Raw genomic sequence first — 115,343 nt, forward strand, 5'->3', positions numbered from 1 at the left:
TTAAGTGGTAATCATCAGGAAATTAAGCGGTGGCGGTTAAAACAAGCTCTGGGACGTACGTGGTTGCGGCGGCCAGAGTTGTTGAAAGCACAGACATTAACTGTAGAAGAACAGCAGTTATTGGATGACTTTCTTACCGAACATGCTAGACAGCCACAAACATCCAATTAACTAGTAATGGGTTGGAAGTTTGTATCTAGGAGTAGATCATGAGCAAGAATAAAATTATTCAGCAGATCGAAGCTGAACAAATGAATAAAGAGGTCCCTGCGTTTGGGCAAGGTGACACTGTTATTGTTCAGGTTAAAGTAAAAGAGGGAAGCCGTGAGCGTTTACAGGCGTTCGAAGGAGTGGTTATTGCTAAGCGTAACCGTGGCTTGAACTCTTCTTTTACGGTACGTAAGATTTCTAATGGCGTTGGTGTTGAGCGTGTTTTTCAGACCTACAGCCCTATCATTGATAGTGTGTCTGTTAAACGCCGTGGTGATGTACGTAAAGCGAAGCTGTACTACCTACGTCAGCGCTCTGGTAAAGCTGCGCGTATCAAGGAAAAGCTGTCCTAAGTTTCCGCTTAGTGCAACTTGCCAGCAAAAAGCAGCCGATAAGGCTGCTTTTTGTTATCTCTATTCTTTTGCCATAGGGTGATCGCTGTAAAATTAAAGACTAAATGCTCAGGGCTCTTTTTTTCTTTGTGCAGGCTAATTTACTTTCAACTTCTTCCCACAAAGCCATAAAGGCTTGTGCACCTGTTGTATCCTTTGCAAAGGCAGTAACAGGCTCGCGATGAACCCCCATCTTTTCAATATCTGCTGAAAATGGAATGCTTGTTTCTAGTAGGTGAGGATACTGTTTGCGTAGTCTGGTCATTGCATCTTTATGTAATTTTTTTTGTGACTGAACCATTGAGAAGAAAGGAATGAGCTTTTTGTTACGATAGCCATGTGTCGAAAAGAAAGTGGTTAGCTGTTGGAGTGTTCTTTCTGACAAGGTGGTGGGTATTAAGGGAATAAGAATTTTATCAGCTGCATTAAATACATTTTCAGAGAGTAAGCTGATGCTTGGTGGGCAATCAATTAAAATAAGATCATACTCTTTTTTTAGCGTCAAAAGCGTCTTATGTAAGCGTGTGGTTGATTTTTTCATGTAATTTAACATGATGTCGAAATTACGAAAAGATAGCTTTGCAGGCAGGATATCTAAGTAAGGAAAATCAGAAGCTTTGATATTTTTTTGCAATTTTTTCTCTTTACTGAAGAAAAATTTTGTTTTGCATTTCTCAGATGGACGTACTCTAAAATAAAATGAAGAAGCGCCTTGAGGATCTAAATCAAATAATAGTGTTCTATAACCATGAGTTGCCGCTAAATGAGCAAGGTTAACGGATGTGGCTGTTTTTCCTACACCACCTTTAATGCTGTAGCTCGCAAGTATTTTCATGTTTTTCTCCTTCAGCGGTACTAAAAAGATGGCTTATTTGCTGCCTTACATCCTTGTCTATGAATGATGAAAGGTGGTTAGTAACCTTATTTCGTGCTTGTAATTGTTTTTGATAAAGTACTGCGATCACGCCGCCTACAGACAAACAAAGTTGATAAATTTCTTCTGTAGGATGATGCGCTTTTTTGAGCTGATTATGATAGTAGTCTTGAAGAAAAGCTTGCTGAACGCATAAATCGTTAAAGAGACCAAGATGATCCTGTAGTTTTTTTAAAGCATTTACAAGTTTTGTGATTTCATTTTCTGGGAATAAGTCAGCAAAAAATTCCAAAAGATAGCGTAGTTTCTTACACGCTATTCGAATGTCATGGACGTACTCATCTGGGGTCTCAGGTGTTATCCGTTTGCTTTTTTTTCGGATGACATGGTACTGGCGATAAATACGTTCTTTTGCGACCTTAAGAATAGGTTCATTGGCCAAGGGGCCATGACATAAAGAGGCTGAAGATTGAAACTGTGTTTCTAGCTGTTTTATTTTTTTTAGGTAATTACGACTTTTGAGGTGTTTTTTAATTTTGTTTTGTTCAAGTGTTCGTGCTTGTTGAAAATCAGCAAATAAGATATGAAGTCCTGATTGTAAACTGTCAGGTAAAAGCTGAGTAAAGTCAGCCTGGTGATTTAAGTAGACATCAAGGTCTCGAAGTATGTTAGTTTGTTTGCCAAGTTCACCAAAAGAGGTTTTTAATTCATTAAACTTCTCTGTTGTAAATGCGTGTTTTAATAATGTAGTGAGTGAGCGGATTTTTCTGAGGGCAACTCGGTAGTCATGTAAAAACTCGATATCAATGTCATTAACAATGCCTGTTTCATTAAGCCGGGCAAGTGCAAGTAAATGAGATGTGATTTTTGAAATGACTTCGTGAACAGATAAATCTGGCGTAAGGTTAAAGGTAGGTTTTATGGAGTAGTGGCTAGGTTGAATGAGTCCATGAGCTTCCATTTCTCCAAGCAGGGTTTTGCTCGTTTGCTCACACTGATTTTGTGTTAGTAACTGTTGGCAAAAGTGGGCATCTGTTGTATAGCCTTTTAATGGCTGCACAATTAAGGACTTTACTTTATGTCTAGGCTGTGATTGAGATTGAAGTGTGTCGAGTTGAAGTCTTAATCTTGTTTTTCCTTCGCTATCTTTACAGTCCAAAAGTGTTGAAGCAAATTGAACTTCTGCTGTTGGTGTTAGTGCGCGTGCTTTGATAATTTTTTGTACTTTTTGGGCAAAAGTGGATGGAGCTATATTGAGTATTTCGGGGGGGGAAGGTAGCTCAAGAGTATCAAGCGTGTAAAGGTCGTAAGGTGAGCAAAAGTGATCTCGTCGTTGTAAGCTAAGTTGATTTTGAAAGTACCAGCAAACAAAGCCTTTTTTCCAAAGAAGCCATTCAAAGGTATCATAAAAAATGAGCGTTTGGGATGGTAATGCTTGCTGGTAAATTTGATATTTAGTATTGAGTAACTGTTGAAGTTTATTGGCTGAGAATCGTTTGGGCAGATGATAACGTAAAAGTTGTCGCTCCATGATGTTTTTGGGCTCCAATAATGTGAGCACAGGTATAACCGTTTATACCGTTTCTTGTATAGGTATATTGTGCGGTTTACTGTTTAAATGATTTAGCTTTTATTTTGTTGAGGTACTTCCTATTACCCTCAAACTGTGACTTTTTCTTGTGACCAAAAGTTAATAGACGACATCATAAGCGTTGTTCATTTTTTTGTAAACTGAACCTGGTGACGGAAACATTGGGTTAATAATACACTCTGATATGCTGTACATACTGCTTTATTTTCCAGCAACTTTTTTAGAGGGAAAATTATGCGTGAACATGTTTTTAACCACAGGCATGCTTGATGAAATCCATTGACTCTGTTCACCAAATGCTCATTAACGAGTTTATTCAGTTTTTATGGTTAGAACGAGGACTATCAGACAATAGTAGGGCCGCTTATCAAAGTGATCTTACCCATTTTGCTTTTTGGCTTGAACAGCAAAGGCAGTCACTTACCACTGTCAGTCGGGTAATAATTCAGGATTATCTGGCGTTACGAACAGCAGGAGGTATGAGTGCACGTTCTTCTGCTCGGTTGTTATCTTCATTGAGAGCTTTTTTTAAGTTCCTGCTGCTGAATGAAAGAATACAGGATGATCCCGTTCAGGCACTAAAAATGCCAAAACTGGGTAGGAAATTACCTGGAGTATTAAGTGAGGATGAGGTCGAAGTATTATTACAAACACCTGATTTAGGTGAACCTATAGGCTTTCGCGATAAGGTTATGCTGGAATTATTGTATGCGTCTGGACTTCGAGTTTCAGAGCTGGTGGCGTTGGAAATTCCTATGCTATTTATGTCGCTTGGTGCTGTGCGTGTTTTAGGCAAAGGTGGCAAAGAGCGGCTGATACCTTGGGGGGAAGAAGCACACTATTGGTTGGTTCGTTATCTTAATGAAGTTCGGGAGCAACTGTGTAAAGCAGGGCAGTCAAGCATTGTTTTCCCGAGTGTTCGAGGTCAGCGTATGACACGACAGACTTTTTGGCATAGGGTGAAAAAGTATGCCATAGCAGCCAATATTACAGGTGATATATCACCTCATACGCTTCGACATGCGTTTGCAACACACTTATTAAACCATGGTGCTGATTTGAGGGCAGTCCAGTTACTGCTTGGTCATAGTGATTTATCTACAACACAAATTTACACTCATGTCGCCAAATTGCGATTGCAAAAGCTGCATCAAGCATATCATCCAAGAGGGTGATATACTGCGGACTTATGGAGGGAACCAAAATGTGTATTTCCCTCTCTCAGTATGAAATAAACACAAGTAAATCATATGGGGAACCCTATGACGTTGTTTCGTAAGTCTCTGATTGGCTTAACGCTAGTACTGGGTAGCAGCATGGCTGCTGCAGGACAGGACGTAAAAGCAAAAATAACAGCTAATCTTCAAGCCCTTGATAAGAATGTCAAAGTAGAAAAAGTAGAAGAAAGTCCTGTAAAAGGCGTTTATGCGGTGACCCTTGCAGGAAATCAAATCATTTATAGTAATGTTGACGGTAACTATATATTTCGTGGTGACTTACTAAAGCTAGATGGCAAAAAAGTTACTAATTTAACGGCTAAAGAGCGTAATAAAGAAGTAGCCAAATTATTAAAGGACTTCCCTGACGAGAAAATGGTTGTTTTTTCACCTAAAGGTAAGAAAAAAGCACATATTACTGTTTTCACTGATGTTGACTGTGGGTTTTGCCGAAAGCTTCATAAAGAAGTACCTCAGCTGAATGAGATGGGCATTGAAGTTCGTTATATGGCATTTCCTCGAGGTGGTGAGCAATCTCCAGCATTTGCCACAATGCAGTCTGTATGGTGTTCAAAGGATCGCCAGCAAGCAATGACTAAAGCCAAAAATGGCGAGAAAATAACAGCTGACAAGTGTGACAACCCTGTTCTGGAAGAATTTAAACTTGGAGTCCAGCTTGGCGTTAATGGTACTCCAGCTCTGTTCTTGGCTGATGGCACTATGATTCCTGGTTATCGTCCTGCAGACCAGTTAGCAAAGTTGTTAGGTGTTAACAAGTAGATTAGGTCGTGCAGTTGCACACTTATTAGTACGCACTTACTCGTTAGTGTGTTCAAGACTAAATAATAATATTTTTAGTCTCTTCTATTAGATTACCTGGTGTTAGTTCTGTGACTATTCACCAGGGAGCTCTCGTTTTCCTTTTTGACTTCAGCTAAGCTCTAGGAACTGAGCGCTGGTCAGCGTAGAATAATTTCCCTTTTGCTGGTATTGGCAGCAACTTTACTTTTTCTGCGAGATGAGTTTGTGCTGGAATTTACCAAGGCAAGGCATGTTTGAAGCCGTGAACTTGGTTTTATCCTGTATGAAGATTCTATGCTTAATAAATTGACTGGGTGAGTGGGGGTGGAGTTTGAAACCCATAAAGATAGGTATCTGTGGCCTGGGCACTGTAGGTGGCGGTACATTTAATGTTTTGAAGCGTAACCAGGATTTGATTGCACAGCGAGTGGGGAGACCCATTGAGGTAGCACAAATTGCGATGCGGCGTCCTAATCCCTGCTGTGATACCTCAGGTGTTTCAGTGACCGAAGATGTATTTGCAGTAGCTGATAATCCTGAGGTCGATATTTTAGTTGAATTAATTGGTGGCTGTGATACTGCAAAATCATTAGTGTCACGTGCGATTTCATCAGGTAAACATGTTGTAACGGCGAACAAAGCATTAATTGCTGTTCATGGTAATGAGTTATTAACTGAGGCTTCAAAGCAAAAAGTTCAGGTAGCATTTGAAGCGGCTGTTGCGGGTGGGATTCCTGTTATCAAGGCACTTCGAGAGGGTCTTGCCGCTAATAAGGTTCATACTGTAGCTGGTATCATCAATGGTACGGGGAACTTTATTCTTACGGCTATGGAGAAGAAGGGCAGTAGCTTTGCTGATGTGTTAAGTGAAGCGCAAGCACTTGGCTATGCTGAAGCCGATCCTACATTTGATGTTGAAGGGATCGATGCTGCTCATAAACTCACCATCCTTGCCTCGATTGCTTTTGGCATCCCTTTGCAGTTTGAGCAAACCTACACTGAAGGCATCAGTGGTATTACCTCGGAAGATATTCAGTATGCCCATGAGTTGGGCTATCGTATAAAACACTTAGGTATTGCGCGTGCACGAAAAGAAGGCATTGAACTTAGAGTACATCCCACATTAATTCCAGAAAAACGACTGCTTGCTAATGTGGATGGAGTTATGAATGCGGTACTAATTGATACTGATGCAGTTGGTCCCACCTTGTTTTATGGGGCTGGAGCGGGTGCAGAACCAACGGCTTCTGCAGTGATTGCCGATATAATTGATATTGCCCGTGCTATTGAGTTACCCAGTCATATGCCTGCGCTAGGTTACCAGCGGCCAGTGTCTGATGACCTTACTGTTTTACCTATGGATGAAACGGAAACAGCCTTTTATTTAAGGATGAGTGCCGCAGATCATCCTGGGGTAATGACGCAAATTACGCGTATCCTTAGTGAAGAGGGGATTAATATTGAAGCCCTTATTCAGAAAGAAGTACTTGAAGGCGAACAATTTGCAGCCATCATTATGCTGACTCATAAAGTCAAAGAGCGTGCGGTTAACTGTGCTATTAAAGTAATTGAAGCGTTAGATGATGTGAATGGGCAAGTGGTTAAAATACGGATGGATCACTTAGACCATTGTAATAACTAATTAGGAATTCAACTTAACAACAGCGAGTTATAAATAAGGTGAAGTATATTAGCACAAGAGGGCAGGCCCCTGCCCTGGCGTTTGAAGATGTGTTGTTAACTGGGTTAGCGAGTGATGGGGGATTGTATGTCCCAGAATATTGGCCTCAGTTTACACTTGAAGAAATTGCTTCTTGGCGGGGATTATCTTATGCCCAATTAGCTGAGAAAATTATAACTCCGTTTGTTGGCGAAGCTATTCCTCAAAATGATTTGCGCCAAATCCTACAAGACACTTACCAAGCATTTGATCACTCAGCTATTGCACCTCTGACCCAGTTGGATTCTAACCAGTGGGTATTGGAGTTATTTCATGGCCCAACACTGGCGTTCAAAGATTTTGCTTTGCAGTTATTAGGGCGGCTACTGGACTATTTGTTAGCAAGACGTGGTGAAAAAGCCGTTATTGTTGGCGCTACTTCGGGTGATACAGGTTCTGCAGCAATAGAAGGTTGTCGATATAGCGATAATGTGGACATATTTATTTTGCATCCACATCAGCGCGTTTCGGAAGTACAGCGTCGCCAAATGACAACGGTTTTAGCTGAGAATGTGCATAATTTAGCGGTTAAAGGCAATTTTGATGACTGTCAGGCAATGGTAAAAGCCTGTTTCCAACAGCAAGGCTTTCTTCAAGGGAAGGCACGTTTGGTGGCGGTTAACTCAATTAACTGGGCACGGATTATGGCGCAAGTTGTCTATTATTTTTATGCTGCACTGGCTGTAGGTGCTCCACAACGTAGCGTTGCCTTTTCGGTGCCCACTGGAAATTTTGGTGATATTTATGCTGGCTATGTTGCACGTAATATGGGGTTACCCATTAATCAGTTATTAGTGGCTACCAATCGCAATGATATATTGCATCGTTTTATGGTCAATAACCAATACAGTAAAGAAGCTCTGTCACCAACACTTTCACCCAGTATGGATATCATGGTTTCCAGCAATTTCGAGCGCTTGTTGTTTGATATGCATGGTCGTGATGGCGCTGCTATTGATCAGCTTATGTCAAGTTTTCAGCAACAGGGTACCTTAAGCGTTGATCCTTGGCGTTGGGAGTTAACACGACAGTTATTTGATAGTTACAGTGTGAGTGATGAAGAAACCTGTCAAACGATTGGTGATGTCTATCATCGTTGTCAATATAAGCTGGATCCTCACTCAGCGATTGGTGTTCGGGCTGCTATGGCATGTCAACGTGATAAGCAGTTACCAATGGTTGCGTTGGCGACAGCGCATCCAGTTAAGTTTCCAGATGCGGTGGTGCAGGCTGGTTTATCTTCACCAGAGCTACCACCTTTAATGGCAGATCTTTATGAACGGGAAGAGCGCTATATCGTCATTGAAAATGAGTTAAGTGAAGTCCAATCTTATGTAGTAAAGCACGCTCGACCACTTAATTAATTGTTTGATCTCACCCTACCCCGGGATAGCCATTGAGGCTATTTCAGGGGTGCACTGGTCTTAAATTTATCGGCATGCAAAAAAAAATAAATACCCGTCACTACGATGCTCAACAGTTAAAATTTGGTCATGAAGTTCCCCCGTTGTTGCAACGAATTTATGCGGCGCGAGGGGTTTACTCAAATGCAGATTTACCCCGATCTTTACAAGGGCTGATGAGTTTTACTTCATTAAAGGGACTCGACCAGGCAGTAAACATTCTGTGTGAAGCTCTGGAAAAGCAAAGTCGGCTGCTGATTATTGGTGACTTTGATGCGGATGGCGCAACAAGTACAGCGTTAGCAGTATTGTTACTGAAAGCGATGGGGGCAGCAAATGTTAACTATTTGGTACCTAACCGTTTTGCTTATGGTTATGGTTTGTCTCCTGAAATTGTTGAAGAAGCCAAGCAGTATGAGCCTGACCTTATTATTACCGTTGATAATGGTATTTCCAGTATTAGTGGTGTTGCTGCAGCAAAAGCAGCCGGAATCAAGGTACTTGTGACGGATCATCACTTAGCTGGTACAGAACTGCCGATGGCTGATGCAATAGTGAACCCCAATCAGCCAGGCTGTCATTTTACTGGAAAAAATACCGCAGGTGTTGGTGTTATTTATTATGTATTAATGGCACTTCGTTCAGGATTAAGAGCACAGGGCTGGTTTAACGATAATCGGCCAGAGCCTAACCTTGCTCACTATTTAGATATTGTGGCTTTGGGGACAGTGGCTGATGTGGTGCCTTTGGATACTAATAACCGACTGTTGGTGTACCAAGGTTTACGTCGAATGCGAGCTGGAAAAGCTCGTCCAGGTATTATGGCATTACTTGAAGTAGCAGGACGAAAACCTCATCGGCTAACGGCTGCAGACTTGGGTTTTGCGCTTGGCCCTCGTTTAAATGCAGCTGGGCGGTTAGATGATATGTCACTGGGCATTGAGTGTTTATTAACGGAAGACCCTTACTTAGCTCGGGAGATTGCGCTCCAGCTAGATGACTTAAACCGGGATCGTAAACAAATTGAAGCTGACATGCAGCAGCAGGCGTTAGCAGCATTGGATGCAATTAAGCTGGATGACAGCCAAGATCTTCCTGTGGGTGTCTGCTTATATGATGAAAACTGGCATCAGGGGGTTATTGGTATTCTAGCATCGCGAATCAAAGATCGTTTACACCGGCCAGTCATTGCTTTTGCAGCTGCCGATAGTGATGAGGTTAAGGGGTCTGCTCGGTCGATTCCTGGTTTTCATATTCGTGATGCATTGGATGCTATAGCCAGTCAGCACCCAGGGCTGCTGAGTAAGTTTGGTGGACATGCGATGGCTGCTGGGTTGAGTTTACCAGCGGCACATTTACCTGATTTTAAGAAAGCATTTGATGATATTGCTCGGCAGTGGTTATCAGATGAGGAACTAGAAGCAGAGTTGCATACAGATGGTGTACTTCAACCTGCAGAATTCTCGTTGAATACAGCAACCATGTTGAGAGAGGCCGGACCCTGGGGGCAGCATTTTCCTGAGCCAAACTTTTATGGCGAATTTTTGATTATTCAGCAGCGATTAGTGGGTCAAAAGCACTTAAAACTGGTTTTGATGCTGCCTGGTACTGAACATTATATAGATGGCATTGCTTTTAATGTTGACTTGGCATGTTGGCCTAATTTGAATGTACAACAGGTGCGGGTGGTTTATCAGCTTGATTTAAATGAATATAAAGGGCAACAAAATATACAGCTGTTGATTAACTATCTTGAGCCTATTGTAAGCAACTGAACATAACGATACTGATCTGTGATCTTTCGTAGTTTGCGCATTTCCTTCACCATCAGGCTTACGTTAAAATAGTCAGCTTTGTCAAAGTAACATTGGAAGATATGAGTTCGGCATGATCGAAATTAATCCGTTGACACAATCTATTAAGGACTTACAAGCACGTACTGAAGTGCTTAGGGGGTATCTTTGACTATGCTCACAAGCAAGAGCGCTTAGTTGAAGTTGAGCGTGAGCTGGAAGACCCTGAAGTATGGAATGAGCCTGAGCGGGCCCAGCAATTGGGCAAAGAGCGTGCACAGTTAGAAACTGTTGTGAATACTATAGATACACTGACTCAGGGTCTAACTGATGCATCTGATTTATTGACAATGGCAGTAGATGAAGACGATGCAGATACGGTTGCTGAAGTTGAAAAAGAACTTGAAGGGTTAGCATCTCAACTTGAGCTGCTAGAATTTCGTCGCATGTTTGCTGGCCGTATGGATGCTAATAATGCGTTCTTGGATATTCAAGCGGGATCCGGAGGCACTGAGGCTCAGGATTGGGCCAATATGTTACTTAGAATGTATTTGCGCTGGGGTGAACGTAAAGGCTTTAAAACCGAGCTTGTTGAGGTATCTGCTGGTGATGTAGCGGGTATTAAGAGTGCAACGATTCAATTTTCAGGTGAATATGCCTTTGGTTGGTTGAGAACAGAGACGGGTGTTCACCGGTTAGTGCGAAAATCACCCTTTGACTCTGGTAACAGAAGACACACCTCATTTGCTTCTATATTTGTCTCGCCAGAAATTGATGACGATATTGAAATTGAAGTAAATCCTGCAGATTTACGAATTGATACTTACCGCTCAAGTGGGGCTGGTGGTCAGCATGTTAACACGACTGACTCAGCCATTCGTATTACCCATATGCCCTCTGGAATAGTTGTTCAGTGCCAAAATCAGCGTTCGCAGCACCAGAACAAAGATAAAGCCATGCAGCAGCTTAAAGCAAAATTATATGAGCTGGAGATGCAGAAGCGGAGCGCTGAGCAACAAGCATTGGAAGATAGTAAGTCTGATATTGGTTGGGGTAGCCAGATACGTTCTTATGTACTGGATTCATCACGTATTAAAGACTTACGGACGAGCGTTGAAACCTCTAACTGTAATGCTGTGTTAGATGGTGATATTGATAGGTTTATTGAAGCGAGTTTAAAGCAGGGGTTATAACGTATATTTTGTCCGTGTACTCACTACTCGAAAAAGTTCTCTAAGTGAAGGCGATAGAGAATGCTGTATAGTTGAGTTCGGTAGGGCAAATACGCTAGTTGTTTATCCTAAGTGAGATTGACTGGGTACAGTTACTTGGTATTTATCTTGTTTGAGGTAAGCTGTAATAGGCGAGATGAAAATGGGTCTCGCTTATTTTGTTTAGGTCGTTAACTTTTTGAGGGGTTATTTCCCCCCTATAGTGCATACAGGAATCACTCATGGCTGATGATACGCAATCCGATGTAACAGTATCAGATGAAAATAAACTCATTGCTCAGCGTCGAGAAAAATTGGCTGAAATACGAAAACAACGCAATGCGTTTCCCAACACTTTTCGTCGTGACAGTTTTGCTGGTGATTTACAGAAAAAGTATAAGGACCTAGATAAACAGACCTTAGCAGAACAGAGTATTACGGTTAAAGTCTCTGGTCGGGTTATGCTTAACCGTGGCGCGTTTATTGTGATTCAAGATGTCAGTGACAGAATCCAACTTTATGTCAACCGTAAAGCGTTGGCCAAAGAGCAGCTTGATGAAATAAAAGGCTGGGATTTAGGGGATATTGTTGGCGTAGAGGGAACACTACAGCGTTCAGGTAAAGGCGATTTGTATGTTGATATGCAACAAGCATTGCTGCTAACGAAAGCATTGCGCCCATTACCTGATAAGCATAAAGGTTTGGAAGATAAAGAAATTCGTTATCGTCAGCGCTACGTAGACTTGATTGTTAATGACGAGTCACGTGAAGTGTTTAAGATACGGTCTCAGGTTATCGATTGTATCCGCAACTACTTACAGGAAAGATACTACTTGGAAGTAGAAACGCCTATGTTACAAGTTATTCCTGGTGGTGCTACTGCAAGGCCTTTTATCACTCACCATAATGCGTTAGATATTGATATGTATTTACGCATTGCACCAGAGCTTTATTTGAAGCGCTTAGTTGTGGGTGGTATTGAGCGGGTTTTTGAAATTAATCGTAATTTCCGTAATGAAGGTTTATCAACGCGTCATAATCCTGAGTTCACTATGCTTGAGTTTTACCAAGCCTATGCGGACTATAATGATTTAATGGATTTAACAGAAGACATGTTGCGTGAAGTTACACAGCAAGTGCTGGGTAATACTACTGTGCAGTATCAAGGCGAAGAATATGACTTTAGCAAGCCATTTCAACGCATGACTGTAGTAGAAGCGGTTCTTCACTTTAATAAAAATATTTCTGAGGCTGATTTAGCAGATCGAGAGTCTGCAAAACAAGTTGCTGAAAAATTGGGTATTGAAGTTAAAGAAAATTATGGGCTTGGTAAAATTCAGCTTGAAATTTTTGAGAAGACAGCTGAACATCGTTTGCAACAGCCTACATTTATTACTGAGTATCCTACAGAAGTTTCACCATTGGCGAGACGAAATGATAATAACCCTTTTGTGACGGATCGTTTTGAGTTTTTTGTCGGTGGTCGTGAAATTGCTAATGGATTTTCTGAGTTAAATGACCCTGAAGATCAAGCTGAAAGGTTCTTAGCACAAGTTGCAGAGAAAGAAGCGGGTGATGATGAAGCAATGTTCTATGATGAAGACTATATTCGTGCACTAGAATATGGATTACCACCTACCGCAGGAGAAGGTATTGGTATAGACCGTCTTGTCATGTTGTTTACAGATTCGCCATCTATTCGCGATGTACTACTTTTTCCGCACATGCGTCCAGAATGTCACAAGTAAAATGTGAACTGTGCACCCTTTTTAAGGGTGCCTCCCCCTCCTAAGTGTTTTTTTATCACGTTAAAATCTGTCCTTGTTCCCATCTTGTTAATGATTGATTAAAAATCATTCATATACTTCTTACCTGTGTGAAAAAGCATGACTTAATGCAATAGTGACTATTTTTTTGAGGAACGTTGAGTCACTTTTAGGTAATATGTAGCTGTTAATAACTTAAAACAGAAAAAACCGATACCAACAAAACTGCAGTGGTTGAGATGAAAACAATGAGTTTATCTTCTAGGGAAACCCCTAGCACTATCGTCTATCAAGGACGGAAAACACGGAGAAATGGCAGCGAACAACGCCGTCGTTTAATTCTTGAAGCATCATTACGACTGGTTATTCGAGAAGGTGTCAGAGGAGTACGACATCGTGCGGTTGCTAAAGAAGCTGATGTCCCGCTTTCTGCAACCACCTATTATTTTAAGGATATAAATGACCTTATCGCAGATACCTTTACGTATTTTGTTGATGTTGGAGCAGAATCGATGCGCCGTTTTTGGAATGGTGCTGAAGAAGTTTTATTTGCCCAATTAAACAATGAGCCAAACTCAGGTGAGAACTTACGTGTTATTCAAATGCGTTTAGTTGACCTGGGTGTTCAATATTTGATGCAGCAAATTGAGCAACACCGTGACTATCTTTTAGCGGAGCAGGCTTTTCAGTTTGAGTCGCTAAGAGACGGGCGCTTGAGTCAGTTGGCTCGATTGCATCAGGAAAATATGTTGGTTGATTTAACGCGCTTTTTTAAAGCAATAAAAACATCCGACCCTGAAACAGATGCATACCTGACTTTAGCTGTTATTTTACGTTTAGAGTATGATGCATTATTGGGTTATCCTGAAACCATCACACAAGAACAGATTAAGCACAAACTTACTCGTCATTTACAGCTTATTTTACAACTACCAGATAAAACAGAAAGCTAGCTGTAAAAGCTGTTTTTAACTCAAGCGATACTGCAATGTAGTGTCGCTTTTTTTATGTTTGTTTCTATCTCTTTTAAAATAAAAACTATTTCGTTTCATTTTTTTCTATATAACTTACCAAATCTTCGTGCGCTATATTTTGTATAGACATTTTTTGTGGGCTTATTGATCACGCTTAAACAAAGTAAGTGTATTATATTAAACTCAAAAAAATGTTGTTAAGTAAGCTGCAATTATAGTTTTATCTCCTCCTCTATTTAATTTTCCTTTGGATGCTTCAAGTTAAATGTTTTTTTCTGTTCGTCATACTGTAGTAATATCAGGGATGATAATGAGCATTTCAGGGTAATGATTTCATATATAGAGGATAGCCAGATGCACTGTCACGAGGTTGATTACGAAATTATTGGCCATGATTTACAAATGGTGGAGATAGAGTTAGATCCTGGTGAAACGGTTATTGCAGAAGCCGGTGCCATGAATTACATGGAGCAGGACATTGAGTTTGAAACCAAGATGGGGGATGGCTCAAGTGCAAACCAAGGAATGATTGGTAAATTATTTGGGGCTGGTAAGCGGATGTTGACAGGTGAGTCACTGTTTATGACGCACTTTAGCAATCAAGGTGTTGAGAAACGGCGTGTGGCATTTGCTGCTCCGTATCCAGGGGCTATTATTCCTGTGGATATGAACTCAATTGGTGGGCGCTTATTGTGTCAAAAAGATGCTTTTTTAGCAGCCGCCTTAGGTACTAAGCTAAGTGTTGCATTTAATAAACGCTTGGGTGCAGGTTTTTTTGGTGGAGAAGGGTTTATTTTACAGCGCTTGGAAGGTGATGGTATGGCCTTTATTCACGCGGGTGGGGCAGTTATCCGTAAGGAACTCAACAATGAAACACTGCGTGTTGATACAGGCTGTTTAGCCGCTTTTTCTGAAGGTATTGACTATGACATTCAGTTAAGCGGTGGTTTAAAAAGTATGCTGTTTGGTGGGGAAGGCATTGTGTTAGCCACGTTATCTGGAACAGGCAGTGTGTGGTTACAAAGTTTACCTTTTTCTCGGTTAGCTGATCGTATTCTGGCGCATGCACCTGCTCGCGGTGGTAGCGATATGGGTGAAAGTTAATGTGCTAAAGATTAGTTATTAAATTTGTTATAAGTTAGTTTTTATTGGGTTTAGGGGATGCTTACAGTAATGATGTGAATTGTTCTGTAAGTATAATTATAAATAAACGTTGTAAAGAAAAAGCAGTATCGAGAGGTGGGTGTTTGTGAAAATAAATCATTCCTGGCAGTTAATAGGTGTAGCTCTTATAACCCTTATTATTACTATCGTAACTTTAGAAAAGAATGGTTATTTACGGCATTCATCTGAAGCAGATTCTATTTATTTGTCTGAGTTTAACTTGATCAAGCAGTTACCTGGAGAATCTGAGACCAAGCTATCTCATATTCCCGCAGATTATACAGCACAATGTGTACAAGGTGTGTTGTTATTACGCCATAAAAAACAAAAGGATAATGTGGGGGTTTTGGTTGATAAAAAACAGCGGGCCGTGCGTTGTTAGTTACACTTGAGAAAAATGAGGACTCAATATTTTCCAAATGCACTGCGGGGTGGAGGAATCAGAATGCCTTTTGCATTTCCACCCAGCATATCAACTAGTTGAGTGGTCTCTGCATAAATTGTTGCATAAATGCGCATGGGATCGGCATGGCGCCAGTATTGAAAAGGAGATTTTTGAAAACTTGCTAGAGAGGATAACTCTGGTGTAGGTTTAGTCCTTGGATTTTGATATAGAAATAGGTAGCGTGCAATCAGGGTATGATCAATCAGGTTATACTTTTTACTGGCAGAAAAAGCCCAGAAATCCTTAGTCTTAATGACATTGTTGAAAGAGTTCGGTAACTGCCAGGAATCAATCAACTTGGTACCAAGCACTCGGTTCAGCTGGTTACAAAGAACACGAACATTTTGAGGAACACTCACAACGTCTGGATAGTCATCTAACTGTGTAACTAAAAACAGACTACCTACATCTTGTAGTAATGAGCTGAGTAACGCTTTGTCTGTATCAATAGTACCTACATGTTTCGCTAGTATGGAGCTAAGGGCCGCAAAAACCAGGCTGTGCTGCCATATTTCACCTTGATATTTACGAGCCATATATGTCTGGCAAGTGAATAAATTTTTGAGCACATAGGTTAAAATGACATTGCTGGTGGCTTTAATACCAATGCGGACAATGGCTCCCTTTAAATCATAAGGAGGGAGTGGCTGTCGATAGAGAGGTGAGTCTGCCAGCTTTTCCAGGTGCTTACTAAGGCCTTTATCTTGCTCAATAAGTAAAACAATTTCATTTAAATGTACACTACTTTTGGCGGCTAACTGCCTAACCGTAAGGGTATGTGAGGGTAGTTGTGGAAAGTCAAAAGGTGAATCAATTAACTTTTCAGTTAAAGCTTGTTCAATAATATCCAGTGAAGCCATACAAACGTTACAGCCTTATTTGTTTTCAGCGAAGATAGTCATAGAAAAAGACGACAACTTACGCTGGCTTTCTTGTGTACTTCAGCCTTGAAACTTATTATTGAGTTTTCATTAAGTTAGTATTGGTAATGAAGCCTAAAGAACTTTCATCCTATTGAGTCCATTACTTCATTACTTTTTGATTATAAACGTATAATAGCAGCTTTGTTGATTCGGTAGAGGTGATTGATGACGGAAGTAAAACTGGAACCGTCCTGGAAGAAAGTACTAGGTGGAGAGTTTAACAAAGCGTATATGCAACAGCTTAAAGCCTTTTTAGTTGCGGAAAAGCAAGCAGGTAAAGTTCTTTTTCCAAAAGGCAGTGAATATTTTCAAGCGTTTTCGCTGACACCATTTGATGATGTCAAAGTCGTTATTTTGGGGCAAGATCCTTATCACGGCCCAGATCAAGCTCATGGACTATGCTTTTCTGTCAGACCCAAGGTAAAGATCCCACCCTCACTGATCAATATTTATAAAGAACTGAAGGAAGATCTAGGTGTTACTCCGCCTCAACATGGCTGTTTGGAAGGGTGGGCAAAGCAAGGTGTATTGTTGCTGAATAGCGTGTTAACGGTGGAGCAAGGACGGGCAGCTGCTCATCAGGGGCGCGGTTGGGAACAGTTTACTGACCATGCGATTAGTGCGCTTAACCAGTCTCGAGAAGGTATCGTGTTTATGCTCTGGGGAGCTTATGCTCAAAAGAAAGGAAGCTTTATTGATACATCCAAACATTTAGTGTTGAAATCCGTTCACCCATCCCCTTTATCTGCACATCGAGGCTTTTTAGGGGGTAGACATTTTTCTCAAGCCAATCAGTATTTGCAGCAACAAGGTAAGACACCGGTTGACTGGCAGTTACCTATTCATATGGAACAGATGGTTTACGCTCAGGCTTAGTTTGCTCTTGTTGAAGAGATTGTCGCTGTAAGTGGCGGTATTGGCTGGGGGCTATTCCTGTGAGCTTTTTAAACAGCCGGGAAAAGTAATAAACATCGTTAAAGCCAACATGTTGAGCTACAGCGGCAATGGGCTTGTCACTTACATCTAATAGGTAGCATGCTCGCTGAATTTTTAACTGATTGAAGTAGTGTAAGGGGGCGTATCCCGTTAAAGCTTTAAATTGTCGACTAAAGTGAGAGGGTGATAAATTAGCTTGTTGTGCTAGTTCTCTCAAGGTTAGGCCTTGGTGAATTTTACTTTCCATGTATAGCTGTAGTGTGGCGAGGTTGAACCCTGTAGAACTATTCGGCTTTGCTAGTAGAATGGGGAGGTAAGTGAGTAACTGTTGTAAAAGTTTAGTGCCATAGATATATCGTTGCCATTGTTGTCCACTATCCTGGATGCTTAAAAGCTGATCAAACTGTGCCAGTAAATAACTGGACAGGCCACAAGGCTTACAATATTGATGAAAGGTAGAGTGGGTGGATATCAGAGTGGATTGGAGATAGTCCATAAAAACGTCACTTTTTTTCCCTTCAAAGTGAACCCAGAAGATACTCCAAGGGTTCTTTTTATCGGCACCATATGCATGAGGAATACTTCGAGGTAATAGTAAAACATCACCAGTCCTCACTTGGACAATGTGTCGGTTAATGCTTAGCCAACCACAGCCTTGATGACAATAGATAAGTAGATGATCTACGGGTGAGGCTCTTTCCATTTGATGGCAGCTGGCTGAAGGGTAGTAACCATAACCTAATGGAAAACAATCTTCACTCAGGGGGTGAGTACTGAGCTGTTTAATGATGGCATCAGGAATGATCCATCGAATACTGGTTTGGTTGAGTGGCCAGTTTGAGGTTAAGGCATAGCTTACTATAGACACGGTAGTTAAAAAGTCCATTCACATAATAAAATCATCCATCCTTACTGTAACAATTGCATGATACAACTGACCATCTTTATCAGCGCTTTTTCAGGGTACTCTGTAGTCTCTGAGTATCAACACTAACAATAATTAATGAATAAAGGTGTTGTCATGCCTTCAGTTAACCTACCTCTTTTTATTAATAATGAACTGGTAGCCAGTCAGTCAGATCAGCTGATTCCTGTTATCAATCCTGCTACACAAGAAATTTTAACTCAGGCACCAGAAGCCACTGACGCTGAAATGGAGCAAGCGATTAATGCAGCACAAAGCGCCTTTTATCAGTGGCGGGATGTTCCTCCATCTGAGCGTGCTCGTTTGATGATGGTTTTTCAGCAACTTTTGAAGAGTCATCACGATGAACTTGCAGAGTTACTCAGTCAAGAAACAGGTAAAACATTTGCTGATGCAAAAGGTGATGTTTGGCGTGGTATCGAGGTTGTTGAGCAGGCCTGTAACATCCCTTCGTTGTTGATGGGGGAAACAGCTGAAAACGTTGCGGGTGGCATTGATACTTATAGTTATATTCAACCGCTTGGTGTATGTGCAGGTATTACACCCTTCAACTTTCCTGCGATGATTCCACTGTGGATGTTTCCGATGGCGATTGCTTGTGGTAATGCTTTTGTGCTCAAACCCTCTGAGCAAGACCCAATGACCCCAATGCGAATAGCAGAATTATTTGCCGAGGCTGGATTTCCACCTGGGTTACTACAAGTTGTCCATGGTCGTAAAGCACAGGTAGACCATTTATTACATCACCCGTTGATTAAAACCATTTCCTTTGTCGGGTCGGTGCCTGTTGCTCAGTATATTTATCGGACAGGAACCTCTCATTTAAAAAGGGTTCAAGCCTTTGCGGGCGCTAAAAATCATATGGTAGTGATGCCTGATGCTGATAAAGCCCAAGTGATCAGTAACTTGGTTGGATCTTCTGTGGGGGCGGCAGGTCAGCGTTGTATGGCTATCAGCGTGGCAGTGTTTGTGGGTGAGAGTGCGCGCTGGATTGAAGACCTGCAAAAAGAGATGGCAAAAGTGAAGCCAGGGATCTGGAATGATGAGTCCGCAGGATTTGGGCCACTTATATCACCCCAAGCAAAAGAGCGTGTATTAGGGCTGATTGCACAAGGAAAAAATGAGGGTGCACAGTGTCTGTTGGATGGTAGTGAGTGTCGTGTGACAGACTATCCTGATGGTAATTGGATTGGGCCTACTCTCTTTAGTGGTGTGAAACCAGATATGACCATTTACCGAGAAGAAATATTTGGCCCAGTTTTGCTTTGTATGCAGGTTAAATCTCTGGATGATGCTATTCAGCTTATTAACGAAAACCCGTATGGTAATGGCACATCAATTTTTACATCTTCAGGTTTATCTGCACGACACTTTCAGCATTATATTGAAGTAGGGCAGGTGGGTATTAATGTGCCTATTCCTGTGCCACTGCCGTTCTTTTCTTTTACAGGCTGGAAACAGTCATTTTATGGTGATCAACACGCTTATGGTAAACAAGCAGTACGCTTTTATACTGAGACAAAAACCATTACAGCACGCTGGTTTGACCCAGGGATGTCAGCGACACCTAATATGACGATTCAGATGCGTTAGTTAATTACTCGTTGTAATACATCCATTGTTAAGGGTATCTCTAAAAATCATTTTTTTTAGAGGTGCCCTTAAGCGTTATCAATTAAGGAGATACCCAATGGATTTTGAGTTGAACGAAGAACAACATGCATTCCAGCGAACAGCACAAGCTTTCGCTGAGGGAGAGTTTGCTCCTCATGCCGCAATGTGGGATGAGAAGCAGCATTTTCCTGTAGATGTCATTAAGCGAGCGGGTGAGCTTGGTTTTTGTGGCATTTACTGTACAGAAGAAGAAGGTGGATTGGGCCTGTCGCGACTAGATGCTTCTATTATTTTTGAGCAATTAGCCCAAGGATGCACATCTACAACGGCTTATCTCACCATACATAATATGGTGACATGGATGATAAGTCTTTATGGTCAGGAAGCTGTCCGTAAAGAGTGGTGCCCTTTTTTGGTGACAGGTGAAAAGCTTGGCTCCTATTGCTTGACTGAACCCAATGCAGGGTCTGATGCAGCATCACTGAAAACCACAGCCGTTAAAAAGGGTGATCACTATGTTATCAATGGTAGTAAAGTGTTTATTTCTGGTGCTGGTGCGACTGATGTCCTAGTGGTTATGGCGCGGACAGGGGGAGAAGGCGCGAAAGGTATTTCCAGCTTTTTGGTTCCTGCCGATAGCCAGGGAATTACCTATGGACGGAAAGAAAGCAAGATGGGGTGGAACAGCCAACCAACCCGCAGTATTACCTTTAGTGATGTCAATATTCCTGCTCAATACCTTCTTGGTGAAGAAGGGCAAGGCTTTAAAATTGCGATGCAAGGCTTGGATGGCGGACGTGTGAATATTGCTACCTGTTCAGTAGGTGTTGCACAAGCGGCATTAAGAGACGCACAGTGTTATATGCATGAGCGCACCCAGTTTGGTAAGTCTCTGGCTCAGTTTCAAGCCTTACAGTTCAAATTAGCTGATATGGCGACACGGCTTGTGGCATCACAGCAAATGGTTCGCTTAGCGGCCAGTCGTTTAGATAAAAAAGCGAAAGATGCCACGCTTTATTGTGCAATGGCGAAGCAGTTTGCTACTGATGAGTGCTTTGTTATTTGTAATGATGCCTTACAACTGCATGGTGGTTATGGTTATATTCGAGAATATCCTCTAGAACGATATGTTAGGGATGCTCGGGTTCATCAAATTTTAGAAGGCACCAATGAAATTATGCGTGTCATTATTTCACGTCGATTGTTGCATGATGATGTGCATAATTTATTTGGTTAGCCATTTTGGATATTTAGCAAACAGTTTTTGGCAGTTTTTATTTTGAGTAAAAGAGGTTGATGATCAGCAATGAAGTTAGCAAAACTATTGAGCTTGGTTGATTCTGACAAGCTTAAACTGGAACAGCATGAGCATACCTTACTCGTCAGATTGAGTAATCCTCCTGCGCATATTTGGGATCAGGAAAATCTGTCAGCACTACAGCGACTTATGCACGCTTTAAACAAAGTTGATTCTATTTATGCTGTTGTGATTACCGGAGAAGGAGAGAAATTTTTTTCTGCTGGTGCTGATTTAAAACTATTTGCCGATGGAAATACGGCAAGAGCCCAGGAAATGGCTAGTTTATTTGGCCGAGCATTTGAAACGCTGGCAAGTTATCGAGGAGTAACGATTGCTGCCATTAATGGCTATGCCATGGGCGGTGGGCTTGAGTGTACTTTAGCCTGTGATATTCGTATCGCAGAGGAGCATGCAGTGCTTGCGTTACCTGAGGCCAGTGTTGGTTTACTCCCTTGTGCAGGCGGCACCCAACGTTTGCCTTGGCTCGTCGGAGAAGGTTGGGCCAAGCGAATTATTTTATGTGGCGAGCGTCTTTCGGCTGAACAGGCATTGAAAATTGGCTTAGTTGAACAAGTTGTTAAACGCGGAGAGGTTGTTGCAACGGCGCTAAAACTTGCAGCCCAAGTTGCGCAGCAAAGTCCTTGCAGTGTTAAAGCCTGTAAGGAGCTTATTTCTGCAGCACAACATCAGCCATTTCATACTGTATTGCCTATGGAGCGTGAAGCCTTTTTAGAATTATTTGCCACAGCAGATCAAACAGAAGGAGTAAATGCCTTTTTAGAAAAGCGCCCAGCGGTCTGGCAAAACAAGTAAATAACTATCTACAGCGAGGTTGTTGCAAACGCTCAGGAGTTTTGCGACACCCTCCAGCAGTGGAGGGAATGCTATGAAAAATATCTGTGCTTCTCTCTATGATATTGCTGTGGGGAATTAAATAAGATTGTGAAGATGAGAATGATATGAGTGATGCCATTGTTGTGAGTTGTCTTCCTTGTGAGGGGGGGCTACAAATTGGAGTATTAACTCTTAACCGGCCGTCCAGTTTAAATGCTATTAATCAGTCAATGATCGACTGCCTCTATGAGCAGCTCCTGGCTTGGAAGCAAGATGAGCGTGTAGTTTGCATTATGCTTAAAGGTGAGGGAGATAAAGCTTTTTGTGCGGGTGGTGATGTACGACAGTTGTTTACGGCATTAAGGAAAGATGTTAAGGCTGGGCAGCAGGAAGCCGAACAATTTTTTTCTCATGAGTACCGCTTAGACTACTTAATTCATACTTATCCAAAACCGATTGTGGTATGGGGGCATGGTATTGTAATGGGCGGTGGTCTTGGTCTCATGGTCGGAGGGAGTCATCGTGTAGTGACGGAAACTACTCGGATGGCTATGCCAGAGATGGCGATTGGACTTTATCCTGATGTTGGTGGTTCTTGGTTTCTCAATAGAATGCCTGAAAAAACAGGTTTATTCTGTGGTTTAACAGGCTGTGCTTTGAATGCAGGCGATGCACTTTATGCTGGTTTAGCTGACCGATTTTTGCAGCACAGTATGCTACAAGAAGTATTGGATGCAATGCGCCTGTCAACCTGGCAAAAAGAGTCCGAAGCTAATCATGCTATTGTCAGTAAAATTCTGCGACGTTTTGCTAAAGCAGCAGAACCTTTAATACCAGAAAGTAATTTGCAACAGCATAAGCAACAGATTCAACGGCTAATGGATCATGATACGTTAGCTGAGATTTATCATGATTGGCTTCATTACGACACAACAGATCACTGGTTGGAAAAAGCAATAAAAGGCTTTTTGCAAGGATGTCCAACAACGGCCTATTTAGTGTGGGAACAAATTAAACGAGGACGACACTTGTCGTTATCAGAAGTTTTTCAGATGGAGCTAACACTATCGGTTCAGTGTTGTTTACATGGTGATTTGGTGGAGGGCGTTAGATCAAGACTAGTGGATAAAGATAATAATCCGAAGTGGCGTTATGCTTCAGTGTTGGATATACCAAAAGAATGGGTAGAGACACACTTTGAGTCTTTATGGCCAGCAGATCAACATCCCCTTTCATCTCTGGTTTAAATTGTAGTGTAAAAAAACAAATAATTAATTTAACCCATGACTATGAGTTAGCTGTTAGGACTTACGGCTCAAATTTTAAAAAATAAAAGTAAACTGCTTTATGGATATGAAGGGCAGCATTAACTCACTAATAAAAACAAGAGGAAAATAAAAAATGGATATTGGTTTTATTGGACTGGGGCAAATGGGCTGCCCAATGGCCAAAAACCTTTTAACAGCAGGCCATCGACTTCGTGTCTATGATTTAATTCCAAATGCGGTAGATATACTGGTTAAAGACGGTGCGGTGGCTGCTCACAGTGCGCATGCGGCTGTAGAAAATGCCGACGTTGTTATCAGTATGTTGCCAGCAGGCGAGCATGTAAAACAGCTGTATCTTGAGAACAAACTACTGGATAGTATTAATACTTCAACCTTAGTCATTGATTCCAGTACGATTGATCCAGATAGTGCGCGATTTGTTGCCGCTGAGGCGAAAAAGAAAGGTATCAAAATGCTTGATGCACCTGTTTCTGGAGGTACGGCAGGTGCACAAGCGGGTACACTCACCTTTATTGTTGGTGGAGATGCAGAAGCGGTGACCATAGCCAAACCCGTATTACAGGCTATGGGGAAAAATATTTTTCATGCGGGTGCCAGTGGTGCTGGCCAAGTCGCGAAAATATGCAATAACATGCTGCTTGCTATAACTATGGCAGGAACTGCGGAGGCATTGCAACTTGGTGTTGAGCAAGGGTTAGATCCACAAGTGTTAGCCGATATTATGAATAACAGTTCTGGTGGTAACTGGGTATTGCAACGTTATAACCCATATCCTGGGGTAATGCCTGAAGCTCCTGCCAGCCATGATTACCAAGGTGGATTTAGGGTTGAGTTAATGCTTAAAGATCTTGGTTTGGCTGAGCATATGGCACTATCACAGGCAAGCCGGACACCAATGGGAGCTTTGGCACGGAACCTTTACAGCATTCACGCTGCACAAGGCAGTCATGCTCATGACTTTTCTAGCATAATGCAGTTGTATCAACGACATATGGATGAGTAGCTTGGCTAACGTTAAGACACTAAGACTCCGAGGGGAAAGACCCTCGGGGCTTGGTTTGCGTAAATTTTCCTTTCAACAATTAACCAATGTTATTACTTTAACATTGGCTTAGCCTATTCTGTCAGTATAATGGCGTACATACCCGTTTTCTTGGGGGTAAAATTTCTTATGCTTTTTCCATAAAATCCAATTATAAAAATATTAGCTGTCAACAACGGTTACGCCATGAAGCGCCTATTTGCAATTTGGTTTTGTTTTATCTCGCTATGGACCTCCTATGTCTGGTCTGAAGAAGAGAATACTTCTTCAGCGTTACCACCTCCTGTTAAGCAAGTTATCGTTGCCTATGCCACGGGACAGGAACCCTTTCAGTTTAGTGATGATGAAGGAAAAGCAGCTGGGTTTTTAATTGATCTTTGGAGTGAGTGGAGTAAACAAACAGGCATTAAGGTCAAGTTTCTAGGTGCACCAGAGCAAGTTGCTGTAACCATGGTCAATCGCGGCCATGCGGATGTGTTGGCGGGGGTGTATCGTCGGGATGAATATAAAGGGCTTAAATACAGCACGGCATTGGCCAAAAGTGGCGTTTACTTTTTTTATCATAAAAGTTTATTGGATATAAAAAAGTTAGATGATTTAGCTGGGTTTAAAATCGGTGTGATTCGTGGGGAAGAGGCTGAACATTATATTGAGGAGCATGTTCCAAATGCGTCAGTGGTAACCTATAACAGTTATCGACAACTATTGGATGCAGCTACCCGTGGGGATATTAGGGTATTTGTGGGCGAAGGCCCTCTACTTCGATATTTGATGGCCGCACGAGGTGCATTGCAGGAATTTAATTACCAGTCTGAGCAGCCGCTATTTCAACGTACGCTTTATGCTGCCGTTAATAATAGACAGCCTACGCTGGATGAAGTTATTCGCAGTGGTATGCAAAAAATAAGTCTGGTTGACCGTAAACTGTTAGAAGGGAAATGGTTAGAGCAAACCCGAGCCTACTCCAGTGATGCATTGATTATTGCAATTGATTCCGACTTTCCTCCACTATCATTTATTAATTCCAAAGGCCGGCCAGCGGGATTTTTTGTCGATTTTTGGCGGCTTTGGTCTGAAAAAACAAAGAAGCAAGTGCGTTTCAGGGCCAGTGAGTGGCACGATACGTTGGAAGCTATTAAGGATGGTGAAGCGGACATTCACTCTGGTGTATCCGAAACGCCCATGCGTAAAGAATGGATGGACTTTTCGCAACCTTTCTATGAAATGAGTTCGGCATTATTTTATGCTACGGATTCTATTCCAGTACAAAGCTTTGATGATCTGACGGGATCTCGTATTGGTGTTGTGAAAGGAACATCTCAATATTTGTATGTGTTGGAAAATATCAGAGAATCTTATTTAACTGAATATGACAATAATGAAGAGTTAATACGCGCTCTGTTAGATGGAGAAATTCGTGCTTTTATAGCTGAGCCAATATCAATCAATATTTTATTGAACCGACTTGGGCTATTAGGTGAAGTTAAGCAGTGGGGGAAAAATTTATATAAAGAAAAATTTCATGCAGGAGTACTAACAGGGCGAAAAGACTTGCTGAAATTAATCAATAATGGACTTAGCTTAATTAATCACCAGGAACGAGTTGAGTTGGAATCGCGTTGGTTAGTTGACCCCAAGTTGCGGTATTTTTCTGATGAAGCGTCTCCCCTTGAATTATCGGAGGACGAAAAAGAATGGTTACACAATCATCCGGTGATTACATTTACAGGAGACCCTGGGTACCCCCCCTTTGAAACGGTAGATGAAAATGGTGAGTACCAAGGCGTAGCAGCTGACTATATCAAAATGCTCGAAAAACGCTTGGGCATTACATTTAACTATATTCCCTCAAAAAACTGGAGTGAGGCGATTGATAAGCTGCGCAATCGAGAAGTGGATTTACTTCCGGTTATTGCCTGGAATGAAGACCGTGCGAAGCGTTTTGCGTTTACACAACCTTATTGGGAAGTGCAAACGGTTATTATTGCCCGAAATACAGATGAAAGTATAAACAGTATTAAAGATTTATCTGCAAAAAAAGTGGCTACATTACCGGAGTTTGCCGCCACAGATTTTATAAAAAAACAGTACCCAGATATCAACTTTGTCAATGTCAAAGATTTTGCTGACGGCTTCAAGCAGGTGTCTCTAGGGCCCCTGGATGCCATGATTGTTAATATGGCGACGGCGAGTCATGAAATAGAACGTACCAAAATCACCAACTTACGCATTGCTGCAGAAGCGGGATATAACTATCGTTTTCGTATGGCGACCCATAAGCACTGGGATAAATTTAATACCATTTTGAATAAAGTGCTAAGTGGTGTGACTTCTCGAGAAAAAGACGAAATTAAACGAAACTGGATTTCCATTCAAACGCAACCTTGGCGGCCGAATAAAGAGTTTATTATTGGTGTTGTAATAACGCTGGCTATTATTTTATTAATTATCTATTGGAATTGGCGGCTGTCTCGAGAAATTGCTGAGCGGCAAAAAGCAGAAAAAGCGTTACGTATGCGAGCGCAGATGGATCGCTTGTTGAGCAATATTACCCGTCAGTTTATGGATCGTGATTTAGATGAGGCTGTAAATTATACATTACGTGTCGTTGGCGAGTTTATGGGCGCTGATCGAGGCTATGTATTAATTATTCGTGGACAACAGTCATTAATGACTCATGAGTGGTTTGCCACCGATCTATCTGGGTTTGTAGAATCTCAACGGCGTTTCTTAGTGGATCAATATCCTTTACTGGCCGATCGTGCTAAACAGGGTAGTACTTTACAAAGTAGTTTACGTACACTCGGGGCTGAAGATCATGAAATGAAGTCGCTGCTTAGCGAATTAAAGCTTAGATCGGTCATCCATGTGCCAATGCTTCTATCTGGGCGAGTTGTTGGGTGTTTAGCACAGGCCACAGTTATGAGTAATAAGCATTGGAATCATGATGAGGTTGCTTTATTACGTCGGGTGGGTGAGTTAATTGCGATTGGGCGAGCAAAGAAAGATGCTGAAGAAGCGCTTCGAGTGAGTGAAGAACGTTATCAATTAGCAATGGATGCAGCGACAGATGGTTTATGGGACTGGAATATTCCCGAAGAAACCATTTATTTAAGCCCTCGTTATGCACGCATGTTAGGCTTTGAGCCAGGAGAAATTGCTGGGACACCTGCTGCATGGGAAGCACTTATTCATCCAGATGATAAAGGAGATATGATTGACTTCCTGCGTAATATGCTGGCCTCCTGTAATGAGTCATTTGAGCGGGTTTATCGCTGCTATCGTAAAGATGGCAGTGTGTGTTATGTCAGAACCAAAGGTAAGGTTGTATTTAGGGATGAAGAAGGCAAGCCATTACGTGCAGTGGGTACGCATGTCGATATTAGTGAAGAGTTAAGTCGGCAACGAGAGTTATCTCTCGCTCATTTTTCGTTGGATAATTCTGCGGATGAAATTCAGTGGGTTAATCAACAGGGACTTTTGAGTTACGCAAACAGTGAAATATGTCGTTCATTAGGGTATTCATTATCAGAGCTTATTAATAAACCATTGTCTGAAATTGATCCTAATGTGGACCAGAAATCCTGGGGGCGGTTATGGAAATTATTAAAACGAGAAAAAGCGATTACCTTTGAGACTTTACGCAAGCGAAAAGATGGCTCTGATTACCCCGTCGAAGTGACAGCTAACTTGATGGAGTATGAAGGGGAAGGTTATGTATTTATGTCAGGTCGAAATATTACAGATCGCAAGCAGGCTGAAGATGACCTACATAAAGCGAAAGAAATTGCAGATCAGGCTAACCGAGCGAAAAGTGATTTTCTGGCCAATATGAGCCATGAAATACGCACACCAATGAATGCAATTATTGGTATGAGCCATTTGGCATTACAAACGGATTTATCTGAAAAGCAGTTTGATTATATAAGCAAAATTAAGTCTGCTTCACATGCATTACTAGGTATCATTAATGATATTCTTGACTTTTCAAAAATTGAAGCTGGAAGAATGGAAATGGAGTCCATTAGCTTTGATTTAGATGAAGTATTCGAAAATCTAAGCAATATTATGCTGGTGAAAGCGGAAGAAAAAAATATTGGGGTTAATTATCACATAGCAGATAACGTTCCACGACACTTGGAAGGGGACCCATTACGCCTAGGACAGATTCTGATAAATCTTACTCATAATGCCATTAAATTTACCAACAAAGGTGCTGTATCCGTTTATGTCAAGCTGGTGGATTGGGAGCAGGATCATGTTCAGTTGGAGTTTTTAGTTAAAGATACTGGAATAGGCATAAGCAGTGATCACCTGACTCATTTATTTGATTCTTTTTCTCAGGTCGATAGCTCTACTACACGTAAATTTGGTGGTACGGGATTAGGGCTGGCGATTTGTAAAAAGCTGGTCAATATGATGCAGGGTTCTATTTGGGTCAAGAGTGAATTAGGTAAAGGTAGTGAGTTTTATTTTACTGTTCGTCTGGGACAACAGCAGTTTAATAATAAGTTAGCGTTAATGAGTGATGAATTAAAGGACATGCGAGTCCTCGTAGTTGATGATAATAAAACCTCACAAACCGTATTGACTGATTTACTTCACTCCATTTCGATGCGAGCTGAGGTCGTGTCTAATGCCGAAGATGCCTATGAACGTCTTGCTGAGGCTAATAGCGAACCAGGAGATTGTTTTGAGCTGGTATTGATGGACTGGCGGATGCCTGATACAGATGGTATTGATGCATCGCATCATATCAAACAAATGCAACAGTTAGTGCATACTCCGGTGATTATTATGGTGACTGCCTATGGGCGTGAAGAGGTGATGCGCCAAGCACAAGAAACGGTCGATGCATTTTTGATTAAGCCTGTTAGCCCTTCAGTTTTGCTGGAAACTATCTTGCGCACATTTGGCAAAGGAAAGTTACAAGCACCGACTCGTCAGCGAACTTTAACAGCCGAGAGTGTCACCCTACAGCGTTCAGGCAATGTGTTATTAGTTGAAGATAATGATATTAATCAGCAAGTCGCCAAGGAATTATTAGAAGGAATGGGGCTAACGGTGACAATTGCGGGTAATGGTTTAGAAGCCATTAATGCGGTAAAACGGAAAGATTTTGACCTGGTATTTATGGATATTCAAATGCCAGAAATGGATGGTTACCAAGCCACGACTTATTTGCGCAATGATCCAGAGTATCAGCAATTACCCATTGTGGCGATGACAGCCCATGCGATGGCGGGTGATAAAGAACGTTGTATTGCCGCAGGAATGGATGATCATCTGCCAAAACCATTAGATCCTGATGCATTAGCTAAAATTGTGAGTTACTGGCTTGGTAGCCATCATAGCAGTGTTAAAGTGGAGGACAGCAAAGAGGCTGATGAAATTATTCTGCCTGAGTCACTGCCTGGTGTTGATATTAAAATAGGCCTATCTCGGTTGGTCAATAATCGTCGTTTATATCTTAAGTTATTGCATGATTTTATTCGGCAATTGAATGAAGCAGAAAGTGAAATCCAACCTGCATATGAAAATGGGGATTGGGAAACCATTTTGTATCAAGTGCATACCTTAAAAGGTGTGGCGGGAAATATTGGCGCAATTCAACTACAGCAAACTGCTCATGAGTTGGAAAAAGCATTACGTGAGGCGCCCGAGAGTTTGACCGATACCCATTGGGATAATTTTTCAGAAAGTGTCAAGCGACTTAAAGCTGGGTTAGTTGATTTGCCTCCATTACCGGAGCCTGAGATGTCTCAGGATGAAAAACCAGTAACATCATTATTATCTTTTAGTGAAATTCTGCACTGTTTGAAGGAGTTGCAGTTACAATTGGCATCAGGTGATATTGAGGTAATGGCCATGTTTCAGCGCAATCAACACGACTTCGCAACAGTGCTTACGCCCAACGAGTTAAGTCAACTGGAAGGATTTATTGATAGTTTTGATTTTGATGAAGCCGCTGAGTGGCTTAGTGAAAAATTGACTGTATTGGAAGAAGTCAGTCAATAAATAGGATTAAACGGCATTTGTTGTTTTTTGTTGAGCCATGTTTTTCTTTGTACTGGTTAATTATTGTAGAAGAGACATGGCTGCATCCATTTCTGCGGTCAAATCTTCTCCTTCTCCTTCTTCATCTACAGGATTTATACCCAGCTTTTCAAATGCTTTTATTTGGGTCCAGTCTAATTGGGTATAGGGGTGTCCTGTGCCTGCTAATGTTTGCAAGTTAGCAACCATGACAATATCAACATAATCAACTGAATTAGAGTCACGACCAAAATTAGTATACTGTGAAGGAACGACCGCAATATTTTCGGGGAAATCCCATGCCCTTAAAATACGTGTACCAAGTCTGGGATGAACTTTTTCAATAACCTGGCTTAAGCTAATACTGTCGGGTATTGTGCCTTTTTCTTCAACATAAGTCAGAATAGGAAGTACACCGATTTGATGCAGCAAGCCAGCTAATGTCGCCTGGTCTGGCATTAACCGCGTAAAGTGTTTACACAGGACATGACTGATGCCAGCAACTTCTGTGCTGTGTTGCCAAACACTGCGAAGTATTTTATCAACGACATCAGAGGTAGCCTGAAACATTTGCTCCATGGCTAAGCCTGTTGCTAAGTTGGCTGTATAAGTGATACCAAGTCTATTTACAGCCATCGTAATATTGTCTATTTCCCTTGATGCTCGCATCAAGGGTGAGTTGACAATTTTAATTATTCTTGCGGAGATAGCAGCATCATTACTGACAACTTTTGCCAGTGTTTGTACATCAACCTCTGGGTCTTCAGCTGTTTCTCGAATTTTTAAGGCAACCTCTGGCAGAGTCGGCATAAAAAGTTCTTCATTTTCAATTGCCTCTGTGAGTTCGGTTAAAATCTGCTCAGCAAGATTAGCCATGTTGCTCCCTTTAACGTGTTCAACAACAAGTCTGTATTCTTGAGCAATTTGTGGGTGATAACAGGCGGGTGACTCACCCGCAGTACTTTGTTGTCATTTGTATGGTTATAAGCTCAAGAACCTTCATTAGTTATAGTATAGGGTAGGCTAAGAAGGTGAACTTTTTTTGAGAAATCTTGGTCGAGGTACACACTGTTAGCATCAATAGCTTTTGTCATGAGAACTGCAAGTGCTTCAGTCGGTTGTGTGGCGTGATTTAAGCTGATGATTTCTCCAACAGAGCTGTTGTGGGTTGGTGAATACAATGACTGTCCAGCAAGAACAGCCGTATTTTTAGGAAGCGTTATTCGATACAGGCAGCTTTTTAATTTACCCAGGTATTGAGTACGTGCAACAACTTCTTGGCCTGTATAACAGCCTTTTTTAAAGTTAATGCCTTCTAAGTGCTGCAAGTTGAATTGTTGAGGTAAGTATTTTTCTTGGCATTGTTGATCAACCCAGGCTATTCCTTGGTTGACTAGGTATTCTTGCCAGTAGCCATAACCAGCAGGAGAGCAGTGTTTACTTAGTTTGGACCAGCAGTCTTCCGCCTGACTTTTAGGACAGCTGAGTAGATAACCTTGTTTGCCTGGGAGGGTTATTACTTGAAGTTGATTTTGAGTGGCTACTTGTAGCACATCACTTGGAGTAGGAAATCCTAGTTGAGTGAGTGTTGAGCTTGCTTCACTGCCAATTATGGCCAGTTGAACCCACTCATCACTACTGTCGCTGATAGTGCATTTATAAAAAACAGCATACTTACTTAAAGTTTGACTGAAGTTAGTAATGGCATTACGAGGTAAAAAAAACATGAAATTGTCATTAGGCTGCCATACCCAAAAGTTATTGAGCATACGGCCTTTGGGGGTACAATAAGCACCTAGCTTAGCATTTGAATTATTAACGTGGTTAATATCGCAAGTGAGCTGACCCTGAAGCAGTTTGCTACTGCCTTCCCCTGATACTTGAACTATACCCATTGGGCTTAAGTCAACAAGAGCGGGTTGTGATGAGTGGGGCGGCTTTGAAAAAGCAACTACCTGCTCACCATTAAACTGTGCACCTTGAGCTTCTAAAAATTCAGGCCATGATGTACTCATGCGTGTTTCCAGATTCCAATTACCAAATTTACTTGCAAGAATAGAAATAAGTAACCGACAATACAGCAGCTTGGCAATTTTGTGCAAGATGGTTCCTCCATTGCATTAGGCATTGTGAGGCAATTAGGTATGAGAAGTGATGTGCCAGTAAGGGAGCAAGATGTTATCAGTCGCTGAACACAACCGACTTTTTTGGCGAAGTCGACGCGGTATGTTGGAGTTGGATGTACTGTTAGTACCTTTTGTTAAAGAAGCTTTTCCGTCACTAGGAGAAGAAGACCAAGCGCGCTATAAGAAGTTAATTGAGTGCGAAGATCCAGACCTGTTTCGTTGGTTTATGCAAAAAGAGCAGCCTTCTGATCCCGAGCTGGCTATTATTGTGGAGATGATTTTGAATCATGTCCCTGCTTCAGTCTAGAGGCTTCCTGTTTATTTCTCTCCAGCCATCACGCGGTTTAGCTATCTGGATAATAGCCAGTCATAGTATTGCTGCACTAGGTTTATCTGTTTCTCCTTGGCTTTGGTGGGTAGACTTGCTGTTATTCATAGTAATATGTGGGTCTGCTATTTGGTTATTGAGGCTTCATGTTTGGCGGACAGCAACTAAAAGCGTGGTAAGTATTCAACAGAATCACAATGGTTGGTTATTAAAACTTCGAGATGAGACGTTGTTGAATGGTACACTTCATTTTGACACCTTGGTGATGACCAAGCTGGTTGTATTGAACTTCAAGGTTTCTGGTAGACTTTGCCCTTTACCTGTAGTGATTGTAGCTGATGCAATTAACCCAGAGCAGCTACGCTTACTCCGCGTAGTACTGCGCTGGTCATCAAGTGAAGAAACTACAAGTTTTCTTTAGTGGGAGGGTTCCCTGTCAGCATAGGGATGGTAATTGTTGGGGTAGAGAATCGTATCTTCTAAAGTATTTAGGGACTCAGGGTAGTCCAGCGTATAATGAAGACCGCGGCTTTCTTTGCGAACCATTGCTGATGAAATGATGAGGTCTGCAACCACTGATAGGTTACGTAACTCTATTAAGTCATTACTGATCTTATAGTTACTGTAAAACTCGTATATTTCTTGATGCAGCAAATTGATTCGGTGACGGGCTCGCATTAGTCGTTTTGTGGATCTCACAATACCTACATAGTCCCACATAAAACGCCTAAGCTCATCCCAGTTATGGGCAATAATGACATCTTCGTCTGAATCGGTAACCTGACTTTCGTCCCAAGCGGGAATATCGACGGGGGTTAAAGGAGTCGATAATCGCTTCTTAATATCTTCAGCACTTGCCAAGGCATAAACAACACACTCTAATAATGAATTGCTGGCTAACCGGTTGGCACCATGAAGTCCGGTAAAACTGCATTCACCAATGGCATAAAGGTTTGGGATATCAGTCCGCCCAGCAGTATCTACCATTATCCCGCCACAGGTATAATGTGCAGCAGGTACAACAGGAATGGGCTCCTGGGTAATATCAATACCATAGCTCAGGCAGCGCTGATAAACGTTGGGGAAGTGACTTAAAATAAAGTCTTTCGGTTTATGGCTGATATCCAGATAAACACAGTCAATCCCCAGTCGTTTCATTTCGTGGTCTATGGCTCTGGCCACAATATCCCTCGGAGCTAGCTCCTCCCGCTGATCAAACTTAGGCATAAAACGGCTGCCATCGGGGAGCTTTAACAAGCCACCTTCACCTCTAATCGCCTCTGTGATGAGAAATGATTTTGCTTGAGGATGAAACAGGCAGGTTGGATGAAATTGGTTAAACTCCATATTTGCTACACGACACCCTGCTCGCCATGCCATGGCGATACCATCACCCGTTGCACCATCAACATTGCTGGTATAAAGATAGACTTTACTGGCACCTCCACTGGCAAGAACAACATGGTTGGCGTGAAACACTTCAACTTGATCTGTCTCTAGGTTGAGCACATAAGCTCCAATACAGCGATTGGGTTGGACGCCAAGTTTTTCTGAGGTTATCAGGTCTACAGCTAATTTATTTGATATTGTTTCTATATTAGGATGAGCCAGGGCACGTTCAATGAGTGTTTGAGAAATGGCTTGGCCAGTGGCGTCAGCAGCATGAATTACTCGACGGTGACTGTGGCCCCCCTCTTTCGTCAGGTGATAGTCTTCGTGTCCATTGGCCATTTGCTCTTTAGTAAAAGGGACACCTTGGCCTATCAACCAATCAATACTTGTTTTGCTGTGCTCGATAGTAAAGCGAACAGCATCTTCGTTGCATAGTCCTGCTCCAGCATTCAACGTGTCGCTGACATGTGCTTCGACCGTGTCCGTTTTATCAATTACGCCAGCAACACCACCTTGTGCCCAGTAAGTTGAGCCTGCAACCAGCTCACCTTTACTTAAAACAGCAACTTTAACATGGCTAGCAAGATTTAACGCTAAGGTTAACCCAGCAGCGCCACTGCCAATGACAAGTACATCAAAGTGATATGCGTGAGGCATGAGAAATCCTTGATTTTTGCAGATGCCAATTAAATTTTAGCGTTAATCTAACGTTATTTACTTACGATTGCAGGTTTTATACGCATGACATGCAGGAAGTGAAGTATATAGTATGCCTACTCGAATAGGCAGTCTTGGCCTGGAAGATAATAGTTGAATTTGATTTTGCTCAATGTGTTTTAGGCGTTGCGTAAGACAAGCCTGACTATCTTGCTGACGAGTATTTGTGATTAATTTTGTTTCGTAGTGTGAATTGTTCGCTATTGAATAATTGTTATTGGGAACCAATTTTAAGTATTTGACTCCATCTAGACTGTTATTGGCGGTGTTGCTTCGATTATTAAGTAAAACCTCTATGACGTGAAGAAAAAAGCGTATCTTAACTTTTTTTCTCAAGACTAGGATGCTGATATATCAGTGGTAACCATTATCTAGAGAGTATGGTTGTGGTATATAGAGTAGGTTTTGTAAGGTTTGAAGATTCGATATTAACTTATGATCACATCTTGTGATTTCTGCCAATAACCTCAAGCTAACTGTTGAGAACTTTTATTTATCCATATGGTCTACACAACAGAACATAACTTAACCACCCGGCAATACCTAAACGCTCTGTTGTTCTTGGGAACAGCGGAGGGAGTATGGTAAGTGCGCAAGACTCCGATCAACAATTAATCGATCGAGTCCAACGGGGGGACAAGCGTGCTTTTGATATGTTGGTTTTAAAATACCAGCATAAAATTCTTGGCTTGGTCAGTCGATATGTGCATGACCATCAGGAGGTATACGATGTTACTCAAGAGGCGTTTATCAAAGCTTATCGCGCCATCGATAAATTTCGTGGTGAAAGTGCGTTTTATACATGGCTTTATCGTATAGCGATTAACACAGCAAAAAACTACTTGGTTTCAAAGGGCCGGCGTCCTCCTGATACTGATGTAGATAGTGAAGAAGCTGAATATTTTGAGGGACACAATCCCTTAAAAGACATTGAAAACCCTGAGAATCGATTACTTCGTGATGAAATTGAAAAGGTTGTCTATAAAGCCATCGCGAGCCTGCCTGACGACTTACGCTCTGCGCTTACACTTCGTGAGTTTGATGGGTTAAGTTACGAGGAGATTGCTGAGGTAATGCAGTGCCCAGTGGGAACTGTTCGCTCAAGAATCTTTAGGGCAAGAGAGGCTGTTGATAAGCAAGTGCAACCTTTGCTGTCTAGTTCGACCAGCTGAGATAAAAAAGTGATGAGAAAAGGTTTTTCTATAATACAGCGTTTGATTTTTAATATGGAACGGATGGTGTAGCGATGAGAGCAGATCTTGATGTTTACCAGTGCAATGAGGTGCCTCTATGAGCAGTGATGATCGTAACTACGAGTCATTATCAGCTATTATGGACGGTGAGGCCAATGAGCTGGAGTTGCACCGAGTCTTAAAGCATCTTCATGATAATGAGGAAACTCGAGGAAAGGCATTTCGTTATCAGTTAGTTGGCGAAGTGATGCGTAAAGAAACTCATGAATTTTCCCATGTTGATTTGTCCGCAGCAATAAGTACTGCGATTGATGCTGAACTAACACATGAACATAATCAATCGGCTAATGAATCCACTCCATATGACCAGGTGGGGTTTGGTGGAAGTGTATCAATAGCCCATGGCTGGACTCGTTGGTTACGCCCAGCAGGTGGCGCAGCTGTTGCGGCGACTGTAACACTGGCTGTATTACTGGGTGCAAACTTAGTTAATCGTTCTGCGAACGAAGGTTTAGAGGCCGAGCTGACAGCTCAGGCAAATAATACAGCAACAAACACTATGCCTGCTACAAAGGCTACTCCTCAAGTAGTTCGTGAAACACCTTTGGTCTCAGGTCAGGGTGCTCCTATGTTAGCGGGTTATTCAGACCAGCCTAACTATCGTGTACCTCTTCGTGTAGATCAACATGAAGCAGCATTGCGTGCTAAACAATTAGCAGAGATGGCTTCTCAAGCACGTTTTCAGTCTTATATGTTACAACATGCTGAATATAGCGCACTAAGTGCTAATCAAGGGATTTTGCCGTTTGCCAGAGTGCATGAGTTTGAGACAAAGTAATATGTGTGTGCAGGTTCGTTTTGGGTTACGCCTGGCTATTCTAGCTATGGTTATGTTAGCTGGTAATGTTAGTGCTGCAGCAAATGAAGATAGAACAGCGCTAGACTGGCTTCAAGCTATGGTCAATGCTACACAACAATTGAATTATGAAGGTCAATTTGTGTATGAGCATAGTCGTGGATTAACCACAATGTCTATAGCTCATGCTTATCAAGATGGACAAGTTCGTGAGCGGTTAGTGTATTTAGATGGACCACATCGTGAGGTTATTCGCTACGGGCGTAAGGTGATGTGTGTTACGCCCAAAAATGAAGTGATTCGTTTTGATCATCAGGGTTCTCCTATTCCCTTTTCTCAAGCTTTCCAAAAAAACTTAAGCAAAATTGCATCACTTTATAGTTTGCAGCAAGATGGCCATGACCGTGTTGCAAACAGGTCTGCGGTCGTGATTAATGTGTTACCAAATGACCAGCATAGGTATGGCTATCGGTTATGGTTAGATCAAGACACTGCTCTCTTATTAAAGTCGGTGCTTTTGGATAATAAGGGAAAATTATTAGAGCGTTTACAGTTTACATCTTTGCAGACAGGGAAGCCTATTGCTGAAGAGCGTTTAGTTTCATCATTAAGTGATGAAAACACTGTCGAACAAATCATTTCAACACAAAGTGTTAATGAACAATCTAAAACTCAGCAAAGTTGGCGTGTATCCTGGGTGCCTGATGGCTTTGAGCTGTCCAGGCATGATGAGCGTAAACACTCCGGATATGGTATGACGGTTGCGTCTTTGATGTTCTCTGATGGATTATCCGCTTTTTCGGTTTTTGTTGAGCAAGGTGATGAACGCTCAGCTGCACAGCAGGCTCTAAGTCGCAGGGGCGCAATGACGGCTATTTCTCGAATGTTAAAGTATAAAAAAGGTATCTTCTTGGTCACTGTTGTGGGAGAAGTACCTGAAAAAACAGCTGAAAAGATTGCAGTTTCAGTACAATCAGCATTAAATAAACCTTAATGCAAGGTTAACTAAAACTCAGCGCTTAATTCAGAGAAAAGATATCAGCTAAAATGATAGAAGAGCAAGGACATGTAATGGCTGTAGAGCCTGGAGCAGTTTGGGTCCAAACCTTTAGACGCACTGCTTGTGGTAAATGCCAGGCTAAATCAGGATGTGGTCATAATCTGATTGAAAAGCTGGTGCCTGATCGTCAACATGCGTATATCAAAGCACTTAATGACTATTCTGTACAGGTTGGTGATGAGGTCGTTATTGGTATTGAAGAAAATACCTTGATCAATGCTTCAGTATTAGTCTATCTACTTCCGCTATGTGCTCTTCTATTGGGGTTGCTGTTAGGTCACTGGTGGCAGCTACATGAGTTGGCAAGTTTAGGAATGGCTCTTTTTCTATTGCTGTTGGCATTTGCAAGGGTGCGTAACCATAGCCGTCAAAACTTTGTGCAGAAAAAAACGTTACCTGTAGTCTTACATGTAAAGCTAGCAGCTCAACCGATTTCTTGAATAACTAATAAATAATAAACAGATTTTAAGGGTTGTGTTTTCTTATGAGAACTGTTCCAACTGTTCGTTTTTTGTGGCTACTTGCATTATCAATAGTGATGACGCTAAATACAGCACAAGCAAGATCCTACCCTGATTTTACTGAGTTAGTTGAAGATGCTTCTCCTGCAGTGGTGAACATTAGCACGCGGCAGGAGCCAAAAAGTCGACAACGACTTCAGTTTCACGAATTTAACCGAGATTTACCTGATATTTTCCGTGACTTTTTTGGTAAGCCTTTCCCTCCTCCTGGCAAAGGTAATAAAACGCCAGCTCATTCATTAGGTTCAGGTTTTATAGTTTCACAAGATGGCTATGTCCTGACAAATAATCATGTTATTTCTGGGGCAGATGAAATAATTGTTAGGTTGAAAGACAGAAGAGAGCTGGAAGCAAAAGTTATTGGTGCTGATGAGCGATCAGACTTAGTATTGCTTAAAATTGAAGCCTCAGATTTACCTGTTGTGAAAGTAAATACCCGTGCTGTCATTAAGCCAGGACAGTGGGTCGTTGCTATAGGATCTCCATTTGGATTTGAAGCTTCTGTAACTGCAGGCATTGTGAGTGCAACGGGTCGTAATTTACCTAGTGAAAACTATGTTCCTTTTATTCAGACTGATGTTGCAATTAATCCTGGAAACTCTGGTGGCCCGTTATTGAACTTGGAAGGTGAGGTCATTGGTATCAATTCTCAGATTTATACCCGATCTGGTGGATTTATGGGGCTTTCTTTTGCGATCCCCATGGATGTTGCTATGGATGTTGTAAAGCAACTGAAAGATAAGGGCTATGTTTCTCGAGGCTGGTTAGGTGTCATGATTCAGGGGATGAATAAGGCGTTAGCTGAGTCGTTTGATTTAGAAAAGCCTATGGGAGCACTTGTTGCTGAGGTTCTTGAGAGTAGTCCAGCAGAAAAGTCAGGTTTTAAAAGTGGCGACATCATTTTACAGTTTGATGGTCAAGAGATTAAGGAATCATCAGATTTGCCTTATATCGTTGGTCGGACTCCTGTGGGAAAGCAAGTGAACGTTGATATTCTTCGCAAAGGAGAAAAACAAACACTCACAGTCACAATCGGCGAGCTACCAGATAAACGACAAGCTGTTGATAAAAGGCAAAGCAAGGATCAAATTTCATCAAATCGGCTTGGTATTACAGTGAAAACCCTGACGACTGATGAGAAAGAGCAGTCTGATTTAGCTTACGGTGTCGTCGTTGACAAGGTACTTGATGGGCCTGGGCGAGATGTTGGTCTGCGTCCTGGGGACTTTATTACAGATATCTATAATGAGAAGGTTGATTCAGCAGAAAGCTTTAATGAAATTGTGGATAAACTACCTGCAAATAAATCCATCCCTATGCGCTTGGTACGTCATGGTAAGCCAGGCTATATCACATTTAAAATTACTGATGAGTGAGTGCTTCAGTTTAAAGCGTTGTCAGGTTAGACCCCCTCTAGCCTGACAGCATAGCCGGATGGCAATAAATACGATAGAATTCAGCCTTTCTGTGAATCTTTGATTTCAAAGTAGATATACTGTTCTGTTGCAGCCCTTTAAGAAAGCAAATATAAGGGCTAGCATTTTTTTATCAGTGACAATTGGTGGCACAAAGTATCGTGAGTGATTTAAGCCATATTCGCAATTTTTCCATCATCGCCCATATTGACCATGGTAAGTCCACGCTGGCTGATCGTTTTATTCAAACCTGCGGAGGTTTGTCTGATCGTGAAATGGCCGCTCAAGTGCTTGACTCTATGGATATTGAACGGGAGAGAGGGATAACCATTAAGGCACAAAGTGTAACACTAAACTATGAAGCCTTGGATGGAAAAAAATACCAATTAAATTTTATTGATACCCCTGGCCATGTGGACTTTTCCTATGAGGTTTCTCGTTCACTTGCTGCTTGTGAAGGCGCGCTACTGGTGGTAGATGCTGCACAAGGTGTTGAAGCACAGTCTGTCGCAAACTGCTATACCGCTATTGAGCAAGGTTTGGAAGTGATGCCTGTACTCAATAAAATTGATTTGCCACAGGCTGAGCCAGAACGTGTTGCACAAGAAATTGAAGACATTATTGGTTTGGATGCTTTAGATGCAGTGCAATGCAGCGCTAAAAGTGGAATGGGTGTCACTGATGTTTTAGAACGCCTGATTCACTTAATACCCCCTCCAGAGGGAGACTATGATAAGCCGTTACAAGCACTCATTATTGACTCCTGGTTTGATAACTATCTGGGCGTAGTGTCACTCGTTCGTGTTGTTCAGGGTAGTTTACATAAGGGTAATAAGGTTAAAGTTAAGTCTACAGGCGATGTGCATGTAGTTGATGGCGTTGGTATTTTTACTCCAAAACGTCATGAAACCGGTGTATTACGTGCTGGTGAAGTAGGTTATGTTGTTGCAAGCATTAAGGATATTCATGGTGCACCTGTTGGAGACACCTTAGTATTATCCGCTGGAGCGGAAGTTCCTGCACTACCTGGTTTTCAAAAGGTCAAGCCACAAGTCTATGCGGGTTTATTTCCTATTAGCTCAGATGATTTTGAGTCATTCCGTGAAGCACTGGGTAAGCTGTCACTTAATGATGCGTCTTTGTTTTATGAGCCGGAGTCGTCAGATGCATTAGGTTTTGGTTTTCGCTGTGGTTTTCTGGGTATGCTCCATATGGAAATTATTCAGGAGCGTCTGGAGCGAGAGTATGACCTTGACCTGATCACGACTGCGCCAACCGTGATTTATGAAGTAGAACATAAAGATAGCTCTGTTCATTATGTGGACAACCCTTCTCGGTTACCTGATCCTTCTGTAATCAATGAAATGCGAGAGCCTATTGTTCGAGCAAATATTCTGGTGCCACAGGACTATTTAGGCAATGTTATTTCTCTTTGTGTGGAAAAACGCGGTATTCAAAAGGATATGCAATTTGTGGGTGGACAGGTCTCGTTGAGCTACGAGCTGCCTATGAGTGAAGTGGTATTGGACTTTTTTGACCGCTTGAAGTCAGTAAGTCGTGGGTTTGCATCGTTAGACTACAGTTTTGAACGTTTTCAAGCGGCGAACTTGGTTCGTTTGGATATTTTGATTAATGGTGAAAAAGTTGATGCACTTGCATTAATCGTTCATAAAGACCATGCAATGCATCGTGGCCGTCAACTGACAGAAAAAATGAAAGAAATTATTCCTCGCCAGATGTTTGATGTTGCAATTCAAGCTGCTATTGGAGGGCATATTGTTGCTCGTCAAACAGTGAAAGCATTACGTAAAAACGTAACTGCAAAATGTTATGGCGGAGATGTGACTCGAAAGCGTAAGCTGCTTGAAAAGCAAAAGGCAGGTAAAAAACGGATGAAGCAAGTAGGACGAGTGGAAATACCACAGGATGCGTTCCTTGCTGTACTGAAAGTAGAGAAATAATTATGGATTTTAATTTTCCACTTATTTTAGTCATTGCAGTTTTTTTGACTGGAGTGTTAGCGGCATGTGATTATTTTTTATTGGCACCTCGTCGTCGGCTTGCTGTTGAGCAGTACAAAGCCTCTACCAGTGATGTGGATGATGATGTGGTGTTAAAAATCACCAAAGAGCCTGCAGTTTTTGAAACAGCAAAGTCAATTTTTCCAATATTATTAATTGTACTTGTGGTTCGCTCTTTTCTATTTGAGCCTTTTCAGATTCCTTCTGGCTCGATGAAACCGACGCTGGAGATTGGTGACTTTATTTTAGTGAATAAATACGCTTATGGAGTACGCTTGCCAGTGATTGGTACCAAGGTTATCAGTGTCGGTGATCCTCAACGTGGTGATGTGATGGTATTTAAAGAACCAGCTAATCCTTCGATTAACTTTATCAAGCGTGTTGTTGGACTTCCTGGTGATACCATTAAATATAAAGATAAACAGTTGTTTGTTAATGGTGAATTAGTTGAAGAACACTTTATTGCTCAACTGCATGAACAAAATATCCCCTATAAGTTGTTAGAAGAAAATTTAGGTGGAGTAAAACACCAAATTAGAGAAAATGCTTTTGTTCAGTATCAACTAAACCGTTTAGATGGTGAGTGGACTGTCCCTGAAGGTCATTATTTTATGATGGGCGATAACCGCGATAATAGTAATGATAGTAGGAGCTGGGGCTTTGTTCCTGATGCTAATGTCGTAGGTAAAGCTATTTATATTTGGATGCACTGGCCTAGCTGGGGACAGCTGCCAAGTTTTAAAAATAATGCAGCTATTCAATAGCGCTGTACCATTCGTCTTATGATGCAGACTACCGAGTAGTTTTTTTTTAGAAGTTTAATGTTCATAGCATAAAATTCGCGAAATGGGTCTATTTTTGTAATAGACCCAATAGATTAACTTTTTTGATTCAATCATAGAAAAGAGATGGTGCTATGAAGCTTATGCATAAACAACAAGGAATGACGCTAGCTGGCTGGCTATTTGTATTCGTGGTAGGGGGCTTTGCGGTATTGTGCACACTAAAAATGTTGCCACATTACCTGGATGATATGTCTATTAGTAAGGTGCTGGATAATTTAAATCGACCTGATATTGGCTCTGCCTCACCCCATGAAATTAGAGATTTAATCAGTCGAGGATTTCAGGTGAACAGCATTCGTGATATTCCTAATGATGCTGTTAAAGTGAAGCGTCAAGGCGGCGTTGTTAATGTTGCCATCAACTATGAAAAGCGTGAGCATTTGTTGGCAAATATTTATGTTGTTTTAACCTTTGAACATAATTGGAATACGCAGACTAAGTGAAGAAGTCATTAACACCACTCTGTAAAAAGCTTGGATATCACTTTAACGACCCATCGCGTTTGTTGCTTGCGTTGACACACCGTAGCTTTGGTGGTCAGAACAATGAGCGCTTGGAATTTTTGGGTGATTCCATTGTTAACTTCGTTATTGCTGAAGAACTCTTTAGTCGTTTTCAAGAAGCGAAAGAAGGGCAGTTGAGTCGATTGCGTGCACGCTTAGTTCGTGGTGCGACATTGGCAGAAATTGCCAAAGAGTTTGGCTTGGGGGATTATTTAAGGTTAGGTTCAGGTGAGCTTAAGAGTGGCGGGTTTCGTCGAGAATCTATCTTGGCAGATGCTTTAGAGGCTATCATTGGGGCAATGTATCTTGACGGAGGCATGGAAGCTTGCCGACAAAGTGTACTCCAGTGGTTTGAGTCTCGGCTTGATAAGCTCTCTCTAGAAGACACACAAAAAGACCCTAAAACAAGACTGCAGGAGTTTTTGCAGTCCCGACAAGAGGCTTTACCTCAATATGATGTCATCAGTATTGAGGGTGAGGCTCATGCCCAGACGTTTACCATCGAATGTAATATTTCTATGTTGCAAGATAAAACCATTGGTATTGGTTCCAGTCGTCGGGGAGCTGAGCAGCAAGCAGCTAGAAAAGCGCTTGAGCATTTAGGAGTAGATAAAACTAATGGTTGATAGCAATCATTCAAATACAAAGAATCGGTGTGGGTTTGTGGCTATTGTTGGTCGACCCAATGTGGGTAAATCGACACTCATGAACCGTATTCTTGGGCAAAAGCTAAGTATCACCTCTCGTAAGCCACAAACGACCCGACATCAAATTATTGGCATCAAAACTGAAGGTGATGTACAAGCTATTTATGTTGATACGCCAGGACTTCATAAAAGTGGGAAAAAGGCTATCAATCGTTATATGAATCGTGCAGCGAGCTCAGCAATTAACGATGTTGATGTAGTCATTTTTATGATTGACCGTAATCGCTGGACAGATGAAGATCAAATGGTGCTTGATCAGCTCCAAGGCATAAAGTGTCCACTTCTTGTTGCTATTAATAAAGTGGATAAAGTCAGTGATAAAGAGCAACTGTTGCCTTTACTGGGCGAGCTAGCTGAGCGGATGCCTCATGCTGAACTAATTCCAGTATCCGCTAAAACAGGGGTTGGTATTGAGCAGCTTGAGGCTACGATAGCCACACACTTACCAGAAAGCATTCACTTCTATGAGGAAGACCAGCTCACAGACCGAAGTTCTCGTTTTCTTGCGGCAGAGTTAGTAAGAGAGAAAGTTATGCGTCAGTTGGGGGATGAAATTCCTTATCAAATTACAGTGGAAATAGAAGAGTTTAAGCAGGACGGAAAAGTACTCCATATCAGTGCGTTGATCCTTGTTGAAAAAGATGGACAAAAGGCCATTGTTATTGGGGCAAAAGGTGCTCGATTAAAATCGATTGGTCATGATGCTCGGTTAGATATGGAGCGGTTGTTTAATAGCCAGATAATGCTCAACCTATGGGTTAAAGTCAAAGGTGGCTGGTCTGATGATGAGCGTGCACTACGTAGTTTAGGGTATGACGATTTCAGGCAGTAAATGACTGTTGAGTTAGTAACGGGTTATGTATTACATCAGCGCCCCTATCGGGAAAATAGCACTTTAGTTGACTTGCTAACTAAAGAGCAGGGGCGTTTAAAGGTTATTTGTAAAACGCTAAGAAAACAAAGACATCAAAAGCTACCTACCTTACAGCCTTTTGTTTCCTATTGGTTTCAACTGAAAAAGCAACAAACACTTTTAAGTTGTTATCATTGGGAAACAAACATGCCTCCCTTTAAATTAAATGGAGAAGCACTATATTGTGCTTTTTACTTAAATGAATTGTTGTATCGTTTACTCCCCAGTCATGATACATCAACAGATATTTTTCAACTTTATACACAGACACTTAACTCATTAACTATTGCCAAGAATACATTAGATATAGTATTACGACTTTTTGAAAAACAGTTACTCATTGCACTGGGTTATGGTTTACCCCTGTTATATGAAGCCGAAAGTGATGCTTTTATTGAACCTACACAGGTTTATTGTTTTGTAACAGATTTAGGCTTTATAAAAGCAACAAAAAAAGAACTATCTCAACAAGCAAATCGTTGTTTTTTTGGGAAGGATTTGTTGGCTATTGCAGAAGATAATTATCTGCAAGACAATACACGCCAATCAGCTAAGCGCTTGATGAGATTGGCTCTGAGGGATTTATTAGGTGGTAAACCGCTCAATAGTCGTGCACTGTTTCCAGTAAAGCGTAAATAATAAGGATAAAGCAGTGATTCCATTTCAACGAATACAGTTAGGCGTAAATATCGATCATATTGCTACAATACGTCAGGCGAGAGGTACACGCTATCCTGACCCAGTTCAGGCTGCACTTCTTGCGGAGGAAGGAGGTGCGGATGGGATCACTGTGCATTTAAGAGAGGATCGACGTCATATTCAGGAGAGAGACATTACTATCCTGAAGCAGGTCTTACAGACGCGAATGAATCTGGAAATGGCTGTCACGGAGGAAATGCTTAACTTTGCGGCTAAGGTTTTACCAGAGCATGTTTGCCTGGTACCTGAAAAGCGACAAGAGTTAACAACTGAAGGTGGGTTAGATGCTGTTAAACATTTTGACCAGGTAAAGCAGGCTTGTCTGCGACTTGCTGATCACCAAAGTGAAGTTTCGTTATTTATTGATCCTGACATCGCACAAATTGATGCCGCTATTGAGTGTGGTGCACCTGTGATTGAGTTACATACTGGGGCTTTTGCTGATGCAGTAGGTAATGGCGAGCAGCAGCAGGAATTTAATCGAATTAAGCAAGCAGCAAAATATGCTGCAGATAAAGGCTTAGTTGTTAATGCGGGTCATGGGCTTAATTACCAAAATGTTGAAGTTATTGCAGCGTTACCCGAAATTAATGAGTTAAATATTGGGCATGGTATTGTTGCTCGCGCACTATTTACAGGACTGAAAAGTGCTGTGACTGAAATGAAGCAATTGATGCTGCAAGCACGAGGTTATGTGAAAGCATGATTATTGGGGTAGGGACTGATATTGTAAAAATCGAGCGTATTGCGGATGTAGAATTGCGTCTAGGGAATCGTTTTGCACGTCGTATTTTAACACCCAGTGAGTTACAGCGTTATCAGTCTCACCCTAAGCCCACAGCCTTTTTAGCTAAACGATTTGCAGTGAAAGAGGCTGCGGCTAAAGCACTAGGGACAGGTATTGCACAGGGTATCTCCTGGCAACATATTCATGTTAATAATAATGACCTAGGTGCTCCCACAATACACTTTTCAGATCAGGCATTAATAACGCTGGAAAAGTTAGGAGGGAAACACTGTCATGTTTCCCTTGCGGATGAGCAGGATTATGTTGTTGCATTTGTGGTACTGAGTGCATGATAACAATTAAATATTCTGTGATTTTCTGACTTTTTCAAAAATATACATATAGTAAAGGATTTACTCAAAGCTTAGTTTTAACGCTAATTTTTTATTGAGTCGTCTGATGTTGTTTATTCCACTGTAATAGTTGTTCAGTTTGTTCAATTAACTCTTCCATCGCACTTGCAACTTTTCTTCGTTCTTCTTTATTATTCTCTGCCGCTTTTAAAATGGACTCCATGTCATGGCATGCTTGACGAAGAAATGGAACACCACAATAACGTGTAGCGCCATGAAGTCGATGAACTTGCTCAAGTAATTTATCCCAGTTTTTTTCTCGATAAAGTGAGCGAATTTCATCCCTGTCTTGTTCCAAGCCTGCGAGTAACATATTCAGCATATCTTGTGCTAAATCTTCTTTCCCTCCAGCTAATTTAATGCCCTGGGCCATATCGACGATGCCAGAACTATCATCAAAAGAATGATGTGAAGATGTTGTTTGTTCATCAGTACTTTCTAGAGGGGCCACATGAAGTCCGGTCCATTTTTTTATGACGTGCTGAAGTTGGTTCTCATTGATAGGCTTAGTCATATAGTCATCCATGCCTGCCAGTAAAAGCTGCTTTTTTTCTTCCGCTAAGGCATGAGCAGTGAGAGCTATGATGGGAATACGACGTTCGCCAAGCTCTCGTTCTCGAATGCGCTTAGTAGTTTCCAGACCGTCCATGCCTGGCATTTGAACATCCATAAAAATTAAATCAAAGTGGTATTGTTTAGTTTTTATAATCGCCTTTGTTCCTGAGTCAACAGCAGTGACTTTAGCGCCTAAGTCTTCGAGTAAAGCAGATACTAATTTTAAATTAGCCGGATTGTCATCAACTGCCAGGATATGTGGTTGTCGAGTAATAGCTTGGTTTATACGCTTAGCAACATGTTGGTGTTTACTTCCTGGGCTACTGGGTTGCTCCATAATGAAATAGGATAAAGCACGATATAAGCGGTTATAGCATAAAGGTTTTACGATACATAAAGCATTATTATTATTTTCCAATAGACGATTTATTGAAGCTTCTTTGTTGGTACTGGCTAAAATAATTAAATGCGTATTTCGGTTCGCGGCTGCTTTTAATAATTGGCGGATAACATCTAAATCAGTATATGAAGGATGATGACTGACTAACGCAATATCATAAGGATTACGATCATAGCGTGCCTGCTCAAGAAGTTGCGTTAATTCGTTTGGGTCATAGCATTGAGTAACATCCAGATCAAAATCTCGGAGCAAGTGCATAATGGCTTGTGCTGCAAGCTCATGATGCTCATACATAATAATCCTGCTGCTAGATAGCGCCGGAAAATGCTCTTTAATTGCTGGTTCATTTGCAATTGGCACAGTGATCGTAAACCAGAATGAGGAACCTTTACCCAGCTCACTTTCAACACCCACCTCACCTTGCATTTTTTGCGCTAGGTGTTTGGAAATAACTAAACCTAAACCAGTTCCTCCAATGTTTCTTGTGGTTGATGTATCGGCTTGAGAGAAGGCTTTAAATAGCTCATTCTGCTGTTCTTTAGAGAGGCCAATGCCAGTATCGGTTACGCTGATTTTTATAGTAACTTTGTTATCTTTTTCATCTTCTAACATAGCTCGAATAACAATAGAGCCATCATTGGTAAATTTAATGGCATTACTCACCAGGTTGGTAAGAATTTGTTTCAAACGGAGTGGATCACCAATAAGCTGAGTAGGCGTATCAGAGTATATTAAGGGGACGAGTTCCAGTGATTTGTCATGAGCTGCGGGTGCGAGGATTGTTAAAACTTCTTCAATACTTTCTCGCAAGTTCATTGGAATACTTTCAAGCTCAAGTTTGCCAGCTTCGATTTTTGAAAAATCTAATACGTCATTAATAATGGCGAGTAGATTTTCTGAAGATTTTTGTATGGTTGATAAATATTCACGTTGGCGTTCAGTCACTTTTGAGCGAAGTAATAAGTTGGTAAAGCCAATAATGCCATTTAGTGGCGTTCTTATTTCGTGGCTCATATTGGCTAAAAACTCTGATTTAATACGACTGGCTTCTAGGGCTTCTTTTCGAGCCATATCCAGCTCGATGTTTTGAATTTCAATTGTTTCTAGCGTTTCTTGTAAGTCTTTAGTTGACTGTTCAATATTTTGCTGCATTTCTAAATGTGCGCGTTGCAAGGATGCAACCATGGCGTTTATGCCTGACTCTAATGTTTTGAGTTCGCCAGCTGTTTCGGAATTAATACGTGTATCAAGATTGCCATCACGGATATGAGCGACAGCATTGATAATTTTTTGTAATGGTTCAGTAATATGAATTCCTAAACGGAAGGCGAGAAATAGGTTAATTAATATTCCAGAAATAATGAGCAAAGTACTGGCTAATATCGTTTGGTATTTTTTTAATTCTGTATTTGCTCTGGAAAACTCAACTTCAATCCAGCCTAAAAAAACGCGTTTACTTGAAAGCTGTGCGTTACTCCTTAAATCGTGATTAAGTGCATGAGCCTGCCTTGTGAAAACAGGAAGGGCAATATGTATTGTATCTTTTTGAATTGTGGTTTGCTGGTTATTGGGTGGATGTTTCATGTTGGACAAATGCTGCGTTAGCATTCTTGGGCCTGCATGAATCACTGGTTGCTTTTCATGTGAGTAGAGCGTAATTGAACGGACGTCATTTTTTTCTAATGCCGAGCTAGCGAGACGTTGCAATAGCTTATTATTATCAAGTTGTAAGCCGTATTCACTCATGGGCACAAGTTGTTCAACGGTTGCTTGGCTGCGTTCCAGCAACAATGTATCTAAATCATTTAAGCGGGCAATAGTAAAAAAGACACCTAATACCAGTGAGATGCTAATCGTTGGTAGTAGTGCTAAAGCGAAAACTCTACTTTTTAAGCCCTTATTACGAAACATAAACAATCCTTTAGGGATCAAAATTTGATCACATTACTTATCAAGTAAGCCTTACTACTGCCTAAAAATCGTTGGATTGGACTTATGTATTAACTTCTAGGTGTTATGTGATCAACTATCAGGTCGCAATTGGAGTATAGCGTTATTGAGCGGGGATTAAGCCATGACTCTAAAAAGGGTGCAAGTTTATAACTATTAATGACAGGTTTTTATGGGTTAGATATATATATCCAAATGATTCAATTATTTTGTTTTAAATAGCTTATAAGAATAATGATATAGTTAATTAGTATTAACATTTAATAATCAGGGTAGGTACCATTTGTGGTATTGCAGGTCAAGTAATGTGGTTGAGCCGGCTTGACTGAAGAACTTTCTTTTTAATTAGAAGGACTTTTGGTTGTGCAGAATGACTATCCTACCATTGACTCGTTGATTGGCAATACGCCATTAATTCGCCTGCAACGGTTAAATGCAGGCCATAACAATACCATTCTGTTGAAAATGGAAGGGCAAAATCCTGCTGGCTCAGTGAAGGATAGACCTGCACTTAGCATGATTAATGAAGCAGAACAGCGGAGCTATGTGCATCCTGGTGATACATTGATAGAGGCCACAAGTGGTAATACAGGCATCGCATTGGCTATGGCGGCAGCAATCAAAGGCTATCGCATGGTTTTAATTATGCCTGAAAATATGACCGCAGAGCGGCGGGCGGCAATGACGGCCTATGGGGCGGAGATTGTTCTGGTCGGCAAAGAAGAAGGTATGGAAGGTGCCAGGGATTTAGCTGAACAAATGCAAAAAGAAGGTAAAGGGGTGGTGTTAGATCAGTTTGCTAATGAGGATAACCCCCTTGCCCACTTTAAGGGAACTGGCCCTGAGATTTGGCAGCAAACTCAAGGACGAATAACACATTTTGTCAGTGCTATGGGGACAACAGGCACAATAATGGGTACTTCGAGATATCTTAAAGAAAAAAATCCAGCGATTGAAATTGTTGGTTTACAGCCAGAAGAAGGCTCTGCAATTCCAGGAATTAGACGTTGGCCTAAAGCCTATTTACCTAAAATTTTTGATGCTTCTCGCGTTGATCGAGTACTTGATATTGCCCAACAGGAAGCGGAAAGCATGACAAGGCGTTTAGCTCAGCAGGAAGGGATACTTTGTGGTATTTCCTCTGGTGGTGCTGTTGCGGGTGCTTTACAGGTAGCATCAGTTGTAGAAAATGCCACAATCGTAACGATTATTTGCGATCGAGGAGATCGATATTTATCAACAGGCATCTTTGGCTAAAAACATAGAAAAGCTGTGAGGCATCAACCCCTGCTTTTTGTTTAAAGCGTTTAGGGCTGCCTCATTTAGCTATTTTGTTTATAATGGTGCGGTTAGTAACAATCATAGTGTTAACATTGGAAAAAATGTAAAACGCTAAACCATGCCGCTTGATTAGACTTCTGCCCTTTGAGGGTGTAGTGGAGTACAGCAATAGCTACACATACACCTTGTAATATCTTCTCAGTGCGGGTAGTGATGATAACAGTATTGGGAATAGCTGCTTTTTAGCTTACTCACTATGAAAAAACGCACCTCTGTTCAGTTTTATTCATCCCATTCAACACGCCAGAAAAACAAGCCTTTACCCTCTGTAACAGCCCTTCGTGTGGAAAAACTTTCTCATGATGGACGAGGTATTGCTTACTGGCAGAAGAAACCCATTTTTATCAATGGAGCATTACCCAATGAGTTAGTTGAGGTTGACATTACATCGAATCGTACTCGATTTCTTGAGGGGAATGTAAAGTCGTTGCTGGAATCGGCACCATCACGTATTTCGCCAGAATGTAAGCACTTTGCAGCATGTGGAGGGTGTCACTGGCAATTTGTAGCGGCAGAGCAGCAGCTTGTGTGGAAACAGCAAGCGGTTGTTGAGCAAATTCAACGCATAGCGAAGACTGAGCCAGAGACTTTATTACCTGCTATATGTAGCCAGCCATGGGGGTATAGACAACGAGCAAGGCTTGCTTGTCATGTGGTAAAAGGCCAGTTACAGCTAGGTTTTCGTGGCTTGCAGTCTGAACAAATTGTAGAAGTTACTCATTGTTTGACATTAACACCTCAGCTACAGCAACTACTTGAGTCTTTAAGAGCACTATTAACTGGTTTGAGTGGTAAGCGATGCATAGGCCATATTGATATTGCTCAAGGTGATGCCGAAGTGGGGATAGCGTTGAGGTTGATTAAACCATTGCCAGATGAGGATACTCAGCAGCTTGAACAGTGGTCCATTCATCATAATGTGAGTATTTGGTTGAATACAGGCACTGGAAGTGAACCTGCTCCGTTACGACCTGAACAGCCAGAAGCACTGTTTTATACCCTATGCCAAGGGCATATCCAGTTAAGCTTTTTACCGACTGACTTTATACAAGCAAATCAGAGCATCAATGAGGCAATGGTTAGTCAAGCGATTGATTGGCTACAACCTAAAGCAGGGGAGGCGTTACTCGATTTATTTTGTGGTATTGGTAATTTTACCCTACCGTTAGCGCAGTACACTGGTGTTGATATTACTGGCATTGAGGTGAGCGCCTCAGCACTTAAACGCTGTCAAATGAATGCTCAACTTAATGGGATCGCTAACATTAGGACTTATCAGGCCGACTTATCTGCACAACAGTCTCTGTCTCATTGCTTAGGAGGGAAGTCCTTTGCCGGCATTTTGTTGGATCCTCCTCGTGCCGGAGCCTTAGCGGTGGTTAGTCAAATCGCCGAATTAAAATCACAGCGAGTGGTCTATATTTCCTGTAATCCAGCAACGCTCGCGAGGGATACTGCTGAGTTGGTTAAGCATGGCTATAAGCTCAAGCAGTTAGGGGTACTTGATATGTTTCCCCACACAGCCCATATAGAGTCAATGGCACTTTTTACTCGGTAATCTGTAATATTGGGTGGAGTTAAAGAGAGGTAAATAGTGTGTTAGGACTTGTACTTTAGCGAAGTGTACTGTTCCTTAATGTAACAATGATAAGAACGATTCCAAACAATAACCCTTAAAACCACAAGGCGAATATGGTTAAGGTTAGAGAAGAACATCCAGTCCATTCTGATGGCACAGTTGATTTGGATGCATGGTTGCAACGTATTCAAGCAGAAGTCGCGACTGATGATGATACGGCATTACGAAAAGCGTGCGAAATAAGTCAGCTTGCAGAAAGAGAGAGTCGAAACAGTCATCATAGCTGGGAAGGAACCAGTAGCTTTATTACTGGCCTGGAAATGGCTGAAATTTTAGCGGGCTTGAAGCTGGACCAGGAAACATTGATTGCCGCGGTTTTGTATCGTGGGGTTAGAGAAGAAAAGTTAACGTTGGAGTATGTAGAAAAAAAGTGTGGCTCTGGGGTTGCAAAACTTATTGAAGGTGTACTAGGCATGGCAGCCATTATGGCTGTTCAGCCTCGAAGTGGTGGTGCGGTTTTAGGTGATCGATTGGGCCAGCTTGAAAAGGTCCGAAAAATGCTGGTTTCAATCATTGATGATGTGCGTGTTGCACTGATAAAACTGGCTGAACGAACATGTGCAATTCGCGCCGTGAAACAGGCGAGTAAGGATAAAAAGCGTAAAGTTGCTCAAGAGGTTTTTAATATTTATGCCCCGCTTGCTCACCGGTTGGGTATTGGTTACATAAAATGGGAGCTGGAAGATTTATCATTTCGTTATCTGAAACCTCAAGACTATAAAAAAATAGCTCGGTTGTTGGATGAAAAGCGGATAGATCGAGAAAACTATATAAAAAATGTGGTGGGCCAGCTTCGAGCATCAATTGCCGAGATGAATATTAACGCAGAGGTTAATGGGCGGGCTAAGCATATTTATAGTATTTGGCGCAAGATGCGCCGGAAAGGAATCGATTTTAGAGATGTCTATGATGTTCGTGCTGTTCGTGTACTTGTCCCCCATGTGCGAGATTGTTATGCGACGCTTGGTGTTGTTCACTCGCTTTGGCGACATATTCCCCGAGAGTTCGATGACTATATTGCAACGCCTAAAGAAAATGGTTATCGCTCACTTCACACCGCAGTGATTGGTCCTGAAGGTAAAACCTTAGAAGTACAAATTCGTACTCATGATATGCATGAAGAGGCTGAGTTGGGCGTTTGCGCACATTGGCGCTATAAAGGAACGGACTTAGGCTCAGGCCGCGATAGTTATGAAGAAAAGTTAGCTTGGCTACGACAAGTACTGGAATGGCAGGAAGAGCTGGGCGATATCGAAGGCCTTCCCGATCAGTGGCAGGCCGCCGTTGAAGCAGACCGAATTTATCTGTTCACTAAAGATGGGCATGTGGTGGATTTGGCCGTTGGTGCAACCCCACTGGATTTTGCTTATCGTATTCATACTGAAGTAGGTCATACCTGTCGTGGAGCAAAGGTGGGTGGCAAGATCGTTCCCTTGACCCATAAGCTTAAGACCGGCGATCAAATTGAAATTATGACTACGCCAGGTTCTACACCCAGCCGTGACTGGTTAAACCCTAATCTGGGGTATCTCACTACATCACGTGCACGTGCGAAAGTTATTCACTGGTTTAAGCAGCAGGATAAAGAACAAAATGAGCTGGCAGGACGACATCAGTTAGAAGCTGAGTTCAAGCGGTTAGCATTGCGCCAAATTAACTATGAAGAGCTTGCCCAACAGGTTAACTATAAAGCGGCACCTGATATGTTTGCAGCTGTCGGCGCAGGTGACTTAAAAGTTGCACATGTTATTAATGCTGCACAACGTATTTTGGCACCTGATGAAGCTAAAGAGTTTATGTTCCTTACCCCAAGGCAGCCAACACCACAAAAAAGTCAGGATGCTGGTGTCGTTGTACAAGGGGTGGGTAATTTATTGACACATATGGCGGGTTGCTGCCACCCAGTACCTGGTGATGCCATCATTGGCTATATTACTTTTGGTCGAGGTGTAACCATTCACCGAATGGATTGTGCCAATGCAGTTCAGCTTCAGGAGCAAGAACCTGAACGTATGATTGAAGTAGACTGGGGGGGGACATATGAGGAAACCTACCCTGTCGATGTTGCAGTTCTTGCTTATGATCGTCCTGGGTTATTGCGAGACATCACCGTAGTGCTCGCTAATGAGCGTGTAAATGTATTGGCAGTCAATACTCAGTCAAATAAACACGATAATTTAGCACGTATGCAACTCACTATCGAAGTGCCTAGTTTACAGATGCTTGGGCGTGTGCTTACACGTATTAATCAGTTACCTAATGTAATTGAAGCCAATCGGCATCGACTTAAGAATCACTAGTAGTAAATGCAAATTAGTACAGTACCGTACTGGTAAGCTTAAACAGTAAGTGTACTTTAGGCTGTATTTTTAGGAGACCTGTCAAGTATGTCGCATTACACGATGGATGATTTATTGTATTTGATGGCACGATTACGTGATCCTGCGACAGGTTGTCCTTGGGATATTAAACAAACGTTTTCGACAATTGTTAATTATACGATAGAAGAAGCTTATGAAGTGGCGGATGCCATTGAGCATGATGATTTTCAACACCTTTGTGATGAGCTTGGAGACTTACTCTTTCAAGTGATTTTTTATGCACAAATGGGGGCTGAGAAAGATTATTTTGATTTTGACAATATTGTACATCAGCTAGTCACTAAATTAATACGCCGTCATCCTCATGTTTTTCCTGATGGTGAACTCAAGGCAAACCAGAATGAAGCTGAGCGAGCGAGTGTCACTGATTTAGATGTTAAAGCAAGTTGGGAACACATTAAAAAACAGGAACGCCTTAAAAAGAATAAGAGTCAGGTACTGGCTGATATTCCGTTAAGCTTACCTGCCTTAAAACGAGCGCATAAATTACAGTATCGGGCTGCACAAGTTGGGTTTGATTGGTCTGATTATAAACCTGTACTTGATAAAATCAGAGAAGAACTTATTGAAGTTGAGTTGGCCATAGAAACAGGCAAAGAAGAACATATTCAAGATGAAATTGGCGATCTTATTTTTTGTTGCGTTAATTTAGCAAGGCACTTACAGGTTGATGCAGAACAGGCGGTACGTCAGTGTAATGCAAAATTTACACGGCGCTTTAATTATATTGAAGCGCAGCTTGCAGCTAATGAGCAAGACTGTAAAAGCAGTTCACTTGCAGAAATGGACTACTTATGGAGACAAGCGAAAGAAAAAGGTTTGTAAAGGCCTTGACTGTCTAATTTAAAAAGTTTCTCTATAAAATGGCTAAGCGTAAGTTAATGGCATTTTGCCAGCCACCTTCACAGGAAAGTGGCTGGCTTTTACTCATTCGATTATGATTAAACTGGATTATTTTACAAAAACGTTTACCTAATGGGTATCAGGTAAACTTTCTTTAAATGTCTTTAAATGCTTTTTGGATAATTCAAGGTACTTTGGGGTTGGACCAATATCTTCGTAAAGAGGGTTACCTTCTTCATCTTCAGCAACAACAAGTTGGCCTTCCTGATAGGGGAAAGAGCGTTCTAATTCATCCAGAGCTGCATGTAGTAAGTCACGAATAATTTCTTCTATGTGGCGGCGTGGGTACATTTCACTAAGCGCGGCAAGACGAGCGGCATCTTCCAAAGGGAGCTTGATACAGAATGAATCCTGAGTAACCGCTCCTCGCGCAGAGTTTTCCCATTCATTAATTAAATCTTTAATACTCATTGTATGGTTCACTTTAATCGTATGGGCACTATCTAAAAATACGCCTTTTCACCTTTACAAGGTAAATGTAGCACGCTGGCTTTTATGTATCCTTTATACATCATTCCATATGGTGCTGATTTATATTAACAAAAAGAGCTATTTATAGAGGTGCCTCTAATTTGTATGTTTTGGACGTTTTTTATCGATACTATCCTTTATGTTTATCTTAACTAAACGAAAGTTAAAATTAAAATGTTTCTGCTCGAAAGAAGGACTTTATTAGACTTTACCTTTTGCTCTGTAGAGCAATTCGTTGATTTTTTTTAGTCTAGCGTTTCTTTATAGAGACAACAAAGTGATTATTGAAGTAATAGCGTTAAATAAGTGGCGAAGACTCTTATTGGTGTGTACTTGGCAAGTAATATAACCTTTACCTCCTGAAATTGAGTACATGATACGGTTATGACGTAACCGCTTATTTATTGTTTCACGCAAGATTAAAGCTAACTTACATTAAATTTGTCATAGAATTTATGCTGGTTATAACCTGCCTAAGGCAATATTCACGTTGTATCTCCAGCATTGTTTGGTCTGTGGGGGGGCTATCTTTAGTACACAGATTCCTTTAGGCTATGTAAGTTATCCATATTCTTGGGTACGCGCCCTTCACTATGGGGAGTGTCTGTAATTTTTGTCTGTTTTTAGTCACCTGGTTTGTTTTTGGGTAAGCCAGATTGCTGTTTATTTGGGGGAAGGTTAATGCCCGATACACATGCTGCGCTACGTAATAATGTACATCTTCTTGGTGAGTTATTAGGTAATACCATCAAGGAGCATTTGGGGGAGCAGTTTTTAGATAAAATTGAGTTGATCCGGCAGCTCGCAAAAGCAAGCAGAGCAGGAAGTAAGGCGGGTCTGGAAGCGCTATTAACTGAGCTTAAAGGATTAACAGATGATGAGTTGCTGCCTGTAACACGTGCTTTCAACCAGTTTTTGAATCTAGCGAATATTGCAGAACAATACCACACTATTTCCAAGCATTCGCAGCAGTGTCCACTTGAGTTAAACCCTATAGCTGAATTACTCGATCAGCTGCTTGCACGTCAGTTTAGTGCCGACACAATTATCGAAAATCTATCAAAACTTAAAATTGAGTTGGTATTAACAGCCCATCCTACAGAAGTAACTCGTCGTACACTGATTAAAAAGTACGAGGAAATTGCTAACTGTTTGTATGTTAAAGACCATCACTATTTGTCAGGTGCTGAAGAAGAGCAACTGATTCATCGTTTACAGCAGTTAGTCAGTCAGGCTTGGCATACGAATGAAATACGTGAGGAGCGACCAACTCCTGTCGATGAAGCCAGATGGGGATTTGCAACAATAGAGTACTCACTTTGGCATGCTGTCCCACGGTTTTTACGCCAACTGAATCAGCAGTTAAAACAGCGTATTAATCGAGAATTACCCTTGGATATTTCACCTATTCGTTTTGCATCATGGATGGGTGGGGATCGTGATGGTAACCCCAATGTGACTGCTGCAATTACCCATCAGGTTTTAATGTTAAGTCGCTGGATGGCTGCAGACTTATATTTGAGAGATATGGATACCCTTATTGGTGAGCTGTCAATGAATGAGTGTAATCAACATTTATTGATGGAGGTCGGTAATCAAAGTGAGCCTTACCGTGCATTACTTAAGCGGCTTCAGACCCGTTTACGGGTGACGCGTGATTGGGCTGAAAGTGCTGCACGTAACGATATTGAGCCTACAGCTGATGTATTACTTTATAAAGAGGATTTATTAGCGCCATTAAAGCTGTGCTATCAGTCGCTGCAGGATTGTGGGATGCATGTTATTGCGAATGGGCCATTATTGGATACTTTATACCGTGCCCACTGCTTTGGCTTGAACTTGATTAAGTTGGATATACGACAAGACAGTAGTCGTCACAGCGATGTGATTGCAGAACTCACAAACTATCTAGAGTTAGGTGATTATACCGCCTGGACGGAGGAGCAAAAACAAGCCTTTTTGTTAAAGGAACTCGCCAGCAAGCGTCCTTTATTACCTTGTCAGTGGCAGCCTTCAGCGGATGTTAAAGAAATTATAGACACCTGTCGTGTTCTGAGCCGTCATGAGCCTCATGCCATTGGTAGCTACATTATTTCCATGGCTAAACAGCCATCCGATGTGTTAGCCGTTATTTTGTTATTGAAAGAATGTGGTGTTCAACACCGAGTACCGGTTGTTCCTTTGTTTGAAACACTGAATGACTTGGCAAATGCTGATGAAGTTATCAAGAATCTCTTAGGGGTGAGTTGGTACCGTGATTATATCCAAGGTAGTCAAGAGGTGATGATTGGCTACTCAGATTCTGCTAAAGATGCAGGTATGCTGATGGCTTCATGGGCGCAATATCAAGCTCAAGAGAAGTTAGTTGATATTTGTAAGAGGGCAGGGGTGAAGTTGACCTTGTTCCATGGTCGGGGAGGAAGTATTGGTCGTGGGGGGGGGCCTGCTCATGCGGCTATTTTATCGCAGCCTCCTGGTTCTATTGGTGAAAGGATGCGGATCACAGAACAGGGTGAGATGATCCGCTTCAAGTTTGGCTTACCTAATGTTGCAGTTAGAAGTCTGGCGTTGTATACCAATGCTGCTTTGGAGGCTAAGCTGATACCACCTCCTGTGCCAAAAGATAGTTGGCGAAAAATGATGGATGGCTTAACAGAGACATCATTAGATGCATATAGTGCTGTCGTTAAGGAGAACACTGATTTTGTTGCCTATTTCCGTGCTGCAACACCAGAGCAAGAACTTGCCAAGCTCCCTCTGGGTAGTCGACCTGCAAAGCGAAGATCATCAGGTGGTTTGGAAAGCTTACGGGCTATTCCCTGGATATTTGCCTGGACACAAAACCGTTTGATGCTACCGTCATGGCTGGGTAGTGGTGAGGCGTTACAGCAGGCACTTGATAATAAGCAAGAACCATTAATACGAGAGATGATGTCTGAATGGCCATTTTTTAGAGCCAGAGTCAATATGTTAGAAATGGTCCTTGCAAAAGCTGACTTATCATTAGCTGCTTATTATGAGCAACGACTTGTCCCTGAATCTCTGCAGCCATTAGGCGAAGAACTACGCTACCGTTTAGCAAGTACTGTAGAAGTTGTACGTTACCTGAAGAACGTACATGACTTATTAAGTGATGAGCCTTGGATTCAACAGTCTATTGCTTTGCGAAATCCCTATACTGATCCACTTAATGTATTACAGGCAGAGCTACTGTTTCGTTTACGTCATGAAACAGAAAATATTAAGCCTTTTGTCCCTCAGGCATTAATGGTGACTATTGCGGGGATTGCTGCAGGTATGAGGAATACTGGTTAATAGCAATCAATCTGTCTGCTGCAAGGAGGCAGCAGGTGGGCTTATAAATTGCTTTAATTTTGTGTTTTACCTCGGCTAAATATGAAAAATGATCCCTCTGTATTTAATAAAAAGTAATAAATTCTGCAAACTAATCAGTTTTAACTAACTATAATAAACTGTAATGGAGACAACTATAACCACCACTATAGGTTATAGTAATAAGTTGATTCAGTTTGAGTTTATAAAATTGAAAAATAGGGTCAAAGGATTTGGCTACGTTAATGTCTAATAAGTATGTATATGGCTTAGGCCAGGGGGAAACTGGGATGCATATTGCGACCCGGATTAAACGCTATCTAGCCGCCAAGGGCGTTCCCTATGCGTTGTATCAATTAAATTGTGGTGTATCACTTTCTCAAGCGGTCTCACAAATAGGCATTGATCCTTCTCAGGTTGCAGTACCTGTTCTTATTTCTCGTAGACAAGGGCAATGGATGATTGTGACCAGTGTTGACCGTGTATTGTCATGCGGTCAATTGTCACAAGTGTTGCAGGAACCAGTCCGTTTGGTTCCTCATCATGAAGTTGATAAACTTTTTTCTGACTGTGCACCTGGCATTAAACCGGCCTTGGCAGTGCCTTATCAATTGCCTTGTTTGCTGGATAAATCGTTGATAAACAAAAATAAAGTGTATTTCGTTTCTGGTTGTCCATCGATACTTGTTGGGGTGGATAGTGATGAGTATTTGTTTCTTCATCCACATGCGCAACTTTTTGAGTGGCCAAGGCTTGAGCAGCAACCAACGACTGCAGATAATAGTGAGCTCATTATTTTTCCAGGTATAACACCTATAAACGAGCATGATCAACTTGATCAGATCATGCCCTTATCTACTATACCTGAGACATCGCCAATAGCAGATACATTGCTTAAAAATCCAGAGTTAAGAGAAGATGAAGTTTCTCTGCTCTCATTTCTTGATGAGCATGGGTTGATAAGCCGTCAGCTCTGTAAGGTAGGGGCTGCTATTAGCCACAAGGGATGCAATAGTTCACGGGAAGTCATAGAACAACTTGGAGGTTGTAAGACCTACGACTTAGCACTGGTCAGTGCTATTATCTTATCCTTTCGTGTACCGTTGCGTGGGCCGTTAGGCCTTAACAGTGTATGGCAGCATGCGTTGTATAGTAGTATTCTCGCGGAGTCACTGCTGTCTTATGTACCGAAGCATTATCAAAAAGAACTCACGAACCTTCAATTAACTTGCTTATTACAGCATGTTGGGGTTTTGTTGTTGGGGCATATTTTTAGACCTGAGTTTGTGATGCTCAATAAGTGGGTTACCTGTCAGCCTCATATATGTTTGAGTGACTTTGAGCAGCGCTTAGTTGGATTGGGACAGGCGCGAGAGATAATCCGTTTTGGCTATGCACAGCTTGGTGGATGGTTGCTAAAGCGCTGGCAGTTCAGTCACTCTGTGATACAAGGTGTAAGCCAACAACTTCAGCTGCATTCAGATATTCCCCTGGTGCATATGTTACAGGTGGTAAACTATATGCTGACTTGTCACCGAGTCAGTTATGCAACGCTTTCAGGTTATCCAGAACACGCCTTTAGCTGCTTGGAGTTATCTTTGGATTTAGTTGACCAACATTTTACTCAAGTAGCCAAAGATTATCCTAGGACGGATCAACTTGCGTTCACACAAGCAGCTTAACTTGGTTGTGCTACCCTTATACACCACAAATGCTTAACTTGAGCATCATTAACGACCTGTGTATCTTACCTGCTACTTTTGATTGATCTTGCTTGTTGCAAAACTGAAATAATGACTAGAAACATTTTGCAACAGCTTCATTTGTTATAGAATCGGCGATTTTTTAGCATATACAGCCTAAAGCATATTAAAGGAGCTGGCATTCATGCGTGTTATTTTGTTGGGGGCACCTGGGGCGGGAAAAGGAACCCAGGCTAAGTTCATTATGGATACATTTAATATTCCTCAGATTTCTACTGGGGATATGTTACGTGCTGCAATAAAAGCGGGTACACCACTGGGCTTGCAAGTTAAAGAGGTTATGGAGTCAGGTGGATTAGTTTCTGATGATATTATTATTAATCTTATCAAGGAGCGAATTCAGCAGGATGACTGTAAGAATGGCTTTTTGTTTGATGGATTTCCACGCACCATTCCTCAAGCTCAAGCGCTTGTAGATGCAGGTGTGAGTATTGACTGTGTTGTTGAAATTGCAGTTAATGATGAGGAGATTATCAAGCGGTTAACAGGCCGTCGCATTCATGAAGGTAGTGGTCGAGTCTACCACGTAGCGTTTAATCCACCTAAACAACCAGGGTTGGATGATGAGACAGGTGAAGTATTGATTCAGCGAGATGATGATACTGAAGAAACTGTTCGTAAACGTTTAGAAGTTTATCATTCTCAAACAGCACCATTAGTAAACTTTTATAAAGACGCTGAAGCCACTCATGGAACACCTAAATATGTTCGTGTTGATGGTAAAGGTTCAGTAGATGCTATTCGTTCTGCTGTCTTGGAAGCGCTCTCTGCCTACCAAAACTAAAAGGCTGTCAGTCGATAGGGGGATTTCCCCCCCCCTCAACTTTCCTATCTATCATTGCTTATCTATACGTTGTTCAAAAAGCAGGGTCGCCTTTATTCTTGAAATATGAATAATGTTCTTCTTGTAGTTTTTTTAAAACAGTTATCTTATTCCTACAGAATCTTGAATGTATTTTACAAAATAATACTTTTGTATAATGTGTCTATAATAAAGGCTATTTTTGGTGTTTGCCTTTGTGATCATGCTTTATACTGATGTGTTTTTGCTAGCGCTAGACAACGCTCAAGTTAAGTGTTTTTATTTATACTTGGTCTTTATGGCTAGTAGAAATATAGCCAATACAGGTTTTTAATGGTCCTCATTTCAGCCACTTGCTTATTGTATAAGCTTCTTCAATTCATAATTTGATGCTGCTTAAATCATTCGTTACGGACATATGTTGTCTTATTTCTTTTAAAGTTGTGCTTTTTGTTTGCATAACATGAAAAAGGATTGTTTGACAGTTAAAACAAAATGAGTCCATGATGGGATAGTAATGTAAATCAGCCTATTAGCGACAAAGATGGTTGGAATTTTTTGAGTTGAATATAAGAGCGTTGAACCTATTTCTTCTGAAGTAAAGTCATTATATATACCCACAGTGAAGGATTATTAGAGGCGCTAACCTGGTCTGTTAAGACTAGTAATAGCAACAATCGTTGTTTTAAAGGCGTTAGCTGGACTGCTAAGTGATGAAATCCCAGGGCGGGTTTACTACGGTAAAACTTGTGGTAATGACCCTGATTTATATAAAAGTGCTGTTGGGTGCTTATATTAATAAGTGACTATGGTGACAGCTAAATGCTCCTCGGTAATCGCTCCTGCATTGCTCTAACACATGACATCCATATCATTATGAAACTGCATTCCCACCTTTTCGTATAAGCTGTTTCATTTCTCTAATTGGCAGCTTGTCCCCGATTTATATTACGCAACAATTAGGCAGGGGAGCTCAGAAGATTCCATTCGTAACGGATCTGTATAGGGTTAGCTCTGAATTTTAAAGAGTTTGACTTTGGAGCATTTTCAGGAGGACTGATTCTAAATATACCGGCTATAAATCAATTGTAAATTTTAGAGAATTTGTAAAAACGCTCGAAGTGAATGAAAATTAGGGTGAGCTAGTTAACCTGAAGTGAGTGATAACATCAATCAATGAATTTAAAAGAGTTGGTTGTAGGTTTTCGATCGATAATTTCCTGTAAGTTCACTTTTAAGTGCTAAAGCGGCTGTCGAAAGTTATCTGGTAGCTGAATTACTGCTTTGGTGTTTATGTGTAATACATCATAGAGATAACAGCAGCTAATTTATCTTGTAAAATGCATTGTGGCTATCTTAGGTTAGATGGTCGGTGAAAATAAGCCGACTATTAATATAGCGAGAGCACATTAGTGGCATTTCATTGGCTCGGAAAGTAAGAGCGATATCATGAACCTACTTTAAATCAGGCTGAATGGGGTCTTAATATCAATTGGGTGGTATGTTCTTATTGTGGCTAGAGTATCCATTCATTTCATTTGTATTGGGAAATACTTTAAAGTCAACCTATTTAGTTTCTGAGTGGGCTTATTATATTGTTAACAGTGTGAGCAGGTAAGTTTATTTGTATTAGGACACACACAAATCAAGCAACTGATTTTTCAGTCACATATTTTATGAGCTGTTTCCTTTCAATAATGGGTGAAAAGGCATAAGACTATTTACCTGGTTTGAATGGAGCCATCAATTCTTTGCTCTGGTAACTTATCTATAGGTGATGCATCACGTTGAATGTATTTCATGTGATAGTGTTTGGTGCTGTCGTACTTATGAAAGTAAACGATGGCTTGTGATAAGCATTTTGTAAAATTAAGTCGCTAAACTGGATAGATTCGCGTTGCTATCTTAAATTGAACTCATATAGGTGAGTTGAGCTGTTAGGATGAGAATCAAAGCTTAAATGCTGAAGTCGCTGTTTGCTTTGGAAGGTAACAGTGGTAATTATGGTATACAAATGGACGAACTAGTTTCTTCTTTGTGTTATAAATGACTCATACAAATGCTGTTATCATTTTAGAATTTTGCGTCTCAGTTTGTTAGGATAAAGAAAGCAGGATGCATTCTTTGCTACAGATTTATCTTAACTATTCAAAGTTAGCCTTGGATAATGACCTATTTATTGAGCTTGACTACAAAAATAAATTGCGATTGGGCCAAGAAATGATTGATAGGATAGCTCAGATTTGAGTCTGATTTTTAAAGAAGATATGTGTCGTTTGGTGGTCAAATCATAAAAAGATTCAACTTTCGTGTAAAAAGAGGGTGAAAAATTTTTGCGATTTAAATATTATTCGCCCCTAACTGTTTGTTGACGCACAGTTTTTTGTGCTATGTTTTAACTGATAACTCTAATATTAGATTTCCGCGCAGGAGAAATGAAATGGCGAGAGGTAGAAAACCTGGGACTAAAGCAAAAAAGTCCCCTGCAAAAAAAGCGGTTGCTACTAAAGCAACAAAAACTACAACTACTGTCCATACCGGCCTTGAAAAAGCAATGGCTGAGTTAGGAAAGGTTTCTGAAAGAGTTGCTAGCGCTAAACTCAAAATAGATGAAGCCAAAACTAAACTGGCTACAGCTAAAGCAAAATTGAAGTCAAGTGCTACGGCTACAAATAAAAAAGCAGTAGAGCGTGCTAATGCAGCCATTGAAAAAGCACAAGCTGATTGGCGTGCATTAAATGAGAAGCTTGCTGCTGCAAAACAAGTTGTTGATGTTGAAAAAGTTATTGCTAAAGGTGAGCAATTAAAAGAAGCTGCACAGAAACGTGTAGAAGAATATCAAGCTTCTCTAAAAACAAAAGCTGATCAAGATCTTGCAAAAGCAATTGCAACTTTTGAGGCTAAGTGGCTGAAAAGCCGTGAACGGGCTGATCAAGCAAAAGTTAAAAAGCGTGAAACAGCAGAAGACAAAAAACTGAAAGTTGCACTCAAAAAAGTAGAAGTTAAAGCAAAAGAATTAGGCGAGAAAAAAGTTTCTACAGCGGGCGCAAAAAAACGGGGACGTAAACCAAAGGCGACCACAGCAGCTAAAACGACTGTTGCGACAACTACAACAACTAAGCGTCGTGGCCGTCCACCCAAAAAAGCCACAACGACAACAACGGCTAAAAGCACGGCTGCTAAAAGCACTGCTCCAAAGCGTCGTGGTCGTCCACCCAAAAAAGCCACAGCAACAACTGCTGCGACTACAACAAGTGCTCCAAAACGTCGTGGTCGTCCACCTAAAAAAGCGACAGCGACTTCAACAGCAGCTAGCACTACAGCACCTAAGCGTCGTGGTCGTCCAGCTGGATCAACAACAAGTAAAGCAAAAGTGACTAAAGCTAAATCTGCAACGACTAAACGTCGTGGTCGTCCACCTAAGAAGCAAGCATAGTCATATAAAGAAGGGTTAGTTAAGCACAAAATGTCTGTTCTTAACTAGCTTCTACTTAAATAGATGCCAGGATGGCATCTATTTCTTTTCCTAGACTTCCTGATACTTGTGTCCTGGGTTCCTTTCAGCACATCAATTTCTTAACCTCTCCTCATCAATCCTTTAAAATTAGTTTGATCCTTGAGAAGCACGTGCATACTTATATTATCTCTACAATGCTTTTGGATGACGCTAAGCTGATTTATAAAAATGAGTTGTTGCCGTTGTTATTACAATAAAGTGCTAGAAAACGCATTAAGGTAAAGTACAGTGGTTTTTTGGAAAAACAATTCATCTTAAACTGGCTGCCCAATGTGAAGAGTAAAGTCATGTTAGAGAGAGCATTATTTACAATTAAATGTCTAGGTACACTATGAGTCGCATATTAGCTATTGATACAGCAACAGAAGCTTGCTCTGCAGCATTACTTATTGAGGGAGATGTCAAAGAATCTTTTATTGTTGCACCTAGGGAGCATAATGAGCGTATTTTACCAATGGTTGATGAATTGCTTGCAGCTGCAGGTTTAGGTATACAACAGCTTGATGCTATAGCGTTTGGGCGTGGTCCAGGAGCCTTTACGGGGGTTCGAGTTGCTGCAGGTATTGTTCAAGGGCTGGCTTATGCGGCTGATTTACCCGTAATTGGCATTTCAAACTTAGCTGCACTTGCATATTATGTATTTCGTGTTTATCAACATGAAAAGGTTTTTACCGCGATAGACGCCAGAATGGATGAAATATACTTTGCTGCATATAAGGTGAGCGCTGAAGGGCAACAAACATTGTTAATTCCTGAAGCGGTTGTTAGTCCTGAAGATGCAACAGGCTATCAAGATCAAGATATGACTGGGTGGGTAGGCGTAGGTACTGGCTGGCGTTATTCTCAACGAATTCCATTTACCCCGAATGTTATTTATGAGGATATTTTGCCTCATGCTCAGGATATTGCTTTATTGGGCGAGCAAGCATGGATACAAGGGGAGGTAATGTCTCCAGAGCAAGCTATTCCTGTTTACTTACGTGATAATGTTGCGAAGAAAAAACAAGAAAGATAACCTTTTAGGTTATCTTCCATATCAACGTATACACATTAACTACTTTGTTATTACGATAGTCCTGGTTTTGTTTGTATTGTCTCTTCTCTTTTCTTCTTTAACAGTGCGTTAGTGAGAGGAAGTGTAAGTACTACGCTGACTTTGGTTTACCTTTTGTGACTTCATTGCAATACATCAATCTATGTTGAGAGTATCAGTCACGTGACAATAGTGTGAAACTTGTAGGTTTTACTATTGATAAAAGTGTCTTATTGGGGAAAAAGTTTAGTTTGAGGCATAGGTCTTGGCTTATAATGCTTTCGCGTTACACTGGAGATTGTCTCTGCGGCCATTAGGTATAAATAAATAGTTTTGTAGGTTTTTAAGCGAATAACATTTACGAGTATATCGTTGGAAAAATAGGTTTATATAGGTTAGGTAGTGCATTTATGGATGTGATACAAGCGATTATTCTAGCGTTGATACAAGGGCTGACAGAATTTCTTCCTATATCAAGCTCTGCTCATTTGGTATTGCCTGCGCAACTACTGGGTTGGCCTGACCAAGGGCTAGCGTTTGATGTGGCGGTGCATATAGGTACATTGATAGCTGTTGTTTTATATTTCAGGGATGATTTGTGGTCTGTAATAAAAGGCATGCTGGAAGGACTTTTTGGAGGAAAACAATCTTTTGAAGGGTATTTAGGCTGGTATATTATTTTGGGTACCATACCTGCTGTATTGTTTGGTTTAGCCATAAGCCTTATGGATGTGGAAAATCAACTACGCTCAATCTTTATTATTGCCTGTACCACGTTGATTTTTGGCATATTACTGGGATGGGCTGACCATGCAGGAACGCTACAACGCCGTTTAACAGAAATAACCTGGAAACAAGCATTGCTTATTGGAATTGCTCAGGCGTTGGCCATTATTCCTGGTACATCGCGCTCAGGGGTTACCATTACTGCAGGACTTATGTTGGGGTTTACCCGAAATGCAGCTGCTAGGTTTTCATTTTTATTATCAATACCCGTCATCTTTGCGGCAGGTTTGTTAAAAACGAAAGATCTTATTCTGGCTACAGAACCTGTTGCTTGGGATATGATTGTTGTGGGTGTTGTTGTAGCCGGTGTTAGTGCCTATATATGTATTCATTTATTTTTAAGTATGATTGCACGGATGGGTATGATGCCATTTGTTATTTACCGTATTATCTTAAGCGCAGCTCTTTTTTTCGTTTACTTCACAAGCATTTAGTTTGTATTAAAGCGTATGTGAAATGCGAGGTTTCACCGGGAAAACGTTTACTCAAAAGCGCCCTTTGGGCGTTTTTTGCTATATAGCCACAGCTAAGGGTATGTTTATCTCCAGTCGTTATTATAGGTGTTATGCATAGCGCCTATTCTTGGTGAGCCAGTAAAGATGTTTTAATGTGTGCTCGAGATTTTTATGGGAGCACTGTTTTTCCTTGTGTATTCACTCGGTTCACCAGAATCAAATTATCCTTGTGATGGGTATTGATGTAAGAAGGGCAACTTGTTCACGTGTAGAGAAAAAGAACTCGAGTTTTCACTTATTTATTGGGTAACCTGTTATACTGCTAATAAGGTAATAGTGATGTAAAAAAATAAGTAAGGATATGTAATATATTTTAATGATTGCTCTAATTATTAGTTTGAGTAATATTTATGATAATAAATAGTAGGGAAAAGTTTTTATAGAGTGAGAGGAGTTGGGGTGTGGTTTCCAGTGTTGGTCATTTGACATTAGGTGCACAGTATCTGTTACCCAGTAGTTCAAATACGACACCGAAATCAGTTGAAGCTATACAGCCTGTAGCAAGGGGGCATCATTCATCAGAAGATGAAAGTAAACACCTAGCTGAATCGATGTATAAACTTGTGCAAACTCAACGGGTGAATAAAAGTCACCATACTGAACAATCATTCCAAGCACATGCTTATCAAGTGAATCCTCTCCCAAGAAGTATTCGCACTTATTCTGAAGTGGCTGAGTTCGACTTAGAGTACGGTAGTACGGAATTATTTGGTATTGATGTTTATGTATAGATTTCCTTAAGCAGATTTATTTGGTACTTTTCTTCCCTTCATAGATACCTCTCTCGTTAGGTATAGTTCCAATTTCCTTCGATTAACCATTCGACACCATGCTTGTAGGTAACACCAATTATGTGTTCAAAAAATACGGTTGTTGTATTACCCGCTACTCCTGAAGGGTTACCTTATGCTAAAGAGTTAGCTGATGAACTTAATTTACCACTAAAACTTCATAATGATGAGGTGGATTTAAATTCTGCTCTGGCTTTAGTCGTTGATGAAGATAAAGTTAGCTTGGAAGCGTTATATGAGAAAAAAATGGGGCAAGTATATGTCGATTTTGTTCATGGTCCATTAGCTTTTCGGAGGCTTCATGGTGGGGGTAAAGGGCAAGCTATTGCAAAGGCTATTGGTATTAAAAAACAATTTAAACCTTCAGTTTTGGATGTAACGGCTGGTTTGGGACGGGATGCATTTGTCCTTGCTGCGCTTGGTTGTGAGTTAACATTATTAGAGCGATCATCTGTTGTATATAGTCTGTTACGTGATGGTCTAAGGCGAGCATTAAAATGTCATGAGATTCAATCAATTATTGAAAGAATGACATTGCAACCACTGCAAGATGCAAAATCATTTTTAGCCGAATGTCAGCCTGAAAGTTTTGATTGTGTTTACCTTGATCCTATGTTTCCTCATCAAGATAAAAAGTCAGCATTGTCAAAGAAAGAGATGCAACTTTTTCGGAGGCTATTAGAGGGGGATAGTGACGCTGACCAGTTATTTGCAGATGCTTATGCTACTGCATGCTATCGAGTTGTTGTTAAAAGGCCACGAGTGGCACCACTTTTGGCCAATAAAAAACCTACTTTGCAATTAGCAGGAAAAGCTAACCGGTTTGATATTTATGTTAAAAAAGGCATACCGCAATAATACAATATGCCTTAGGAAGGGTAAGCCGCTTACTCATTGTTTACTCAGGTGTTCAGTAGCTAATTGTTGAATAGCTTGTCGTGCTTCGTTAGGAAGCACATAACGAGCACTATTGAGTATGACATGAATATTATGGGTAAATGATAAGTTTTTTTGTTCATCAGCCTGAACTAAGTCTTGCTGACGAAGCGATTCTATAAAGTTCTTGAAAAGAGATTTATCAAAAAACTCAGGTGCGTTTATTCCTTGTATAAAGGATAGACGTTGAGCGAGTTCATGACATTGCTTTTCCAGCGTATCTCTGTTTATTTGACCACTACCACTTCGAATCAATAAACTTAGGGCCATATAAAAGCGCTCTAACGTTTGTATAATTGTTTTACCAAGAAAGTTAAATGTAACTGAGGTGACTGACTCTGGGTTTGGACTGTGTAGCCAGCCATTTTCTCGTTGCAATATGGAGTGGTCGACAAGTATATCCAGCCACTGTTTGAGCAGGCTTCTAAAATGATCTGGTTGCCACGGTAAAAAAAGCTCTGTACGTAAGTAAGGATATATTTTGTTACACATCGGTAAAAGGTCAGCCTCTTTAATTCGAGAGCTATTATTAAAGAAACAACTAATAAGGGAAGGTATTGCAAAAAGATGTAACGTGTTATTACGATAATAAGTCATTAAAACAGCATGCTTGCCTTCTACATAAATTACATCACCAAGAGAGTCAGTTTGTCGCCGAATAAAACCTAATTTTTCGACGTATAGAATAGCCTCCGTTGCTGTTTTGGGTGTCGATATAATACGTTCGCTGTATGGTAGCTTTTCTAGTAGCCAGCGATAAAACGTTACCTGCTCTTTTAGTGACTCTTCACTCATCGCCTGTTTGGGGGCGGATAGTAACGCGGTCGCAATTAGGTTTACTGGATTAGCAACTGCCGCAGCATTGATATGGTAATTAATAGTATTTGCCAGCTGCTGAGTAAGGTCTCGAAACCAAGGTTGTCGTGTATAACTAGATGATTCTGAGGCAATATTTGATTGCCAATGAGGTTCTTTTTGATCTAAAAACTGATTAAGCAAAATAGGCTCACCAAAATTTACCCATACTTTACCAAATTCTTTTTTTAAGGCCGAAAGAATACGCAAAATATCAAGGGGAGATTCAGTTTTTTTCGCTTTTCCACGTAACTCACCAAGGTAAGTATTCCCTTCCAGTACTCGCTCATAGCCAATATAAACAGGTACAAAACAAAAAGGTTTACGTTGATCTTTTAAATAGCTTTGTAGTGTGAGAGCCAGCATCCCTGTTTTAGGCTGCAGTAATCGACCTGTTCGGCTACGACCACCTTCAATAAAGTACTCTGTAGGAAAACCCCGTGTCAGTAGAGTATGCAGGTACTCATTAAAAACAGTGGTATAAAGTTTATTTCCTTTAAAACTTCTACGCATGAAAAATGCTCCACCCCGACGAAGTAAACCTCCAATGAGTGGCATGTTTAGGTTTATTCCTGCAGCAATATGAGGGGGGCTTAAATTTTGTTTGTAGAGCACATAAGATAATAGTAAATAATCAATATGGCTACGATGGCAGGGAACATAAATGATTTCGTGATCTTTAGCCAGCTGCTGGATGGGTTCAACGTGATTTACCTGAATGCCATTATAGAGCTTATTCCAAAACCAGGTCAGTATAATATCTAAAAAGCGTACTGCAGGATAACGAAAGTCAGAGACAATTTCATTCGCATATTTATGGGCTTTACTCTTTAATCGACTAATATTGTCGTGTGTAGCGTTAGCTTGATCTAGAATTGCTTGCTTAACAGGTTGACTATGTAGTAGTTGGTTAACCAATGTTTTTCGGTGAGAAAGCTCAGGGCCTGTAACAGCAGTACGTAATTGACGAAAGTGGACGCGCAAAATTCTTGCTAATTTGCGCACAGTACGACTGGTTGAAAGTTGCTCATCGACTAACTCTCTTGTGGTTAAAGGTGTGCTGAAATTAATCATTGTCTGTCGGCCATGGACCAATATGGCAAATAATTTGCGTAAACGGCCACCAACTGCATAATCATAGGTAAACAGTAATTTAAATGCTGACTGTTCTTTAAGTGGTGAACGGCCCCAAAAAATCGTAACTGGAATGAGTTGAATACTTTTTTCTGGATGACGTTGTAGGAATGTAATAAGTTGATGTAATTGCTCGGACGGTTTTGGGGGGGGGAAGATTCGCCAAATAGTGGGCTGTTGAATTAAATGTAAACAGTTGGGTAGTAGTTGATTATGGGTGACGATGAATTTTTGGTCCGGTGATGGCAGTCCCTGTCGCTGACAAATTTCCTCAAGGACTAGTGTATCAAATAATGACTGGCGAGCTAGAATATAGCAAATGCCATCACTTTCTTTTAAGGGGGGGAATGAGGGTAACTCTCCTAAGTAATTGGTTTTAACCCATAAAAATAAGAGTTTTCGTAAACTGCGTCTTAGAAGAGATTTGAGTTGAATTGATAGCTTCGACATTTTTTGTTTTTTTCCAGATACCTAAATGTTTCCCCTTGTTAATACGAAAACCACAGCTAAATAAATGTTTCTTCCTTTAACTATAGTTATTGCATAGACATCTTTTTGAGATAGAGATGATCAAGTATTGATTTTGTTTTTAGAAATTCTGTTCATATTGGATAAGTATGTTTCTACTGTTAGATAAGCAATCATTTGCTTTTGGGTTTATACCACTATTATTGCTTTTTATATCTTGTAGTTACAGCGTTTTGACTAAAGTTTAATGGATCTTATTGTGTTACTAATGCTTGCTTTAACAAATACAGTCGCGGTTAGCCTTTAAAAAACACTTTAGTGTATTGGGTGCTGGTTAACATTATTGACTGTATACTGTAATGTGCTCATTGGTGTAAACCTATTAAAAATCTACTGAAAATGTGGAACAAAATTTATTAGAGGCTTAAGGGAAATTTACTGGCTTATGAAGGGGAAATAGCGTCACCGAGGCTGTGAAGTCGCTGTTAACATAAACGATTTGAAGTACTGCTGAATCCTTAATGAGACTAGTATGTAAGTATATACATCGCACTATGCACTTCAGGAGGTTTTTAAGCATTATGCTGTTACGTATCCATGGCTCTATGTCGCCCTTGAAAATAGCTATGTGACGACAAACAGCCATAATGCAAAGGCAGGCAGTATTATAAAAAGTAAGTTTGATTAATTTCGGAACGGAGAGTGTGTCAACTCATTTATTCTTGCCAACTTATAACGCCTTCACCTTGATGGGTAATTTGCCACCATTCATTATCTGCTGCTTCTTCTTCCTGCCAGAATGTACCATTACAACGTATTTCTGTGTTAAAAAATTCAAAAGCATCACGAGCACATTCAATATCTGTTTCCCAAGGTGTTTCTGCTGAGTTAAACCATATGCTTGTAAAGGCTCGACCGGCAGCTCGTACAACAACCATAACGGGGATATTCATACCTTGCCAACCAACATTATACTGATGTGTACGCCCCTCTTTATTGAGTAACTCAAGGCTATCAAAACGATCATCTAACCAGTCTTCAATAAGATCTGGTGTAGTGCTTTTTACATAAATTTCAATATCAGGTAATTGCATGGTTGTTACTCTCTTGGGAAAACCAGTTATCCAACCCTGTCAAGAGCACCTAAGCTAACACGGGTAGTATAGACCTAGCAATGCTACTCACCAGTTAATCTTTATACTCAATGCTTTTAATCTACTGAATTGTGATAATGAAAAGAGAGTTAATGAGTTATACACCAAACGTTGTTTGTGTATAGCATATGCTGGTGAGCTTGTTCAAATACTTAATGTTAAGTGTTTGTTGATTTGTATTCGCTCCTATTAGCCTGAAGGCAGGCTAATAGGATGGTTGTAGTAGAAACTAAAAAGCATTGTTAGAGAGTGTTAACCCAGTAGATTAATCATGATGCGTTCGTATATTGAGGAGAGTGTTTCAAGCTCTGAAATACGTGTGCACTCATTTACTTTATGGATAGTGTCATTACAAGGTCCCAATTCAATAACTTCTGTACCATAGGGTGCAATGAATCGCCCGTCTGAAGTACCACCTGAAGTAGATAATGTGGGGTGTGCACCTACTTCGGCATGAACCGCAGCCTGCGCGGCATCAATGAGATGTCCTCGCTCTGTTAAAAAAGGGCTGCCAAATAAAGTCCAATCGATATGATAGTCTAAATGGTGTTGTTGCAAAATATGGTGGGTTCTGGCTTGAAGTTCTTCAGCTGAAGACTCTGTAGAAAAACGAAAATTAAACATAACCTGCAGTTCACCAGGCACAACATTACCAGCACCAGTACCAGCATGAATGTTAGAAATTTGGAAGCTGGTAGCAGGAAAGAAGTCATTACCTTTATCCCACTGGGTGGTTGATAAGGCTGCAAGTGCAGGCGCTGCAAGATGAATAGGGTTCTTTACTAAGTGAGGATAAGCCACATGACCCTGAATACCTCGAATGGTGAGCTCACCTGTCAATGAGCCTCGACGACCATTTTTTATTACATCGCCTACATATGTAGTACTTGATGGTTCACCAACAATACACCAGTCGATGTAGTCGTTGCGATCACTAAGATACTCCATCACTTTGCGTGTACCATTGACGGCAGGACCTTCTTCATCACTGGTGATTAGCCATGCCAGTGATCCTTGATGATTGGGGTAGGCGTTAAGAAAGCGTTCAGTAGCTGTCACCATGGCCGCTAAGCTACCTTTCATATCGGCCGCACCACGTCCATACAGGTAATCATCTTTAATAGTGGGGGTGAAGGGAGGTGAATGCCATTCATCTTCTGGACCCGTTGGCACAACATCCGTATGCCCAGCAAAGGTAAGAACAGGTCCACTATTTCCTTTACGTAACCAGATATTCTCAACATCACCAAAGCGCAAACGTTCGACATGGAAGCCTAAAGGTTGTAAGCGACTGATAAGGAGGGTTTGACAGTCTGCATCTTCTGGCGTGATAGACGGTCGGGCAATAAGGTTACAGGCTAATGCTAAGGTGGGGGATGTGGTTGTCATAAAGCAGCTATTGCTCCCATTGATACAGGGGGATTACAAACAATATGTACATAAGTTTTGCGGTCCCCTTCATACTGGTTTGATCAGAGAGTTTGTTTGTTTTAACTTTCTTTTATTATGAAGCTGGATAAATAAGGTATTGGGTAAGCAAGCTTAAGCTATAGTTTTCTCTTTATATTCACATAAGTCTTCAATGATACAGGAGCCGCATTGAGGTTTACGTGCTTTGCATACATAGCGACCATGTAAAATTAACCAGTGATGGGCATCCAGCAAAAAATCTTTGGGAACAACACGAAGCAGACGCTTTTCAACTTCGAGTACATTTTTGCCTGGCGCGATACCTGTGCGGTTTGACACGCGAAAAATATGGGTATCAACAGCCATTGTAGATTGTCGAAACGCTGTGTTTAATACGACATTAGCTGTTTTTCTCCCTACTCCAGGGAGTGACTCCAGTGCTTCTCGGGTGTTGGGTACTTCAGAATTATACTTTTCTATAAGAATTTGGCAGGTTTTGATGATATTTTCAGCCTTAGCATTGTATAGCCCTATGGTTTTAATGTACGACTTGAGTTCTGTTAAACCAAGGGTGAATATTTTTTCAGGCGTGTTGGCGATAGGGAACAGCTTAACGGTTGCCTTATTGACACCCACATCGGTGGCTTGTGCTGAGAGTATAACGGCTATCAGCAGTTCAAATGGCGAATTGTAGTTTAACTCTGTTGTGGGATTGGGGTTTTGGGCCTGCAACCGTGAAAATATCTGCTGTCGTTTTTCTTTATTCATTTTACTATCATGGGTAATGAAACTGCGCTATGACAGGTGTTAGTTTATTTGGCCTGTAACCCTAACACGTTTGCTACCTTTTTCAACGGGTGATGACTTTTGTTTAGCACGCTCAGCTAAATGCTGGTCAATGATATTTTTGAGTGCAATCAAAAAGCCCATAAATACAAAGGCTCCAGGAGGCAAAATAGCAAACAGAAACTTTTTATAATCAGTGATTACGGTTATCTCCCAGTTGCGAGCAACATCACCCAACAGGAGATGCATATTACTGAATAAGGTACCTTGACCTATTAGTTCTCTTATTGCTCCTAGTAATAGGAGGATTGATGCAAAGCCCAGCCCCATTGTAAATCCATCGACTATGGATGGCACTAACGCATTCTTGGCAGCAAAGCTGTCAGCTCGGCCTAGAATAATACAGTTGGTAACAATGAGCGGGATAAAAATACCTAATATTTGGTATAGCTCATAGGTAAAGGCTTGCATGAGTAGTTCAACGCAAGTGGTAAATGAGGCAATGATCATGACAAATGCGGGTAAACGGATGGCATCAGTGACCTGTTTTCGAATGAGGGAAACAACCAAGTTTGAACAGGTTAATACTACGGTTGTTGCCAATCCCAATCCTAATGCATTTACGACACTGTTTGATACACCAAGTAGAGGGCAAAGCCCTAATAACTGAACAATGGCTGGGTTATTTTTCCAAAAGCCATCAGCCGCGACAGTGGACAGTGGTTTACTCGCCATCATGAGTCCTCAGTTGTTGCAGACCTTGCTGAAATAGGGTGTCTTGATGCTTGTTAAAGTAGTTTAAGGTGCGCTTAACAGCACCAACCACCGTTCTGGGCGTAATGGTGGCCCCTGTGAACTGGTCAAAATCTCCGCCGTCTTTTTTGACTGCCCATCGATCTTGATTGGGGTTTGTTAATGATTTTCCAGCAAAACCAAGAATCCAATCTGATACTTTGGTATCAATCGCATCACCTAGACCAGGGGTTTCTTTATGAGATATAACGCGTACACCACTAAGCGTGCCATCAGCGTAGATTCCTACGAGTAATAAAATTCGACCATTATAACCATCAGGTGCTATTGCAGGCAGAATGATCGCTGATGGCTGTTGTTTTTGAAAGGCTACGTAGCTTTGGACAGGTTTCTCATTGCCCAGGTCTTCATTGGGGGCAATGCTAATAGCTGTTTTGAGTAAGTCATTATCATGACTTACTTCAGGTAGTATCTCATATAAAGCTTTGGCTTCTGCCTCGCGAATTTGGTCAGCAATTCGATCTTTGGTTAGTGCATAGGTAACAGCAATAACGCCTACAGTCAGTGCAGCAAAAACACCTAATAGTAAGCTGTTACGGGTAATGGCAATCCCTATTACATTCATGGGTAGTTAATCCAGTTTTGCTAAGCCTCGATTAGGCTTTTTGTGGCCATAGGTTCTAGGTTGGGTGTAGTAGTCAATGGTGGGGGCTGCCATATTCATCAGTAATACTGCAAAGGCTACACCATCAGGGTAACCTCCCCAGGTGCGAATGATATACGTCAGTATCCCAATGCCTGTTCCAAAAATGAAGCGTCCTTTATTACTGGCTGCCGAGGTTACTGGGTCTGTAATAATGAAGAATGCACCTAACATGGTGGCGCCACTTAGCCAGTGAAAAAGAGGGGAGCCATGCCCGTTGGAGCCTTCACCGCCATAAAACAAGGTAGCCATTATAGCCATTGTTAGCAGCATGCCAGCAGGTGCATGCCAGGTAAAAACACGTTTATAGAGAAGCCAGCTTCCACCCAACAAATAAGCTAAATTGACCCACTGCCAACCCTTGCCGGCCCAGCTAGAAAAAACCGGGTTGCTTGCCCATAGCTCCTCAAGAGTCAGGCTGTTATTTTCCCGTAGGATATCCAAGGGGGTTGCCATGGTCATTGCATCGAGTGTGTTGACAGGCACACTACCTGCGAAGAGTTGAATTGAGGTCATGAAGTCCAGGACCCCTTGACCTTCACGAACCCCTAATGCAGGTAGCCAGGCACTCATTTCTAATGGAAATGAAATGAGTAATAACACATAGCCAAGCATGGCGGGATTAAAGATGTTTTGTCCCATTCCACCATAAAGATGTTTGCCAATAATTATGGCAAAGCTTGTGCCGATGAGTGTTAGCCACCAGGGAGCTGAAGGGGGAATTGCTAGGGCAAGAAGTACAGCCGTTACCACGGCAGTATAGTCTTGTAGAAAAAAGCGAATAGGCCGCTTGCGTAGTTTAATCACCAAAGCTTCACAGCTTACTGCAACAATTGAAGCCCATACCAAGTTGATTAAGACTCCCCAGCCAAAAAAGTAAACACTAACTAACAGTCCGGGAATCAAGGCCATTAAAACATTAAGCATGATGGCTTGAGTTGAGCTGGCCTTAAGCGTATGTGGAGAGGTTTGTCGAATGAGTGTCATAGCATAACCTCTTTAGACGTCAGCCAGTGAAGATGATGTTTGTTGCTGGTGTTCAGCAAGTGCTGTCTCTGCTTCAGAAAAAGCCTTTTCTGCTGCCTCTACCTCTTCTTTTGAAGGAGCTGTATCGGCATGTTCAGCTAGTTTATTAAGCTTACGGAGCTGTGCTTTTGCCATAGCCACTTGGATTTTAAGGGTCTTGGTTTTTTCATCTAAGGGCGGTTTTTTAGGCTTCTTACTTGTAGCTTCTTTTGAGTGTGAGGGTTGTTCCGCCACAGAAGGCTTTGCTTTGGCAAGTGCTTGCTCTGCTTCAGTGAGTGCAGCTTGTTTATTGGTAATATCTGCTTTGAGCGCATCTTGATCTGCTGCATTTTTTTCGGCTGCTGAAGCATAAGCACGCTCTGCTTTTTTGAGAGCAGCTTTCGCTTGCGCCAGTTTAATTTGCAGTACTTTCAGGTCTTGACCCGTGTTAGCTCCTTCAGAGGAACTGCTAGAGCCAGAGCTTTCAGAAGAAGAGCTTGCCTGATCTGTTTCATTAGATGTAGCTTCTGCCAGCGCTTTTTCGAGAGACTGCTGTTGCTGTTGTAGTCGGTCTAAATCTTTTTGCTGCTTGGCATCAGGTGTTGATTCACTTTGCTCCATGCTCCTCTGTAGCTTTTTAAGCTGAGCACTAACCATCGCAAGCTGAATTTTTAACTCTTTCTGTTCCGCAGAAAGTTGTGGTCGGGATTTGCTTGGTGTTTTTTTGGCCTTAGCTCTTTCCAGCGCCGCTTGTATTTCTTGTTTTGGCTGTTCGTTACTTGAAGCTTTTTCTGCAGCTGCGGCTTTGAGTCGTGCCGCTTTTTCTGCATTTGCTTTTCGTTTTGCTTCTTTGGCAGCCGCTTCTTTGGCCAGTCGCTCCTGTCTGGCTTCGAAGCGTTGCTTAGATTGCGCAGCTTTTTGTTGCATCAACTCCTGCTGGCGAATGATACCTTTTGCGCCTCGATAGTATTGCACCAAAGGAATATGGCTTGGGCAAACATAGGCACAAGCACCACACTCGATACAATCAAACAAATTATGGTGCTGCAGCTGAGCGTATTCTTTGCCTTGAGCAAACCAAAACAGCTGCTGTGGAAGTAATGAAACAGGACATGCTTCAGCACAGTGACCACAGCGAATACAAGATTGAGCAGGAGGCACTGGAGGCAGTTCGGTCTGAGTACCTGCAATTAAGCAGTTAGTGGTTTTAATAACAGGTACTGTTAGGGACTGCAGGGTAAAGCCCATCATTGGGCCTCCCATCACTAAGCGTGCTAGCTGCTCTGAGTGTAAGCTTGCTTGCTCTAATAGAAAGTCAACAGGCGTCCCTAGTCTGACTTCAAAGTTACCTGGTTGTTGCAGTGCTTCTCCTGTGATGGTGGTTATTCTGGAAATTAATGGTTTACCAAGAATAACCGCATCGTGAATAGCGGCTGCAGTACCCACATTTTGGCAAAGGATGCCAATATCAGCAGGTAAACTACCACTGGGCACTTCTTTACCTGTAAGGATTTGGATAAGCTGTTTTTCCCCACCTGAAGGATACTTGGTTGGAAATACCACGATTTCTATAGCCGTATTCTCTGCTGCTTTTTTTAAGGCGGCTATGGCTTCTGGTTTGTTGTCTTCTACTCCAAGTAAGCATTCCGTAGGTTTGACTAAATCGTGGAGGATTTGTATACCACTAATAATCTGGTCTGCTCGCTCTCTCATCAACATATCATCAGCAGTTATGTAAGGCTCACATTCAGTACCATTGATGATGAGGGTTTTAATGGCAGACTCGGCTCGAGCCGCTAGCTTTACTGCAGTAGGAAAACCTGCACCACCCAAACCTGTAATGCCTGCTTGTTGGATAATTTCAAGAAGTTTTTCTGCAGAAAGTGAGGGGTAGTTTTCATTAGTCTTTAATGAAGTCCACTGGTCTAGCCCATCACTTTGGATTTCTATGCAAGGTTCAGACATGCCCGATGCATGAGGTATAGGCATTGGGCCTATTGCTGTAACAGTGCCTGAGACTGAAGCATGAACGGGTGCGCTGACAAAACCATTCGCTCTAGCAATACATTGCCCTGTTAGCACATGGTCACCAACAGCAACGATAGGCTCGGCGGGTGCACCTATGTGCTGGCTTAAAGGTAATATGACTTTATCAGGTAGTGCAGCAATTTTGATAGGTTGCTGCGTTGACTGATGCTTGTTTTCGGGAGGATGAATACCACCAGTTAAAGGCCATGTTTTACGTGTCATGCAGCATGCCCCCGTCCAGCATCAGTGGCTATTAAGTTTACGGGGGCGGGTGGCAACTCCCATGACCAGGTTTTTGTTGTTACTTCAATGGGTCTCATTTCAATACAATCAACAGGGCAGGGTTCAACACACAGGTCGCAGCCAGTGCATTCATTAGCAATCACAGTGTGCATTTGTTTGGCAGCACCAAGAATGGCATCAACAGGGCAGGCTTGGATGCATTTGGTACAGCCAATGCACTCGTCTTCCCTTATATATGCCACTGTGCGGGGTTTTTCCTCGCCATGAGCTTCATCAAGTGGCATAGGCTCGACATCAAGCAAGTCAGCAAGTGAGGCAATGGTGCTTTCGCCACCGGGAGGACATTTATTAATGACATCACCATCTGCAATAGCCTCAGCATAAGGTCGGCATCCAGGATAGCCACACTGACCACATTGGGTTTGTGGCAACAGCGCATTGATTTGATCAACGAGTGGATCGCCTTCTACTTTGAACCGCACTGAAGCAAAGCCAAGTATGGCACCAAAAATTAATGCCAATGTCAGCAGAGCGAGTATGGCGTAGACAATAATCTCCATGAGTGACTGCCTGTGATTAACTACAAATTAAAGCTTGATAAGTCCAGTAAAGCCCATAAAGGCCAGTGACATTAAACCTGCGGTGATCATACCTATGGCTGCACCACGAAATGGCTGGGGTACATCAGCTAAGGCCAGTCGTTCACGCATTGCAGAAAACATGACTAAAACTAGCGAAAAGCCAACGGCAGCTCCAAAACCATAAGCAGCAGAGTCCAGTAGTGAGCTGTGCAGCCGGTTACTGTTAAGTAGGGCAACACCAAGAACTGCACAGTTCGAAGTAATCAGTGGTAGAAACACACCCAGAACACGATAAAGCAGGGGGCTTGCTTTGCGAACAACCATCTCGGTAAATTGCACAACAACGGCTATGACCAGAATAAAGGCAATGGTTTTTAAAAAGGTTAAGTCCAGAGGCTTTAAAATGTACTCATAAGTGATATAGCTGGTAATTGAAGCCAGGGTTAGTACAAACGTGGTTGCCAGTGACATACCCATGGCTGTTTCCAGTTTATTGGAAACCCCCATAAATGGGCAGAGTCCGAGGAACTGCACAAGTACAAAGTTATTCACCAAAATTGCACTGGTTAAAATAAGCGCAATTTCACTGGCTGAATCAAGCATGCTTAAAATACCATCTACTGGAAAAAGTGCGATAAAACGCAGTGATTTAACGGGAGTTGTCACTAAATGGCTGAGTGACTATTATCAGCCAGCTTTTTATGCCATACAAGATGATATAGCATATGTTTTAAGTCAAATATGTTATAAGCTTAATTAGCATTGCTATAGCTAACAGTACCTTCCATTACAAAAGCTCATGATATGGACACACTAGTGGGTTAAGGTTAGCTTGCTGCCCATATCATTACTGTTAAACATTGAGTAACTAGAGTACTCGCATACCTGGTTTAGCACCGCTGTCTGGATGAATTAGCCATAGATCTTTGCCGCCAGGACCCGCACAAAGCACCATGCCTTCCGATAAACCAAAGCGCATTTTTCTTGGCTTAAGGTTAGCGACAACAACGGTGTGTTTGCCAACCAGTTGTTCCGGGCTATAAGCACTCTTTATTCCAGAAAAAACTGTACGACTTTGTCCACCTAAATCCAATGTCAGCTTTAACAGCTTTTCTGCCCCCTCAACATGCTCTGCGTTGGCAATCAGGGCTACGCGCAAGTCAACTTTGGCAAAATCCTCGAAGTTGATTTCGTCCAGAATCGGTTCTTTATTAAGTGGACTATCTGCAGGTATGGTTTGTTGCTTAGGCGCTAGGCTTTCTTTAGATGCATCAACCATCGCACTGACTTTTTTAGGGTCAACACGAGTCAACATAGCACTAAATGGTTGAATAGAATGATTGAGTAAAACGCTATTAACATCTTGCCACTGGAGTGGCTCAATATTAAGGAATGCTTCTGTTTCTTTAGCCAAAACAGGAATGATAGGCTTCAAATACAGCATAATTAGTCGAAACAGATTAATGCCTACAGTACAAACATTCAGGACCTGTTGTTCCTGTCCAGGTTGCTTAGCCAAGACCCAAGGAGCTTGATCATTGATGTAGGTATTGGCTTTATCCGCCAATGCCATGATCTCACGAACAGCTTTGGCAAACTCACGTTGCTCATATAACGATGCAATAGTAGAAGCTTGCTCTGCAAACTCTGCAATTAATGTAGGTTCACTGTTTTCACTGGAAAGTACACTACCTTGTTTCTTAATGAAGTTGGCACAGCGGCTAGCAATGTTAACAACCTTGCCTACTAGGTCAGCATTAACACGTTGACAAAAATCTTCTAGATTAAGGTCAATATCATCAATACGACTGTTGAGCTTCGCAGCATAATAGTAACGAAGATAAGATGGGTTTAAGTGATCCAGATAGGTCCGAGCTGTGATGAATGTGCCTCTGGATTTAGACATTTTTTCATTGTTGACTGTGAGATAGCCATGCACACAAACTTGAGTGGGGGTGCGATAGCCTGCACCAGATAACATTGCGGGCCAGAATAGGCAGTGGAAGTTGACAATGTCTTTACCTATGAAATGGTAAACCTCAGCCTGACTTTCAGGACCCCAGAAAGCATCAAAATTGAGGTCATCACGCTTGTCACAGAGGTTTTTAAAGCTTGCCATATAGCCTATAGGGGCATCCAGCCAAACATAAAAGTATTTACCCGGTGCCTCAGGTATCTCAAAACCAAAGTAGGGGGAATCACGGGAGATATCCCAGTCTTGTAAGCCACTATCCAGCCACTCTGCAAGCTTATTGGCGATTTCAGGTTGGACTCGACCACTTGTTGTCCATTGTTGTAAAAAGTCAGTGAACTCACTGAGCTTGAAAAAATAGTGCTCAGACTGTTTCGTTACGGGTTTTGCACCAGACAACGTAGATACTGCGTTTTTAAGTTCTGCTGGTGAATACGTGGCACTACAGACTTCACAGTTATCACCATATTGGTCTGCTGCGCCACACCGAGGACACTCACCTTTAATATAGCGATCAGCTAAAAACATATGCTTTTCAGGGTCATAGGCTTGGCTGATGGTCTTTTTGGAAATATGTCCAGCTGAGCGTAATGCTAAGTAAATCGTTTCAGAAAGCTCGCGATTTTCATCAGAATGTGTGGAGTAGTAATTATCGAATTCAATAGCAAACTCACCAAAGTCTTTGATGCGTTCAACATTGATGTTTTTAACTAGCTCGTCGGGTGTGATACCCAATTTTTCTGCATGAAGGCTGATAGCCGTACCATGGGCATCATCAGCGCATACGTAAATACACTGATGGCCACGCATTTTTTGAAAACGGACCCAAATATCAGTTTGAATGTATTCCACTAAATGTCCCATATGCAAAGGACCATTTGCATAAGGTAGGGCGCTTGTTACCAGAATGTTTCGTTTAGCTTCTTGGGTCATGGTCAGCCAGTATCTCAATTCTAAAGTTCAATAAGGGAACCGATTATAATGCCAAAGATGCTGGGTTTCACCCAGCAATAGTTCAGGTTTTTGCCAGCTTTTAATGTTAGCGAACACTTAGGGTGTAACGCCAAGCATATCTTCAACTAACAAATGTTGACAGAAAAAGGTTGGCATCAATCAAGGTACCTCTTTTACAATTAAAGGTACAAACATTGATACACTACGTTTGAGGCATTGATTTGTGTGTGAAGTTGCCTGGTTTGCATCTTAGGAGGCAACAGGCAGAGCAGGATGAGAGTATACCATTTGGTTGGATAAGAAGAGTGGCTTTTTATCTCATAGTAAAGGGGCCATATCCTGTGGTATAGGCTGTAATGGTGAGCTGCTCATGTGGGGCAACAATTAGGTAATGCTATTTACATAGAAGTGTTAGGTAAATAGCAATATTGAAGCAATATACTGCCGTGCCAAGTGTTAAGCTAATGGAAGTCATACTGCACATGTTTTCTGTTTCTTCGTACCCTAGGTGTCGTCTAAGAAAGTGGTGTCGTTTAAGAAAACAGCTTTGTCTTATGTATGATAGAATGCCTTACATCGATTGAACTCAACTGAGGTATGTTGAGATAAAATGCGCCTATCACTTGTGAAGAGTGGTTAGATTGCGAAAAACGAGAAACGTACTGATTCTTCTTGCTCGATATTCAGATATGTCTATAATCGTCGCCCCTTTCTCTTCATCAGTTGAAGGAAGGAAATGTAAAGTTAGCCCGTTAAGGCTGAACTTTGGGCGAAAGGAATTCTCCCATTGCTCTGTAAAGTAAGCCATGCTGGTCTGAATTGACTGGTGTGCTTTCTAGTAGGAGGTCGTGCTAAGTAAAGACCTTAGTCACAAGACACGCACAAGATGTAAAGTACGTTGAAATAGCTGGAGCGGCCTTTGCTTTGGTAACAGCGGGTAGATAGCAAGCAGGTATGTTATGAGCAATGATCGAAAACGATACAATCGTTTACTCAATCAAGGAGTTCCTCCTTGGGAAATCGTTACAGCAGAAACTGCCCCAGATGCACCTCAGCACCCGGTTTTTGGTCGTGGTCGAGAGGTTGATCAACAGAGATCAGAAAGCCAGGACGCTACGTCTGGAGCGAGAGTGCAACCATTGCCTGAGGACTTTGAGCCTGATCCTCGTTATGTTGAGTGGCTTGCCATTCACTATGGAATTCCGGCAGAATTTATTTGGAAACAATTACCTGATTTCAAGTTATACTGGCTGGAAACAGGTGAAGCACGTAAAGCTTGGCAAAATCGATTTAAAAACCATGTGATCTATCAGTGGAAGCGCCAGCAAAGTGAAAGACGGCAAAACACTCATCAATCAACAGCTGAAGAACTTACAGACTACAGCTGGGCCAACAAATTCCGCTTCGAAAGCGGCGTCGAGCGATCTGACTAAGTATTACCAGGCCATCAATGCTGTCTTTCGTAAACTAAGAGCGGCATCGCCTATTAAATTCAGGTCTGCTTTTCCAACACAAGATGATATTGAAGTGGCGAAGTCGCTATGGCTTGACATGCTTAAAGAATATACACCTGAGCGAATCGTCAATGCGGCAGACCTTGCTATTCGTCATACTGAATTCTTTCCTGATCTTAAAGAGATTCTTCATTACTGCAGGCTGCGCTATGACGAGCTTGGCCTAAAGCAGCCCCTAGCAGCTTATTATGAAGCCTGTAATGTTACGGAGTTTTCACCAGACTACTGCTGGTCTCATCCTGCTGTTTATTTAGCTGCTAAAGCGACGGGTTGGATGGTACTTCGTACTGAAGAACAGCGAATAGCTTACCCCCTATTCAAGCGCAACTATGAGCAGTTATGTCAACGGCTGTTGGATGGTGAGTCACTTGATGCACCTATTGCTCTGGCCTTAGAGCATAAAAGGTCCTCAATCCAAGAGGTTGTTGAAAAACAGTCAAATAAGCAGCTTCAAGCGGCAATGCAGGCTCAAGGTATTAACCCTAAAGGGGGAAGAGCCACTTTTCTTGCGCTGCGATCCAAACTTAAAAAATCTTCAGATTAATCTTTTCAGCGTCCTTTTTGGTGGGAGTAAGTATGACCCAGCGCAGACACCAACATGTTGAATCGTTGGTAGAGCAATCATTACAGTCACACCTGGATATTCCTCTAAAAGCCCATGAAGTTATCAGACACATTAATATCAATGGTAGCCATGTCGATATTACGATCGACTTAAACTTTCCTGCAAATGATATTAAAAAGGTACTAGAAGCATCGCTCCAGCAAGCTCTTCTCGCGCTTCCAGATGTATCAACTGTGAGTGCAGAGGTTAATTGGACGGTACCTAATTTTCCTCGTTTAACGCAGATACCTGCTTTGCAGCAGGTCAAAAATATTATTGCTGTTGCATCAGGTAAAGGTGGTGTAGGTAAATCAACTACAGCTGCAAACCTAGCGCTGGCACTTGCACAAGAAGGTGCTCAAGTGGGGGTGCTTGATGCGGACATCTATGGACCCAGTCAAGGGATGATGCTTGGGGTTGCTGAAGATGCTCGCCCTGAAACCGCTGAAGATAAATACTTCAAGCCGTTGATTGCCCATGACATTCAAGTGATGTCGATGGCATTTTTGGTCACGGATAAAACGCCCATGGTTTGGCGTGGGCCAATGGTTAGTGGTGCATTACAACAGCTGTTACAGCAAACACTGTGGCATTCGTTGGATTACCTTATTATTGATATGCCACCTGGTACTGGCGATATTCAACTGACGTTGGCTCAGAAAGTACCCGTGACGGCTGCGGTTATGGTCACTACACCACAGGATATTGCTTTGCTTGATGTTTGCAAAGGGATTGAGATGTTCCATAAAGTGAAAATCCCTGTAGCCGGTATTGTAGAAAATATGGCCATGCACGTGTGTAGTCAATGTGGTCATATAGAGCCAATATTTGGTGAAGGTGGTGGGGTCCAGTTAGCGGATGAATATCATGTTCCGTTACTAGGTTCTTTGCCGCTTGATTTAAAAATTCGCCAGCAAACCGATAGTGGTACACCAACAGTGCTTGCTGAGCCAGAAAGTCAGATTGCTGAACGCTATCGAGTTATGGCAAGAAATATGGCGGTACAGCTTGGTAAAATCACAGAGTCAATGTCATCTGGACCTACGATCTCTATTGCTGATGATTAATCATAAACGTGGTGTTATGAGTTTTAGCTAGGTGCCCTTAATATGTTATTGATGATTTACGATTTTTTCTGGAGTAGACAACATGAGACTGTGTGATCGTGATATTGAAGCATTGATGGAACAAGGGGCTATTGTTATCGATCCTCAGCCACCATTGACTCGCATAAATGGTGTAAGTGTTGATTTAACGCTAGGTAATAGCTTTCGGGTATTTAATGACCATGCGGCACCTTATATTGATCTAAGTGGTCCCAGAGAAGACATGGATCGAGTATTAGATTCAATCATGAGTAAGGAAATTATTCTGGATGATGACGATTCCTTTTTCTTACACCCAGGTGAGTTAGCGCTTGCAGTTACTAAAGAGTCAGTGACTTTACCTGATAACATCGTTGGTTGGCTTGACGGTCGTTCATCTCTTGCCCGCTTAGGTCTGATGGTGCATGTTACTGCACATCGAATTGACCCAGGTTGGAGTGGTCAGATTGTTCTGGAGTTTTTTAATGGTGGGAAGTTACCACTGGGTTTAAAGCCCAATATGACAATTGGAGCTATTAATTTCGAAACGATGACGGGTTCAGCACTACGTCCCTACAATAAGAGACAAGATGCTAAATACCGCAATCAGTCAAGCGCAATAGCCAGTCGAATTAGTCGTGACAGTTAAATAAACTTGCTGAATGCCGAATTTAGTTTGACATATTATACTTTTCATCATGATGGATTAATGAACGGCATTTTTCAGCAGGGTGGGGAATTTGTGCTTTAGTTATAGTATAGAATTTTAGTTTTTACTATAAAGGCTGGAGTTTTACCCTTGAGTCTTCAAAGCACTAAAGCATTTTGTGGGTTATTTATCGCCTTTCGCTGTACACTGACGTTGCTGCTTGGTCGTAAACACCGCTTATTTTCTGGCTTTTTTTATGGAGTCCTTATTTTAATTGTAGGGCTTTTTTCTTTATTGCTTTCCCCTCTAAGTGTGGCGGCAGAAAAAAAAGAAATGCCCCGAGTACTTTATGTCAGTGATCCCTGGCCACCTTATATTCTTGGTGATATTGGGCGTCCAGCCACTGGCGGTGTCGCGGTGAATTTTGCAAGAGAGTTGCTGAAACGTCTTGGCTTTCAAATGGATACAATGCTTTATCCTTGGGAAGAGTGTTTAAGGATGATCCATGAGCATACAGCTGACATTGTTTTTCCTCTCATTCAGACCCCTGAGCGATCTGGATATATGACATTTAGCCAGACGGTTTTTATATCTCATGATCGAGTGTGGTATTTGAGGCAACGTGGTGAACCTGTTCAATGGCAATTAATGAGTGATTTGTATCCATATCGACTGGCAACGATACGTGGTTATAGCCATGGGGTGGATATGGATAAAGCCATAGAAGAAAATAAGTTTAAAGAAGTTTTTTATGGTGCAGATCACTTGGAAAATATTGCTAAACTTATGAATAATGAAGTTGATCTAATGATTTCTGATGAACAGGTAATGCAGGATATTATTCGTCGACATCCTAAGTGGCGAGACAAATTTAGTTTTGCAAGAAAAGCGATTAGTAAAAGTCAATATAAAATAGCCTTTTCCAAGGGATCAAAATTAAGTTCGCGTATAGATGACATTAACTTAGAAATAAAGCGTATGCGTTCAGATGGTAGTTTGCGAAAAATATTTTCAAATTATTAAGTTCTGATGATCGCAATCAATATCATAGTATGTTTGCTTGGTCATACTTATTTGTAAAGATAAATTAAAGGACATAGATAAGTCTGAGCGAGTATAGTCTCGAAAGCTAGGTTATACATTTAAAAGAAATAGCCATCAGGAATAGGGCATTGTCATGTTGGAATCGTCAATTATTGAAAATAATACGCGAGATGTATTTCAGGGACAAAAAGCATCTGACTTAATGACAACGCAGATTTTGACTGCACATTATGATTGGTCTGTGAATCAGCTGGCTGATTTTTTAGTGGATCATCAAATCTCTGGAGCTCCAGTCATTGATGAATCTGGCAAGCTATTAGGTGTTGTAACGCTAACGGATTTAGTTCGTAATGCCAGCTTGCAGTCTGATGAGTCTCCCATCCGAGATTCAAGTTTCTATCAGGCACTAGATAATTATAGGCTGTCCAGTGAAGAGCGTAATGCATTTCGCGTGACGGCCGATGACTCAACACTTGTCGCAGATATTATGACACCGTTGGTATATGAAGTTGAGCCTAATACACCCCTTGTGCAAGTTGCTGACGCAATGGTTCGAGGACAGATCCATCGTGTTTTGGTGACAAATAATAAGGAAGTTGTAGGAATTATTTCTGTCTTGGATTTGTTAAAAGCCGCTATTTTATTATAGTATTTTAATGATACGGCAATATTATACATCTTATTGTTGTGGTTGTTATTGCTAAACATGCAGTAACTGTTTAGCCCTCATGTATTCCTTATACACTGCGGTCCTCCGTGCAGTGCTTCCTTGCTCTTACAAAAAACCACTATTTTTAGAGATACCCTTATATACAGAAACAAATTGTCATAGTTTTTTATTTAATGAATTTTCTTTGCTGGGTTATTTTAAGTATTATGCTGTTTATTTGCAAAATAACTAAAGCTTATTGGTCTATAAGATAGCACGCTAACATAGCGTGCATCTTTATGAGTGGGCCTTTTTAGTATGTTCCATAATAAGTGCTAAAAAAGTCGGTAAGATAACCCTGGCCTGACATCATATTAATTTGTGCCCGGTACTGTAAGCCTCTCTTGAGGCTAATAAAGACACGAGCATCTTGTTGACTAACTTTGATTATTAAATAGCCATTTCGGGTGTTATCGATAGCTGCCCTAAACAGCTTAAGGTAACGATTAGGCTGATTGAATGAGTCAACAGATGCGGTGAGTGTTTGCTGTAACTGTGGTATATAGATAGAAATATGTTGTCCTACCATTAGCTGTTGAAGTGCACTGGTATTAACATTGAGGTAGGCAACAGGATTATTTTGAGTATAACTAAATAGATCTGCTTGCCACACGGAAATTACAGGTTGAGTTGGTTGGGTAGGACTATCGTCGTTGACTAAGCTAATTACCCCTTGTTTGGTAACATGGCTTAGTCTGGCTTCGAAAGTACCCTCACTACATTTTATTGTAACGTAAGTTTCAATCTCATTAGTGACTATTGTAATAAATTCTTCATCATTCGCTTCAGAAAACTTGCCTTGCCAAATCGTCAAATTACCTGGCTGTAGCTCACGATGAGTTAATGTGGCCAGCAGTGTTTTATTTGTGTTAGGGAGTGTAATCTGTAGACGCCAGCCAAGTTGTAGTCTATTAAACACACTGGTATCTGCATTAACTGAGTAATCACCCTTTGCATTTGGTTCTGAACTCACTTGCCAAATTTTAAGGGTAGGGTGTTCGGACTCTTGAGTGTTTTGAATTAAATCATCTTCGCTAATGATTAGCCCTTTTCCTGTTGAGTTATTTATTTGTATCTCGTAGCTGCCTTCATGAGTAAATAAGTTAATACGTGTACTTTTTGATGTGGTTATTAGGCTGGCTGTACCACTGTGTGTTTGGTCAATGATATTAGCTTGCCAGGTTGTGATACTCCCACCGCTTTGCTCATATTCTGTGAGTTGTAAAGTAAGTTGCTTATTTGGGAATGGTAATTTAAGTTGTGTACCTACTACTAGCTGCTTAAGCACATCAATATAAGCTGTGATAAAAATAGCTGGGGATCCATTAGGGGCTGTTCCATAGGTGGAATCTTGCCTTAACTGCCATAAATTTATAGCATTTTCATTGGCACTAACGGTTGATATATTGAGGGAAATAAGTAAGCTGATAAAGAATGCAGTGAATGCTGAAGTAAATGCAGGTGTTTTCACCTGAAGCTCCCTAAAGAATAAACAGTCGAAACAAGAGAGCAGTTTTGCTGATGGAATTCTTCTGATCACTTTCCTGAATATTAAATGTCATGCATTTAATGCCAGGCTAATTATATAGCTGCAGCAAAGACATAGTATGCCCAAATTACAAGCAATGACTCAAAGCCCGTTGAAGCCATCCAGAAAAACTACTTCTATGATGCACTTGAATAAACGCAACGATAGCATGGATAAAGACTTGGTCGCAACTTAATTGCTTTATGTGTCAAAAAATATTCTTTATTTGAGTTGCTGTGAATATTGTGTTTTTTTGACTACAACAATAGTTGTATATTGCATCGTTTAAGTATCTATAAACAGCAAATTGTATAGAAGTGATAAAAAATTGAAAAATAAAAATGTCGAGGATGCTGAAGCGGAAAGAGGATGGTAAGCAGTAAAAAAATGGGGGCTTGGATAAGTAACAGGATGCAATATGTTTAGCAAATGCCAATGACATAATTAATTATGTCATTGGCATTTTGATATTAATTATGCGCGTGTAACTCTTCATTTAGTGCAATAGCACTACGATTGGTTTTACACTCAAGGGCTCCTGTTAGGGAGTTACGGCGGAATAATAGATCTGATTGGCCTGCAAGTTCTCTTGCTTTGACTACCTTCACGGGTTGGTTATTTTCATCTAGCACCTGTACTTTGGCACCAGCAGTAATATAGAGTCCCGCTTCAATTGTGCAGCGATCTCCCAAAGGAATACCCACACCAGCATTAGCCCCTATAAGGCACTGCTCACCTATGGCAATAACGATGTCGTTGCCACCTGAAAGTGTACCCATAGTACTACAACCACCACCAAGGTCGCTTGCTTCGCCAATGATAACACCAGCTGAAATTCGTCCCTCAACCATGCTTTTACCGACAGTACCTGCATTGAAGTTAACAAAGCCTTCATGCATTACTGTGGTACCTTCTCCTAAATAAGCGCCTAAACGAACTCTTGCCGTATCAGCAATTCTTACCCCTTTAGGTACAACATAGTCGGTCATTTTAGGAAATTTATCTACGGAGAAAACGTGCAGTTGCTGACCAGTCAATCGTGCTTTTAATTGGGATTCAGCAAGGTCTGCCAAGTCAATGGCACCTTGGTTTGTCCACGCGACATTGGGTAAAAGTGTAAAAATACCACTTAAATTTGTACCATGGGGTTTAACAAGGCGATGGGAGAGTAAATGGAGTTTTAAATAAGCTTCAGGGGTTGAAGATGGTGCTGCATCATTTTCCAGTAACGTTAACACTAGTGGTTGCTTTGCGTCTATCAGTTGTTCGATGAAAGCTACATGCAATTCTGTTGCGTCATCTGTTAATGATTGAGCAAGTTGTTTTAACTGCTCTTGTGTAACTTCAATGGCTGTGTTGCCTTTTTCATAGTTAACAATGGCACTGACTTGCTCTATAAGTCGTGAGGAAGGGTGTAAAATAGGACTTGGATAATAGACTTCTAGCCATTCATCTCGACTATTTTTAGAACCAATACCGAGGGCTAAACTAAAAAAATTTTTACTCATGAGTACTTCTCGTCATTAATTTTTAAGTAAAATCTGTTGGTAGTTTGTTTCTCTGAAACCAATTAAACGCTGGCGACCTGTGTCAAGAATTGGGCGTTTAATTAATGTTGGATGAGCAGCAAGTAGCTCTATAATCGAGGTTTCATTTACGGTGTTTTTGGTATCTTCGGGTAATTGACGCCATGTTGTACCCCGTTTATTAAGTACTTTTTCCCAACCTAGTTCAGCGCACCAGGCATGAACCTGCTCTGTTGTGAGTCCCTGACGTCGGAAGTCGTGGAAAGTATAGATTATATTATTAGCGTCAAGCCATTTACGCGCTTTACGTATCGTATCACACTGACTTATGCCGAATAGGGTAATCATTAGACTAAAACTCTCCGCTCATCGTATTTTGCATCAAATTGACTATTGGATTGTTAGGCTTTTACGGCGACTGGTTTTTCTACCAGCATCTTGCTGTGTCCGGTCATCCAACTGTTTACACAGTGTTTGCCTGACGTGTTCACATTCATCTGCATCAGTAATTGGATGTCCATGAGCATCAGTTATAAAAAAGACATCCTCTACGCGCTCACCCAATGTTGCTATTTTCGCATTATGAATAAATAAGCCTAACTCCATAAATATTCGCCCAAGTAGTGCTAATAAGCCTGGGCGGTCTGGTGCAATTATTTCTAAAATAGTTGTACGGTGGTTTGTATCGTTACTGATAATTACTTCTGCAGGATAGGTAAAGTGTTTTAATTGTCGAGGTGTACGGCGCTGAATAATGCTGGGGTAACGCGCAGGATTATTTAATTTATGAGTAAGTGTTCGCTTAATACGCTTTATGCGTTGTGGGTTATCACCTATGGGAGTGCCATCTGATTCTAAAACAGTAAAGGTATCTAGGCTGTAATTGTTGTGTGATGTAATGATTCTTGCGTCCTGAATATTTAAATTAAGCTGGTCGATAGCGGCTGTTGCGGCCGCAAATAAATTATCACTGTCTTTTGTGTAGATAAAGATCTGAGTTGCTCCTTCAAACCCAGGATGTGTTGTTTCTCGCACAAGAATAAGTGGCGCGTTAGTTGTGCATTCAGTAAGAATGCCATGCGTATGCCACACAATTTCTTCAACAGAGTGACGTAAGAAATAGTTGTCGTCTAGGGTGCTCCAGGCACTGAAAATTTGCGTGGTTGGAATATTTTCTGTGCTGAGTTGTGTGAGCGCTTCTTCCTGGCGAGATGCTATACGCTCATTTTTATCAACGGGTTTTTCCAGTCCTCGTCGTAATACACGTTTGGTTTCTTGATACAATTGTCTTAGTAGTGCAGCTCGCCAACTATTCCAAAGTTTGGGGTTGGTTGCATTAATGTCGGCTACGGTTAGCGTATACAGGCAATCTAAATGGGTTTGATCGATAACCTGGCGTGCAAATGCATGAATGACTTCTGGATCAGATAAATCTTTCCGTTGAGCCGTAGTGGACATGAGTAGATGATTGCGCACTAACCAGATAATAAAGTTACTGTCTTCTTTTGGTATACTATGGCGTAGGCAAAAGGCCTGTACTTCTTCTGCTCCGAGTTCTGAGTGATTTCCTCCACGCCCCTTGGCAATATCATGATATAACCCGGCAATATGTAGTAAGGCAAGGTTGGGTAAACGCTGAACGATTTCAGATGCTACAGGAAACTGCTCAGCATTTTCTGAATAATGGAAGCGCCGTAAAAACTTTATTAATAATAACGTATGGGCATCGACTGTATAAATATGAAATAAGTCATGTTGCATTTGCCCAATTATACGACCAAATTCGGGTAAATAACGGCCCATTAACCCATAACGAACCATTCGTCTTAAATTAACTGTTAAGCCATAAGGCGCTGCCATTAATTGTAGAAAAAGTGCAGCATTATGTGGATCGTTTCTGAACGCATCATTTACAAGGTAGCGGTGCTCTCTTATAAGTCGAATGGTTGTAGCTTTAACGCCTAAAATGCTAGGGTTTTTGGTCATAATGACAAATATTTCGAGTAGCGCTGAGGGGGTTTTTCTGAAAATGTCTGGTGTTACTACTTCGATATAATTGTTTCGTGTTTGAAAACGCTCATTGATTGGTACGACGGTTTGGGTTTGCCCGGCAGATAAAATTAAATCATCAAAGTGTTGTAAAAGTAAGTCGTTTAATTCGCCGAGTGACATGACTACACGAAAATATTTTTGCATAAACTGTTCAACAGCTAAACTACCAGGCTTGTCTTTATAGCCAAATAACGCGGCAAGTTGTTGCTGGTAATCAAACAGTAAACGGTTTTCATCTCGACGAGCCAGCATATGAAGCCCATAGCGGAGTTGCCAGAGAAAATCTTGTCCTGATATTAAGATACTGTATTCGTTTTCTGTTAAGAGTTTGCAATTAACCAGATCATGCAGTTTGGTTGTACCAAAATGGCGGCGAGTTACCCAGGATATCATTTGAATATCACGCAAACCACCAGGTGAACTTTTTAAATTAGGCTCTAAGTTGTACTCAGTTTCGTTATATTTCTTATGACGGGTACGTTGTTCTTCATATTTTGCTTGTAAAAAAAGGCGACTAGGCCAAATGCCTAAATAGCTAATCCGGTGCCACAATCTATGTAGCAAAGGAGAAAAGCCAGTAATTACTCTGGCTTCAAGTAAATTGGTCATTACTGTAATATCATCAGCGGCGGCACTTACGCACTCATCCAAAGAGCGAACACTGTGACCTACAGCTAAATTTAAGTCCCATAATAAGGTAAGGAAAGACTGAATAGCAGGTAGGTAGTGATTGTGTTGGTTTCCAGAAAGTAAAATTAATAGATCGATGTCTGAGTGGGGGTGCAGCTGGCTTCGTCCATATCCTCCAACAGCAAGCAAGACAATATCTTCTTGTTGGCGCCCTACGTAGAACTCCCATGCTAACATTAAAAGCTGATCTACCACCCAAGCCCGTCCATGGACCAGATGCTCAATATTGATGCCAGCTTGAAAAAGCTCATCCATTTTTTGTTGAGCTCTCTGAAGTGATTTTTTGTAAGCCGGCAAAGGATTACTGGAAAGTATTAAGTCTGCGCGAAACTGCCCTTTATCAAACAGCTCAGCACACAGCTGATCAAAGGATGGTGGTATCAACATGCTAACCAGCCTCTTAGTAAAATACTTCAGTAATCAGGAATTATGACAGTAACTGTTAAAGAATATCTTCTTCTTTACGCTGGGTAAAAATTTCTGCCCCCGTCGCTGTCACCAGAATGGTATGCTCCCACTGAGCTGAGAGTCGACCATCTTTGGTTGTTACTGTCCAGTGGTCATTTTTGTTGAGTTTGGTAAATTTTTTTCCTGCATTAATCATAGGCTCAATGGTAAATGTCATACCTTCTTGTAATTTAAGCCCCGTACCAGGTTTACCATAGTGAAGTACCTGGGGATCTTCATGAAATTCTTTACCTATGCCATGGCCACAATACTCTTCCACGACGCTGTAATGGTTTGCATGGGCATGTTGGGCAATAACAAAGCCAATATCACCCAGAAAAGCACCAGGTTTAACTTCTGCAATACCTTTATACAAACACTCTTGAGTGACTTCGCAGAGTCGTTTAGCGTGCTCTGGTGGATTGCCAATAAGGAACATTTTACTGGTGTCACCATGGTATCCATCTTTAATGACAGTGACATCGATATTGATAATGTCACCATTTTTTAGAGTTTTCTTATCACTTGGAATGCCATGGCAAACAACCTGATTGACAGAGGTGCAGATAGATTTAGGAAAACCTCTATAATTAAGGGGGGCGGGGATGGCTTTGAGGGTGTTTACGATATAGTCATGGCAAATGCGATCCAGCTCTTCAGTGGTAACACCTGCCACAACATAAGGCTCGACCATTTCCAGCACTTCGGCTGCCATGCGACCAGCAACACGCATTTTTTCAATTTCTTCAGGTGTCTTAATTGTAACATTCATTCTGAGAGGTAAATCCTGATAAGTAGTTTTTAACGGCAAACGATTCTATTTCTCGCTAGTGTATCAGAACTAACAGCCGTTATTTAAGAGGGCTCAAACTGACTTTATTAAATCTTTGTTGGAAGGAATCCTTGGTAAGTGATACGAGAGACCTTAGGATAACCTAAAATTGAAAGATAAAATGAAGTAATAAGGTTTTAACCAAGGTGCTTTTGTGGTATAAAGCGCCGCTTGATTAGTAGGTAATTTATTTTAAACCCCACACATGTGCCGTCACATAGACTTGGGTGCCGCAAGGTTGGTCTATGGGGTACATGGAGGCTTAACCCATTATAGGAGTTAGTATGCCAAAAGTAACAATGCGTGAAATGCTGAAAGCCGGCGTTCACTTTGGTCACCAAACCCGTTACTGGAACCCAAAAATGGGCAAGTACATTTTTGGTTCTCGCAACAAAATTCATATCATTAACCTGGAGCATACGCTGCCCGCATTCAACAGTGCACTGGCTTCTGTTCAGAAAATGGCTGAAGCAAAGAAAAAAGTACTGTTTGTTGGAACAAAGCGTGCTGCAGGTAAGATTATTCGTGAAGAAGCACGGCGTGCAGGAATGCCCTATGTAGACCATCGTTGGTTAGGTGGCATGCTGACTAACTACAAGACAATTCGTCAATCTATCCGCCGCTTGCGTGATCTTGAAAGCCAAAGTCAAGATGGGACCTTTGAAAAGCTAACTAAAAAAGAAGCTTTAATGCGTAGCCGGGACATGGAAAAACTAGACCGTAGTCTTGGTGGTATCAAAGAGATGGGTGGCTTACCTGATGCTTTGTTTGTTATTGATGTTGATCATGAGCGTATTGCTATCAGCGAAGCAAACAAGCTTGGTATTCCTGTAATCGGCGTTGTTGATACAAACAGCAGCCCAGAAGGCGTTGACGTTGTTATTCCTGGTAATGATGACGCAATCCGCGCTATTCAACTTTATGTACAGTCTGTAGCAAATGCTATTGTTGAAGGCCGCTCTGCTTCAGATGTTGGTACTAAAGATGAGTTCGTAGAAGAAGTTGGCGAGCAGGGTGAAGCACAAGCTGCTGCTGAAGGCTAAGCTAAACCTCAAGTAGAGCACATTGCATTGGCTGAGTGACAAAAAGGGGGCAAAGCCCCCTTTTTGCGGATAATGTGTTAGTACGTTTATTCAGTCAACATGTTTTAGTCTAATCAACCTAATTCAGAGGAATATGTAATGGCAGCAATTTCTGCAGCATTGGTAAAAGAGTTACGTGAGCGTACTGGCTTGGGCATGATGGAGTGCAAGAAAGCACTGGTTGAGTCAGAAGGTGATATCGAAAAAGCCATTGAAGAGCTACGTAAATCTGGCCAGGCTAAAGCTGCAAAGAAAGCTGGACGGATTGCAGCTGAAGGTGTAATCGCAGTTAAATTAGCTGACGATAGCCGCTATGGCGTCATGATTGAAGTTAACAGTGAAACTGATTTTGTGGCCCGTGATGAAAACTTCTTAGCGTTTGTACAAGAAGTAGCGACTAAGGCGTTTGAAACTAAGGCTTCTTCTGTTGAGCAGATAATGGCTGATGGTATGGAAGAAAGACGTCAGGCATTAGTACAAAAGATTGGTGAAAACATTTCTGTTCGCCGTGTTACCTCTGCTGAAGGCGAAGTCGTTGGTAGCTACGTGCATGCTAATAACCGTATTGGAGTACTTGTTGCGTTAACGGGTGGCAATGCAGAAGTTGCCAAAGATGTTGCCATGCATATTGCTGCAGTTAACCCAACTGTAGTAAGCAAAGATGACATGCCTGCTGAGCTCATCGAAAAAGAGCGTGAAATTTATACTGCTCAAGCTCAGGACAGTGGCAAGCCTGCTGAAATTATTGAAAAAATGGTTGTGGGTCGAGTGAACAAATTCTTGGCTGAAAACAGCCTGGTCGAGCAACCTTTTGTTAAAAACCCTGATATTAAGGTTGGACAGCTAGTAAAAGAGGCTGGTGCAACTGTAACGGGCTTTACTCGTTATGAAGTCGGGGAAGGTATTGAGAAAGAAGAGGTTGATTTTGCTGCTGAGGTTGCGGCTCAAGCCGGCCTCAACAAGTAGCAATCATATTGGCCTGCAACTGCAGGCCAATTACTTTTGGGCGTTTAAAAGTATGCGCTGATAGAAGGAATGCTCTATGCCGGTAAGTGATCGTCAACCCAAATATAAACGTATCCTCCTCAAGCTAAGTGGTGAAGCACTAGTGGGTACAGAGGAGTTTGGTATTGACCCCAAAGTATTAGACCGTATGGCTCTAGAGATAGGGCAGTTGGTGGGTATTGGCGTTCAAGTCGGCATTGTCATCGGTGGTGGTAATCTGTTTCGTGGTGCTTCATTGCATGCAGCGGGTATGGATAGAGTCACGGGTGACCATATGGGGATGTTGGCAACAGTCATGAATGCCCTTGCTATGCGTGATGCGCTGGAGCGCTCAAATATTAAAAGCAGTGTCATGTCTGCGATACCTATGAGTGGTATTGTTGAGCACTATGATCGGCGCTTGGCACAGCGCTACTTAACAAATGGCGATGTGGTTATTTTTTCTGCAGGAACGGGTAATCCTTTTTTTACTACTGACTCAGCAGCCTGTTTGCGAGGTATTGAAATAGAGGCAGACTTAGTGCTGAAAGCGACGAAAGTAGATGGTGTTTATACTGCAGATCCAGTGCAAGATCCTGATGCGATTAAGTATGATACGCTCACTTATGACGAGATACTGACACGCAAACTGGGTGTCATGGATCTTACAGCCATTTGTTTGGTAAGGGATCACCTGATGCCCGTTCGCGTTTTTGATATGAATAAATCAGGTGCTCTGTTAAATATTGTCGTTGGTGGTAATGAAGGTACGCTGATTTGTGGGGGTGAATAATGATAAATGAGATTAAGGCTGATGCATCAGCCCGAATGAAAAAAAGTCTTGAAGCGCTATCTACTGCTTTTGCCAAGATTCGAACTGGCCGTGCGCATCCAAGCTTGCTCGATGATGTTAAGGTGAATTACTACGGTTCTGAAGTCCAACTGTCACAAGCTGCAAATATTTCTACAGAAGATGGGCGAACGCTGGCTGTTATTCCTTGGGAAAAGCATATGGTTCCTGAGATTGAGAAAGCTATTTTGAAGTCTGACCTGGGCTTAAATCCTTCAACAACTGGTGATGTGGTACGTATTCCTTTACCACCTCTGACTGAAGAAACGAGGAAAGGCTTTACTAAGCAAGCACGTCAAGAAGCTGAATCTGCACGAGTAGCTGTTCGCAATATTCGTCGTGATGCAAATAATGATCTTAAAGGCTTACTGAAAGATAAAGAAATCAGTGAAGATGAAGAGCACAAGGCTCAAGATGATATCCAGAAGCTTACTGATAAATATATCAGTGAAATAGATAAAGTGCTTCAGGACAAAGAAAAAGATTTAATGGAAATATAAGTGCTAGCCGAGACTTAGGTGGGCAGTTATTGTAATGTTGTCACAGCAGTGTGAAAAGAATACTTCATACTGCTGTCGTTTTTGGTGACGCTACACTACTTTTGTGAATTATATTTGCATCTCTCTGTTTGCATTGAGCAAATAAATGTTTATTGTTTCGACCTCAATTCAATAGCCGATTATTTCCAGATTTATGTCTAATCATCTCAAACCAGAGATTTCTGATTCCCTGGGAGAACTAAAACAGCGTCCTAAACATATTGCCGTTATTATGGATGGTAATAACCGTTGGGCTAAACGTAAACGACTGCCTGGTATAGCAGGTCATCGTGCTGGCTTGAGTGCGGCACGAAGTATTGTTGAGGCCTGTGGTCGTTATGATATTGAAGTCTTAACTTTATTTGCATTTAGTAGTGAAAATTGGCGTCGACCAGAAGACGAAGTATCAGCGCTAATGGAATTATTTTTAAGAGCGCTGAAACGAGAAACTAAACGCTTACATAAAAATCATATTCGCTTAAAAGTTATTGGTGATCGCTCGGCTTTCAATCCCTCATTGCAAAAACATATTGCTGATGCAGAAGCATTAACAGCAGAGAATGCCAAAGTTACTTTAGTGATTGCTGCTAATTATGGTGGGCAGTGGGATATGCTCAATGCTTTTCAGCAACTTGCGCAAAAAGTTCAGTTAGGCTCATTGCAAGCTGACGAAATTTCAGCAGATCTTGTTGAACAACATTTGCAGACGGAAGGATTGCCATTACCTGATCTTTGTATTCGGACAGGTGGTGTACACAGAATAAGTAATTTTATGCTGTGGCAGTTTGCTTACACTGAATTTTATTTTACAGAAACGCTTTGGCCTGATTTTGGTCCCAAAGAGTTTGAAAAAGCATTGATAGATTTTGCAGGTCGGGAGCGACGCTTTGGACGCACAAGCGAGCAGGTTGAGGCTCAGGATCAGTGCTAAAACAACGTATTTTAACAGCCGTTATTCTAGCACCTCTTGTATTACTAGGGGTGTTGTTTCTTGATCTTCCTTATTTTAGTTGGTTTATTGGTGCAATTACTGCCCTTGGTGCGTGGGAATGGGCTAATTTAGCTGGCTGGCAGCAATTATCTCAGCGTATTGGTTATACCCTGGTGTATGCATTAGCTATGATTGTCAGTGCTGCATGGATTCCTTATACCTGGGGTGTGATCATAAGTACGCTATGGTGGTGCTCAGCTCTTTTCTTAGTAATTCAATACCCAAAAATTAGATGGTTCTGGGATGCTACTGTCATTAAGTTGGCAGCGGGCATATTGGTGCTTCTTACAACCTGGCAATCGTTTGTACTGATTAAAATACAAGCTAACAGTAGCTCTCTTATTGTTTTTCTTCTGTTGTTAATTTGGGGGGCTGATAGTGGAGCTTACTTTGCTGGTAAACGCTTTGGTAAGCGAAAGTTAGCGCCAAGCGTTAGTCCTGGTAAAAGCTGGGAGGGTGTTGCAGGAGGTCTTGCTGTTATCACTTTAGTCGCAGCTGTTTTTGCTTGGTACTGGCGTTTGAGTGGTGTTGATAGTGTATTACTTATTGCTGCAGCGTGGTTAGTTGTTGCCAGCTCAATTTTAGGTGATCTTGTAGAAAGCATGTTTAAACGTGAGCAAGGTTTAAAAGATAGCAGTCAGTTATTGCCTGGTCATGGTGGTGTTCTTGATCGAATTGACTCGTTGACAGCAGCAGCACCAGTACTTGCATTACTTTTAGTTGTTATTGGTTTATAAGCAGCGGGTCAATAAATAGTGCAAAACATAACTATCCTGGGATCTACAGGCTCCATTGGTTGCAGTACTTTAGATGTGATTGCTCAACATCCTGACCGATATCAGGTGTTTGCGTTAGTTGCTCAAAAAGATGTCGCTGGCATGTTAGTACAATGTCAGCAGTTTCGCCCGAAATACGCGGTTATGGCTAACAGTAATGCTGCAACTAAACTACAAGCTTTGCTCAAAGAGATTGGTTGCTCAACAGAGGTTTTGACAGGAAAGCAGGCTCAGGCCGAAGTGGCTACAGCTTCAGAAGTTGATACCGTGATGGCGGCTATTGTTGGTGCTGCAGGCTTATTACCCACCTTGGCTGCTGTAAGTGCTGGAAAAAAAGTGCTGCTTGCAAATAAAGAGGCTCTTGTTATGTCAGGGGCGCTTTTTATGCAGGAAGTGGCACGTGCAGGCGCAACATTGCTTCCAATAGACAGCGAGCATAATGCCATATTCCAATGTTTGCCTCCTACTGATAGCGATTCACTGTTTAGTGCAGGCATCCGAAAAATATTGCTAACAGCATCTGGCGGTCCATTTCGTAACTTTTCTTTGGATGAGTTACAGCATGTAACACCAGAGCAGGCCTGTAATCACCCTAACTGGTCAATGGGGCGAAAAATTTCAGTTGACTCTGCCACACTTATGAATAAAGGACTGGAGTTTATTGAAGCTTGTTGGTTATTTTCTGCCTCACCTGAACAAATTGACGTTGTTATTCATCCGCAAAGTATTATTCACTCTATGGTTGATTATGTTGATGGATCAGTTCTTGCCCAATTAGGTAACCCTGACATGCGCACACCCATTGCTCATGCACTTGCATGGCCTGGGCGAATAACATCAGGGGTTTCTCCTCTTGATTTGGCCAAAATTGGACAGCTTGACTTTGAAGCTCCAAATGAAGGGCGTTTTCCGTGTTTAAAGTTGGCTAAGCAAGCTGTTCAAACAGGTGGGACAGCAATGGCTATCCTGAATGCAGCTAATGAGGTTGCAGTGGATGCCTTCCTGGATAACAGATTAAAATTTATGGGTATTGCCCAGGTTAACGAGACAGTTCTTGATAAAATTCCTTGCAAAGCCGCTGATAGTTTGGAGCATGTGCTAGAGGCAGATAGAATTGCTCGTGAGTGTGCTCAACAAATAGTGTACGCTAGCAACAAATAACTAAATAAGGATGCACAGGCTGCAAGCATGATTGAGTTATTGCAAACAATAATAGCGATGATTGTCGCCTTAGGGCTGCTGGTAACATTTCATGAGTTTGGACACTTTTGGGTTGCTCGGCGTTGTGGTGTCAAAGTATTGCGTTTCTCCGTTGGGTTTGGAAAGCCTTTATTTTCATGGTATGACCGGTATGGCACAGAGTTTGTGATTGCTGCTTTTCCTCTGGGTGGTTATGTCAAAATGCTGGATGCGAGGGAGGGGCCTGTTGCAGAGTCTGATCACTCTTTTGAGTTTACGCAAAAGTCTGTGTTGCAGCGTATTGCAATTGTGGTTGCTGGCCCAGTTGCTAATTTTATCCTCGCAATAATCGCGTTTTGGCTAATGTTGATGATAGGTATTAAAGCTCTTGTTCCTGTCATTGGTGATGTTAAGCCTGAAAGTCCTGCGGCAACAGCAAATATTAATTCGGGTTATGAAATTGTTGCTGTAGGCGATACACAAACACCTTCCTGGTATGACATCAATATAGCTTTGTTAAGTTACATAGGTGAAACGGGTAAAGTTCAACTGACACTTCGTCTATTTAGTGAAAGTGATACTTTCCAGAGCGAACAACATACATTTCAACGAGAGGTTTCGATAAATAATTGGTTGGCAGGTGTTGAACAGCCAAAACCATTAATGGCTTTAGGTATTTCTGAATTTTACCCTGAGATTCCAGCAATTTTAGGTGAGCTGATGCAAGGTTATCCTGCGGCCAAAGCTGGAATGAAGTCAGGTGACGAAATTCTGTCAGTAAATGATAAACCTGTCGTAGATTGGAGTGACTGGGTTCAAAAAGTTAAAAAACATCCGAATCAATCATTACAAGTTGAAATACGACGTAATGATATAAGACAAGTGTTGACTGTTACGCCTGGAGTAAAAGAGGGTGAAGCTGGAACTATAGGGTTTATCGGGGCTTCACCACAGGCGGTTTCATTTTCAGATAATATATTTCGTGACATAAGTTATGCGCCACATGATGCATTAATTGTTGCATTGTCTAAAACTTGGTCAATGACAGCATTGACTTTAAGCTCAATAAAGAAAATGATAGAGGGGGTTGTCTCAGTCAAAAATTTGAGTGGCCCCATTACAATTGCAAAAGTTGCTGGTGATACAGCACGTTCAGGTATTGAGAGCTTTCTCAATTTTCTGGCGATATTAAGCATCAGTTTAGGTGTGTTAAATCTTCTACCAATACCAGTACTTGACGGTGGGCACCTGGTTTATTATCTCATTGAGTGGGTTAAAGGCAGCCCTGTGTCACAAAAGACTCAAGAGTTTGGTAGTCGTATAGGCATTGCATTGATCATCATGATGATGTTTATTGCCTTTTATAACGACTTGAGTCGTCTGTAGTTTATTTTTTGGGGGAACCTGCCTTCGGGTTCGTGATGTTTCATCTTACAGCTCTGGAAGAACGGATTCCATGAAGCGATATCTGTTGTCTCTACTTTTCGGCTGTACGGCTTTACCGTACGTATGTTTGGCGGATTCATTTATCGTCTCAGATATTCGCGTTGATGGTTTGCAACGTGTATCTGAAGGTACGGTTTTTAATGCACTGCCTTTAACCATTGGTGATGAAGTCAATGCGCAAGCAATTACTGAAGCAACACGTGGCCTATTTAAGACAGGTTACTTCCAGGATATACGGCTTGCGCGGGATGGGAATATTCTTGTAATAACGGTAGTTGAGCGTCCTTCTATCAGCAGTATTGATATTGAAGGTAACAAAGCAATTGATACTGAAAAGCTACTTGATGGTTTGAAACAAGAAGGCCTAGCGCCAGGTGAGATTTATGAACAGGCCACACTTGAGGCTATTCGTTTACAATTAGAGCGGCAATATGTAGCGCAAGGGCGCTATGGCGCGAAAATTGAGTCAGAAATAACGCCTCTCCCTCGAAATCGTGTGGGTGTTAAAATAAATATTAAAGAGGGTAAAGTGGCAACCATCGAACATATAAATGTTGTTGGTAACAATATTTATCCTAATGATGAGCTACTTGAGCTTTTTCAATTACAACCTACGGGCTTACTTTCTTTTTACACGGATGATAATAAGTATTCGCGTGAAAAATTATCTGGCGACTTAGAACGGCTGCGCTCATACTATTTGGATCGTGGTTATATCAATTTTAATATTACCTCTACGCAGGTCTCAATTTCACCTGATAAAGAAGAGGTCTACATTACAGTTAATATCCACGAAGGTGAAAAATATACGATTAAGGATGTAAAACTGGCTGGTGATATTAAAGTACCCGAGTCAGAAATGCGTAAACTTATAGTGGTAAAAGAGGGCGATACTTTTTCACGTAAGGCAATTACTAAAACAGAAGAATTTTTAGCTAGGCGTTTAGGTAATGATGGTTATACCTTCGCTAACGTAAATACAATTCCGCAGCCTCATGATGAAGATAATAGTGTAAGTGTTACCTTTTTCGTTGACCCAGGTAAGCGTGTTTATGTGCGTCGAGTGAACTTTATAGGTAATACTAAAACTGAAGACGAAGTTTTACGCCGAGAAATGCGTCAAATGGAAGGTGCTTGGGCATCTACTCATAAAATTGAGCAATCAAAGACCCGTTTAGATAGGCTGGGTTATTTTAAAGAAGTTAATGTTGAGACAACACCTGTAGCAGGAACTACTGATCAGATTGATGTTAATTATGCTGTTGAAGAACAGGCTTCTGGTAGTGTATCTGCAAGTGTTGGATTTTCGCAGGGAAGTGGTCTGATTTTAGGTGGGAATATCAGCCAGCGTAACTTTTTAGGTACGGGAAACAGAGTTAACTTAGGCCTTAATACCAGTAAGTCGAGAACATTATACCGCTTTGGTTTTTATGATCCATATTACACTGTTGATGGTGTTAGTCGTGGTTTTGATGTGTTTTATCGCACCACAGACTATGAGGAAAAAGATATTTCCAACTATTCAACAGATGTGTGGGGCGGCAGTATGACATTTGGTTATCCACTGTCAGAAACCTCAAATTTAAGTTTTGGTTTTGGTCTTGATCAAACTGAAGTAAAAACGGGTACCAATACGGCTAAACAAATTCAAAACTTTATTGATGAAGAAGGTGATAAATACCTTAATTACAAATTCAATATTGGTTGGAATGAGTCCACCCTAAACAGGGGGGTATTAGCAACTCGAGGTCATTCACAAAGCTTAGGGTTGGAACTAGCACTTCCTGGAAGCGATCTACAGTTTTATAAGGTGAACTATCGAGGTCAGTTGTTTAAACCATTAACTGATAGCTTAACATTACATCTTAAGACGAACTTAGGCTACGGTGATAGTATTGGTAGCACATCTGAAATGCCCTTTATAGAGCATTATTATGCGGGTGGTTTCGGTTCTGTGCGCGGTTTCAAAGATAATACCCTTGGCCCACGCGCAATACGTAAGGATAATACTGACGACGACCCCATAGGGGGAAATGTTTTAGTGGAAGGGACTGCAGAAGTTATTTTCCCACTACCTTTTATTCGTGACCAGCGTTCTATACGTAGTGCTGTGTTTCTGGACGCGGGTAATGTGTTTGACACTAGCTGTCGTAGTGATGAAAACAACTGTAGCAATGTAGATCTTGGAGAGCTGCGTTACTCTGCAGGGTTTGGAGTAACCTGGATTACAGGTCTTGGACCACTGACTTTCAGCTTGGCAAAAGCCTTAAATGCTGACTCAGATGATGAGACTGAAGTGTTCCAATTTGCTCTTGGGCAAACCTTCTAAAAGCGTTTGAAGCGAATTTATAGGAGATGTGATGTTGTCTAGTAAGCTGGGTAAAATTATAGGTATTAGCCTTGCGCTTTTGGTCGCTCCTTTGGCTTCTGCTGAAATGAAAATTGCCGTTATTAATTATCAAAAGGCAATGTTGGAGTCTGATCAAGCAAAACACTATGCAAAACAAGCCGAATCAAAATTCGGTGGTAAAGTGAAAACATTGCGTGCACTTGAGGCAGATGCAAAGTCATTGAATCAAAAATTGCAAAAAGATGGATCTGCAATGAGCGATTCTGAACGTACTAAGCTTCAACTTCAATTAAAGCGCAAAGCTGAAGATTTTCAGGTGCAATCTAAAGAATTGCAGATTGAAAAAAACAAAGCAGATCGTGAGCAAATCAAAAGCTTAAAGCCAAAATTGGACTCTGCTATTGCTCAAGTAGCTAAAGCGGGTGGTTACGAAATTGTATTAGAGAAATCCGCAGCTTACTATGTTGACGCAAAACATGATATAACCAACAAAGTTATACTCAAGTTAAATCAAATGCGTTAATTCTATAGTAGGGTTTCATGAAAGTTGCTTCAGCTTATACACTTAAGCAGGTGGCTGAGTATCTTCAAGCTGATTTAATCGGAGATGCTCAGTTAACTTTGTCAGGGTTGGCTACACTGCAAGATGCTATGCCAAATGATCTATCTTTTTTGGCTAATTCGGCCTACCGAAAATACCTTGCTACAACAAAAGCTGGAGCAGTTATTTTGACCCCTGATATGGCGGCACAATTTTCAGGTAATGTAATTGTTGTCGCCAATCCTTACCTTGCATATGCTAAGATTTCCCACCTTTTCGACTCTAGTCGACAGTTTGAGGCTGGTATTCACCCTTCAGCTGTAGTGCATCATACTGTTAAGCTAGCTGAATCTGTTTATATAGGACCTAATGTTGTTATAGAATCAGGCGTCACCATTGGTGAACACGCTATTATTGAATCTGGCTCAGTTGTGGGGCGTGATAGTTTAATTGGGGCTTATACACATTTATCGCGTAATGTCACTATTTGTTACGGAGTAACAGTGGGTGAACGCGTTATAATTCACAGCGGTGCTGTGATTGGGGCTGATGGATTTGGCTTTGCACCTGAACAAAACCAGTGGCACAAGATTGCACAGTTAGGTGGTGTCATTATTGGTGATGATGTTGAAATTGGTGCAAATACAGCGATTGATCGTGGTGCTTTAAGTGATACGATTATTGGTAATGGCGTGAAGCTGGATAACCTTATTCAGATTGCTCACAATGTGATTATTGGTGAAAATACTGCAATTGCTGGTTGTGTGGGTATTTCTGGAAGTACAACAGTAGGAAAAAACTGTACAATAGCTGGGGGTTCTGGCTTGGCCGGCCACCTAAAAATCACTGATAATGTGCACATTACAGCAATGACTCTGGTTACTAAGTCAATTGACCAGCCAGGGACATATTCCTCTGGAGCAGGCACAAGCATGCCTGCAGCACAGTGGAAAAAGCAGGTAGTACGTATTCGTCAGCTTGATGAGCTGGCTAAGCGAATTCACCAGCTTGAGAAACGTAATGAACACTAACGATTAGTGGTGTAATCCTCCTTAAAGGTTTTGCCCCAGTCGTCACTAGCATTACCTCGTTATTTGAAACAGGCGAAATCAAAGCATGATGAATATTCAAGAGATTAAAGCGTATCTCCCGCAACGTTATCCTTTTTTGTTGGTTGATCGAGTTGTAGAGCTGGATCTGGAAGCCAACACAATCTCTTGTTACAAAAATGTCAGTGTTAACGAAGAGTTTTTTAATGGTCATTTTCCTGAGCATCCTATCATGCCTGGCGTATTGATCATTGAAGCAATGGCTCAAGCTGCAGGGATTTTAGGTTTTAAAATGAGTGGTAAGCAGCCTGAAGATAATCATGTGTATTATTTTGCAGGTGCTGACAAAGTACGTTTTAAACAGCCTGTTGTGCCTGGTGATAGACTTCAGCTTAATGCTTCATTTGTAATGGAAAAACGTGGAATCTGGAAGTTTTCTTGTCAGGCACTGGTTGATGGCAAATTAGCCAGCTCAGCAGAAATTCTATGTGCTAAGAAGGAATTACTACCTTGATTGATCCACGGGCTATCATAGATCCAAGTGCAAAACTGGCTGCAGATGTAGAGGTTGGCCCATGGACATATGTTGGGCCAAATGTTGAAATTGATAGCGGTACAGTCGTTCACTCTCATGTGGTGCTAAAAGGCCCAATGCAAATTGGAAAAAATAATAGAATTTTCCAGTTTGCATCTGTGGGTGAGGATTGTCAGGATAAAAAATACAATGGTGAGCCAACGCGGTTAGAAATTGGTGATAATAATATTATTCGTGAAGGTTGTACTATTCATCGTGGCACCATCCAAGATAATGGGGTCACTAAAATAGGTAATAATAACTTACTCATGGCTTATGTTCATATAGGGCATGACTGTATATTAAGCAATGATATTATTATGGCTAATAATGCAGCCATTGCTGGACATGTTCATATTGATGAAGGCGTCATACTTGGTGGTTATTCAACGGTTCACCAGTTTTGCCAGGTTGGGGCTTTCAGTATGACTGCAGCTCATACAGCTGTATTTAAAGATATTCCTGCATTTGTTACGGTGAGTGGTAACCCAGCAGCAGCTCATGGTATGAACTATGAAGGTATGCGTAGACGGGGGTACTCAGCAGAGCTGATCAATGTGCTAAGGCGTTGTTATCGAATTATTTATCGTCAAGGGCTGACCTTAAAAGATGCTATTGCTGAGCTTGAGCAATGGGCAAGCGAATATGATGAAGTACAACGTTTAATTGACTCACTCCTGTCCTCTAATCGGGGTATAACCCGCTAGCTAGTATCATGACCTCAAACAAAAAGATAAGAATAGCCATTGTTGCTGGTGAGGCATCAGGTGATTTGCTTGGTGCTGGCTTAATTCAATCACTGCAGCAACGATTTCCTTTTGCAACATTTGAGGGCATTGGTGGTCCTCGCATGCTAGCGCTTGGGTTTAAATCCTTTGAGTCAATGGAACGTTTGGCGGTCATGGGACTGACTGAAGTATTAGGTCGAGTCCCTGAACTTTTGCGATTAAGGCATCGATTAGTTGAATACTGGCAGGAGCAACCGCCGACAGTGTTTATCGGGATAGATGCTCCTGACTTTAATTTGGGTTTGGAAAAAAAATTAAAGCGCTCTGGAATAACAACAGTGCACTACGTAAGTCCTACTATTTGGGCGTGGCGTCAGAAAAGAGTGTTTAATGTGGCTGAGAGTACTCACCATGTGCTCACTTTATTTCCATTTGAAGCCGCATTTTACGAAAAGCATAATATTCCAGTTACATTTGTAGGGCATCCACTGGCAGATGATATCCCGTTGGAGATGAGTCAGCAGGCGGCCCAGAAAAAGTTAGCTATTAGTACGCGTCCTACGCTAGCTGTGCTGCCTGGTAGCCGCCGGAGTGAGGTGCAGCGGTTGGCTCAATTGTTTATGCAGGCAGCTAAGCTTTGCCAGCGTCAACTGCCGGACTTACAAGTGTTAATTCCTGCAGCTAATAAACACCGCCTTCAGCAAATACAGGCAATAGCACAGACGTTTCCTGAGTTATCAACTAATGTATTTCTGGGACAGGCTCAAGATGTAATGGCTGCAAGTGATGCTATTTTGCTTGCATCAGGTACTGCGACACTGGAAGCGATGTTGGTAAAAAGGCCAATGGTTGTTGCCTATCGAGTTTCAGGCTTAACGCACTTATTAGTGTCTGGTATGCTAAAAACGCCTTATGTCTCGCTGCCTAACTTATTAGCCAATAAGTTATTGGTACCTGAGTTGTTGCAACAGCAAGCAACACCCACTCATCTGGCTGTTGAAATTATGAATGCATTTCATCCTAGCTCTGCCTCAAAATTACACGATACTTTTCGACAAATACATCAGCAGCTTCGCTGTAATGCAAGTGAGCGAGCGGCTGATGCCATCACGAAGCTAATTTCATAACACTTATTAAAAATCTGGTTGGTTTTTCAACGCATGACGATTGAGTTTGGTTACGACTTTCTTGCTAAGCAAGGAATCATTGAGAGTAGGGTTGCAGGTGTCGATGAAGTGGGACGAGGTCCTCTTTGTGGCGCTGTGGTTGCTGCTGCAGTAATATTGAATCCACAAAAACCAATTGCTGGCTTGAATGACTCTAAAAAGTTGAGTGAGTCAAAACGAGAGCAATTAGCTGAGCAAATAAAAGCAGAGGCTTTCAGCTGGTGTTTAGGTAGGGCTGAAGTTGAAGAAATAGATACGATTAATATTTTACATGCTTCATTGCTGGCTATGCAGCGTGCTGTTAATGGCTTGTCTGTAGCTCCTGAACATGTTTTAGTGGATGGGAATCGTTGCCCACAACTGTCGTATTCAAGCCAGGCAGTGGTAAAAGGCGATAGTCGTATAATGGAAATAGCAGCAGCTTCTATATTAGCAAAAGTTGCCAGGGATCAGGAAATGTTGGTGCTAGATGAGCAGTATCCTGGTTATGGCATAGCTAAACACAAAGGTTATCCCACCAAACATCATTTAGAGGCATTACAGTCACTTGGTGCCTCACCAATTCACCGACGATCTTTTGGGCCAGTTAAACGTTTGTTAAGTTAATATTGCTACGTTTTGGTAGAATAATACGGTACCTGTAATAGTGAGTAATTTTATGGTGGTGGAGGCTTAAGCGTTGCTTGCCGCTGCCAAAGACTAAGGTATTTATTAAGAAGGTTTTGTTGCTCTCCTGACTGACGGAATTGGATAACTGTTTTTCTGATAAAGGATTTAAGTTCTGGAGTATTACAGGGTGATCGCTTGGCAATGGTAAAATAAAGTCCTTCGGCGTTAACGGGTTTTTGTAGATATTCAATTTTATGTTCTATCGCCATCTCTCGTGCATATGCTAACCCAGGGTATAGTTCATAAAGTACATAGTCAGTACGCTCGGCTAAAAGTAGATTAAATGCTAGTTTTACAGAGCGCACGCCATAAATTTGTAAATGCTCTGCAGCAAAACGATCAAATTTTTCGCCAAAGCTGTTATTAATAAGGGTAGCACCATGCTTGTTTTTAAGGTGCTCCCAAGTCGTAAAAGGAAAACGCTGACCATGTTGTACAAAAAGTACACTGGGGACTTCCAGTAGAGGAGGCTCAATATAGTCCATATATTGAAGTCTTTCTGCCGTTTTAAAAGCCCCTGCTAGTAAATCAATATCCCCACTTTTTGCGAGTGCTTGTGCGCGAGACCAAGGTCCAACATAACGTGCTTTTAGTTTAATTTGCTTGCTTTTCAATGCTTCAGATAAAACTTCAACGGAAAGACCCAGCAGTGCTTTGGGATTTTCTCGATCTCGCCATAAAAGGGGAGGGTATTCTGAGTTGCCACTGGCCGTAAGTGTTTTACATTCTGCGGCAGAAGCCGGTGATGCTGGAAAATCTAAGGCAACGAAAAACAGAAGAAAAAGCGCTAGCAGCGATTTCTGGCTTCGCTTGATAGGATGTGCTGGCATGCCAATGACAAGCGCATCTTTCATGAAAGCGGGATCCATTATGTGAATTGTTTTATAAGTTATAAGTATTAATCATTCACAGAAGTGGTAATCTAAACACACTTCGTAAAAAGATTCGAGGTTTGATTTTCTTAGCTCTGAGGAAACAGTTTAGGCCATGACAACTGACTGGGTAGGCTTTACAATGCTATCCCCTGAAACCGCGGTCATATCTAATAATATTTCCCCAATTGAATCAACAGTTTAACAGCTTGAATCGCTCATGTCTCATCAGTCGCCACGATTTATACATTTACATGTTCATACAGAATACTCTTTAGTAGATGGTCTTGTAAGAGTTAAAGAGCTGGTGAAAGCCGCTCAACAGGACCAAATGCCAGCTGTTGCAATGACTGACCAGATCAACTTATATGCTCTGGTTAAGTTTTATAAGGCAGCAATGTCTGCAGGCATAAAACCAATATGTGGTGCAGATATTTGTCTTCCCCCATTGGAAGGAAACTCATCCCCCTCACGTGTTGTGTTATTAATTATAAATGACATAGGTTATCGAAATCTGACGGAACTTATTTCAATGGGCTATCAACGGGGACAAGCACATGGCAAACCTATTGTAGAACGTGAGTGGCTTGAGCAAAAAGCAGAGGGATTAATTGCACTGTTTGATAAGAATAGTGATGTTGGTCAGTTGTGGTTGTCTGGTCATCAACAGGAAGCGATAGATACACTTCAGTATTGGCAGCAATACTTCTCTAGTCGTCTATATTTGGCTATACAGCGAACAGGGTTGCCTAATGATGAAGATTATGTTCATGGTGCTGTGACCCTTGCTGAGAAAACAGCATGTCCATTGGTTGCCACAAATGATGTACGCTTTCTTGCGCAAGATGATTTTGAAGCTCATGAAACCCGCGTTTGTATTGGTGAAGGACGTGTTCTTGATGATCCTCGCAGGCCAAGGACTTACAGTGACCAGCAGTACTTCCGAACACAAGAGGAGATGGTTGAGTTATTTGTTGATCTGCCTGAAGCATTAGCAAACTCAGTTGAAATAGCTAAACGCTGTACACTTAATGTTCGATTAGGTAAATATTTTCTGCCTGAATATCCTATCCCGCAAGGGATGACAATGGATGAATTTTTCCGCAAACAGAGTCTTGATGGGCTGGAACAGCGGCTTGAATTAGTACTTGATTCTGAAGCTGATGATTATCAGGCAAGACGTCAAACATACTTAGATCGTTTGGAGTTTGAGCTAAATATTATCATCTCAATGGGATTTCCTGGTTACTTTCTCATTGTGATGGACTTTATTCAGTGGGCCAAAAATAATGGTATCCCCGTAGGGCCTGGGCGGGGGTCAGGTGCTGGTTCATTAGTAGCCTATGCGTTGAAAATTACAGACCTTGACCCGTTAGCCTACGACTTACTTTTTGAACGGTTTCTTAATCCTGAGCGGGTGTCAATGCCTGACTTTGACGTTGACTTTTGCATGGATGGCCGAGATCAAGTGATCGATTATGTCGCTGATCGCTATGGTCGTGATGCGGTATCACAAATTATTACCTTTGGTACGATGGCAGCTAAGGCGGTTGTGCGAGATGTAGCCAGGGTACAAGGTAAGTCGTATAGTCTCGCGGATAAGCTCTCTAAAATGATCCCCTTTGAAGTGGGTATGACGCTTCGTAAAGCATTTGATCAGGAAGAGCCGCTTAGAGAATTTTTAGAAAATGATGAACAAGCCCAAGAAATCTGGGATATGGCGCTAAAGCTGGAAGGTATTACCCGTAATGTTGGTAAGCATGCGGGAGGGGTGGTTATAGCACCCACTAAGTTGACCGACTTTGCACCACTTTATTGTGATGAGCATGGGCATGGCTTAGTTACCCAGTTTGATAAGGATGATGTTGAGCAGGCAGGTCTTGTTAAGTTTGACTTCCTGGGGTTAAGAACGCTGACTATTATTGATTGGGCAGTCAATGCTATTAATATTGAGCGGGCTAAGCAGGGAGAATCTACCTTAGATATTATGCAAATTGACTTGGCTGATAAGGACTCTTTTCAACTCTTACAGCGAGCAGAAACAACAGCAGTCTTCCAGCTTGAGTCTCGTGGCATGAAGGAGTTAATCAAGCGGCTTCTTCCAAGTTGTTTTGAGGATATTATTGCCTTGGTTGCATTGTTCCGGCCAGGGCCTCTCCAGTCGGGGATGGTGGATGACTTCATTAATCGAAAACATGGCCGTGCAGCTGTTGAGTATCCCCACCCAGATCTAGAACTCGTTTTATCAAATACCTATGGTGTTATTCTCTATCAAGAGCAGGTAATGCAAATTGCTCAGGTGTTGGCCAAATACACACTGGGGCAAGCAGATATGCTCCGGCGAGCGATGGGTAAGAAAAAGCCAGAAGAGATGGCAAAGCAGCGAGAGATATTCAGTAAAGGTGCTGCGGATAATCAAATTCCTGTTGAGCAGGCAACTTATATCTTTGACTTGATGGAAAAATTTGCAGGGTATGGTTTTAACAAGTCTCACTCTGCTGCGTATGCGCTTGTTTCATTTCAGACTGCCTGGCTAAAAACACATTATCCTGCTCAATTCATGGCTGCTGTGCTATCAGCGGATATGCACAATACTGACAAGATTGTGACCCTGATAGAAGAATGTCGCACCATGAAATTGGCCATTGTGCCACCAGATGTGAATGTTAGTAGTTATCAGTTTGCGGTAAATGATCAAGGTGAGATTGTTTATGGCTTAGGTGCCATAAAAGGGGTAGGCGAAGGTCCTATTGAGGCAATTGTCAGTGCGCGAGGTCAAGCAGGGTTTAAAGACCTTTTTGATTTTTGT

General features: G+C 41.5%; 94 protein-coding genes (2 of these 94 cut by a window edge). 68 read left to right on the top strand and 26 right to left on the bottom strand.

Annotation, left to right across the window (positions count from 1 at the left end):
- Both trmD and rplS read left to right on the top strand, forming a co-directional pair.
- Positions 1-171 carry the 3' end of a tRNA (guanosine(37)-N1)-methyltransferase TrmD gene (gene trmD / locus KCG35_RS01210; RefSeq protein WP_215817840.1) on the top strand. Its footprint begins 588 nt before the window's first position, so only the last 171 of its 759 coding nucleotides appear in the window; its start codon lies off the left edge, out of view; the stop codon is at positions 169-171.
- Between the two features lie 35 nt (positions 172-206).
- Positions 207-563 carry a 50S ribosomal protein L19 gene (gene rplS / locus KCG35_RS01215; RefSeq protein WP_444972201.1) on the top strand — a complete coding sequence of 119 codons (357 nt, stop codon included), beginning with the start codon at positions 207-209 and terminating at the stop codon, positions 561-563.
- 100 nt (positions 564-663) lie between these two features.
- On the opposite strand, the gene KCG35_RS01220 is transcribed toward rplS, so the two are convergent.
- Together KCG35_RS01220 and KCG35_RS01225 are read right to left on the bottom strand one after the other, a co-directional pair.
- On the bottom strand, positions 664-1,437 hold the full coding sequence (locus KCG35_RS01220) for a ParA family protein (protein ID WP_215817842.1): 774 nt from the start codon (positions 1,435-1,437) through the stop codon (positions 664-666).
- Entirely contained in the window at positions 1,409-3,007 is a 1,599-nt protein-coding gene (locus tag KCG35_RS01225; protein WP_215817843.1) for a CHAD domain-containing protein, read from the bottom strand. Before KCG35_RS01225 ends, KCG35_RS01220 begins: the two co-directional genes overlap by 29 nt.
- 329 nt (positions 3,008-3,336) lie before the next feature.
- Between KCG35_RS01225 and xerD the strand changes: the two genes are divergently transcribed.
- The 10 genes from xerD (at position 3,337) to KCG35_RS01275 (ending at position 15,498) form a co-directional block, all read left to right on the top strand.
- Positions 3,337-4,242: a site-specific tyrosine recombinase XerD gene (xerD, locus tag KCG35_RS01230; RefSeq protein ID WP_215817844.1), complete on the top strand. Its 906-nt coding sequence runs from the start codon at positions 3,337-3,339 to the stop codon at positions 4,240-4,242.
- Positions 4,243-4,329: 87 nt separating this feature from the next.
- On the top strand, positions 4,330-5,064 hold the full coding sequence (locus KCG35_RS01235; protein ID WP_215817845.1) for a DsbC family protein: 735 nt from the start codon (positions 4,330-4,332) through the stop codon (positions 5,062-5,064).
- A gap of 352 nt (positions 5,065-5,416) precedes the next feature.
- Entirely contained in the window at positions 5,417-6,727 is a 1,311-nt protein-coding gene (locus tag KCG35_RS01240) for a homoserine dehydrogenase (protein ID WP_215817846.1), read from the top strand.
- A gap of 38 nt (positions 6,728-6,765) precedes the next feature.
- Positions 6,766-8,169, top strand: coding sequence for a threonine synthase (thrC, locus tag KCG35_RS01245; RefSeq protein ID WP_215817847.1), 1,404 nt, complete (start codon positions 6,766-6,768; stop codon positions 8,167-8,169).
- A 74-nt stretch (positions 8,170-8,243) separates the two neighbouring features.
- On the top strand, positions 8,244-9,983 hold the full coding sequence (gene recJ, locus KCG35_RS01250) for a single-stranded-DNA-specific exonuclease RecJ (RefSeq protein ID WP_215817848.1): 1,740 nt from the start codon (positions 8,244-8,246) through the stop codon (positions 9,981-9,983).
- Positions 9,984-10,095: 112 nt separating this feature from the next.
- Positions 10,096-11,194, top strand: a protein-coding gene (gene prfB / locus KCG35_RS01255) for a peptide chain release factor 2 (protein ID WP_230408933.1) whose coding sequence is annotated in 2 segments (ribosomal slippage) — positions 10,096-10,170 and positions 10,172-11,194 — 1,098 coding nt in all. Because the reading frame shifts where the segments join, the coding sequence is not laid out codon by codon here.
- A gap of 260 nt (positions 11,195-11,454) precedes the next feature.
- On the top strand, positions 11,455-12,960 hold the full coding sequence (lysS, locus tag KCG35_RS01260; RefSeq protein ID WP_215817849.1) for a lysine--tRNA ligase: 1,506 nt from the start codon (positions 11,455-11,457) through the stop codon (positions 12,958-12,960).
- Positions 12,961-13,217: 257 nt separating this feature from the next.
- Entirely contained in the window at positions 13,218-13,931 is a 714-nt protein-coding gene (locus KCG35_RS01265; RefSeq protein ID WP_215817850.1) for a TetR/AcrR family transcriptional regulator, read from the top strand.
- 375 nt (positions 13,932-14,306) lie between these two features.
- Entirely contained in the window at positions 14,307-15,056 is a 750-nt protein-coding gene (locus KCG35_RS01270; protein ID WP_215817851.1) for a TIGR00266 family protein, read from the top strand.
- 145 nt (positions 15,057-15,201) lie between these two features.
- Positions 15,202-15,498, top strand: a complete 297-nt coding sequence (locus KCG35_RS01275; protein ID WP_215817852.1) for a PA3694 family proteiin — start codon at positions 15,202-15,204, stop codon at positions 15,496-15,498.
- Positions 15,499-15,521: 23 nt separating this feature from the next.
- On the opposite strand, the gene KCG35_RS01280 is transcribed toward KCG35_RS01275, so the two are convergent.
- On the bottom strand, positions 15,522-16,421 hold the full coding sequence (locus tag KCG35_RS01280; protein ID WP_215817853.1) for an HDOD domain-containing protein: 900 nt from the start codon (positions 16,419-16,421) through the stop codon (positions 15,522-15,524).
- 228 nt (positions 16,422-16,649) lie between these two features.
- On the opposite strand from KCG35_RS01280, the gene ung reads away from it, so the two are divergent.
- A complete protein-coding gene (gene ung / locus KCG35_RS01285; RefSeq protein WP_215817854.1) occupies positions 16,650-17,360 on the top strand; it encodes a uracil-DNA glycosylase in 711 nt (236 codons plus the stop codon).
- Here the strand turns inward: ung and KCG35_RS01290 are convergent.
- Positions 17,323-18,288 carry an AraC family transcriptional regulator gene (locus tag KCG35_RS01290; RefSeq protein WP_215817855.1) on the bottom strand — a complete coding sequence of 322 codons (966 nt, stop codon included), beginning with the start codon at positions 18,286-18,288 and terminating at the stop codon, positions 17,323-17,325. The genes ung and KCG35_RS01290 overlap by 38 nt on opposite strands.
- Before the next feature lie 153 nt (positions 18,289-18,441).
- Here KCG35_RS01290 and KCG35_RS01295 point away from each other — a divergent pair, with 153 nt between their 5' ends.
- The 6 genes from KCG35_RS01295 (at position 18,442) to KCG35_RS01320 (ending at position 30,442) form a co-directional block, all read left to right on the top strand.
- Entirely contained in the window at positions 18,442-19,938 is a 1,497-nt protein-coding gene (locus KCG35_RS01295) for a CoA-acylating methylmalonate-semialdehyde dehydrogenase (RefSeq protein WP_215817856.1), read from the top strand.
- A gap of 97 nt (positions 19,939-20,035) precedes the next feature.
- Complete coding sequence (locus tag KCG35_RS01300; protein WP_215817857.1) at positions 20,036-21,196, top strand: acyl-CoA dehydrogenase family protein; 1,161 nt, start codon at positions 20,036-20,038, stop codon at positions 21,194-21,196.
- A 69-nt stretch (positions 21,197-21,265) separates the two neighbouring features.
- On the top strand, positions 21,266-22,072 hold the full coding sequence (locus tag KCG35_RS01305) for an enoyl-CoA hydratase (RefSeq protein WP_215817858.1): 807 nt from the start codon (positions 21,266-21,268) through the stop codon (positions 22,070-22,072).
- Positions 22,073-22,218: 146 nt separating this feature from the next.
- Positions 22,219-23,340 carry an enoyl-CoA hydratase/isomerase family protein gene (locus KCG35_RS01310; protein WP_215817859.1) on the top strand — a complete coding sequence of 374 codons (1,122 nt, stop codon included), beginning with the start codon at positions 22,219-22,221 and terminating at the stop codon, positions 23,338-23,340.
- Between the two features lie 154 nt (positions 23,341-23,494).
- Positions 23,495-24,385, top strand: a complete 891-nt coding sequence (gene mmsB / locus KCG35_RS01315; protein WP_215817860.1) for a 3-hydroxyisobutyrate dehydrogenase — start codon at positions 23,495-23,497, stop codon at positions 24,383-24,385.
- A gap of 225 nt (positions 24,386-24,610) precedes the next feature.
- A complete protein-coding gene (locus tag KCG35_RS01320; protein ID WP_215817861.1) occupies positions 24,611-30,442 on the top strand; it encodes a transporter substrate-binding domain-containing protein in 5,832 nt (1,943 codons plus the stop codon).
- 60 nt (positions 30,443-30,502) lie between these two features.
- On the opposite strand, the gene KCG35_RS01325 is transcribed toward KCG35_RS01320, so the two are convergent.
- Positions 30,503-31,336, bottom strand: a complete 834-nt coding sequence (locus KCG35_RS01325) for an HDOD domain-containing protein (RefSeq protein WP_215817862.1) — start codon at positions 31,334-31,336, stop codon at positions 30,503-30,505.
- A 113-nt stretch (positions 31,337-31,449) separates the two neighbouring features.
- A complete protein-coding gene (gene ygfZ / locus KCG35_RS01330; protein ID WP_215817863.1) occupies positions 31,450-32,562 on the bottom strand; it encodes a CAF17-like 4Fe-4S cluster assembly/insertion protein YgfZ in 1,113 nt (370 codons plus the stop codon).
- 73 nt (positions 32,563-32,635) lie between these two features.
- On the opposite strand from ygfZ, the gene KCG35_RS01335 reads away from it, so the two are divergent.
- Together KCG35_RS01335 and KCG35_RS01340 are read left to right on the top strand one after the other, a co-directional pair.
- The gene (locus tag KCG35_RS01335; protein WP_215817864.1) at positions 32,636-32,893 is read left to right on the top strand and encodes an FAD assembly factor SdhE; all 258 of its coding nucleotides are present in this window, start codon (positions 32,636-32,638) and stop codon (positions 32,891-32,893) included.
- On the top strand, positions 32,874-33,335 hold the full coding sequence (locus tag KCG35_RS01340) for a protein YgfX (protein ID WP_215817865.1): 462 nt from the start codon (positions 32,874-32,876) through the stop codon (positions 33,333-33,335). The genes KCG35_RS01335 and KCG35_RS01340 overlap by 20 nt, the downstream gene beginning before the upstream one ends.
- Here the strand turns inward: KCG35_RS01340 and nadB are convergent.
- The gene (gene nadB, locus KCG35_RS01345; protein ID WP_215817866.1) at positions 33,332-34,963 is read right to left on the bottom strand and encodes an L-aspartate oxidase; all 1,632 of its coding nucleotides are present in this window, start codon (positions 34,961-34,963) and stop codon (positions 33,332-33,334) included. The two genes, KCG35_RS01340 and nadB, sit on opposite strands and share 4 nt — an antisense overlap.
- 641 nt (positions 34,964-35,604) lie before the next feature.
- Here nadB and rpoE point away from each other — a divergent pair.
- From rpoE to acpS, 13 genes are all read left to right on the top strand, one after another.
- Positions 35,605-36,195: an RNA polymerase sigma factor RpoE gene (gene rpoE, locus KCG35_RS01350; RefSeq protein WP_215817867.1), complete on the top strand. Its 591-nt coding sequence runs from the start codon at positions 35,605-35,607 to the stop codon at positions 36,193-36,195.
- A gap of 118 nt (positions 36,196-36,313) precedes the next feature.
- Positions 36,314-37,054 (top strand): sigma-E factor negative regulatory protein, encoded by a 741-nt coding sequence (locus tag KCG35_RS01355; RefSeq protein ID WP_215817868.1) that lies wholly within the window; start codon positions 36,314-36,316, stop codon positions 37,052-37,054.
- A gap of 7 nt (positions 37,055-37,061) precedes the next feature.
- Positions 37,062-38,066, top strand: a complete 1,005-nt coding sequence (locus tag KCG35_RS01360) for a MucB/RseB C-terminal domain-containing protein (RefSeq protein ID WP_215817869.1) — start codon at positions 37,062-37,064, stop codon at positions 38,064-38,066.
- 53 nt (positions 38,067-38,119) lie between these two features.
- The gene (locus KCG35_RS01365) at positions 38,120-38,572 is read left to right on the top strand and encodes a SoxR reducing system RseC family protein (protein WP_215817870.1); all 453 of its coding nucleotides are present in this window, start codon (positions 38,120-38,122) and stop codon (positions 38,570-38,572) included.
- Between the two features lie 44 nt (positions 38,573-38,616).
- Positions 38,617-40,029: a DegQ family serine endoprotease gene (locus KCG35_RS01370; protein ID WP_230408934.1), complete on the top strand. Its 1,413-nt coding sequence runs from the start codon at positions 38,617-38,619 to the stop codon at positions 40,027-40,029.
- A gap of 200 nt (positions 40,030-40,229) precedes the next feature.
- Positions 40,230-42,029: a translation elongation factor 4 gene (gene lepA, locus KCG35_RS01375; protein ID WP_215817871.1), complete on the top strand. Its 1,800-nt coding sequence runs from the start codon at positions 40,230-40,232 to the stop codon at positions 42,027-42,029.
- A 2-nt stretch (positions 42,030-42,031) separates the two neighbouring features.
- Positions 42,032-42,853 carry a signal peptidase I gene (gene lepB / locus KCG35_RS01380; RefSeq protein ID WP_215817872.1) on the top strand — a complete coding sequence of 274 codons (822 nt, stop codon included), beginning with the start codon at positions 42,032-42,034 and terminating at the stop codon, positions 42,851-42,853.
- A 152-nt stretch (positions 42,854-43,005) separates the two neighbouring features.
- On the top strand, positions 43,006-43,377 hold the full coding sequence (locus tag KCG35_RS01385; RefSeq protein WP_215817873.1) for a DUF4845 domain-containing protein: 372 nt from the start codon (positions 43,006-43,008) through the stop codon (positions 43,375-43,377).
- Positions 43,374-44,063, top strand: coding sequence for a ribonuclease III (gene rnc, locus KCG35_RS01390; protein ID WP_215817874.1), 690 nt, complete (start codon positions 43,374-43,376; stop codon positions 44,061-44,063). Before KCG35_RS01385 ends, rnc begins: the two co-directional genes overlap by 4 nt.
- The gene (era, locus tag KCG35_RS01395) at positions 44,056-44,976 is read left to right on the top strand and encodes a GTPase Era (protein WP_215817875.1); all 921 of its coding nucleotides are present in this window, start codon (positions 44,056-44,058) and stop codon (positions 44,974-44,976) included. The genes rnc and era overlap by 8 nt, the downstream gene beginning before the upstream one ends.
- A complete protein-coding gene (gene recO / locus KCG35_RS01400) occupies positions 44,977-45,696 on the top strand; it encodes a DNA repair protein RecO (protein ID WP_215817876.1) in 720 nt (239 codons plus the stop codon).
- A gap of 13 nt (positions 45,697-45,709) precedes the next feature.
- A complete protein-coding gene (pdxJ, locus tag KCG35_RS01405) occupies positions 45,710-46,462 on the top strand; it encodes a pyridoxine 5'-phosphate synthase (RefSeq protein ID WP_373687347.1) in 753 nt (250 codons plus the stop codon).
- Positions 46,459-46,836, top strand: coding sequence for a holo-ACP synthase (gene acpS / locus KCG35_RS01410; RefSeq protein ID WP_215817877.1), 378 nt, complete (start codon positions 46,459-46,461; stop codon positions 46,834-46,836). Before pdxJ ends, acpS begins: the two co-directional genes overlap by 4 nt.
- A 91-nt stretch (positions 46,837-46,927) precedes the next feature.
- Here acpS and barA read toward each other — a convergent pair whose 3' ends face one another.
- The gene (barA, locus tag KCG35_RS01415; protein ID WP_215817878.1) at positions 46,928-49,762 is read right to left on the bottom strand and encodes a two-component sensor histidine kinase BarA; all 2,835 of its coding nucleotides are present in this window, start codon (positions 49,760-49,762) and stop codon (positions 46,928-46,930) included.
- Positions 49,763-50,164: 402 nt separating this feature from the next.
- Between barA and cysM the strand changes: the two genes are divergently transcribed.
- From cysM to mazG, 4 genes are all read left to right on the top strand, one after another.
- Positions 50,165-51,058 (top strand): cysteine synthase CysM, encoded by an 894-nt coding sequence (gene cysM, locus KCG35_RS01420; protein WP_215817879.1) that lies wholly within the window; start codon positions 50,165-50,167, stop codon positions 51,056-51,058.
- Positions 51,059-51,338: 280 nt separating this feature from the next.
- Positions 51,339-52,700 (top strand): 23S rRNA (uracil(1939)-C(5))-methyltransferase RlmD, encoded by a 1,362-nt coding sequence (rlmD, locus tag KCG35_RS01425; RefSeq protein ID WP_215817880.1) that lies wholly within the window; start codon positions 51,339-51,341, stop codon positions 52,698-52,700.
- A gap of 134 nt (positions 52,701-52,834) precedes the next feature.
- On the top strand, positions 52,835-55,081 hold the full coding sequence (relA, locus tag KCG35_RS01430) for a GTP diphosphokinase (protein ID WP_215817881.1): 2,247 nt from the start codon (positions 52,835-52,837) through the stop codon (positions 55,079-55,081).
- Positions 55,082-55,168: 87 nt separating this feature from the next.
- The gene (mazG, locus tag KCG35_RS01435; RefSeq protein WP_215817882.1) at positions 55,169-55,987 is read left to right on the top strand and encodes a nucleoside triphosphate pyrophosphohydrolase; all 819 of its coding nucleotides are present in this window, start codon (positions 55,169-55,171) and stop codon (positions 55,985-55,987) included.
- 147 nt (positions 55,988-56,134) lie between these two features.
- Here the strand turns inward: mazG and KCG35_RS01440 are convergent, their stop codons facing one another.
- Entirely contained in the window at positions 56,135-56,476 is a 342-nt protein-coding gene (locus KCG35_RS01440) for a type 1 pili tip component (RefSeq protein ID WP_215817883.1), read from the bottom strand.
- A 741-nt stretch (positions 56,477-57,217) separates the two neighbouring features.
- Between KCG35_RS01440 and ppc the strand changes: the two genes are divergently transcribed.
- The 8 genes from ppc to KCG35_RS01480 all read left to right on the top strand — a co-directional run bounded on the left by ppc (position 57,218) and on the right by KCG35_RS01480 (position 69,934).
- On the top strand, positions 57,218-59,851 hold the full coding sequence (ppc, locus tag KCG35_RS01445; protein WP_215817884.1) for a phosphoenolpyruvate carboxylase: 2,634 nt from the start codon (positions 57,218-57,220) through the stop codon (positions 59,849-59,851).
- A gap of 263 nt (positions 59,852-60,114) precedes the next feature.
- Complete coding sequence (locus KCG35_RS01450; protein ID WP_215817885.1) at positions 60,115-61,551, top strand: YbaK/EbsC family protein; 1,437 nt, start codon at positions 60,115-60,117, stop codon at positions 61,549-61,551.
- Between the two features lie 205 nt (positions 61,552-61,756).
- Positions 61,757-62,416 carry an adenylate kinase gene (adk, locus tag KCG35_RS01455; protein WP_215817886.1) on the top strand — a complete coding sequence of 220 codons (660 nt, stop codon included), beginning with the start codon at positions 61,757-61,759 and terminating at the stop codon, positions 62,414-62,416.
- 2,458 nt (positions 62,417-64,874) lie between these two features.
- A complete protein-coding gene (locus KCG35_RS01460) occupies positions 64,875-65,870 on the top strand; it encodes a hypothetical protein (RefSeq protein ID WP_215817887.1) in 996 nt (331 codons plus the stop codon).
- A 412-nt stretch (positions 65,871-66,282) separates the two neighbouring features.
- Complete coding sequence (tsaB, locus tag KCG35_RS01465; protein WP_215817888.1) at positions 66,283-66,966, top strand: tRNA (adenosine(37)-N6)-threonylcarbamoyltransferase complex dimerization subunit type 1 TsaB; 684 nt, start codon at positions 66,283-66,285, stop codon at positions 66,964-66,966.
- Between the two features lie 428 nt (positions 66,967-67,394).
- Positions 67,395-68,204, top strand: a complete 810-nt coding sequence (locus KCG35_RS01470) for an undecaprenyl-diphosphate phosphatase (protein ID WP_215817889.1) — start codon at positions 67,395-67,397, stop codon at positions 68,202-68,204.
- A gap of 482 nt (positions 68,205-68,686) precedes the next feature.
- A complete protein-coding gene (locus tag KCG35_RS01475) occupies positions 68,687-69,016 on the top strand; it encodes a hypothetical protein (protein WP_215817890.1) in 330 nt (109 codons plus the stop codon).
- Positions 69,017-69,136: 120 nt separating this feature from the next.
- Positions 69,137-69,934, top strand: a complete 798-nt coding sequence (locus KCG35_RS01480; RefSeq protein WP_215817891.1) for a class I SAM-dependent methyltransferase — start codon at positions 69,137-69,139, stop codon at positions 69,932-69,934.
- Positions 69,935-69,967: 33 nt separating this feature from the next.
- Here the strand turns inward: KCG35_RS01480 and plsB are convergent, their stop codons facing one another.
- The 11 genes from plsB to metG form a co-directional block, all read right to left on the bottom strand.
- Positions 69,968-72,451 (bottom strand): glycerol-3-phosphate 1-O-acyltransferase PlsB, encoded by a 2,484-nt coding sequence (gene plsB, locus KCG35_RS01485; protein ID WP_215817892.1) that lies wholly within the window; start codon positions 72,449-72,451, stop codon positions 69,968-69,970.
- Between the two features lie 734 nt (positions 72,452-73,185).
- Complete coding sequence (locus KCG35_RS01490; RefSeq protein WP_215817893.1) at positions 73,186-73,563, bottom strand: hypothetical protein; 378 nt, start codon at positions 73,561-73,563, stop codon at positions 73,186-73,188.
- 312 nt (positions 73,564-73,875) lie between these two features.
- Complete coding sequence (gene dapE / locus KCG35_RS01495; protein WP_215817894.1) at positions 73,876-75,012, bottom strand: succinyl-diaminopimelate desuccinylase; 1,137 nt, start codon at positions 75,010-75,012, stop codon at positions 73,876-73,878.
- A 153-nt stretch (positions 75,013-75,165) separates the two neighbouring features.
- Positions 75,166-75,801, bottom strand: coding sequence for an endonuclease III (gene nth, locus KCG35_RS01500; protein WP_215817895.1), 636 nt, complete (start codon positions 75,799-75,801; stop codon positions 75,166-75,168).
- Positions 75,802-75,840: 39 nt separating this feature from the next.
- Positions 75,841-76,554: an electron transport complex subunit E gene (locus KCG35_RS01505; protein ID WP_215817957.1), complete on the bottom strand. Its 714-nt coding sequence runs from the start codon at positions 76,552-76,554 to the stop codon at positions 75,841-75,843.
- Positions 76,544-77,197 (bottom strand): electron transport complex subunit RsxG, encoded by a 654-nt coding sequence (rsxG, locus tag KCG35_RS01510; RefSeq protein ID WP_215817896.1) that lies wholly within the window; start codon positions 77,195-77,197, stop codon positions 76,544-76,546. The genes KCG35_RS01505 and rsxG overlap by 11 nt, the downstream gene beginning before the upstream one ends.
- A 6-nt stretch (positions 77,198-77,203) precedes the next feature.
- Complete coding sequence (gene rsxD, locus KCG35_RS01515; RefSeq protein ID WP_215817897.1) at positions 77,204-78,262, bottom strand: electron transport complex subunit RsxD; 1,059 nt, start codon at positions 78,260-78,262, stop codon at positions 77,204-77,206.
- 12 nt (positions 78,263-78,274) lie between these two features.
- Positions 78,275-80,530 carry an electron transport complex subunit RsxC gene (rsxC, locus tag KCG35_RS01520; protein WP_215817898.1) on the bottom strand — a complete coding sequence of 752 codons (2,256 nt, stop codon included), beginning with the start codon at positions 80,528-80,530 and terminating at the stop codon, positions 78,275-78,277.
- Positions 80,527-81,111 carry an electron transport complex subunit RsxB gene (rsxB, locus tag KCG35_RS01525; RefSeq protein ID WP_215817899.1) on the bottom strand — a complete coding sequence of 195 codons (585 nt, stop codon included), beginning with the start codon at positions 81,109-81,111 and terminating at the stop codon, positions 80,527-80,529. The genes rsxC and rsxB overlap by 4 nt, the downstream gene beginning before the upstream one ends.
- A gap of 27 nt (positions 81,112-81,138) precedes the next feature.
- Positions 81,139-81,735: an electron transport complex subunit RsxA gene (gene rsxA, locus KCG35_RS01530; protein ID WP_215817958.1), complete on the bottom strand. Its 597-nt coding sequence runs from the start codon at positions 81,733-81,735 to the stop codon at positions 81,139-81,141.
- Positions 81,736-82,000: 265 nt separating this feature from the next.
- Positions 82,001-84,037: a methionine--tRNA ligase gene (metG, locus tag KCG35_RS01535; RefSeq protein WP_215817900.1), complete on the bottom strand. Its 2,037-nt coding sequence runs from the start codon at positions 84,035-84,037 to the stop codon at positions 82,001-82,003.
- Positions 84,038-85,017: 980 nt separating this feature from the next.
- On the opposite strand from metG, the gene KCG35_RS01540 reads away from it, so the two are divergent.
- The 6 genes from KCG35_RS01540 to KCG35_RS01565 all read left to right on the top strand — a co-directional run bounded on the left by KCG35_RS01540 (position 85,018) and on the right by KCG35_RS01565 (position 89,603).
- Positions 85,018-85,491, top strand: coding sequence for a DnaT-like ssDNA-binding domain-containing protein (locus KCG35_RS01540; protein WP_215817901.1), 474 nt, complete (start codon positions 85,018-85,020; stop codon positions 85,489-85,491).
- Positions 85,388-86,116 carry a replication protein P gene (locus tag KCG35_RS01545; RefSeq protein WP_215817902.1) on the top strand — a complete coding sequence of 243 codons (729 nt, stop codon included), beginning with the start codon at positions 85,388-85,390 and terminating at the stop codon, positions 86,114-86,116. Before KCG35_RS01540 ends, KCG35_RS01545 begins: the two co-directional genes overlap by 104 nt.
- A 32-nt stretch (positions 86,117-86,148) precedes the next feature.
- Positions 86,149-87,243: an iron-sulfur cluster carrier protein ApbC gene (gene apbC, locus KCG35_RS01550; RefSeq protein WP_215817903.1), complete on the top strand. Its 1,095-nt coding sequence runs from the start codon at positions 86,149-86,151 to the stop codon at positions 87,241-87,243.
- Positions 87,244-87,325: 82 nt separating this feature from the next.
- Positions 87,326-87,910, top strand: a complete 585-nt coding sequence (gene dcd / locus KCG35_RS01555) for a dCTP deaminase (RefSeq protein ID WP_215817904.1) — start codon at positions 87,326-87,328, stop codon at positions 87,908-87,910.
- Between the two features lie 150 nt (positions 87,911-88,060).
- Positions 88,061-88,933, top strand: coding sequence for a substrate-binding periplasmic protein (locus KCG35_RS01560; protein WP_215817905.1), 873 nt, complete (start codon positions 88,061-88,063; stop codon positions 88,931-88,933).
- Positions 88,934-89,087: 154 nt separating this feature from the next.
- On the top strand, positions 89,088-89,603 hold the full coding sequence (locus KCG35_RS01565; RefSeq protein WP_215817906.1) for a CBS domain-containing protein: 516 nt from the start codon (positions 89,088-89,090) through the stop codon (positions 89,601-89,603).
- Positions 89,604-89,916: 313 nt separating this feature from the next.
- Here the strand turns inward: KCG35_RS01565 and KCG35_RS01570 are convergent, their stop codons facing one another.
- The 5 genes from KCG35_RS01570 to map form a co-directional block, all read right to left on the bottom strand.
- Positions 89,917-91,134 (bottom strand): protease inhibitor BamI-like protein, encoded by a 1,218-nt coding sequence (locus tag KCG35_RS01570; RefSeq protein ID WP_215817907.1) that lies wholly within the window; start codon positions 91,132-91,134, stop codon positions 89,917-89,919.
- A gap of 527 nt (positions 91,135-91,661) precedes the next feature.
- Positions 91,662-92,699: a 2,3,4,5-tetrahydropyridine-2,6-dicarboxylate N-succinyltransferase gene (gene dapD / locus KCG35_RS01575; protein ID WP_215817908.1), complete on the bottom strand. Its 1,038-nt coding sequence runs from the start codon at positions 92,697-92,699 to the stop codon at positions 91,662-91,664.
- 15 nt (positions 92,700-92,714) lie between these two features.
- Positions 92,715-93,065: an ArsC family reductase gene (locus KCG35_RS01580; RefSeq protein WP_215817909.1), complete on the bottom strand. Its 351-nt coding sequence runs from the start codon at positions 93,063-93,065 to the stop codon at positions 92,715-92,717.
- A 42-nt stretch (positions 93,066-93,107) separates the two neighbouring features.
- The gene (locus KCG35_RS01585) at positions 93,108-95,846 is read right to left on the bottom strand and encodes a [protein-PII] uridylyltransferase (RefSeq protein WP_215817910.1); all 2,739 of its coding nucleotides are present in this window, start codon (positions 95,844-95,846) and stop codon (positions 93,108-93,110) included.
- Positions 95,847-95,901: 55 nt separating this feature from the next.
- Entirely contained in the window at positions 95,902-96,717 is an 816-nt protein-coding gene (gene map, locus KCG35_RS01590) for a type I methionyl aminopeptidase (protein ID WP_304956736.1), read from the bottom strand.
- 305 nt (positions 96,718-97,022) lie between these two features.
- Here map and rpsB point away from each other — a divergent pair, with 305 nt between their 5' ends.
- From rpsB to rnhB, 15 genes are all read left to right on the top strand, one after another.
- Positions 97,023-97,781 carry a 30S ribosomal protein S2 gene (rpsB, locus tag KCG35_RS01595; RefSeq protein WP_215817912.1) on the top strand — a complete coding sequence of 253 codons (759 nt, stop codon included), beginning with the start codon at positions 97,023-97,025 and terminating at the stop codon, positions 97,779-97,781.
- A gap of 138 nt (positions 97,782-97,919) precedes the next feature.
- Entirely contained in the window at positions 97,920-98,786 is an 867-nt protein-coding gene (tsf, locus tag KCG35_RS01600; protein WP_215817913.1) for a translation elongation factor Ts, read from the top strand.
- Between the two features lie 76 nt (positions 98,787-98,862).
- Positions 98,863-99,597 (top strand): UMP kinase, encoded by a 735-nt coding sequence (pyrH, locus tag KCG35_RS01605; RefSeq protein ID WP_215817914.1) that lies wholly within the window; start codon positions 98,863-98,865, stop codon positions 99,595-99,597.
- Positions 99,597-100,154, top strand: coding sequence for a ribosome recycling factor (gene frr, locus KCG35_RS01610; protein WP_215817915.1), 558 nt, complete (start codon positions 99,597-99,599; stop codon positions 100,152-100,154). The genes pyrH and frr overlap by 1 nt, the downstream gene beginning before the upstream one ends.
- 193 nt (positions 100,155-100,347) lie before the next feature.
- Positions 100,348-101,124, top strand: coding sequence for a polyprenyl diphosphate synthase (uppS, locus tag KCG35_RS01615; RefSeq protein ID WP_215817916.1), 777 nt, complete (start codon positions 100,348-100,350; stop codon positions 101,122-101,124).
- A complete protein-coding gene (locus tag KCG35_RS01620; protein ID WP_215817917.1) occupies positions 101,118-101,921 on the top strand; it encodes a phosphatidate cytidylyltransferase in 804 nt (267 codons plus the stop codon). The genes uppS and KCG35_RS01620 overlap by 7 nt, the downstream gene beginning before the upstream one ends.
- 18 nt (positions 101,922-101,939) lie before the next feature.
- Positions 101,940-103,121, top strand: a complete 1,182-nt coding sequence (gene ispC, locus KCG35_RS01625; protein WP_215817918.1) for a 1-deoxy-D-xylulose-5-phosphate reductoisomerase — start codon at positions 101,940-101,942, stop codon at positions 103,119-103,121.
- Between the two features lie 27 nt (positions 103,122-103,148).
- Entirely contained in the window at positions 103,149-104,525 is a 1,377-nt protein-coding gene (rseP, locus tag KCG35_RS01630) for an RIP metalloprotease RseP (RefSeq protein ID WP_230408936.1), read from the top strand.
- 70 nt (positions 104,526-104,595) lie between these two features.
- Positions 104,596-106,914 (top strand): outer membrane protein assembly factor BamA, encoded by a 2,319-nt coding sequence (gene bamA / locus KCG35_RS01635; RefSeq protein WP_215817919.1) that lies wholly within the window; start codon positions 104,596-104,598, stop codon positions 106,912-106,914.
- 31 nt (positions 106,915-106,945) lie between these two features.
- Positions 106,946-107,458 (top strand): OmpH/Skp family outer membrane protein, encoded by a 513-nt coding sequence (locus KCG35_RS01640; RefSeq protein WP_215817920.1) that lies wholly within the window; start codon positions 106,946-106,948, stop codon positions 107,456-107,458.
- Positions 107,459-107,475: 17 nt separating this feature from the next.
- Positions 107,476-108,507, top strand: a complete 1,032-nt coding sequence (lpxD, locus tag KCG35_RS01645) for a UDP-3-O-(3-hydroxymyristoyl)glucosamine N-acyltransferase (RefSeq protein WP_215817921.1) — start codon at positions 107,476-107,478, stop codon at positions 108,505-108,507.
- An 85-nt stretch (positions 108,508-108,592) separates the two neighbouring features.
- Positions 108,593-109,039, top strand: coding sequence for a 3-hydroxyacyl-ACP dehydratase FabZ (gene fabZ, locus KCG35_RS01650; RefSeq protein WP_027707195.1), 447 nt, complete (start codon positions 108,593-108,595; stop codon positions 109,037-109,039).
- Entirely contained in the window at positions 109,036-109,806 is a 771-nt protein-coding gene (gene lpxA, locus KCG35_RS01655; protein WP_215817922.1) for an acyl-ACP--UDP-N-acetylglucosamine O-acyltransferase, read from the top strand. Before fabZ ends, lpxA begins: the two co-directional genes overlap by 4 nt.
- An 8-nt stretch (positions 109,807-109,814) precedes the next feature.
- Positions 109,815-110,954 carry a lipid-A-disaccharide synthase gene (lpxB, locus tag KCG35_RS01660; protein ID WP_215817923.1) on the top strand — a complete coding sequence of 380 codons (1,140 nt, stop codon included), beginning with the start codon at positions 109,815-109,817 and terminating at the stop codon, positions 110,952-110,954.
- Positions 110,955-110,987: 33 nt separating this feature from the next.
- A complete protein-coding gene (gene rnhB, locus KCG35_RS01665) occupies positions 110,988-111,599 on the top strand; it encodes a ribonuclease HII (protein WP_215817924.1) in 612 nt (203 codons plus the stop codon).
- Between the two features lie 50 nt (positions 111,600-111,649).
- Here the strand turns inward: rnhB and KCG35_RS01670 are convergent, their stop codons facing one another.
- Complete coding sequence (locus KCG35_RS01670; protein ID WP_215817925.1) at positions 111,650-112,516, bottom strand: substrate-binding periplasmic protein; 867 nt, start codon at positions 112,514-112,516, stop codon at positions 111,650-111,652.
- A 238-nt stretch (positions 112,517-112,754) separates the two neighbouring features.
- On the opposite strand from KCG35_RS01670, the gene dnaE reads away from it, so the two are divergent.
- Positions 112,755-115,343 carry the 5' portion of a DNA polymerase III subunit alpha gene (gene dnaE / locus KCG35_RS01675; RefSeq protein WP_215817926.1) on the top strand. Its footprint extends 906 nt past the window's final position, so 2,589 of the gene's 3,495 nt are visible here — the first part of the coding sequence; its start codon is at positions 112,755-112,757; its stop codon lies off the right edge, out of view.

It is taken from the genome of Zooshikella harenae (genome assembly GCF_018837975.1).
Taxonomy (GTDB): Bacteria; Pseudomonadota; Gammaproteobacteria; order Pseudomonadales; family Zooshikellaceae; genus Zooshikella; species Zooshikella harenae.

What these genes read in the sequence shown, in the direction of transcription:
- KCG35_RS01220 (WP_215817842.1), bottom strand. Translation starts at nt 1,437, where the DNA reads ATGAAAATACTTGCGAGCTACAGCATTAAAGGTGGTGTAGGAAAAACA.
- KCG35_RS01225 (WP_215817843.1), bottom strand. Translation starts at nt 3,007, where the DNA reads ATGGAGCGACAACTTTTACGTTATCATCTGCCCAAACGATTCTCAGCC.
- xerD (WP_215817844.1), top strand. Translation starts at nt 3,337, where the DNA reads ATGAAATCCATTGACTCTGTTCACCAAATGCTCATTAACGAGTTTATT.
- KCG35_RS01235 (WP_215817845.1), top strand. Translation starts at nt 4,330, where the DNA reads ATGACGTTGTTTCGTAAGTCTCTGATTGGCTTAACGCTAGTACTGGGT.
- recJ (WP_215817848.1), top strand. Translation starts at nt 8,244, where the DNA reads ATGCAAAAAAAAATAAATACCCGTCACTACGATGCTCAACAGTTAAAA.
- lysS (WP_215817849.1), top strand. Translation starts at nt 11,455, where the DNA reads ATGGCTGATGATACGCAATCCGATGTAACAGTATCAGATGAAAATAAA.
- KCG35_RS01265 (WP_215817850.1), top strand. Translation starts at nt 13,218, where the DNA reads ATGAAAACAATGAGTTTATCTTCTAGGGAAACCCCTAGCACTATCGTC.
- KCG35_RS01270 (WP_215817851.1), top strand. Translation starts at nt 14,307, where the DNA reads ATGCACTGTCACGAGGTTGATTACGAAATTATTGGCCATGATTTACAA.
- KCG35_RS01280 (WP_215817853.1), bottom strand. Translation starts at nt 16,421, where the DNA reads ATGGCTTCACTGGATATTATTGAACAAGCTTTAACTGAAAAGTTAATT.
- ung (WP_215817854.1), top strand. Translation starts at nt 16,650, where the DNA reads ATGACGGAAGTAAAACTGGAACCGTCCTGGAAGAAAGTACTAGGTGGA.
- KCG35_RS01295 (WP_215817856.1), top strand. Translation starts at nt 18,442, where the DNA reads ATGCCTTCAGTTAACCTACCTCTTTTTATTAATAATGAACTGGTAGCC.
- KCG35_RS01300 (WP_215817857.1), top strand. Translation starts at nt 20,036, where the DNA reads ATGGATTTTGAGTTGAACGAAGAACAACATGCATTCCAGCGAACAGCA.
- KCG35_RS01305 (WP_215817858.1), top strand. Translation starts at nt 21,266, where the DNA reads ATGAAGTTAGCAAAACTATTGAGCTTGGTTGATTCTGACAAGCTTAAA.
- KCG35_RS01310 (WP_215817859.1), top strand. Translation starts at nt 22,219, where the DNA reads ATGAGTGATGCCATTGTTGTGAGTTGTCTTCCTTGTGAGGGGGGGCTA.
- mmsB (WP_215817860.1), top strand. Translation starts at nt 23,495, where the DNA reads ATGGATATTGGTTTTATTGGACTGGGGCAAATGGGCTGCCCAATGGCC.
- KCG35_RS01320 (WP_215817861.1), top strand. Translation starts at nt 24,611, where the DNA reads ATGAAGCGCCTATTTGCAATTTGGTTTTGTTTTATCTCGCTATGGACC.
- KCG35_RS01325 (WP_215817862.1), bottom strand. Translation starts at nt 31,336, where the DNA reads ATGGCTAATCTTGCTGAGCAGATTTTAACCGAACTCACAGAGGCAATT.
- KCG35_RS01335 (WP_215817864.1), top strand. Translation starts at nt 32,636, where the DNA reads ATGTTATCAGTCGCTGAACACAACCGACTTTTTTGGCGAAGTCGACGC.
- KCG35_RS01340 (WP_215817865.1), top strand. Translation starts at nt 32,874, where the DNA reads ATGTCCCTGCTTCAGTCTAGAGGCTTCCTGTTTATTTCTCTCCAGCCA.
- nadB (WP_215817866.1), bottom strand. Translation starts at nt 34,963, where the DNA reads ATGCCTCACGCATATCACTTTGATGTACTTGTCATTGGCAGTGGCGCT.
- rpoE (WP_215817867.1), top strand. Translation starts at nt 35,605, where the DNA reads ATGGTAAGTGCGCAAGACTCCGATCAACAATTAATCGATCGAGTCCAA.
- KCG35_RS01355 (WP_215817868.1), top strand. Translation starts at nt 36,314, where the DNA reads ATGAGCAGTGATGATCGTAACTACGAGTCATTATCAGCTATTATGGAC.
- KCG35_RS01365 (WP_215817870.1), top strand. Translation starts at nt 38,120, where the DNA reads ATGATAGAAGAGCAAGGACATGTAATGGCTGTAGAGCCTGGAGCAGTT.
- KCG35_RS01370 (WP_230408934.1), top strand. Translation starts at nt 38,617, where the DNA reads ATGAGAACTGTTCCAACTGTTCGTTTTTTGTGGCTACTTGCATTATCA.
- lepB (WP_215817872.1), top strand. Translation starts at nt 42,032, where the DNA reads ATGGATTTTAATTTTCCACTTATTTTAGTCATTGCAGTTTTTTTGACT.
- KCG35_RS01385 (WP_215817873.1), top strand. Translation starts at nt 43,006, where the DNA reads ATGAAGCTTATGCATAAACAACAAGGAATGACGCTAGCTGGCTGGCTA.
- era (WP_215817875.1), top strand. Translation starts at nt 44,056, where the DNA reads ATGGTTGATAGCAATCATTCAAATACAAAGAATCGGTGTGGGTTTGTG.
- recO (WP_215817876.1), top strand. Translation starts at nt 44,977, where the DNA reads ATGACTGTTGAGTTAGTAACGGGTTATGTATTACATCAGCGCCCCTAT.
- acpS (WP_215817877.1), top strand. Translation starts at nt 46,459, where the DNA reads ATGATTATTGGGGTAGGGACTGATATTGTAAAAATCGAGCGTATTGCG.
- barA (WP_215817878.1), bottom strand. Translation starts at nt 49,762, where the DNA reads ATGTTTCGTAATAAGGGCTTAAAAAGTAGAGTTTTCGCTTTAGCACTA.
- rlmD (WP_215817880.1), top strand. Translation starts at nt 51,339, where the DNA reads ATGAAAAAACGCACCTCTGTTCAGTTTTATTCATCCCATTCAACACGC.
- relA (WP_215817881.1), top strand. Translation starts at nt 52,835, where the DNA reads ATGGTTAAGGTTAGAGAAGAACATCCAGTCCATTCTGATGGCACAGTT.
- mazG (WP_215817882.1), top strand. Translation starts at nt 55,169, where the DNA reads ATGTCGCATTACACGATGGATGATTTATTGTATTTGATGGCACGATTA.
- KCG35_RS01440 (WP_215817883.1), bottom strand. Translation starts at nt 56,476, where the DNA reads ATGAGTATTAAAGATTTAATTAATGAATGGGAAAACTCTGCGCGAGGA.
- ppc (WP_215817884.1), top strand. Translation starts at nt 57,218, where the DNA reads ATGCCCGATACACATGCTGCGCTACGTAATAATGTACATCTTCTTGGT.
- KCG35_RS01450 (WP_215817885.1), top strand. Translation starts at nt 60,115, where the DNA reads ATGTCTAATAAGTATGTATATGGCTTAGGCCAGGGGGAAACTGGGATG.
- adk (WP_215817886.1), top strand. Translation starts at nt 61,757, where the DNA reads ATGCGTGTTATTTTGTTGGGGGCACCTGGGGCGGGAAAAGGAACCCAG.
- KCG35_RS01460 (WP_215817887.1), top strand. Translation starts at nt 64,875, where the DNA reads ATGGCGAGAGGTAGAAAACCTGGGACTAAAGCAAAAAAGTCCCCTGCA.
- tsaB (WP_215817888.1), top strand. Translation starts at nt 66,283, where the DNA reads ATGAGTCGCATATTAGCTATTGATACAGCAACAGAAGCTTGCTCTGCA.
- KCG35_RS01470 (WP_215817889.1), top strand. Translation starts at nt 67,395, where the DNA reads ATGGATGTGATACAAGCGATTATTCTAGCGTTGATACAAGGGCTGACA.
- KCG35_RS01480 (WP_215817891.1), top strand. Translation starts at nt 69,137, where the DNA reads ATGTGTTCAAAAAATACGGTTGTTGTATTACCCGCTACTCCTGAAGGG.
- plsB (WP_215817892.1), bottom strand. Translation starts at nt 72,451, where the DNA reads ATGTCGAAGCTATCAATTCAACTCAAATCTCTTCTAAGACGCAGTTTA.
- KCG35_RS01490 (WP_215817893.1), bottom strand. Translation starts at nt 73,563, where the DNA reads ATGCAATTACCTGATATTGAAATTTATGTAAAAAGCACTACACCAGAT.
- dapE (WP_215817894.1), bottom strand. Translation starts at nt 75,012, where the DNA reads ATGACAACCACATCCCCCACCTTAGCATTAGCCTGTAACCTTATTGCC.
- nth (WP_215817895.1), bottom strand. Translation starts at nt 75,801, where the DNA reads ATGAATAAAGAAAAACGACAGCAGATATTTTCACGGTTGCAGGCCCAA.
- KCG35_RS01505 (WP_215817957.1), bottom strand. Translation starts at nt 76,554, where the DNA reads ATGGCGAGTAAACCACTGTCCACTGTCGCGGCTGATGGCTTTTGGAAA.
- rsxG (WP_215817896.1), bottom strand. Translation starts at nt 77,197, where the DNA reads ATGAATGTAATAGGGATTGCCATTACCCGTAACAGCTTACTATTAGGT.
- rsxD (WP_215817897.1), bottom strand. Translation starts at nt 78,262, where the DNA reads ATGACACTCATTCGACAAACCTCTCCACATACGCTTAAGGCCAGCTCA.
- rsxC (WP_215817898.1), bottom strand. Translation starts at nt 80,530, where the DNA reads ATGACACGTAAAACATGGCCTTTAACTGGTGGTATTCATCCTCCCGAA.
- rsxB (WP_215817899.1), bottom strand. Translation starts at nt 81,111, where the DNA reads ATGGAGATTATTGTCTACGCCATACTCGCTCTGCTGACATTGGCATTA.
- rsxA (WP_215817958.1), bottom strand. Translation starts at nt 81,735, where the DNA reads ATGCTTGATTCAGCCAGTGAAATTGCGCTTATTTTAACCAGTGCAATT.
- metG (WP_215817900.1), bottom strand. Translation starts at nt 84,037, where the DNA reads ATGACCCAAGAAGCTAAACGAAACATTCTGGTAACAAGCGCCCTACCT.
- KCG35_RS01540 (WP_215817901.1), top strand. Translation starts at nt 85,018, where the DNA reads ATGAGCAATGATCGAAAACGATACAATCGTTTACTCAATCAAGGAGTT.
- apbC (WP_215817903.1), top strand. Translation starts at nt 86,149, where the DNA reads ATGACCCAGCGCAGACACCAACATGTTGAATCGTTGGTAGAGCAATCA.
- dcd (WP_215817904.1), top strand. Translation starts at nt 87,326, where the DNA reads ATGAGACTGTGTGATCGTGATATTGAAGCATTGATGGAACAAGGGGCT.
- KCG35_RS01565 (WP_215817906.1), top strand. Translation starts at nt 89,088, where the DNA reads ATGTTGGAATCGTCAATTATTGAAAATAATACGCGAGATGTATTTCAG.
- dapD (WP_215817908.1), bottom strand. Translation starts at nt 92,699, where the DNA reads ATGAGTAAAAATTTTTTTAGTTTAGCCCTCGGTATTGGTTCTAAAAAT.
- KCG35_RS01580 (WP_215817909.1), bottom strand. Translation starts at nt 93,065, where the DNA reads ATGATTACCCTATTCGGCATAAGTCAGTGTGATACGATACGTAAAGCG.
- KCG35_RS01585 (WP_215817910.1), bottom strand. Translation starts at nt 95,846, where the DNA reads ATGTTGATACCACCATCCTTTGATCAGCTGTGTGCTGAGCTGTTTGAT.
- rpsB (WP_215817912.1), top strand. Translation starts at nt 97,023, where the DNA reads ATGCCAAAAGTAACAATGCGTGAAATGCTGAAAGCCGGCGTTCACTTT.
- tsf (WP_215817913.1), top strand. Translation starts at nt 97,920, where the DNA reads ATGGCAGCAATTTCTGCAGCATTGGTAAAAGAGTTACGTGAGCGTACT.
- pyrH (WP_215817914.1), top strand. Translation starts at nt 98,863, where the DNA reads ATGCCGGTAAGTGATCGTCAACCCAAATATAAACGTATCCTCCTCAAG.
- frr (WP_215817915.1), top strand. Translation starts at nt 99,597, where the DNA reads ATGATAAATGAGATTAAGGCTGATGCATCAGCCCGAATGAAAAAAAGT.
- uppS (WP_215817916.1), top strand. Translation starts at nt 100,348, where the DNA reads ATGTCTAATCATCTCAAACCAGAGATTTCTGATTCCCTGGGAGAACTA.
- rseP (WP_230408936.1), top strand. Translation starts at nt 103,149, where the DNA reads ATGATTGAGTTATTGCAAACAATAATAGCGATGATTGTCGCCTTAGGG.
- bamA (WP_215817919.1), top strand. Translation starts at nt 104,596, where the DNA reads ATGAAGCGATATCTGTTGTCTCTACTTTTCGGCTGTACGGCTTTACCG.
- KCG35_RS01640 (WP_215817920.1), top strand. Translation starts at nt 106,946, where the DNA reads ATGTTGTCTAGTAAGCTGGGTAAAATTATAGGTATTAGCCTTGCGCTT.
- lpxD (WP_215817921.1), top strand. Translation starts at nt 107,476, where the DNA reads ATGAAAGTTGCTTCAGCTTATACACTTAAGCAGGTGGCTGAGTATCTT.
- fabZ (WP_027707195.1), top strand. Translation starts at nt 108,593, where the DNA reads ATGATGAATATTCAAGAGATTAAAGCGTATCTCCCGCAACGTTATCCT.
- lpxB (WP_215817923.1), top strand. Translation starts at nt 109,815, where the DNA reads ATGACCTCAAACAAAAAGATAAGAATAGCCATTGTTGCTGGTGAGGCA.
- rnhB (WP_215817924.1), top strand. Translation starts at nt 110,988, where the DNA reads ATGACGATTGAGTTTGGTTACGACTTTCTTGCTAAGCAAGGAATCATT.
- KCG35_RS01670 (WP_215817925.1), bottom strand. Translation starts at nt 112,516, where the DNA reads ATGAAAGATGCGCTTGTCATTGGCATGCCAGCACATCCTATCAAGCGA.